This window comes from Hyphomicrobiales bacterium, from assembly GCA_016125495.1.
Taxonomy (GTDB): Bacteria; Pseudomonadota; Alphaproteobacteria; order Rhizobiales; family RI-29; genus RI-29.
This window is the reverse complement of sequence record WGLQ01000015.1, coordinates 56,126-160,770: the sequence shown is the minus strand read 5'-3', so window position 1 is coordinate 160,770 and position 104,645 is coordinate 56,126. Positions and strand designations below refer to the sequence as shown.

Genomic DNA, 104,645 nt, shown 5'->3' with positions numbered 1-104,645 from the left:
TTGGCACCTCGATGTCGGCTCATCACATCCTGGGGCTGGAGCAGGTCCCAAGGGTTCGGCTGTTCGCCGATTAAAGTGGTACGTGAGCTGGGTTTAGAACGTCGTGAGACAGTTCGGTCCCTATCTGCCGTGGGTGTCGGAGAGTTGAGAGGATCTGCCCCTAGTACGAGAGGACCGGGGTGGACGCACCACTGGTGGACCTGTTGTCGCGCCAGCGGCACAGCAGGGTAGCTATGTGCGGACGGGATAACCGCTGAAGGCATCTAAGCGGGAAACCCCCCTCAAAACAAGCTCTCCCTTGAGAGTCGTGGAAGACCACCACGTCGATAGGCTGGGTGTGAAAGCATGGTAACATGTGAAGCTAACCAGTACTAATAGCTCGAACGGCTTGATCATTCTCATTAAGCAATGCTCACGATGGCCATCGCCGTCGTGTGTAAGACCAGAAGGCGCGGGTGTTAGGCAAACCCCGTGTGATAAATCGACGGTATGGGCTCCGTCTGCCTGGTGACTATGGCGGAGTGGCTGCACCCGATCCCATCCCGAACTCGGCCGTGAAATGCTCCAGCGCTGATGGTACTGCAGGAATGCCTGCGGGAGAGTAGGTCGTTGCCAGGCATACCGAGCCCATGACGTCGATCATATCGTTTCTCCTCTTCGAATTCGAAAAACCGCTCCTCACCACGAGGGGCGGTTTTTTGTTGCGTCATCCTGAACGACGTTCAGGATGACGCATTGCCGAAGTGGCTCTTTGGCGGCCGCGTCGGTCTGGCAAGGTCAATGACAGGCGCACCCCGTCGCACAATTGATTGAAGGCTGCGCCGCGACGGCTCGCGCCGTGGTCGTGACCCGAATTCTTCGCACTTTGGATTTTTGCCTGCGCGGTGTCCGGTTCACCAGCTCTCGGTAACATGGTCACGTGAGGCGATACGTGCTGGGCGGTTCCGGATGACGTTTGACACTGGCATGCGATCGTGTGCTGGTGACGTTGACCTTTTCGCTTTTACCTCCCGAAGCTGGCGTCCGACCCGGGCACGGGCACGGGCGCTCGCATCGGTGATCGCAACGTGATCCCAAGACGTTCGATCTCGAGCCGCGTCGTCGGGTCCGCCTATGAAATGCGCAGCACTGGCGGAGTGCGACAGCGCACACCGCCCGGCTTTGGCCCAGTCATTCGCTTCGGTACGGTATTCGCCATGTCTGCGGCACCCGCGCTTCTCGATGGAGCAATCGTCCTCGCGTGGTATTTCTCGGAGAGGCCGATCGGTCGAATTGGTGACGATGGATCGACCATCGCTGTACACGCCCTGGCGATCTGCGCTTACGAGCGCTCGGAAACCATCTATCGCTTTGCGTGTGGTCGCGACTGGGACGTGCTGCAGGACAGTGACCACGAATCGCTCGAGGAGGCCCGGCAGTCCGCCCTGCGACTTTACGGTGTTCCGCTCGATGCTTGGCGCTCCGACCGGTGATCCGGCGCCCTGCCCCGACCCGGCCCGCACCCGACCGCGACGCATCCGACTTCGACCTGAATTCGGCCATCGTGCGAACGGCTATGATGCGCGCGCGGCATCACGAGCGGATTGGAACGAGGTTGGGCCTGTCATGAAATGGAGCGCACGGTGGTCGGCCATTCCCGGCCTTTGCCTCGCGGTCACGACCGCTCTTGTGGGCGTTGCCGGCGCCGAAAGTTGCCCCGGCCGGCGTGGCGGTGACGAAAAGGTCGTCGGCGGCCGCGATGCCCGGCTCGACCATTGGCCCGCGCTCGTCGCCTTTCGCACGAACCGCCCCTCGGATGGAGCCGTTGCTTATTTCTGCGGCGGTTCGCTGATCGCACCGGGCTGGATCGTATCGGCGGCCCACTGTTTCGAGGGGATCACCGAGCGCGACGGCGCCTGGCGCGATGGCGATGGCGCGGTGGTGGAGGCGGTCGGCGGCGTGGTGGACCTGCGATCCGTCGCGCCCGACCAGGTCCGCCGCATCGAGCGCATCATCGTCCACGAAGGTTATCGCGAGGGGCTCGTCTCGCACCACGGCAACGACATCGCCCTGATCCGGCTCGAGTCGGCGCCGGGCCAAACGCCGGCGACACTCTCGCTCCATCCCACCAGCGACCCCGTTGCGGCCGACGACCCCCGCGGCTATGTCGCCGGCTTCGGTGTCACCGCACACGACCCCTCCGGCGGCAACTACACGAGCCACCCCCACCGCGACGGAACCCAATTCTGGGCCGGTTCTCCGGTGCTGCTCGAAGCGCCGCTGCCACTGGTCTCTGGTGATCGCTGTGCGGCCGCCTATCCTGGGTTCGCGATCGGTCCCGGCCAGATCTGCGCGGGGCTCGAGCAGGGTGGTCGCGACAGCTGCCAGGGCGATAGCGGCGGCCCGCTGATGGCGCTCGACGCCAGCGGCTGCCCGTTCCAGGTCGGCATCGTCAGTTGGGGGGCGGGCTGCGCCTTGGCCGGCCGCTACGGCGTCTACACCCGCGTCTCCCACTTCGCGCCCTGGATCGCGCGGCATGTCGGCGGCCTCGTCGCGCAATCCGCCGGGCGCGGCCACGGCGCGGCCTCCGTCGGGCAGATCCTGGGCGACCTCGACGCGCTGCTCGCGTCCGCCCGCGACCGTGCACGGCTCGCCATCGTCGGGCGCCGGCCGATCCGGATCGGTGACGAGATCGCCTTCGAGATCGCAACCGACATCGCGGGCCGTCTCATTCTCATCGACATCAATGCAGAGGGAACGGTCCTCCAGCTCTTTCCGAACCAGTTCGACCGGCCGGAGACGGTCGGCGCGCTCGCGGCGGGCGAGACCATCCGCATCCCCGGCCCGGCCTACGGCACCGATTTCTTCGAGGCCGCCGAGCCGACCGGCAAGGGCCATCTCGTCGCCATCGTGGTACCGGAGGATTTTCCCATCGGCCTCAGCGTCGGCGATCCGGCAACGCTCGCCAAGGGCTTCGTGCCGCGCCAGCGCACGAGCTATTTCATGAACCTGCTGGCCCAGATCAAGGCCTGGTTCGAGGCCCGTTCGGGCGCCTCCGGAGAAGCGGTCAAAGCCTGGGGCTATGCCGTCGTCGAATACGAGATCGTCGCGCGCTGAGGGAGGCAGGCGGTTCGCGGGGCCGATTGATCGAACGGCGTGCGGCCGCTATCGTTGTTCAGTTGCTCGTGCGGGTTGGAGGCGATGCGGTCGATTCTGGTGCGCTTCCTGCTCACTCTGGCGGTCGCCATCTTCGGCGCGGCACCGGCGCGTGCCGAGGCGAGCGGCCCACGTTTCGCTCTCTTGATCGCCAATCAGGACTACCAGCCGGGCGTCGGCGCGCTGCGCAATCCGCACAACGACATCCGGATCGTCGGCGAGGCCCTGCGCAAGGTCGGCTTCGAGGTGCTCGAACCGGTGCGCGACGGCACGCGCGTAACGATCCTCCTCGCGGTCAACGATTTTGCCGCGCGTCTTGCCGCGGCCGGGCCGAATGCAACGGGCTTCCTCTATTATTCGGGCCACGGCATCGCTTCGGACGGCGAGAACTACATCATCCCGACCGACGTCCCCGAGCCCTCGACCCGGCTGTTGCGTGTGTCGGGCGTCAGGCAGAGCGAAATCCTCGACATCCTGCGCACCGAGGCGCCACGGGCAGCGCACTATCTGGTGCTCGATGCCTGCCGCAACGAACTGCGGGGCGATCGCGGCGGTAAGGGCTTCCTGCCGGTGCAGCAGCGCTCGGGCGCGCTCATCGCATTTGCTGCCGCACCGGGCAGGACCGCTTCGGACCGGGGCGATGGCAGCGGCCCCTATGCCGCCGCGCTCGCGGCCGAACTGGTGGTGCCGGGCCAGTCGGACCTCATCATGTTCCACAATGTGCGCCTGCGCGTGCTCGATGCGACCGGCAACGACCAGGAGCCCTGGACCCTCGACGGCATCCGCCGGCGCGAGCGATTGCAATTCGCCGGGCGTGCCGAGGCGGCTCCGGCGGGGTTGCCCAACGGGAGCGAGGCCGAGCGGCTCTGGCAGACCCATGCCATCGAGACGACCACCGATCGCGGCCTGATCGAGGCCTATATCGCCCAGTTCGAAGGCCCGGCCCCGCTCTGGGCCTACCGCGCGAGGCAGCGCCTCGCGGCTCTCGAAGCACCGGCGGCGCCAGCACCGGCGGCGCCAGCGCCTTCGGCCGGGACGCCGGCGCAACCGGCTCCGTCGGCGCCATCCGAGCCCGCCGGCCCGCAGGGGCGCGAGCTGGCGCTGGCGGTGCAGCGCGAATTGGCCCGTCTCGGCTGCCGGCCCGGTGAGCCGGATGGCCTCTGGGGACCGGCGAGCGCCGGGGCTCTGGCGCGCTGGCGCGAGCACGCGCGCGTTGCCGAGGTGGGCAGCGGAGGCGGGCCGAGCCTTGCCCTGCTGCGCCAGCTGGAAGGGCAGACCGGAACCGTCTGCCCCGCCGAGCGCTATCAGCCGGGCGAGACGTTTCGCGATTGCCCCGACTGCCCCCTGATGGTGGTCGTTCCGGCGGGGAGTTTCATGATGGGCTCTCCCGAGAGCGAGGAGGGACGCAACGCCGACGAAGGCCCGCAGCGTCGGGTTACGCTTCGCCAGCCGTTCGCGGTGGGTAAGTTCGAGGTGACGTTCGCGCAGTGGGACGCGTGCGTCGCGGCCAAGGGCTGCAAACACAAACCCAGCGACGAGAACTGGGGACGCGGCCAGCGGCCGGTGATGAACGTCTCGTGGGACGACATCGAGAACGAATATCTTCCCTGGCTCAACAGGACGCTGGGGCTCTCGGGGGGCGGGGCCTACCGGCTGCTGAGCGAAGCCGAGTGGGAATATGCGGCGCGCGGTGGCACGACGACACCGTTCTCGTTCGGCGCGACGATTTCGACCGATCAGGCGAATTACGACGGCAACTATACCTACGGCTCCGGCCGCAAGGGAGCCTATCGCGAGAAAACCGTCGAGGTCGGCAGCTTTCCCGGCAACGCCTTCGGCCTCCACGACATGCACGGCAACGTCTGGGAGTGGGTCGAGGATCCCTGGCACGAAAACTACAACGGCGCCCCGACGGACGGCTCGGCCTGGACGAAGGATGGCGATACAAGCCTCCGTGTGGTCCGCGGCGGTTCCTGGAACTACCTTCCGGGGGTCCTGCGCTCCGCCAACCGCCTCAGGAACGGGCCGGACAACCGGAACAGCCTCTTCGGCTTCCGGGTGGCTCGGTCGTTGTCGCGGTAGTTCTGCCCAGGACGCTTTTACCTCCTGCTTCTTTTCCTCCTTACGTCTCGGAGCCATCGACTTGCGCCATGGTTTTTTATATCCGACTCGCGTGCGTCTGTGAATCCCTCCTCGCCGAAGGCGAGTCGCAGAAAAAAGGAATTTTCGACGCGCCCCGGATACGGCCCCCTACATGCACGCCACACCCTCACGATCCCCGGATGCGGCGCGGCATGCAATGACGCGCTGCTGATCCGGGGTCGCAGTGAAGGGAGCACAACGCGGGCGGTCCCGGGTCTGCGGCGCACGGCTGCGCCCTGCACCGCGCCCGGGAGCCGTGATGTCACGATCCCCGATGCGGCGCACCACCCTCACGATCCCCGGATGCGGCGCGGCAGGCACTGACGCGCTGCTGATCCGGGGTCGCCATGAAGGGAGCATAACGAGGGCGGTCCCGGTTCTGCGGCGCACGGCTGCGCCCTGCACCGCGCCCGGGAGCCGTGAGAGCGGACAGCCACTCCACGTGCCCCGGAAAGGCGCAGCCTTGTCCGGGGCCCAGGGCCACGGGCGCCGCACCCTCCAGTCGAACGGCCCTTCGGCCTTCCCTCCTGGGTCCCGGATGTGCGGCGGGCTTTGCCCGCCTGCTCCGGGACGCGTGAATTGCGATCCCCGGATGCGGCGCGGCATGCAATGACGCGCTGCTGATCCGGGGTCGCGGGGAAGGGAGCAGAACGAGGGCGGTCCCGGATCAGCACAGCGGCATTGCGCTACGCTCCACGCCGCAGTGCATCCGGGAGCCGTGGTGTGACGATCCCCGACGCGGTGCGCTACCCTCACGATCCCCGGATGCTGCGCGGCATGCAATGACGCGCTGCTGGTCCGGGGTCGCCATGAAGGGAGCAGAACGAACCCGGTCCCGGATCAGCACAGCGGCATTGCGCTGCGCTCCACGCCGCAGTGCGTCCGGGAGCCGTGAGTTACGATCCCCGAATGCGGTGCGCTACCCTCACGACCCCCGGATGCGGTGCGGCTCCGATCACGATCCCCGGATGCGGTGCAGCACGTGAGTGGTGCTCCGCTGGTCCGGGGTCGCCATGAAGGGGGCGCCAAACGCCGCCGGCCGCCATCGCTCGACCCGATTGCGCTGCGGCCGGCTGCCGCGATATGCTGTGTTCACCTCTGCAACTTCTTGGGCATTGCGCCGATGCGGTGGTCTTGGGTTGCCGGGCTCGTCATGTCGGTTGGCGTCGCGCTCGCGGGTGCGGCCGGCTTGGCGCTCGGCCAGACCTCCGGCACCGCGCCCGCCTCCAGCGATGGCGCGGCGACCGTCCCCCGCATCGCGCTGCTGATCGGCAACGCCGGCTATTCCGGGCCGATCTCGAAGCTCACCAACCCCCACAACGACGTCGCCTTGCTCGAAGCGACCCTCACCGGCCTCGGCTTTTCGGTCGAGGTCGTGCGCGACGCCCGCCTCGGCGAGATCACGCGTGCCGTCAACCGCCACGCCAGCCGCCTCGCAGCGGCCGGCAAGGGGGCCGTCGGCCTCTTTTATTACTCCGGCCACGGCGCCCAGAACCCGGCCAGCCGCACCAACCACCTCATTCCCGTGGACGCGACGACGGTCGACAGCAGCGATCTCTGGGCCGAGACGGTGCCGCTCGACGACATCACCGAGAAACTGCGCCGCCAGGCCGCCGCCGCGACGCACTTCGTCGTCTTCGACGCCTGCCGCAACGACCTGCGCCTCACCACGCCCGACGGTAAATCGGTGATCGGCGCCAAGGGCTTCGTGCCGGTGCGCGAGGTTCGCGGCATGCTGATCGCCTACGCCACCGCCGAGGGCGAGATCGCCTCGGACCGGGGCGAGGGGGCGGGCCCCTATGCGCGGGCCCTCGCCGAGGAGATCGCGGCGCCCGGCGTCGAGGCGGTCGCCATGTTCCGCCGTGTGCAGTTGCGCGTCCAGCGCGCCATCGGCCAGGAGCCTTGGCTGACCTTCGCGGGCCTCGGGGAAATCTACCTCGCCGGCCCGGCCGAGCCACAGGCCGCCGTTGCGCCACCGGCGGCCGTTCCCTCGCCCAACGAGAGCGAAGCCGAGCGGCTCTGGCAGACCCACGCCATCGAGACGACCACCGATCGCGGCCTGATCGAGGCCTATATCGCACAGTTCGAAGGCCCGGCCCCGCTCTGGGCCTACCGCGCGAGGCAGCGCCTCGCGGCTCTCGATGCGGCGGTGACGCCGGACCCGCCCCGGTCCGAGCTCCCGGCGGCACAAGAGGCAGAGCCGACCGAAACCGCCGCGCTCACCCCACCGGCCACGGCGCCAGCGCCCGCGCTACCGGCGCCAGGCCCCGACGCGCCCTCGAAGTCCTGGTGGGAGAGCCTCTTCGGCACCAGCCGGCCCGCCGAGCCGGCGCTCACCAGCTGCGATGAGGCCGCCGCGCGGCCGGGCAGCCTCGCCGCCCGCCGGCTGGGCATCAAGGGCGTGGAGTTCGAGATGCTCGACGCCGCGTCTGCACACACCGAATGTGGTATCGCTCTCGCTAGGTATCAGGACGCTGCGCGGTTGAAGACTTGGCTGGGGCGCGTATTTGACAAGGCCGAGCAGCACGAGGAGGCGGTCCGCCTCTACACCGAGGCCGCCGAGGCCGGCGAACCGATCGCCATGGTCAATCTCGGCAACAAGTATCTCGAAGGGCGCGGCGTCGACACGGACGAGGCCGCCGCTCTGGCTTGGTACCGTAAGGCGGCAAATGCCGGCGAGCCGTGGGGCATGTATGAGCTTGGGCAGTTCTATCGCCACCGCGCCGACGTCCAGTCCATAAGGAATGGTGTGCCGTACGCGGAAACACCGGCCGAGGCACGGCGCTGGTACGTGATGGCGGCCAATGCCGGCCTCGTCGATGCAATGCTGAAAATGGGCAACATCGTCCCCGATCACGAAGCCAAGGACTGGTATCGCAAGGCAGCCGATGCCGGCTCGCCGATGGGCATGTGGCAGCTTGCGCTGCTGGAGCGCCCGGAGCTACGGACCCTCGAGGGCGGAGGCGGTCTCTTCCTTGCCGTACTCGCCGGGGATCCGAATGTGCTCCGAGCCTCCGAGAGCAACAGCTGGGAGAAGGAGGCGGCGGCCGGCCTGCAACGGTTGCTGGCGGCGCGCGGCGTCTATTCCGGTCCCATCGACGGCGTGATCGGGCCGGTGGCCCTCGCAGGGATCAAGTCGGTCTTCGGCACCGGCACGCCCACCGACTTCACCAACTTCCCGGTGCCGGCGATCGCCGCGGAGCGGCCGAGCGAGGAGCCTGAGGCAGCGGCACCGGTGGCGGTCGCGCCGGCGGCGGATGGGTTCGAAATCAGTCAGAAGCAGAAGGAGCCGCAGGCCGAGGCCGCGCTCGCTGGCCGTGCCCTGGCGCTCGCCATTCAGGTCGAACTCGAGCGGCTCGGCTGCGCGCCGGGCGCCCCGGACGGCATCTGGGGCCCGACCAGCACGGCGGCATTGACCCGCTACCGTGATCTGACGGGGACGTATTTCGAGCCGCGCCCGGAGACCTTCATCCTCGATCACCTGCGGACGGTGGCAAATCCCGTCTGCCGCGATCAGTCGCCGGCGGGCGCGCCGCCCGCCAATATTGCTCCCGCCGCGCCCGTCGGCGGCCGCGATGCGCATCTCACCCCCGGCAGCCGCTTCCGCGACTGCCCGGAATGCCCCGAGATGGTGGTGCTGCCGGCGGGGAGCTATATGCAGGGGAGTGGAACGCCCCGGGAGATCACGATCGCGCGCCCGTTCGCGGTCGGCCGCTATGAGGTCACGTTCGAGGAATGGCTGGCCTGCGCGGCTGCCGGCGGATGCCAGTCGAACAAGAAGCCGGACGGCTTCGGCTGGGGATATGGACGCCGCCCCGTCATCAAGATCTCCTGGGACGAGGCCAAGGAATTCCTCGCCTGGCTCTCCGAGCGCACGTCGAGACGGTGCCGGCTCCTGAGCCAGGGAGAATTCGAGTACGCGACCCGCGCGGGGACGACGACGCGGACACCGCACGGCGTCCTGCTCGACAAATCGCATGCCAACGTCAGCCGCGTGGCTGGCTCGACCTCGGAAGCTGGCCAAACCTTCGAGGTCGGCTCCTACCCCGCCAACGCATTCGGTCTTCACGACATGCTCGGCAACGTCAAGGAGTGGGTCGAGGATTGCTTCCAAGGCTATGCGGCGGACAAGGACCTGCAACTTCCGGCTGATGGGTCGGCGCTTGGCGGAGAGGCGTGCCATTGGCGCAAGGCCTGCGGCGGCTCCTGGTGGGATGGAGCCGGGGACGTGGCATCGCACACGTGCGGCTACGGCCGCCAAGGAAGCAGGGGAAGCAACAGCACGGGCCTGCGCGTTGCCCGCGATCTCGACTGATCGGGGAGCCGAGGCTGCTGCCTCGACGGCCGGCGGCCGAGTTGCCGTCATTGCCGCCCCGCCGTTCCGGTGGCTCGGTCGTTGTCGCGGTAGTTCTGTCCAGGACCGGCGGCGCGCCCCCTCACGGTTCCCGGATGCGGCGCGCTACCCTCACGATCCCCGGATGCGGTGCAGCACGTGAGTGGTGCACCGCTGGTCCGGGGTCGCGAGGAAGGGAGCACAACGAGGGCGGTCCCGGTTCTGCGGCGCACGGCTGCGCCCTGCACCGCGCCCGGGAGCCGTGAGAGCCGACACCCACTCCACGTGCCTCGGAAAGGCGCAGCCTTGTCCGGGGCCGAGGGCCACGGGCGCCGCCCCCTCCGCAATCACGGCCCTGCGGGCTCTTCTCCTGGGTCCCGGATGTGCGGCGCACCCTGCCCACCTGCGCCGGGACGCGTCAGGCACCACCGCTCGATCCCGCCCGCCCCGTTCAGATCCGCAGCGCCAGCGCGCGGGCCTCGTAGATCGCCATGTGCGCCGTGCGCGCCGAGACGGTGTCACCGATGGCGTGTATTTCCATCCCTGCCATGCTCCCCTCCCCCGACAGCGCATCCTGCAGGGCGTCGTCCGGCGTATTCGTCGAGGCGAGCACGAGGGAATCGAACTCCCGTGTCTCGGTGTCTCCCGTATAGAGGTTGACCAGCGTCGCGGTGTTTCCTTCCCATTTCTCGAGCGCCGTGGCGAGGATGACCTCGACGCCGTGCTGCATCAGGCGGGCGCGGGCGATATCGCCGGTGAGGCTGGGGTCGAGCTTGGCGGCGGCCTTTTCGGAGGCGGTGACGATCGTCACCATGTGGCGCTGCCTGGCGAGGTGGAGAGCGGTGCCGGTCGCCGGCCACCATCCATCGATGTCGTCGAGGAGGAGAACGTTGGTGCCGGGCACGACGGTGCCCTCGAGCACGTCGTGCACGGTCGAGACATTCGCCTGCTCGGCGCCCGGCAATGTCTCGCGCCCCATGTAGTGACGCTGAAAGCCCGTGCGCGTCGGGCGCGATCCCGTGGCGAGGACGACGACGTCGGCGCCCGAGGCCCGGATGTCCTCGGCGCTCATCTCGCGGCGGAGCGAAACGCGCACCTGCAACTTTTCGAGCTGCGTGCGGTACCAGTTGAGCAATTCCCCGATCTCGCCGCGCTCCGGCTGGCCTGCCGCGAGGCGAAACTGGCCGCCGAGTTCGCCCGTGCGCTCGACGAGATGCACGCGGTGTCCGCGCTCGGCCGCAACGCGCGCCGCCTCGAGCCCGGCCGGCCCGCCACCGACGACGAGCACCTCGCGCGGGTGCGCGGCCCGTGTCGGGATGTCGCCGTCCCATTCATGCTCGCGCGCGACGGAGGGATTGACGAGGCAGCTCGCCCAGTAGTCGCGCAGCCGCCGCCCGATGCAGAGCTGATTGCAGGAGATGCAGGGTCGGATATCCTCCGCCTGCCCCTCGCGGACCTTGCGCGTCCAGTGCGGCTCGGCGATCTGCCCGCGCACGATGGAGACGAGATCCGATTGCCCACCCGCAAGGATCGCCTCGGCGTTGCGGGGCGTCTTGATGCGCGATTCCGCCGTCACCAGCGCATTCTTGACCACCGCCTTGAAGGCGGCGGCATCGGACGCCCCGAGCTTCATCTCGAACTGGAAGCTCGGCACGATCTTGGAGAAGTCGTGCAGATAACTGCCCGTGCCGCAGGAGACATAATCGACGAGCCCGCGATCATCGAGCCTGGAGATGATCTCCTGCTTGTCGGCGAGAGAAAGGCCGCCCGGCATCGGTTCGGCGCCCGAGACCGTCATCCCGACGATGAAATCATCGCCCGCCATGCGGCGGATGCGCTCCAGCACTTCCACGGAAAAGCGCATGCGGTTTTCGAGACTGCCGCCCCAGCGGTCGGTGCGCCGGTTGGTCAGCGGCGACCAGAACTGGTCGGTGAGACAATTGTAGGCCGCATAGACCTCGACGCCGTCGAAGCCGGCCTCCTTTGCCCTGCGTGCGGCGGCGACGAAGGCCTCGATCGTCTCCTCGATCTCGGCTTCGCGCATCGCGCGGCTGCCCCAGGGATCGTGCAATGACGGTAGCCCCGATGGCGACCAGTAGGGCGCCCAGGAGTTGTCCTGATCACCATGCCCGCCGACGTGATAGAGCTGGTGGATCATGGTCGTGCCGTGCTCGTGGCAGGCCTCGGTGATCCGCCGGAAGTGGGGGATGATTTCGTCGTTCTCGGGAAGGAAATTCCCCCGCGTCAGGATGGCCGTGCGGTGCACCGGCACCGGCTCGACCACGATCATCGCCGCCCCGCCGCGCGCCCGTTCACGGTAATAGCCGAAGTGGCGGTCGCCCGGCAGCCCCTCGTGGCTCATGTTGACGGTGTGCGGGCCGAAGACGACCCGGCTCGAGAGCGTCCTGTGCCTGAGATCGATCGGGGAGAGGAGGGTCTGGAACGTTTCGCTCATGACCGCATTCCTCTCCCTGCCCGTTCGTTCCCGGGGATCAGCCGATGCTCTCGTCCCAGCCGGTCACCGCCTGCACCTCGAGATACTCCTCGAGACCCCAGCGACCGCCTTCGCGCCCGTTGCCGGATTGGCGCATGCCGCCGAACGGGCTGCCGCCCGGCCGCGCCGCCCCGTTCATCACCACCATGCCGGTGCGCATTTGCCGGGCGATGCGCTGCGCGCGCGCCTGGTCACCGCTCTGGACGTAGTTGGTGAGGCCATAGGAGGTGTCGTTGGCGATCGCGATCGCCTCCTCCTCGCTGTCGAACGGCATCAGCGTCAGCACGGGGCCGAAACTCTCCTCGCGCTGGATGGTCATGGACTGGTTCACGTCCGCGAACACCGTCGGGCGGACGAAATAGCCGCGGTTGAAGCCCTCGGGTCGTCCGACGCCGCCGGCAACGAGGCGTGCGCCCTCGTCGATGCCGACCTGGATCAGCCGCTGCACCTTCTCGAACTGTGCCGCCGAAACGAGCGGCCCGATATGCCCGCCCTCCTGTGACGGCTCCCCGACCCGCGTTTTCTCGGCCGTCTCGGCCGCGATGCGGATGGCGTCGGCATAGACGGAGCGCTCGACGAGCATGCGCGTCGGCGCGTTGCACGACTGGCCGGTGTTGTTGAAGCAGTGGATGGCGCCACGCTTGACGGAGGCCTCGGGGTTGCTGTCGGCAAAGACGATGTTGGCGCCCTTGCCGCCGAGTTCGAGCGCGACGCGCTTGATCGTATCGGCCGCCGTCTTGGTCACCGCGATGCCGGCCCGCGCCGATCCCGTGAGCGACATCATGGCAACGTCCGGATGGGCGGCGAGCGCCTGGCCGACGCCCGGCCCGTCGCCGTTGACGAGGTTGAAGACGCCCTTCGGAAAGCCCGCCTCGTCCACCATGCGGGCAAACAGCATGGCATTGAGCGGGGCGATCTCGGATGGCTTCAGCACCACCGTGCAGCCCGCGCCGAGTGCCGGGATCACCTTGAGCGTCACCTGGTTCATCGGCCAGTTCCACGGCGTGATGAGGCCGCAGACGCCGACCGGCTGATAGATGATGTGCTCGGACCGCGCGTCGTCGCGCAGTGGCTCCTCGAAGTGGAAGCCCTCGAGCACGCGCAGGAAGGCCTGAATGTGCGTGCTGCCGGTGCGCGCCTGGGCCGAGCGCGAGAGCGTGATCGGTGCCCCCATCTCGCGCGAGATGGTCTGTGCCATCTCCTCGTAGTGCTTCTCGTAGATATCCGCGAGCTTGCGGATGAGAGCGATGCGCTCGCTCTTCGATGTCCGGCTCCAGCCTTCAAAGGCGCGTTTGGCCGCGGCGACGGCCCGGTCGACGTCGGCCTGACCGCCGAGCGAGATCACGGCGAAGGCTTCCTCGCTGGCCGGATCGATGACCTCGAGATCGCGCGCGGCGATCGGGGCAACCCATTGACCGTCAATGTAGAATTGTCTCTTGTCGAGCATGGTGCGATCCCATCTGGTTGGCGCTGCGCCGCCTCGTCCGGCATGCCCGTGCGTGCGGCCGCCGGGCGGTTCCGGCCCGATGCCCATCGGTGTATCGATGGCGCCGACGGTACGCAAGCGGGGCCACCCGCACGCCGGGCCCGCTGTTGGCGTCGAGCGATCAGATCACCGCCGAATAGGCCGTCGGCGCCAGCACCGTGGCCGACGTCGACTCGTACGGTGCGCCATCGGTCCAGGATGCCTTCTCGCCCTGCCAGCGCGGATCGGAGATGAAGGCCGGCCAGGCCTTGGCCCGTGCCTCCGCGTTCTCGAAGGCCACCATGTAGATGAACGTCCGCCCGTCCGGCTCGGCCGGCTCCCAATAGGCGATCGAACGGATGCCGTGCGCCTCGAAGGTCGGGATGATGACCTCTCGGAACATGCGGTGGCAGTCCGCCATGCGGCCGGGCTTGATCACGTACTGGCGCAACTCGTAGATCATGGGTAGGCTCCCTTCGGTCATTACTGGGGTGGAGCGAAATGAAATACCGCAAGCTTGGCTCGAGCGACCTCGAGGTGTCCGAGGTCTGCCTTGGCACCATGACATGGGGCGAGCAGAACACGGAAGCCGAGGCGCACGAGCAACTCGACTATGCCTTCGACCTCGGCGTCAACTGCATGGACACCGCCGAGATGTACGCCGTGCCGACGCGTGCCGAGACGCAGGGCCGCAGCGAGGAGATCGTCGGCACCTGGCTGAAGCGCCGCCAGCGCGACAAGGTCGTCATCTTCGGCAAGGTCACCGGCCCGTCGCCCAAGACCTGGATCCCGCCGCGCCGCGTGCCGCCGATGCCGGCCGCCATCACGCGGATGGATGCCGTCTCCATCCGTCGCGCCGTCGAGACCTCGCTCCTGCGCCTGCAGACCGACTACATGGACCTCATCGAACTGCACTGGCCGGAGCGCTACGTCGGCACCATGTTCGGCGCCTTCCGCTACGATCGCGCCAAGGAGCAGACCGACGTCATCTCCTTCGAGGAGCAGGTCGGCGCCCTCGCCGACCTCCACCGGGAAGGAAAAATCCGCGCCTGGGGGCTTTCGAACGAAACCACCTACGGGCTGTGCCGCTTTCACGAGACGGCGCGCGCGATGGGGGCACCGTTGCCGGTCTCACTGCAGAACGATTTTTCCCTGACCGACCGCACCTTCGAGCCGGAGCTGGCAGAGGCCTGCGCGCCGCGCAACCTCGATATCGGCTTTCTCGTCTACGGCGCGCTCTGTGGCGGCACGTTGACGGGAAAATATCTCGACGCCATCCCGCCGCGCTCGCGCCACACCGTCTGGCCGACCTTCCAGCCGCGCTACCACTCCGAGCCGACCCGCTGGGCCGCCCGCGAGTACGCCAAGATCGCCGCGCGCCACGGCCTGACGCTGACGGAGCTCGCCCTCGGCTGGGTCTATTCGCGCGAATACGTCACCTCGACGATCATCGGCGCCACCACGATGCCGCAGCTCGCGGCGTGCATCGCGGCCAAGGACGTCGTCATCCCCGAGCCCGCCCTCGAGGAGATCGAGCAGCAACACATGCGCTGCCCGAACCCCAACAAGGCTGCCCGCGCCATCAGCCCGGGCTTCATCAAGGACGTCCGCCAGGGACTCTGAGGGGAGCCGGGAGGGGCTGTCCGACCGACCCGTGCGATCACGCGCGACATCGACCGGGCCGCGCGCTAGGCTCGGTGCGCGGCCCTTTTTCGTCTCGGGCGCCAGCCGCCGACGCCCCTCAAGGGAAGCGGCGCGGTCGCAGCCCGGCCTGGAACCAGACGATGAAGGAGTAGATCGAAAAGACCGGCACCCCGAGGTCCTCTGCGAGGTCGGCCGCGTAGGGCACCATGTTCGTGCACTCGAGCAAGATGGCACCGGTCGCCGGGTGCTGCGCCATGAGGCTGCGCCCGGCCACGAGCATGTCGGCGCGGGCCTTGGCGACGTCCAACAGCGGTTCATCGCCGAGGATGACGCGCGTGAATTCCTCCCCCTGCTCCGTCCCGACCACAGGCGTTCCCGGCGGAACTCCGGCCGCTTCGAGGTGCGCCGGCGTCAGGCTCGCGGCCGAAATGGTGAGGATCGAGACATGCCGGCCACGGGGCAGCGTCGCCGCGATAGCCGGCACCTGCATGAGGCTCGACGTCGCGACCGGGATGTCGAGCGCGCCGCGCAACTCGTCCTGATAGAGGGAAAGAAAACCGCAGTTCGTCGTGATCCCGTCGACCCCGTCCGACTGGAGCTGCCTCGCAGCCGCGATGAACGGTGCGAGCAGTCCGTCCGCACCACCCGCGACGGCGCGTTCGGGGGTCGCGCCACGCACGATCCTGTAGTGGACGGGAAACGGCCAGGTGAGCGCGTTCCCCATATCCCCGACGATGCGCGGAAAGCGGGCATCGAGCATCAGCACGCCGACGCTCGCCCCGTAGATCGACTTGCCACCACGCGCCACCGTCATCGCACCCTACCCTCAACTCGCTGTTCCACCTCTGGCCGCGCCCCGCCCTCCGGCGTGCGCGCCCCTCGATCATCACCGAGCATGCTGGCGGTCACCACGAGCGCCCGTCATGAGCACCCATCGCAGCCTCTCGTCGCCCATCGTCAACCGCGGCCGCGAGTTCCGCAACCGCCTCTTCTCGATGGGCCGCGGACCGCGCGCATGGAGGCGCTTCGGGAACTGGCGGAAAGGCGGGACGAGTGCGTCCGCCGCCTCGTCGGCTGGCCCACTCGAGCATGCCGGTTGCTGGGGTTCGGACGCAGAATGAATCTATTGAACTAATGATGGGCAAAATAGGTTTGCCGCAGGACTGTCACATGGCTGTCATGTAGCCGCGTCTTGTATGGCACGGGCGCCGTTGAGTTTTCCATCGGGTGGCGATGCTATCCCTTCCGGTCGGTATGTGAGGAATGGGCAGGCTTTGTCAGGCTACCCAACCAGACGGTACAGGAAGGACCGCTGCAGACCCGATCGAGCGAATGAGTGGAGTACGGCGCAGGCCCTGCCAAACAGTGTGCCGCGCTCGTGGCAGTGACAGCTGGCATGGTATGACGTTTGCGTAAAGGTGGGGCGCCAAACGGGACGATGCGCCCTTGGGGCGGGTTGCCAAACGACGTGAGTTGTTATGTACGAGTTCACGGTTGGAGAGCGCCTGTCGCAGAGACCTCGATGGTATATCCGCCTGAAATGATCACATTTCAGCCGTTATTGCTCCTTAGAGGTATTTTCCCCTCGCAGGCTGGCTTGGCCGGTTCGAGCACCACGTGCTCCCGGGCGGCGTCGCGAGGCGACGAGACGGTGGGGTGAGATTTGTTCCGCCTGAATACCTAGATCACGATTGACGTATTGGTCAACACTCCGCCGCGCGACCATGAGCGCGACATGATGGCGGAGACCCGAGCGGCGCTTCGGGCATGAAGCCCGGTGACGCGGCTCCATATGCGGGGGCTACGACATTTCTGGTTCGAACACGGAGCGATCCGTGTGCGGATTGGTTTTTTGTGACGTCGGGTCGGGACCTCGAAACGAGGTCGCCATCGTCGGCAAATTAGCAGACCGGTTCGGTTCATACTGGGTTGCAGGTCTCGCATAGCATTGTTGTCGCCGCAGGAAACCGGAGTGTCGCTGTTGTTATGGAAGGGCGCGCTGCTGCCGCCACCATTGGTTTGTTGCGGTGCAACAGGAACACCGGGTGTGCACGTGTCCATCGACATTTTCGAAGGACGAAGTGTGCCGGAACGATACCGCGCCGTTCGGTGGGGCACCGATGGCAAATAGATAATCTCCCACGTTCAAATGGAGGGTGTGTCTCGCCTTAAATCTCTTGTAACAGAACGAAGAATGCCGCCCCGACGCCACCCGCTTCCATGGGACCGATCAAGATGAGAATGTACGATTCCGACGCCCCCACCGACAACGTCGTCGACCTGATGCGTTGCGCCCTCGGCCATCAGACGTTCCCGGCCTTCATCGTGAACTGGGATGGCTCGATCATCGCCTCCAATCTCACCGGCGCCGAGCGCCTGGGCGAAGTGCTCGCCCCGCGTGCGACGGTCCCGCCGGGCCGAAGTGCCCGTTTGGACGACTGCGTTCGTGCGCTCGTGGAGCGACACCGGGACTGCGGTCGGGCGGAGGGACGGTCCATCGAGCCTGTCGATCTCGGCGAGGACGATCTGGCCTTCCTCGTGGCGCGCAGGTTGATCCTGGAGGCGGAGGGCGGTGCCGTCCCCGAAGCCGACGGCTATCACATAGTGACGCTGCGTACCGGCGGTTGGCTCCGCCAGCTTCCCTCCGACGAATTGATCGCGTGCCTGAGGACGGCCTTCAAGTTCACGCTGGAGGAGGCCAAGACCGCCCTCGCGCTCGCCATGGGGGAGACGATCAACAGCATCGCGGCCAGCTCGGGGCGCCAGGGCGCCACCGTCCGGGGGCACGTCAACAGCTGCCTGAGGAAGACGAACACGAAGAATCAGAAGGACCTCGTGGCCTGCGTGTTGGTGATCTGCCAATGAATTCGGCGGGCGGCCGGCTGGTGGGGGGAGGCTGCCCAGGGGGGCCAGCCGCGCGCGAATCTGGGGTCCGATCGGGCAAGTTGCGGGACCCCTGAATGGTGTGTGGCGAGGATGAGACAAAGCTCGAAACAGTATTACTCCGTTGCATATGCCCACTGATTGGAGGGCTCCATTCCAGCATTTGCTGGTCTAAGAGTCTCTTCATGAGTAGAGAAATTAAATCGCTGCTGGCACCGTGTGCCGAGGTCCTTGGAAGGGGACGTGCCCCGATCCCGGGAGCGCCGGCGGGTGAGAGAGGACCGGTCGCGGCGTTCGTTCTCGTCCTGGCGCTCGCGGTGAGTGCGGTACCCGCCGAGGCAGGAGGCGGTCGCGACTATTCGCTCCATGTCGGCGCCAGGATTCCCTCCCTCTGCGCCGTGCGCGCGGTGGACGGCCTCGGCCCGATCCTTACCGGTGAACTGGACGATGGGCGCTTCCTCGAGGGCCGGCTGTTTGCCGGCGTCACGGTCGTCTGCAACGTTCCGGGCGCGCTTTCCCTGGTGCGGGTGCGCGAGGTCTGGCGGGGAGCCTCCTGGCGACCGGCGCTCGCTGAGGCCGGTGCCGGCGATCTCGAGAGTGAAATCGTGTGGCCGCTGGCCGCGATGCGCGCGTCGTCGCGCGAGTTCTCGCCACCGCCGAAGTCGCCAAGGGGCGGACCCAGGGTGCGCTCGCGGGGAGTATGGAGCGTGCCCGCTTCGAGGACGCCCGCATGGGGCTCGGCGGGGCGAGAACCCATGAAACTGTGCCGCATGGGCTCCTTGCGCAAGGGGCGGGCGGGGCGGAGGCGAGGTCTGCGCCGGTCGAGCCGCTCCTCGAGCCGGGTGACGAATTGAGGTTGAGCCTGACGGCGCGTTGGTAGCCGGCCGGGCACGCGAAGGAAGGGAACGACTATGGCGAGGCAGGGGGATCGGGCGATGAGGAAAGCCTTGGTGAGCGGCGCGATCCTGGCGTCGATGGCGGGCGTCGGGGCTTATGTCGCGCTAGCCGCCGACCAGGACATCGATGTGTCGGCGACTGTCGACGGGTTCTGCACGTACACGAACGCGTCTCTCGTGGTGACGGGCAACATGACGGCGGGGCCGATCACGACCTCGTCTGCCTCCTTCACCATCGACAGTCCGGTGAACGCGCTCGGCCAGATCAACCCCGCCAACTTCATCATTACCCTCCAGACCACGTGCAACAAGGCGGCCGACGCGACATTGACCACGACGAACGGCGGCTTGAAGGACACCACGGTGCCGATCACCACCATCGATCCGGGCAGCGCGGCGGCCTTCCGCGACCTGATCAACTACACGGCGACCCTCAACGGGCCGGCCGGCATCTTCACGACGCTGAACACAAACGGCACCTCGGGCGCGAGCGCGTCCGACGCCTCGACGGGAGCGTTCACGGGTAACCTCAGTGTCAGCCTCACCATCGTGAGCACGCCGACGGAGATCGTGACGGCCGGCGACTACGCCGACACCCTGACGGTTTCAGTGACGCCGCAATAGCGGGCTTCGCATGCGCGGAGAAGAAGGCCTTCCGGCACGCCCGGAGGGAACGGGAGAGTTTTGTCTCGAGCGGCCGGGAGGCGGAGCGGGACGCGAGCTTGGCCATAGAGCCAAACCCTGACGGCACGGGGGAAAGTGCCGCTGGCGACGAAGACCAACTCGAGGAGAGAGCAATGAAGAAGCTTCTGATCGGGACCGCTGCGGCGGCACTCATGACGGCCTACTCCGGCGCCGCCTTCGCGGCCGACCAGGACATCGACGTGAGCGCGACCGTCGATGCGTTCTGCACCATCGGTGGTGTGGCGAGCGCAGCCACCCTGCCGCTAAACCTTGGCACGACCGGCACCGGTAGCACGGCGGATCTGGCAGGCGGTTCGACCAGCGTGACACTCGGCACGATCATCTGCAACGCCGCCTCCAACGCCTCGCTGTCATCAGCCAATGGCGCGCTGACGTCCGGTCTCGCGCCGGTCGCTGGCTTCGACAACTCCATCTCGTACACGGCCACCACCACCAATCTCCAGGCGCAGCCGAGCCTGACGGCGAATACCCCCGGCACGCCCGTCGACAACACCGGCGCGCCCACCGCCCAGGCCAGCGCATTCACGGCGAGCAATGTGACCGTCGACGTGACGGTCACGGCGAACACGAACCCGCTGCTGGCAGGCGCGTATGCGGACACCATCACCTTCGCGATCGTCCCCCAATAACGCCCCCCGACCGTCGCCGGTCCGTTCGCGGGCCGGCGGCGAACGCCGCTGTTCCCTCGTCCGGCGCTCCGCCGCCCCAATAGGGCAAGCCCGATGCAGTCGATCCGGAATATTCGCCTCGCCGTCCGTGCCGCCGCCGCCAGCCTGGCGCTTGCCGCCGTGGTGCTCCTCGCTGCCGCTCCCGTCGCACACGCCATGAGCGTGACGCCCATCCACATCGAGATGAGCTCGGCCGGCTCCAAGGCGCGCGCGCAGATCAAGGTGACCAACACGTCGCAGGCTCCCCTGCCCGTCGAGATCGCCCTCGAGCGCTTCGTCATGGACGAGAGCGGCGGGCGCAAGGCGGTCAGGGACGGAGATAATTTCCTCGTCTTCCCGCCGCAGGCGCTGATCGCGCCGGGCGCCACCCAGGCCTTCCGCATCCAGTGGGTCGGCGAGCCGATCCTTTCAGAGAGCGAGAGCTACATGATGAGTGTCAATCAGCTTCCGGTGAAACTGCCGGAGGGAAAGAGCGCCATCCAGATCGTCATGAGCTTTGGCGTCGTCATCAACGTCGCCCCGCCACAAGGCGCGCCCGATCTTTCCATCGTCGGCACGGGCGTGACGACCAAGTCCGGCAAGCGCCACCCGACCGTCACGGTCGCCAACGCCTCCAACGTGCACGGCCTCATGACGGAGGGCGTTCTGACGCTCACCGCCGGCTCCTGGAGCGAGACGCTCTCGCCAGGCTTCCTGCGTGAAAAGGTTGGCATCGGCCTCGTCCAGCCCGGTCGCAAGCGAACCTTCACCATTCCGGTCGAACTGCCGGCGGGGGTCCGGAATGTTACGGCGAGCCTCGCGCCCGCCAAACGCTGAGCCCACCAGGCGCAGCGCCGCGAAGGGGCTCGCTCGACGGAGGAATTTGAAAGGCGCCGCACGCGCCGTCGTGACGGAACTCGAGTGTGTAGGTGACCGGCCAGGCGCGGGTCGCGCGTAGCGGGAATACGGGGAGACGAGGGTGAGCAAGGCGGGAAAGAAATCGGGGACGGCCAGCGCCCGCCCTTGCGGGTGCCGGGGGCGATCGCCTGCCCTGGCGCTCGCGGCACCCGGCATCGCGGCGCTCGTGGCGGGCGTGCTCGCCGCCGATCTTCTCCCGGGGCGTGCCCTCGCCGCGAGCCGGACCACCGCCGAGGACCTCGCGGCCGGGCGGCTCAATCCAACCGGGCGCGTCATCGCGCTTCCCGTTCCCTTCCGCGAGGAGGGAGGCGGCGTGCTCGGCGAGGTGGTGGCGAAACTCAACGCTGACGACAGCGTCGAAGTCCCGAAGGCTGCCGTCCTGGCCGCCATCGCCGACGTCGTGACGCCGCAGACCGTCGCGCTCGTGGAGGCCCTGCCCGACGCCGGTGGCCATGTCCGCCTCGCCGCTTTCGCGTCCGCCGGCCTCGACGTGCGTTTCGATCCAGGCGCACTCGAACTCGTCATCGCCCCGACCGTCGATCAGCGCCCGGCCGGAGCCGTCGACTTTTCCCGCCGCCGCATTCCGACCAGCGCCAACCTCGAGCGCCCCGCGCTCTGGTCCGGCTACCTCAATCTCTCGGCCGGCGCCGACTATCTCTGGGACGTCGAGCGGGGCGAGGATGGTCTCACCGGCCCCCGCTTCGACGTCGAGGCCGTGACACGCCTCGGCGGCGTTGTCTTGGAGAGCGAGTTCACCTACGAGGGCGAGGACGATTCGGACATTTGCCCGCCCGGCTCGATCTGCACCGGCGGCCACTTCCAGGGCTTCAAGCGTCGGGGCACGCGTCTCGTCTACGACATGACCGACGAGATGCTGCGCTTCCAGGCGGGCGACACGACGACGTTCGTCACGAGGTTTCAGCGGTCAGTCGACGTGCTCGGCCTCTCCGTCGAGAAGTCACCGGCCAAGCTGCGCCCCGGAGAGAATATCCAGCCGACGGGCTCCTCTTCGTTCCGCATCGAACGTCCGAGCGAGGTGGACGTGCTGATCAACGGCGCCGTCGTTCGCCAGTTGCGGCTGCGCCCCGGCAATTACGACCTTTCCGATTTGCCTTTGCGCACCGGCGCCAACGAGGTCGAACTGGTCATCACCGACGACACCGGCGAAAGCCGCACGCTGGCCTTCAAGACGTTCTTCGACGCCCAGCTCCTGGCGCCCGGCATCTCGGTGTGGTCGCTCTCGGCGGGCCTGCCGAGCTACTATCGCGACAACGAGGTGACATATCGTGATGGGGAGATTTTCGCGAGCGGCTACTATCGCCTCGGCCTTACCGACGAGGTGACCGGCGAAATCCATGCCCAGGGTGACGAGGACACCGTGATGGGCGGCCTCGGCCTCCTCATGCAGACGGGCTTCGGCTTTTTCGGCCTGCACGGCGCCGTCAGCAATTCCGATATCGGCACCGGCGTCGCCGTCGACGTCAACTGGGACCTCGCGAACGTGACCGGCATCACCGGCAACCGCGAGACGCTGCGCGTCTCCGCCGAATACCGCAGCGAGGAGTTTCGCGCCCCGGGCGAATTCGTCGAGACCGCCGGCGGCATCATCGCGCCGACGCACGACTATTGGCTCCGCCTCGCGGCCAGCTACACCATGCCCCTCGACCATGGCATCACCGCCAGCCTCTCCGGGCGCTACCAGTTCGTCGACGACGAGCGGGCCGTCACACCGGGCCGCCGCACCGGCGACCGCTACGGCGCCGAACTGACGCTTTCCGCTCCCGTCACCCGCAGCCTCCAGGGCAGCGTGCTCGTCGGCTGGTCGAACGAGGCCTATTCGCACGACGGTCTGCCCGAGGAGCAAGACAGCGAGGTGCGCGCCGCTGTCCGCTTTTCCTGGCGGCCCGAGGGTACGACGAGCACGCGCGTCTCGGCGAGCTATGACACGCTCAACGAGCGCAGCAACTTGTCGGCCTCCAGCACCTTCGGACGCGGGGTCGGAAGCTGGGACACCAGCGTCGACGTCCAGCACGACCAGGGCGACGAGCGCGCGTCCGTCGGCGGGGCGGTCGGCTATCGCGGCAATCGCTTCGAGGCGCGCCTTGCCCACACGACCGCCTTCGACGGCGTCGGCTACGACGACTTCGACGTCACCCCGTCCGACCAGCGCACGACGTTGCGCGTCGGCACCTCGATCGCCTTTGCCGACGGTGTCGTCGGCAAAGGCGCACCGATCCGATCGCAGGCCTTCGCCCTCGTCTCCCCGCACGAGACGATCGCCGACCGCCGCGTCATCATCGGTGCGCACGACGACGTCATCGCCATCGCCGACGGCCTCGGGCCAGCCGTCGTCCCGTCGGTGCCGGCCTACACCTCGACGTCGCTCCCCTACGATGTCGACGACCTGCCGCTGGGCTACAGCCTCGGCACCAGCGTGTTCGACCTTAAAGCTCCTTATCGCGGAGGCTATTCACTCGAGGTCGGCTCGAGCTATTCGGTCTCCGCCTATGGCACGCTCATCGGTCGCGACGGTGAGCCGATCGCGTTGCTGACGGGCATCGCCCGTTCCGAGGCTGCCCCCGGCCGCGAGGTCACCATATTCACGAACCGCTCCGGCAAGTTCGGCGCCGACGGCCTCGCCCCTGGTCGCTGGGTGATCGAGATGGCGACAGAGGGAGCACCGACCCGGTTCGTCCTGGACATCCCGGAGGGCACCGACGGCCTCCACCGCGCCGGCACCCTGGAGCCGTCCGGATGATGTCGACCAGGGCAGGGGCGAGGCCCGGGATCATGGAACGAGGCGAGAGGGGGTGTCGGATGCGGGCACGGATCATGACAAGAACGATGGGCGCTCTCGCTCTTGCTGGATTATTCATCGCGACCGTCGCTGGCGAGGCCCGCGCCGGGTGCAACGACCTCGGCATCGTCGGCGGTACGGTGACGATCGACGCCGGGTCCTTCAATCCCCTACTCGGATCCGACCTCAACTCCGCGAACAGAACCATTTTCATTTCCAACAGCGGCCCCGGAAGCTGCAACGTCAGCGCTCTCATCCGGGAGGCCCCGGCCGTCGCCAATCCCGTCAAAGAGATGAAAAAAGGGGCCGATACGCTCTCCTATCGTGCGCTGAGCGCCTCGCCGCTGAGCTTCACGGTCCCTGGCAACGGGCAGGCGTCCGTCACGGTCTTCGTGCGCATCGAAGCGGCCCTCAACCCCTTCCTGCCGGCTGGCCTCTACGAGGATGCCGGGATCAACGAGGTCTACATCTACGAGGGCAACACCGCGAGCGACGCGGCGGTGCGGGCCCAGGCTCCCTTCGTTGCGACGGCGACCGTCGCGGCCGCATGCGATCTGCCGCCGCCCGACGTCGCGACCCTCGATTTCTCGTCTGCGATCAGCAACGGCCTGGCGAACACCGGCGCGGTGCTCTCGTCGGGCTTTTCAGGCGTTCGCTGCACCAGCCCGGCAAGCATCACGCTGACTGCCGATGCACTCCGCCGCTCGCCTTCCGGTGCTCCGGTTGCCGGGTTCGACAATTTCATAAATTTCCGCGCCGAGGCGAGCTTCGATGGCGCGAACGTCGTTCTGGAGACCGAAGGTGACAGTGGCGACGAGACTGCGACCTCGGCCGGCCAGTCCTCCGCCGCCACATCGGGCGGTTCGGTCGTCGTCGATGTCAACCTGATGGCCGGCAATCCCATCCTCGCCGGTGCCTATTCCGGCGTGCTGACCGTCGCGGTCGATCCCGGACCCTGAAATCGTTCCCCAGCCAGTCAGGGGGCGGACCGCGCGGCTTGGCTTTTCAACGCGCCAGGTGTTGCATCGTAGCGCCGGCGAAAGAGGCGGTTGAAGTGCGAGACGTCGGAAAAGCCGGACGCCATGGCGACCTCGATGATCGATCGTTCGCCGGCGTCGGTCGCGGTGAGCAGGCGATGAGCCTCCGCCAGTCGAAGCGCGTTGACATGCTCGGTGAACCGCAGCCCCGAACGCTCGAAGAGCTTCTGCAGGTAGCGGACCGAAATCCCCTGGCTGGCCGCCACGACCGGCACGCACAGGCTGGGGTCGCGAAATCTCCGCGCGATGAAATCGAGCGCGATCTGGAGCCGGACTTCGTGGACGCAGGCGGCTTTCTCTTCCGCTGAGCGTCCGGTCTCGCGGCTCAGCACCAGTTCGGTCAGATCAAGCACATGCGCGACGGCCGCCGCCCTGACATCCGCGCTGGTGAGCGTGGCGCTTGCGAGTGTGCGCACGTAGGCCCTGAGCAGGACGAGCGCCTCGTTCGTATGGGCGATCCGTGTTGCGGCAATGTCGTCGAGCCCACGGATGCGCGAAGCAAGGTGGTCAGCCGGAATGAGAATGGCCGCATAGCCATGTGTCTTGCCGGCACCGAAGGTTCCGGGTTCGGTGGCGTGGAACAGCGTCGCCTCGCCGGGTCCGATCCGCGTCCAGCGCCCGTACTGGTTGGCCTCGATGCGGCACGCCCGCGAGATCGTGAGGGCGTAATCGTCTCGACCGTCGCGGATGAGTTCCCGGTTGCGGATCGTGACCCCTGGGGTGAAGGTCATGCCGACGACCTGCACGCCGCCCCCTTCGACCAGTGGGTCGAGGCGTGAGCGGAATGGTGCATCGTTCGCCGGTGAAAAATCGAGGTTCAAGAGCCGGCGTCCGATCAGCTCGCGCCACTGCTTCAAAGGATCCGGATTCACCGCCATGCCGCTTACCGGTCGTTCCCAAGGTGAAACCCGCGACGGACGACTTTCGAAAGTCGGATGACGTTACAGCAGTTCAATTCGTCTGGGAACTGGACGGTTGGGCAACGACCCTCGCCCGCCCCCGAGCGCGCAAATTGCGAACTCGACCCGAGAGCCTCGGGGCGCATCCGACCAAGAGCAATCGCGAAGGAAATGTGAGGGTGTGCGGACGTTTCGCTCATCGATCGACGGTCGGGCAGGGTGTTCTGCCGTTGCCGGCATCGAAAGCGCCACGCTCTTCGACTTTGCATCAGGAGGCCGTGTCGAGCGGACCTGCCTGCCCCGGGAGGTGAAGCGAGATGCGCGTTCGCCATGCGCTGCGACTGGTGGTTGCGGGATTCCTCGGGCTGGCGGCGACCGCCAGCATTGCCATGGCGCAAGGCGGGGTGGAAACCAACACCGACCGCCCCGGTAACGACCTCGGCCCGCCGATCGAGCTGGAGTTCAGGCAGAATTCGTTCCTCACCTTCGAGGCCGAGTGCCAGGGCCTCTGTGCGGGCAACCGGCGGTGTGTGGCCTGGACCATGGTCAAGCCGGGCGTTCAAGGGCCGAAGGCCAGGTGCTATCTGAAGAACCGGGTGCCGGCACCGCGCCGGAACAATTGCTGCTCGTCGGGCGTCAAGGCAGCCAGCTCGGGTGGCGGCGGTACGGGCGGTGGCGGTGGTACTCCCATCAACGTGGTCCTCGACAATTTCTTTGCCAACGCGACGTCTCCCGGCGCCTGCAATGCCGCATTCGGCCAGTGCCATACGTTCGGCATTGCCCACTTCGGCGTGACGAACATCGGTCTTGCAGCAGCGGAATGCCAGCGGCGCCTGCAATCCTGCCTGCAGCGGGTTGCCGGATCCCAGGGCGGCGGCACGACCGGTGGTGGTGGCGGCGGCGGAGTTCCCGGTGAATGGGCCGAGACGCTGCGGCTGCACAACGCCAGGCGGGCCCAGCACCGTTCGCCTCCACTCACCTGGTCGGCGAGCCTTGCCGCGCAAGCCCAGGCCTGGGCCAACCGCTGCAGCTTCTCGCACGCCGACTTCAATGGCTTCGGCGAGAACCTCTACTGGGGCTCGAACGCCAACGGCTCGGCTGCGACCGAGTGGTGGTACAACGAGGTGAGGTTCTACGACTGGAACAATCCGATCGCCTCCTACAACGCCGGCGACAGCGACCGCAGCAGGGAGGTCCGCCACTTCACCCAGGTCGTCTGGCGGGCGACAACGACCCTCGGCTGCGGCATCGCCCAGTGCGGCAACCGCAAGTATGTCGTCTGCCGCTACACGCCACCGGGCAACTTCAACGCCAACAACCCCGGCGTGCTGCAACAGAACGTGCAGCGCAACTGACCCGCGCACCACGGCGCCCCGCCAGCCGGGCGGGGCGCTCCCTTCGACCGACGCGAGACCTGCCCCATGTTCCACCGCTTGCCCATCGCGGCAGTCTCGACCGCCCTCGCGCTGGGCGCCGTTACACCTGCCGCGATCGCCGAGAGCATTGCGATCTCCTGTGAGGTGCGTGAAACCGCCACGCCCTCACCCATGACCCTCACCTACGAGGGCGGGGCGAATGGCACCCTCGCGATCGCGGCCTCCTTCGGCGAGGTCTCGCTGCCGGCGAGCAGGGAGGATGCCGAGGTCGAGGTCGACGGACAGAAAGCCAAGCAGACCGGCATCCGCGCTTTCGGGGCCGCCAGGGTGTTGATGCCCGAGAAGGGAGCCCTCGAGACCTGTATCGCCGGCAAGCGCACGCCGGGCGAGGTCGACGACATCCTCGGCCTCCTGGCCTGCCAGCCCACGGTCGCGCTCGCGCCGGCCGAGGTGACGTTGAGCGTCGAGGTGCTGATCGGCGGCGCTGTGGCGGAGCCATTCGTCTTCCTGAAGCGGACTTACGTCGAAAGCAGCGAGGGCTATCTCGACGGCAGCGGACAAACGGGCGGGCGCATCGCGATTGAAACCACGTCGCCGCCGACCTGCAGGCTCGACTGACGACAAACCCGATCATCCGCACACGAGGGGCGTCTCCCTATTCAGCAGCCTTCTTTTTCAGTCCTCGGTCGAATGATGAACGAGGTCGCCATGGCAGCCACGAGGTGTTGCGCGGCGGTGGTCTCGAGTGCGGTGGTCGCGGCCATTGCTGGCCTGCTACTAGGCGGAGCCGCAACTGCGGCGGAAACCGTGAAATTCGAGGATCCCGTCTGGCAGGGCAACTATGTGAGCTATTGCATCCTCGAGGGGGTTGCCTGCGGCTTTCCAGCGGCACAGAAGTTCTGTGCCCTCATGGGAGAAGGCGATGCGGTCTCATATCCCAAGTGGCAGAACCCGGTCGAGCAGGGTCAGGCCACCGTCTATATGGGCGACGGGACGATCTGCAAGCACCGTGGCTGTGCATCCTTCGTCCACATAACCTGCATCAAGACCTCGAAGTCAGCCGCCCCGACCGGCATCAGGTTCGCGTATCCGCAGCTCGGCGCCTATTATCTCGACTGGTGCAAGAGGTGGGGTGAGCAGTGCGGCAAGCCGGCGGCCGATGCCTATTGCAGACACAAGGGACACAGCGAGGCGGTGGACTTCCGCAAGCTCGAGGATGTCGGCAACACTCGCGTCATCGTTGGTGGACGAAAATGCCTCAACCCGGACTGCGACGGATTCGAGTTCATCACCTGCAGGTAGCGGTACCGTTGCATCGGCGCGAAGCGAGAAGGAGTCTATTCCTTGCGGCGAACACCACCCCACTTATGCTCTCTCGCTGCCGTTCTGATGGCCGCAGCAGCAACCGCCGTCACCTCGGTCGGTGCGGCCCAAGCGCAATGGTGGAAAGATCGGGACGGTTGCCTCGTCGCCGAGCACATCAACGGGCGTGGCGCGAACTGGATCATCGATGCCGGCAAGAGCTATTCCTACGTCGGCGGCAAATGGAACGACAAGATTTCCACCGTGATCTGTGAAGTCTACTGCTATCTCAAGGTGTGGGAGCATCGGGATTTCCAGGGCGCCTCGCGGACATTCGGCGGCGTGAGTGGAGCAGGGAATCCCTACGTCGGAGCCGCCTGGAATGACAGGATCTCCTCGATGCAGGCCTGGTGCGACCCGTGAGCGAGGCGCATAAGGTCGGTGTCCCCCATTCTGGCGGTACGATCGCCGGCGTCCCAGACCGGGGTGGAGATTGGTTTCTTGGCGCGAATCGGCAGCACTTGCACGAAGCAAGGAGCGAAAGTTCGACGACACGGGGCTTCTGCGATGACTGCCCGGACCAATGTGCTCTGCGTTGCGACGGCGGCATTCGTTCTCGCTTGCGCCCTACCCGCGGGCGCCGAGATGATCGTACTCGCCTGCGATGATCGGACTGGCGACAACCCCGATGAGTGTCTCGGGCTGATGAACCGCCAGCAGGCCGTCGCGGCAGAACACACCGCGACTGAAATCGTTCCACCGCCCGCCTGAGCGGTCGCAAAGGGAAACCGGACCATGCCGATGGGACGCGGGTTCAATGTCTTCGAGCTTCTCGAGTTCTTGAGGAAAATCCGCCGGCTCTGGCCGATGATGGCTCGTGAAGTGGCGAGACACAAAACGAGCGGCGATCGCGATCCGGCGTTGCGGACGCACAATCGGACACATGCGGGGAACAAGCAGACCAAACCGGATCAACACGCCGATTGATCCGCGAGCGTTGCTCCGGTCGAGGAGATACCGTTGAGACCAGTTCGGACCGTGGCTGCGAGGATGGGCCTGACCGGCTGTCTCTTGGGTTTGTTCCTTGTGGTCGCCCCAGGCCAATCCATGCCCGATGCCAGGGCATCTGAGCAGGTCCCTCTCGCTCGTGCGACCGAGGTCCCCGCTTGCACGGTTTTCGTCGATGCCGCGACGGCGCGCGACGGGAAAGGCTCCATCGAACGCCCGTTCCGCACGATCGCCGCCGCCATAGCCGCCGCCGCGCCGGGTGCCGTAATCTGCGTTGCCGAAGGCACCTACGCCGAGGCGCTGCGGCCGGGGGCAAAGCCGTTCGTCCTGGCAGGCGGCTTCAAGTCGGGCAGCCGCTTCGATGTCCGCGATTCCGCCGTCCACGTGAGCCGAGCGAAAGGGGCGGGAGGTGGCTCCTTCGTGCGGATCGAGGACCCCGGCCCCAAGGGCGATGAACGCGTTGCCATCGACGGCTTCGAGATCACCGGCTATTCGCAGGCGATTGTCCGCGACCACTGGGAGTCCCAGCGCTTCGATCTCACCAACAACCACATCCACGGGAACACCTGCACGGACCAGACGCTCGCCGGTGCCGGGTTCGCGCTCGTCAACGTCACGGGCACGATCGGTGGCAATACCATCCGCCGAAACTCCTGTGGCCGCGGCGGGGCGGGCTTCCTCAACGATCCCCTCAACGAGAACCGGGTCCTGATCGAGGGCAACCTCATCGAAGGCAACGCCGGCACCGAGCCCGACAGCGCGCACGGCGGCGGCCTCTACCTCTTCGGCAACACGCTCGAGATCAAGGGGAATACATTCCTCGAAAACCGCGTCACGCAGTGGGGCGGCGGCCTCTACATCGGTGCTTACAGGCCCGGCAACCAGCCGACCACCGCAACGCTCACGGGCAATGTCTATCGCGGCAACCGGGCGGGCAATTCGGGCGGCGGCTTCTTTTGTGACGACGGCGCGACCTGCCATGCCTCGGGCGAGGTCTACGCCGGCAACTGCGGCGGCAATGTTCTGGTCGACGGCGGGCCGGAGGGCTCGGGCCCGACCGTCGCGCGCTTCGATCACGTCACGAACGTGTTCGCCCTCGATCCATCCTGCGCGGAGCCGAGCATCGGCGTCCTCATCGCCAACTACGAGACCTACGCGCCGGACAGCCACACGTTCACCAATGCGATCTTCTGGGGCAACGCGCCAGGCGCCGACTTCGCGGTCTCGTGCGGCTCGGGGTGTGATCGGATCGAGGTCGTGGTGAACCATTCGATGGTCGACACGCGCTATGAGGACGCCAGCGTCAGGATATCGTTCGGCGAGGGCAATATCGCGTCCGCCGATCCCTTGTTCGTCTCTCCGCAAGAGGAAGATTATCGGCTGCGCCCGGGGAGCCCGGCTGCCGGCAAGGGAGCATTCGCGATGGCCGGCGCGCCGCTGGGGGCGGTTCCGGCCGCGCCCGCATCGGCCGCGCCAGCACCTGATGCGCCCGGACTTGCCGCGCCCGCCCCCGCCGGGGATGGGAAAGCCGGCGCCGCCGTCGCCCGCGGTGCGATGTTCTTCGGCTTTCCCGAGCGCTTCAACCGCCATTACACGGACCCGTCCTGGCGACCATCGCGGACCGTCTACGTCAGCCCGACGGGCGTTGGCGACGGCGCGACCCGGGCGAGTCCGATGGCGCCCCGAGACGCGGTATCGGCAGTGCGCCCCGGCACCATGATTCGTTTCCTTCCCGGCCGCTACCTGGGTGGGCTCGATCTCTCCAGGGAGGAGAGCGGCACCTACGACGAGCCTGTCGTCCTCTTCGGCGAGCGCAACGAGGACGGCTCGATTGGCGTCGTCATGGACTGCGCGGTGGGCAAGCGCCAAACCTGCATCAACCTCGAAGGGGCGGACCATGTCGCGGTCGATGGCTTCGAGTTCATCGGCGGCAACTTCGGCGTGCGCATGGTGGGCCTTTCCTACGATGCGAGTGGTCATTCGCGCGGCAACGCGGTCCTCGACTGCATCGGTCACGACCAGGAGCGCGACCCGTTCTTTTCCGCCCAGTCCGATTGGGCAGTCTGGGAGCGTCTCGTTGCCCATGGCGCGAGGAAGGGCGACGGTCACGGCCTCTACATCTCGAACGGCGGCGACTGGAACATCGTGCGCGGCAACGAGACCTTTGCGAACCATTCGAGCGACTTCCAGATCAACGCGGATCCCGCTTCGACCTGCGCCGGGGAGGGTATCGCCTTCGATGATCCCAGGTGCGGCGCCTATGCCGGCGAAGGCGAGGGTGGACGGGGGGCGAGCGATTACTTCCTCGTCGAAAACAATTTCTTTCACCACGGCTCGGGACCCGGCGCGAACTTTACGAGCGTTCGCCGCAGCCTCATCCGCAACAATATCTTCGGCCCCCAGGCACGGCACAACGTCAGCTTCTGGCAGGAGACCGAAAACCCGAAGCTCGGTTCGAGCGACAACCGCATCTTGCACAACCTGTTCATCACGACCGGCCGTCACGGTGTTCAATTCGTTGCCGGCTCGACACGCAATCACTTCATCAACAATATCGTCCTCGCAGTCTCGATCGCCGACGGCAAGGTCGCGGCCAATCCGGACGCTCTGCTCATGGAGGTCGATCCGACCGTCGCGGACAACGTCTATGAAGGAAATTTCTACTCCGCCGGCCGGATCGTCGGGCGCGAGCCGAATTCGTCCGAGAGGGTGCGGGCCGATTTCTCGGCGGACTGGTTCCGGCGGTTTCCGGCCGGCCTCGATCGCGATCCCGCCAACCTGACCCCGGCTCCCGGAGCGCCATTCCTCGATGCGGGAAGGCTCCAACCCGACGCCCCGACCGATCGCAGCGGCAGGGCGCGCTCCGGGCGGGTCGACCTCGGGCCGTTCGAGGTGCCGTAGGAGTCCATCTGGTGAGCCTCGAGGGGGCCGTCGGGTCGCACTCCCGGCCCACCGCCATGATGACGCCCCCTCGAGGTCCCGCGTTCGGGCATGGACATGGCGCGCGATCCTGGCCAATGTCCCCGCGCGCATGGTGGCCCCGTCGGCGAGCCACGGGGTCGGGCGCGGCCACCAGCTCGATTGGGAACGAATGCAGGATCAGCCGCACAAATTCTCCGTCGCCCCCATGATGGAATGGACGGACCGGCATTGCCGGGCGTTCCATCGCGGGCTGTCGCGGCGTGCGCGGCTCTATACCGAGATGGTCACCGCCGAGGCCGTCGTCCATGGCCCGCGCGAGCGCCTGCTCGGCTTCGCTTCGATCGGGCATCCGGTGGCTCTGCAACTCGGTGGCGCGGACCCCGCCCGCATGGCCGAGGCGGCCCGGATCGGTGCTGCTTTCGGCTACGACGAGATCGACATCAACGTCGGCTGCCCCTCGGATCGCGTGCAGTCGGGGGCATTCGGCGCGGCCCTGATGGCTGAGCCCGGGCGCGTTGCCGCCATCTTCCGCGCGATGGCCGATGCCAGCCCCGTCGAGGTGACGGTCAAGTGCCGGATCGGCATCGACGACCAGGACGCGGAGGCTGACTTCCAGCATTTCGTCGAAACCGTCGCGGATGCCGGCTGCCGCACTTTCATCGTGCATGCCCGCAAGGCCTGGCTGCAGGGGCTGAGCCCCAAGGAAAACCGCCAAGTGCCGCCGCTCGACTACGAAAGGGTCTACCGCCTCAAGGCCGCGCGGCCCGATTTGACGGTGGTGATCAACGGCGGCATCGGCACGCTGGACGAGGCGGTAGCGCACCTCGCGCACGTCGACGGCGTGATGCTTGGGCGGGCCGCCTACGAGACGCCGGCGATCCTTGCTGATGTCGATACGCGGTTGTTCGGCGACAGCGATCCGGCGCCGAGCCGGCACGAGGCTCTCGAGCGCTACCTGGTGCACATCGGGCGCGAGTTGGCGCTCGGCACGCCGCTCCATGCGATGACCCGCCACGTCCTCGGGCTCTTTTCGGGTCTGCCGGGTGGCCGGCTCTTTCGCCGCCACATCTCTGAACGCGCCGTGCGCCCCGGGGCTGGGATCGAAGTGGTGCGTGAGGCGATGGACCTGGTTGCACGCGAGCTGGCACGCGCGCAGGATCGAGAGGCGCGCCGGGGGCGGTGCGATGACCGAGCCTTGCGCCGAGCCGGGGGGAGTTCGTAGGTGCCCGAAATGTCCTCGACGCTCGTGGTCGAGCTGGCCTTGATCTGCGCCATGCTCCTCGCAGTCGGCTGCCTCACCGGTTTTCTCGCCGGTCTCCTCGGCATCGGTGCCGGGGCGCCGGTACTTCTGGCTCTGCACGAGTTCTTCCTGACGCTCGGTGTGCCGGAAGCCGAGGTCATGCACCTCTCGGCGGGTACTGGCCTTGCCGTGATGGTGCCGACGTCGCTGCGCTCGTTCGCGCGCCATCGGGCGACCGGAAAGGTCGACATGGACGTCTGGCGCGCCATTGCCTCGGGCGTCGTCCTCGGATCGGTCGCCGGCATCCTCGTTGCGAGCCGCGTCGACAGCGATGTCATGCGCGCCGTGTTCGTGGTCTTCGGCACGCTGCTCGCCATCCGTCTCGTCGTCGGTCTCGAGGGAACGAAAATCGGCGACCGCATGCCGGGTGTAGGCGTGCTCTGGCCGTTCGGCGCGGGCGTCGGTCTCGTCTCGACGCTGATGGGAACGGGCGGCGGGGCGTTCGTTGCCGGCCTCATGACGCTCTATGGCCGCCCCATCCACCAGGCGGTCGCAACCGGCTCCGGCGCCGGCCCTCTGATCGCCGTGCCCGCGACGATCGGCTTCATCTGGGCGGGGTTGGGGCGCGACCTCGGCGTGCCGGGCGCGCTCGGCTACGTCCACTTGCCGGGCGCCGCGATCATCGCGACGACCAGCGTTCTGCTCGCGCCCTATGGTGTGCGCGCCGCCCATGGCGTTTCGCGTCGCACGCTCGAGCTGGTCTTTGCGGCGTTCCTGGCGTTTGTCTGCCTGCGTTTCGTCGTCGCGCTCGCGGCGTGAGGGGCGGCGCTTCGGCCGCCCTCGGACCTACTGGCCTCAGATCTTCTGATTGTATTCCCCAACCTCGGGGTGGGTTGCGAGCAGCGCATCGATCTCTGCGAAAATCGCCCGCATGTTGGCTTCCGACGTCGGGCTCTCGACGACGACGACCAACTCCGGCTTGTTCGAGGAGGCGCGCACCAGGCCCCAGGTCCCATCCTCGAGCACCACACGCACGCCATTGACGGTGACGAGCTCGCGAATCGCTTGACCGGCGAGGGGCTTGCCCTTGCGTGCCATTTCCTCGAAGTGGGCCACCACGCGTTCGACGACACCGTATTTCACCTCGTCGCCGCAGTGCGGGGACATGGTCGGCGACTGCCACGTCTTCGGCAGTGCATTCTTGAGGTCCGCCATGCTGCGCCCCGGGTTGCGGTCGAGCATGTCGCAAACCGCGAGCGCGGCCACGAGGCCGTCGTCGTACCCCCGGCCAAGCGGCGGGGAAAAGAAGAAGTGGCCGGATTTCTCGAATCCGACGAGCGTGCCGTGCTCGTGGTTGTAGCGTTTGATGTAGCTGTGCCCGGTCTTCCAGTAGGCGGTCTCGGCGCCGTTCGCCTTCAGCACCGGATCGGTGAGGAAGAGGCCGGTCGATTTGACGTCGACGACGAAGCGGGCATTCGCGAACTGGCTGGAGATGTCCCGCGCCAGCATGACGCCGACCTTGTCGGCAAAGATCGCCTCGCCGTTGTTGTCGACCACGCCGCAGCGGTCCCCGTCGCCGTCGAAGGCGAGCCCGACCTCGGCGCCGTGCTCGAGCACGGCCTCGCGCAGCGCGTTCAGCATCGCCATGTCTTCGGGGTTCGGGTTGTAGTGCGGGAAGCTGTGGTCGAGGTTGCAATCGAGCGCGATCACCTCGCAGCCGATCGCCTCGAGCACCTGCGGCGCAAATGCCCCAGCCGTGCCGTTGCCGCAGGCCGCCACCACCTTGATCCGGCGCGACAGTTTGCTCCGGTCGCAGAGCGCGGCGATATAGCGCTCGGCCATGTCAGGCACCATCACCAGCCGCCCGCCGCCCGGCATCGGCAGGTCGCCGCCAAGCACGATCGTCCTGAGCTCGCCCATCTCTTCCGGCCCGAGCGTCAGCGGCCGGCCGAGTCCCATCTTGACGCCGGTCCAGCCGTTGTCGTTGTGGCTCGCCGTGACCATGGCGACACCTTCGACGTCGAGCGCGAACTGGGCGAAGTAGGCCATCGGCGAGAGCGCGAGGCCGATGTCGTGCACTTCCATGCCGCCGGCGAGCAGGCCGTTGACGAGGGCCGATTTGACGGCGCTGGAATAGGAGCGGAAGTCGTGGCCGACGACGATTCGCTTGGCAACCCCACGTCGCTCGAAGAGCCGCGCGAGGCCGAGGCCGAGGGCCTGCATGCCGAGAAGGTTGATCTCCTCGGGAAACAGCCAGCGGGCATCGTACTCGCGAAAGCCGGTGGCCTTGACCAGCGGCAAGCGCTCGAAGTCGGCCGTGTTGGGCAGGAGGCCCTGCCTCGGCTTTGCGAACATGCCGTCTTTCCTTCGACCTGGGGCCTGCTCGACGACATCCCCGTCGGGCATCAAGGCATCGTCGTAGTGGTCTAGCATGACTGGCTTCCTGGTCGATTGGGAGTGTGGCGCGGTGACGTCCCGATCAGTGGTGACGTCCCCGGTCAATTGACGAGTTCGAGGCGGCGGCCGGAAATGCTCACGCTCTTCAGCTTCGAGAGGAATGCCATCCCGAGCAGTGTCACGAAATTCTTGCCGGGCTCGCCGACCAGCCCTTTGACGTCGCGCACGACGATGTTGCCGATGCGAATCTGGTCGATCACGACGGGGGCGACGCGTGTGCGTCCGTTGGCGGTCTGGGCCTCGTGCGTGAAGTCGCTGTCGTAGAGGTGGATACCGACGGCCTTGGCGTCCTCGTAGCGCAGGGACACGTGCGAGGCGCCCGTGTCGACCAGCACATCGATCGGCCGGCCGTTGATGCGGGCCTTTGCGAAGAACTGATTGTGGTGGTCGGCAGTGAGATAGACGCGCGAGCCGTCGCCGGTCGGCTCCTGGGCGCGTTCGGCGGGCTGCTGGACCATGTCCCGCGCCACGTCCTGGCCGATTTCGATGCCCTTCTGCGTCAGCGGCTTGATCGCGGAGGCGATGTCGTCGGCATACCACACGCTGGCGAACACCAGGCCACACCCCAGGACCCAGAGCCCCATTTCCTTGAGAAGGTGGTTCACGCCGGTCTCCGCCCGGTTGCCTGTTGCCTGGAGAGCGGTCGCGTCGACGAGAACGCGAGGGCCCTCCGCCGCCAGCCGATTCGATCGCTCAGCCACGCAGCGTCAGGAACGCGCCCTCGATCTGATAAGACCGCAAACGGCTTAAGAAACTCATACCCAGCAGGCTGATGTGCAGTGCTCCGGGGTTCGCCACCAGCGCTTCCACGTCCCGAAGTCCCACCGGCCCGACAGCGAGGCTGTCGAGCCGCACGCGGGCCGCGAACGCCTCCCCGGAGGCGGTGCGGATCGGGATGGAATAGTCGAGGTCCGACATCGCGACACCGATCAGTCTGGCGTCCTCGTGGCGCAGCACGACGATCGAGGCGCCCGTGTCGACCAGCATCCGCACATTGGCGCCATTGATCTGGCTCTTGACGAAGAACTGTCCGTTCTCGGCGACGCGAACGCGGATGGAACGATCCCCGACCGGGGCAGCGTCGGGCGGCGTGTTGATCGCAGTGCTGCCCGTTGCCTCGTCTGCCTGACTTGGCGGATCGCCGCGCAGGGAGGCGACCAAGGCGCCGATCTCGGCCCGGGTCTGATAGAGCGTGAAAACGAGGAGGGCGAGGGCACCCCAGAGGCCGACATCCCGCAGCAGGGAGCCGACACGCCCCCTCGGGCGGCCGAGCACCGGAGAGGCGAGGAAGATGAGCAGTGCGATCCCGCCGATCGCCGCCGCCACGTCGGTCGCTCCGACCCCGAGCATGCGTCCGGTGTCCTCACGCAGCACCAGCATGAGTCCGGCGACGACGAGCATCGCGAGTGCGATCCAGGCGCCCAAGGCTGCCCCCGATTGCTGGCGCGGGACGCGGTTGCCGGCATACCCGCGGTGACGCGAGATCGGCCTGGGCAACGGTTCGCTTCGGCGCGCCATCGCGCTCGCAACGTAACGGGTCCGGCCAATCTCGTTCGAGACTAACCGATTCACCCGCCGCGCTGCTTGCCGAAGACGCACGTTCAACAGCCGGTTGGTGGCGCGTGGGCGTGGCCGGCCCGCGTTAGGCTCAGATGCCCTGCTCCCCGCGAGCCCGCCGCCGCGTCACGCGCCGCTCGGGGTGCCGGTTCGCCTCGAGCCGTGCCGGAAGCTCGGCCATGATGGCGCTGCGTTCGCTACCGGAAAGGTCCATCCAGCGGGCGATTTCCATCCGGCTGCGCCCGCAACCCGTGCAGAGCCCGATGCGCTCGTCGAGGACGCAGATGCCGACGCAGGGTGATTCCATGGCGGGCGAATCTCCACTCGATGCACGGCCGGTCGGTCCGACCACCGTCGCTCACGCGATCGGAGCGTGACGCCCATTACCCGAACCGCCCTTCGACGGCAATCGCCGCCAGATGTCCCTGGGGGCTGCGCTGGGACGATGGCTCGGTGCCCGTCAGGCCCCGACCCGCTGTCGCTGGCGCCGCAAGGCCTCGACGATCCCGCCACGCGGGCGGCGCGGGTTGGGCGAGTCGCGACGGCTCGAAGGGCGAACCGGAGGTAGCTCCGAGGTCCTGTGACGCTCGCGGCCGAGCGGCTGCAACGGCACGAGCGGGGCGAGAACCCGGGTCTGCGGCATGCGCACGATCGCCTCGGTGCCACGCCGCAGCTCGCTCTTGAGATCGAAGGTGCCGCCGTGCAGCTCGATGAGGCTGTTGACGATCGGCAGACCGAGACCGGTGCCGCCTTCGGCCGTTTCATGGGCGAGCGAGCCTTGACCGAACGCCTGCAAGACCTTGGGGATCTCGTCCTCGGGAATGCCGGGGCCGTTGTCGCGCACGCTCATCACCTGCCCGCCGTCCTCGGTGCCGACCAGCTTGAGCCAGATGGTGCCGCCGACCGGCGTGAACTTGAGGGCGTTGGAGAGGAGGTTGAGTGTGATCTGGCGCAGCGCCCGCTCGTCCGCCCAGACGTGTGGCAGGTCGTGGTCGAATTCCTCCACCACCGTCAGCTTCTTGCCGTCGAGCTTGAGCTTGAGCAGACGGTGGCAGTCCTCGACGATCTCGCGCCAACGAACCGCCTCTTCGCGCAGCTCGAAGCGACCGGCCTCGATGCGCGAGAGGTCGAGGATCTCGTTGATCAGCGTCAGCAGGTGGTGACCGCTCGTGTGGATGTTGTCGCAGTATTCTTTGTAGAGCTTGTTGCCGATCGGCCCCATCATTTCGCACTTCATCACCTCGGAAAAGCCGAGGATGGCATTGAGTGGCGTGCGCAACTCGTGGCTCATGGTAGCCAGGAAGCGCGACTTGGCCCGGTTGGCGGCCTCCGCCCGGCGTCGCGAGTCGTCCGAGATCGCCTTGGCCGCCTCAAGTTCCGCGATCAGCGAGCCCTTCTCGGCGCGGAACTCGAGCATCGCCAGGATCGTGGCGTTGAGACCCTTGGCCAGGAAGACGAAGTAGACGTGCAGGCCGACCGCCATGAACGCCATGGCCCAGTAGAAGGGATCGTCGAGCAGTGCGAAGCGCACCACCAGGGCACCCGTCATCGGCACCGTACCCGCATAGACGATTTGCATCACGGTGGCCGCGAACATCAACCGGATCGTCAGCACGACGACGAGTGCGGCGAAGATGAAAACGTGCGCCGAGGCGTCCGGCTGATCCAGCCCGACCATCGCGATCCCGGCCCAGCTGATGCCGTAGAGCAGCTCGGCATAGACCAGCGTCGACGTCCATTGCAAGAGATTGACCTCGCTGCGCGGGGTGTCGACGAAGCGGCTGCAGTATGTGATGAGGATGGCGCGCGCAAAGAACAGGATGACGAGCCAGATCAACACCTCGGTGACTGGCGCCCAGAACATCGAGGCGAGCGCGATCACGAAGGCCAGGAGCGGGATCGTCGCGATGGCGCCGAGTTCGTTGCGCACGAAAATCAGCAGCGACTCGTATTGGAACTCGGGCTTCTTCTGGATGCCGTGTGAAAGCCGCTCGCGGGCCTCGCGAACGTGGGCGGAGGCGAGGCTGCGCTTGACGCGTTCACGATCTCGAATCTTGGCTGCATCAGGGGTACGCGATGCCATGGGCGTTGATCCGATGAAGCTCGATCCCGGGCATGCCGAAGGGCGTGCGGGTCGCGCGGTCGACTTACCCGAAGGTGAAGGCCATTGCCTAAATTTGCGTTGACGACGATGAACGAGGCTGCCGGCGGACCCGTAGTCGCCGCCCGCGACGGGCGGCTCGTCCCATGCGCCTGAATCGGCGCAACCAGCGTTTGCTCGGCGCGTTCGCGGTGGCCGTGCTGCTCGGCCTCCTCCAGGTTTACCGCGACGGCGGCTTCGGCGGCGGCGGCGATGGTGTGCCCGAACTCGTGACCGGTCGGGCCCGCCTCGTCGACGGCGACAGCTTCCACATCGCGCGCCACGAGGTGCGCCTCGTTGGCATCGATGCGCCGGAGGGCCGGCAGCTCTGCGAGCGGGACGGACGCGATTGGGCCTGCGGGGAGGCTTCGCGCGAGGCACTCGAGCGTTTCATTGCCGGTCGTGATGTCGAATGCCGCATCGAAAAGCGGGACCAGCACGGCCGCCTCCTCGGTGTCTGCCGGGTCGGCGGCACGGAGATCAACCGCTGGCAGGTCGAGGAGGGTTGGGCCGTCGCCTTCGGCCGCTACCGCGATGCCGAGGCGCGTGCCCGAACGGCCCGGCGTGGCATCTGGGTCGGCACGTTCCGCCGCCCGAGCGAATGGCGCGCCGAGGAGCGCGGCGGCTGAGCGATCGCTCGCGCGGCTGCCATGCTCGGGTCAACGCCCCTACGCCCGATCGGCGCGGCGCTGTGTGTCCGTTTCAGGCCTTTCGGCGGTCGAGAACAGCATCGAGATGTAGTTGATGAGATGATCGATACTCGCCACGGCGACCTCCGGGCCGCCCTTGGCTTTGGCGAGCACGAAGGCGCCCTGCAGCACCGTTTGCGTGAAGAGGGCGAGGCTCCGCGCGCTCCATTCCGCCTCGATGCCGTGGAATGCCTTGGCTTCCTCGATATCGCGCACCAGCGTTTCGGCATGGTCGCAGATCGCGGCCCCACAGGCTTCACGGATGGCTGGATGTGTCGCGAACACCTCCTGGACCATGGTGCCGGCGAGACAGCTGAACTCCGGCAGCTCGCCGACCAGTATCTGGCGACGGAAGGCGAGGTAGCCGAGGAATCGTTGCAGCGGGTCGTCGTGCGCGTGGTAGGGGGCCCCGGCGAAGAATGCGCCCGTCGTCTCCGCCCAATGGCGTGCGGCGGCCACGGCGAGCTCCTCCTTGCTCGCGAAGTGATGGAAGAAGGCGCCCTTCGTCACCCCGGCCTTCGCGCACAGCTCCTCGACCGTTGTTGCCGAGTACCCTTTCTCGCGGATCACAGCGAGTGCGGCCGAGAGGATCTTGTTGCGTGCCGTTCCCACCCTCGCCATGCATGATCTCCATTCCCCGAAAATGACCGGCACGTAGAAATATGTGATTTCAGGAACTGCCACCGCCATGGTCGTGGTTCCGGCGACACATGTCCATGCGCGCTTCGGCGAACATCCGCCGCCGCGCCTGCGTCCGAGGTCCGTCCGGAAGCGACCGGGAGGGGAGGCTCGCTGCGCAACCGATTGGCGCGACCCAGTCGGGCGTGCACAATAGCGTGGTCGATCGAACTTGGCTCGACCCCCTTCGGACCTCGAGCGAACTGGAAGGAGCGACCCGTTGAAGATCATCGAGGACGGCCGCGCGCCCAACCCGAGGCGGGTGCGAATCTTCTTGGCCGAGAAGGCCATCGCCATGACCTATGAGCAGGTCGACATCAACACGGGCGGCCAGAATGCTCCGGACATCGTCGCCCTCAATCCCCTGCGGCGCTTTCCCATCCTGGTGCTCGATGATGGCTCGGCGCTGAGCGAAAGTGTTGCCATCTGCCGTTATTTCGAGGCTCTGCAACCCGAGCCCGCACTCTTCGGGCGCACCCCTCTCGAACAGGCGAGCATCGAGATGTGGAACCGACGCGCCGAGCTGGGACTGCTCGCCCACGTCGCCGGCGCATTCCGTCATCTCCACCCGGCAATGGCCGAGCTGGAGAAACCGCAGGTCGCCCCATGGGGGGAGCTTTGCCGAGATCGGATACCGGACGATCTCGCCTTCTTCGACCGCCGGCTCGGGCAAGCCCGCTATCTGGCGGGTGATGCCTTCAGCATTGCCGACATCACGCTGCTCTGCGCGTTCGACTTCATGCGGGTAACCAAGGTGCGCTGCCCCGAGGAGCTGGTTCACCTCCGGCGCTGGCATGGTGAGGTTTCGGCGCGGCCGAGCGCGAAGGCCTGAGGCGCGAGCGACCATGAGCGCCGAGGATGGGGCCGCTGCCGCGATCGCCCGACTTGCAGGCGACATGCGCGCCTGCCGGATCTGCATGGAGGCGCCGAAAGGACCGCCCCTCCCGCATCCGCCTCGGCCCGTCTTCCAGCTCTCGGCGACCGCTCGTCTCTGCATCGTCGGACAGGCTCCTGGCATCAGAGCGCACGTGGCCGGCCGCCCCTTCGCCGATCCGTCCGGCGATCGCCTGCGCGATTGGCTCGGCATCGACGAGGCGACGTTTTACGACGAGAGCCGCATCGCCATCATCCCGATGGGCTTTTGCTTTCCGGGCTACGATGTGCGCGGCGCCGACCTGCCGCCACGGCGCGAGTGCGCCCCGGCCTGGCGCGCCAGGGTGTTCGACCTGCTCGAGCACATCGGGCTGATCGTCGTGATCGGCCAATACGCGCAGGAGTGGCACCTCGGTCCCCGGCGCCTTGCCGATCTGACGGCCACTGTTGCCAACTGGCGCGAATACCTGGAAGCGTCGGGGAAGGGTCCCCGCACGCTTGTGCTGCCGCATCCTTCCTGGCGCAACAACGGCTGGCTGAAGCGCAATCCGTGGTTCGCGGCAGAATTGCTCCCTACCTTGCGGTCCGAGGTTGCCGCTCTCCTCGAGAGCGTCGGCCAACCATCTGTCGGTTCCTGAAGTCGCGCGTTCAGTAGGCCTTGCCGAGCTGACGCAGCCGACGGATCAGGCTCGAAGTATCCCACCGCCGTCCGCCCATTGCCTGAACGTCGCCGTAATACTGGTCGACGAGCGCCGTCATCGGCAGGCTGACGCCGTTGGCCTTGGCCTCCTCGAGGCAAATGGCGAGGTCCTTGCGCATCCAGTCGACGGCGAAACCGAACTCGAACTCGTCTCGTGCGATCGTCTTCCAGCGGTTTTCCATTTGCCAGGACTGTGCCGCGCCCTTCGAGATCGTCTCGACGACGGCGTCGGTATCGAGGCCGGCGGATTGCGCGAAATGGATCGCCTCGGCGAGGCCCTGCACGACCCCGGCGATGCAGATCTGGTTGACCATCTTTGTGAGCTGTCCCGCCCCGGTCGGGCCGATGAGGCGGCTCATGCGCGCATAGCAGTCGATCACCGGCTTGGCGCGCTCGAAGACGGCGGCCTCGCCGCCGATCATGACGGTCAGCACGCCGTTTTCCGCTCCCGCCTGGCCGCCGGAGACGGGGGCGTCGAGAAAGTGCGCGCCACGCGCCCGGGCGGCCGCGTCCAGCTCACGCGCGACCGCCGCCGATGCCGTGGTGTTGTCGATGAAGATTGCGCCCGCGCCGAGTGTGCCGAATGCCCCGTCCGTGCCTGTCGTGACAATCCGAAGGTCGTCATCGTTGCCGACACAGGCGAACACGAAGTCCGCCCCGGCCGCGGCCTCCGCCGGTGTGCTCGCGACGCGACCGCCGAACTTCTGGGTCCAGGCCTCCGCCTTGACGCGGTTGCGATTGAAGACGGTCAACTCGTGCCCGCCCTTCGTGCGGATGTGCCCCGCCATCGGAAAACCCATCACGCCCAGCCCGATCCACGCCACCTTCGCCATCGTCACGCTCCTTGTCACACCCGACCATCGCGGCCGCGCGGCGGGGTTCGGCCCCGCGCCTGTCGGCTCCGGACCGTCATAGTCGATCGGATGGCATTGTGAAGGGTCGATGGGTGCCGTCGGTCGGCAATGCGAGGAGGCGATCGCAAAAGAAGAGCGGCCGGGCTTGGGGGGGCCCGGCCGCGTCATGACGCACGGTCTCGTTGGGATGACCCGGTCGCGGAGCCGGCCTTGGGGGGTGGCCGGGGCAGCGCGTCGGAAGGTGCGAAGTGCGGGGTATTGGGGGGAGCCCCGCGCTCGCATTTGGGGGCGATTGCCTTCCAGAGGTCCGTTGTGCGTCAAGCTCCAGATGGATGGTCGAGGTCGTCGGCCGCGCTTTCGTCTCATGATCGGCGAGCCGCCTTGCCTTCGATCCTTCTCTTGTTCCTGTTCGATCGAGCGGTTGCAGCCGGCTCTTTCTCTTCGATGGTTCACGGATAACCGACCCGACCTGAGGCGATCATGAACACGACATTCATTTTCGCTTCATTCTGGGACGCTGGCGCATGGCCTCAGGCGACACGGGCTCAGGCGATCGGCGAATCTGGGAACGCCAGTTGCTCGCGTGCGCGCCACTCGTTGGTCACGTAGTTGATGATGACCGACTGGCGAACGCCCGGAATGTCGCGTGGCTCGAAGCCGTGGTACGTGTTGTTCGATGGCACGAAGATGAGCGCCCCGCCCGGCCGGAACGGCGAGCGCCCGACATGACGCTTCTCGCCGTCGTAGATGTCCGTGCCGAGATTGGCGTGCGCCGGGTCGCGCGAGATGTAGACCAGCATCGTGAACTTCTTCACCCCGAGGTCGGTGTGCGGCTCCAGCCAGAAGCCGCCGGTGTCCTGGGCATACTCGATCCGCAGGTACGTGCCCGAAAGATCGAGCCCGCAATGTTTTTCGATGAAATCGGTGGTCTCGCGCGCCTGGAAGGCCTCCGCGAAATCGTGCACCACTTCGTGGCGCGCGCTGTTGTCGCGATCGAAGTACGTGCGAGTGGCATTGTGCAGTTCGCGCTTGCCGGAGACGCCACCGAGGTCGGGTGCCTTGAACGGCAGGCCGATGATCGCGTCGACCGTTTCCTCGGGGATGCAGCGTTCGAGGATCCAATGTTTATAGGGGGTCTCTTTCGGCGCCGTGGTCTCGAGGCACCGTTTGAACGTCCCGATGATGGCTGCGCGTCCGCTGGACATGCCTACCCCCTTGCGGTGTTGAAATGACAATCTCGTCCGGGCCGGGCTCGAGGCATCCGCCGCACCCCCGTCTCGGACGTCGCATCCGGCGCCGGTTCTCGGCAACGGCCGGATGCGGCACTCGGGTGATCCCGTTCGTCTCGACGCGTTCCGGGCACGGTCTGAGGCAATGGCTCCGTCGCGCACCCGGGTTCACGCCGAGAGTGGCCATGCTGGCCCGTGTGACGCATCGCCCGGGCCTTGTCCAGCCCGATGTGGAGGCCCGGTGTGGAGCGGAACGCGCCCGCTGCAACGCCCCGCCGATGCGCAACTTGCCCGGGCGATCGGACCCGCCGGTTGCCGCCCCACCGGCCCGAATGGCCCTGGCCGTGGTGATCTCCCCGCAATCGACAATCCTGTCGCAGGATTCGCGGGCGGTAGATTATGGGCGCAATTTCATAATGTTGATCGATTTTGTCCCCTGGTTTTCGACCGATTGTTCACGAGCCGCGTGCTTTTGGCGAAACGTTGCTCAATCAACCTGAGGCGCCAGCCTCGAATCACCTAGCCTGCCGGCAAGTTGGTGATCGGGGGTTTAGTCATGCAGAGTCGCGTTTGCGTGGTTGCGGCCGCGTCTAGGCCGAAATCAGTCGCGTCGTTCGTACTCGTCGGGATCATCCTGGCACTCGTAGTGGCCCTTTCGCCGCGCTCCGCATTCGCTCAGGCTGGCACCGCCACGCCATGCGCGCGCTGTCAGACCGTCTCGGCGGCCGGCGCAAGTCTCGCCGCGGACCTCAGACGCTTCGAGCAGGACCGCACGCGAACGCTCGCTCAGGTCGAGCGAGTCGATGCGGCCATCGCGAGCCTCACGACATCGAAGGATGCCAACGAGCGTTCTGTCTCGCAGGTCCTTCGCGAGCGCCGCAGCAACCGCGATCGTGCCCGGTTGCCGGAGATCGAAGCGCGTCTGCGCCGGTTGAGTGAGGAGACCGCCGATCTCGATCGCCGCCTTGCCGACGAACTCGAGCGCAAGGCCCAGTTTTTCGAGCGCATCACATGGCACAATGCCGTCATCGAGCGGCTGCGCAGCGAGAGCCAGGCGTTCACCCGGCTGGCTGGCCGCTGCACCGATCAGTGCCTCGACGTCGAGCGCGGCGCGGCGCGCCCGAACTTCGCGCGCATCGCCCAATCCCCTCTCGAACGATTGGAGGCCACCGAGTGCGCCGACTGTAACGCCGAGGTCCTCGAGGTGAACAATCTGGTCGGTCAGATCGAGGACGAGAGGCGCCAGCTCGCAACGACCCGTGCCGGTCTGGCGCGCACCGAGGAAGTGGTCGCCGGCGCCGACCGTGCCCGCGACGCCAGCATCGAGCGCTATCTCCAGAGCATTCGCGGTCTCGCGGATTTCGAAGCACGCGAACGGCGCGCCAGCATCGACGCTCAGATCATCCAGCAGCGTGCGGCCCTCGAGCAGCTCGCCCCCGACTTCCGGCAGGTCCTCGAGCGCCGCAGCGAGCAATGGAGCCAGGTGGTCTCGGCGACGCGCCGCATCGAAGAGCGTCTCGAGGCCTATGACACCATGCTGGCAGGCAATCGCCGTTGCATCGCGCAATGTCGCGGCACGACCGAGCCGGCAACCGGTGGTCGTGAAACCGGCCCCTCGGCCGGCACCGCACAGCGCCAGGGGCGCGAGCCGATCGCGACGCCCGACCCGAACGGCGGGACCGATGACGGCAAGTCCCAGGATCGCCTGACCGCACCTGCCGCGCGCACTCCCTCGACGGCGGATGCCGCGCCCCGGATTTCGCCGATCCTGCCGCCGGAGCAGCCGGTTCTCCCGGTGGACGAGGACGTCGACCTCGGCCGCCCGCAGATCGCCCGCGCTCCCGTGCGATTGTCGGGTGCGACCGGCCGCCGCCCTGTTCGCAGTGTTCCGCGCTCGCCGGCTCTGCCGCAGGCCGCCCCGCGCGAGCGTTCGCTCGACGCCGATCTCGAAATGGCCCGCCCCCACGAACTGCGCGCCCGGATCGGCGTCGGCGAGATCGACCTGCCTGGCCGCCGCCCGGCAGGTGGCGACGGCACACTGGGTAGCTGGTCGGTCGAGGTGTCCGGCACGTTCGATGCGAGCGCAGCTATCGGAGCTGTCGCCATCGGTGAGTGGGAGGTCCGAGTCATCGACGCCGGAGACGACGCGAATATCGCCCCGGCGGTCGGGTTGGCCGGTGTGTTGACCCTGGAAGCCCCCGGCGGCTCGATCCTGGCTGCGGCTGGTCCGGGCGCGACGCCGATCGCCTACGATGCCGACTACCACGAATTGCGCACCGAGCTGCGCCTCGGATCGCCGGAGCACGCATGCCTTTCGTCGGGTGCCGGCTGCCGGTTCGGTCTGCTGGCCGGTCTCCAGTTGACGTCGCTCGAGGAGGAGGTGCTTGGTCTGCGCGCGCTCGACGGGGCGGCCTTCTCGCTCGCCCGCGAACTCGATTCGCATTCCGCGCTTCTGGGCTTCTTCGGCCACGTCCGCCAACCGCTCGGCGGCACCCCGCTCGGCTTTGCCACGCTCGTTCTCGATGCCGATGCGTTCGTGAAGCTCGGTTATGCGAACGCGGACGCCCAATTGCGGGTCGCTGGGCTTTCCGCCGGAAACGCTTCCGAGAGTGGCGGCTTTGCCGGCTTCGGCGCCGAGGCCGACCTTCAGATCGAGTTCGACCTGGACGGCTTCCTGCTGGCGTTCGGCGCCCGCTATGGCATCGAGACCGATCCGACCGTTGCCTACGATGGCGCGGGCGGCCTCGACCTCGGCCGCGGCACTCGCGAGGACGCCCTGGTCTACCTGGAAGGCAAGTGGCGGTTCTGATCGCCGGTGGCGTCGACGGGCCGGATCAGGGCTCGCTCGCCGCCGCCGCTCCGTTCTTCAGTCCCCGAGCCTGAAGCGCTCGAGGAGGACGAACGGGCGGGCGTCTCCCGGATCGCCGAATAGGCAGATCGCCGCCATCTCGAACGGCTGGGCGAGGATCGGCTTCAATCGGCGGGAGATGGCGGCAGCGACGGCCTCTCCCTCGTCCTGAGGCAATCGGTCGCTGACGGTGATGTGCAGGCGGAACCGGTCGAGCACGTGGGGATAGCCCCAACGCTCGAGATGGGCCCGCTCCTTGTCGTCGAGCCGGGACGGCTGGCGGTGGGCGCGCTCGGCATCCGTCAGTGGCGCGCGCAGGTGGTCCAGTTCCGTGACACAGGCGGCCGCCACCGCATCGGCGCCGGACGTGTCGCCGGTCGCGATCATCGCGACGAAATCGCCCAGTCGTGCCACCTCGAGCGGGCCCGTGCGGGCCGGTTGCAGTCGCTTGGCGAGCGCCCGCACCTCTTGGGCGAGTTGGCGTTCATCGCTTCCATCCGCGAGGCGGAACGGCGCCTTCAGCGTCGCGTGCATTCCATAGCGCGACGGTCCGCGTGTCGCGCGTTCGACCAGTTCCTCCGGCAATCCGAGTGTTTCGCGCGGGGTATGGCTCGTTGCGCCCGGCGATCGATGGCCGAACCAAGCGGCGGCAAAGCGCGACAACGGCGTGTGGGGCTCTGGAGCGTAGTAGACGGCGTATCTCTGGAACATGCGGCACCTGAAGCATTCGGCCGGCCGCCGCGATGGATCGCAACCGCGCCGAGCGCTGCCGTCATAGCGCCTTGGCATCACGAGGCAAGCTGGCCCGGCTTCGAACTGGCGCAACCCTGGCGGTGATCCGCCGCTGCCAAGTCTCCAATGGCATGCACGATCGACGCCTCTGCGTCCCGCCGAAACAATTGCGGCGCCGAGTTTTGCTCGGCGCCGCTCATGGAAGGATCCCGTACGCGACTTACCTTTCGAGATCGTCTCCAATCCCTTGCGTCCGCGAGCGGGCGCGAAATAGTGCTGATCCATCTTTATGATTTGGCCATGTCCACAGTATGACATCGCCTTCTCCTTTCTGTCGATTGGTGTCGCGCGCTGTCGCCCTGGCTCCACTTCCTTGCTGGTTCTGGTGGACGCGGGCGCGAGGTGCTAGCTCGGTCTGCCGCCGGAATCGGCGGGGGGGCGTGATGGATGGGGGGCTGCGGTGGGCGCTGGTGGAAAGCTCGATGGGCGCCGTCCGATCGACGAGGCGGGCCGACTCGAAGCCATCGTCGGCGTCGTCGCGGTGGTTGGCGTCTATTCGTTGACGGTGGGCTACACCTACCCTGCACTCTCCTTCAACCTCGAGGCCCGTGGCTATTCCTCGACGGTGATCGGTCTGCAGACCGCCATGTCGGGACTTGGAACCGCCTTCGGCTCGTTCGCGGCGGCTGTGCTCGTGCGCCATTTCGGCGCCTGGCCGACGGTCATCTGCTGCATGGCGACGACGGTCGTCACCATCATGCTGTTCGGCTTCATCCCGGACGTCGAGGTCTGGTATGGCCTGCGCTTCATCCTCAGTTGCAGCGGTGCCGTGCTTTTCGTGGTCAGTGAGACCTGGCTGAACGAGTTCGCGCCCGATCGCCTGCGCGGTCGTATCGTCGGCATCTACACGTCCGTCATCGCGGGCCTCTTTGCCGCGGGCCCATTGCTGATCCCGGTGATCGGCTTTTCGGGTGTATTTCCCTATGTCGTCGTCGGCGTCGCCCTCGCGGTCCTCGGCTCGCCCGTCCTCTTGCTGCGCGGCCGTGCTCCCGAGGTCGAACACGTCGCCCTCTCCCATGTGGCGCGCACCGTTCGTCTGATTCCGCTCCTTCTGCTCGCGGTCGGCTGCTTTGGCTATTTCGACGCTGCCATCCTCGGTCTTTGGAGTGTTTATGCGCTGGGTGAGGGCATCTCGGCCGACCGCGCGGCCCTTCTCCTGACCGCGCTCATCATCGGCAATCTCGTCCTGCAGCTGCCACTCGGCTATCTCGCCGATCGCTATTCGCGCCGCCGCCTGCTGGTGGTTTGCGCTCTCGTCGGCGCGGGCGGGGCGGCGGGGCTGCCGCTGATCGATCTCTCGAGCGCCTTCGCGGTGCCCTACCTCGTCGTCTGGGGCGCGCTCGCCTTCGGCGTCTATACGCTGGCCATGACCTTGGTCGGCGAGCACCTGCGCGGCCCGCAATTGCTCGCTGCCAATGCCGGATTCAGCCTGATGTGGGGTGTCGGCAATCTCGTTGGTGCCGGCATCACCGGCCCACTCATGGACGCGATCGGCGGCGACGGTTTTCCGCTCTCGATCTTCGGGGCCTACGCCGCGCTCCTCGTTGCCGCGCTGGCCATGGTGCCGGTGCGCACGGCCGTCGTCGTCCTTCGCCAAGGGCTCGCCTCCGCGCCGCCCGCAACATCCGATCCGACCGCCGCCGCGCCCATCCGTCCGGCCCCTGACATTCACCGCAAAGGAGAGTGAAAACGATGATCGATTTCTACACCTGGTCGACGCCCAACGGGCGTAAGGTCTCGATCATGCTGGAAGAGACCGGCATGCCCTACGAAGTGCATCCGATCGACATTAACAAGGACGAGCAGTTCCAGCCGCATTTCCTCGCCATCAGTCCCAACAATCGCATACCCGCCATCGTCGACAGGGAGACCGGGGTCGGCCTCTTCGAGAGCGGTGCGATCCTCGCCTACCTCGCCGAGCGCTCCGGCCAGCTCTGGCCAACCGATCTCGCCGGGCGCTATCGCGTGCTCCAATGGCTGATGTGGCAGATGGGCGGCTTCGGTCCGATGCTCGGTCAGGCCCATCATTTCCTGCACTTCAATCCCGGCAGTTCGGCCTACGCCGAGGAGCGCTTTTCCAAGGAAACGCGCCGTCTCTACGGTGTGCTCGATCGCCAGCTCGCCCGGAGCGAATTCATCGCGGGTGATTATTCCATCGCCGACATCGCCGCATGGCCCTGGGCCGCGCGCTTCGAATGGCAGCGGATCGATCTCGCCGAGTTCCCGAACGTGAGGCGCTGGTACCTGGCGATCGCGGGGCGACCTGCTGTCCAGCGCGGCTACCATGTCCCGGTTGCCCAGTCCTCCATCCCGATGCCGGTGTGAGCGCGCCCGCAGACCTCGGCGGCCATTGGGGAGGCTGTGCCGCGGAGAGACAACCCCCTTCCCGGGAGGGCACGGGCCGAGGCGACGATCCCTGGATCGTCGCGACGAAAGACGCCCCCCTTCCCGGGAGGGCAGGGGCCGAGACGACGATCCTTGGATCGTCACGACGAAAGCAACCCCCTGCCCGAGAGGGCAGGGGGTTGTGCATGTGCAGTCGGAGGAGGGAGAGTTAACGTCGGTTCATCGCGCCTCGGATGGTTCCGCCTTGCTCGAGCGCCATCGCCTGGTACGGGGCAGCGACGCCGCATTCGAGTTTCGCCGGCAGGAGTGCCGCTGCAATCGTGAAGCAGGTGAAGGTCAGCGCGCGCCCGCGCTACCTTCGTCGGCCCCGGCTTCCGGCTGCATCGCCGATCTCCTCACCATCCCGTCACAGTCCGAACCGCGACGTTGATGAATCTCTAACACAACGATCCGTTAATGTCTCGCGGACCAACTGCTTAATGCTAATGGAAGGTAAATGCAAAGGTCGAGACGGGGCGCCCTGCACCCGTCGCCCTCGACTCGGTGTCCCGTTCCTCAGGAGCCCTGTCGCAGCATCGCTGCTTCGCGGATTTGCGAGAGCCGCGAGGTCGGGGTGATCGCCTCTCCGTCGGTTCTGATTTCGATCAGGGAGAATGTCTCCGCGGCGAGCGCCCGTTCGAGTGCCGGTCCGAACTCGCCCGTATGCAGCACGGTTTCTCCATGTCCGCCGAAGGCGCGCGCCATCGCCGCGAAGTCCGGGTTGACGAGGCTCGTCGCCATCACACGGGAAGGATATTCGCGCTCCTGGTGCATGCGGATGGTGCCGTACATGCCATTGTTGACCACGATGATGCGGATCGGGGCATCGAACTGCAGGGCGGTCGCCATTTCCTGTGCGGTCATCAGGAAGCAGCCGTCGCCGGCGAGCGCCACCACCTGGCGCTCGGGATGGCGCAGCTTGGCCGCGATCGCCGCCGGAACGCCGTAGCCCATCGAGCCGGACGTCGGGGCGAGTTGCGTGCGGAATTGTTTCCACTGGTAGTAGCGGTGCAGCCAGCCGGCGTAGTTCCCAGCCCCGTTCGTGACGATGCTGTCGGCGGGCAGCGCCTCCGAGAGGAGCGTCATGATCTGCTCGAGCCGCACCGGCCCGCTCGAGGGCTGCGGCACGATGAAGCGTTCGTAGTCACGGTGCGCCTCCTCGCAGAGGCCGGCCCGCAACTCACCGCCCGCCTCGCCGAGCCCCGCGAGCGCTTCGGAGAATTCATCCGCGGTCGCCGCGATGGCGATATCGGCGCGGTAGACGCGGCCGATTTCGTCGGGACCCGGCTGCACGTGTACCAGGAAGGTCTCCGGATTCGGGACCTCGAGGAGACTGTATCCCCCGGTCGTCATCTCCCCGAGCCGTGGCCCCATGACGATGAGACAGTCGCTCGCGCGAACCCGTTTGGCGAGCGCCGGGTCCGGCGCGATGCCGAGGTGACCCGCATAGCAGGGGTGGCGATTGTCGACGTAGTCCTGATAGCGAAAGGCGGTCGCCACCGGCACCCGAGCGGTTGCCGCGAAGCGCTCGATCCGCCCGCGCACCGTCTCGCTCCAGCCCGGGCCGCCGACCAGCAGCAACGGGCGCTCGGCGGCCGCGAGCCGCTCGGCCAGGGCGCGCATGACACCGGGCGAGGGATGGGCGGCGGCCGGGTTCGCCGGTTTTGCCTCCCGGACCTCGGTTTCGGCACTGATGACGTCCTCCGGCAGGCCGACGACCACCGGGCCCGGCCGGCCGGACATCGCGATGTGGAAGGCGCGGCCGACGTACTCGGGGATGCGGTCCGCCGAGGGCACGACGCTCGCGTGTTTCGCGAGGGCTCCGAAAACGGCCGTGACGTCGAATTCCTGGAACGCCTCGCGGTCCTGCATGTCGCGCGAGGGCAGGCCGATGAACATGATGAGCGGCGTCGAATCCTGGCGGGCGACGTGAATCCCCGCGGATGCATTGGTCGCACCTGGCCCCCGCGTCACGAAGACGATGCCGGGCCGGCCGGTCAGCTTGCCGTCGGCCTCCGCCATCATCGCCGCGCCGCCTTCCTGGCGGCAGATGATGGTGGCGATGCCCGCGGTTTCATAGAGCCCGTCGAGGGCGGCGAGGTAGCTTTCGCCCGGCACGCAGAACACCCGCTCGACGCCGTTGATCGCCAGTTGGCGCGCCAGAACCTGTCCGCCGTGACGCATGACCGTACTCCTTGCCATTGGGGCGGCCGGGCCGCCGCCGTCAGATCGCATCGGCCCCATAATAGAGCGTGACGAGATGACGCGCTTCGGCAAAGAACAGCCAGCGCTCGACCAGCACGCCGAGCGCCCCGCTCACCAACGCAAGGAGCGCGGCCGTAAGGCCGGCATCGAAGGCCGCGCCCATCAATAGAAGCGCCGCCGGGGCGATGAAGCCCGCGACGATCGCCAGGATCCGCAGCCGCATGGCGTGCCGCCGTCCGACGCGATAGCCCATTTCACGCATGACGAAGTTCGGTGTCGCGTGCGCCGCCTCGAACGGTCTGACCCGGCCGAGCGCGCCGAGGCCCGTGGCATCGCCGGCCGTGAAGCGCACGCCGAGTGCCCTCGTCTGGCGCCAATAGGCGACCTTGAGCGCGAGGCCGCAAAGCAGCAGCGCCAGCGCCAGCCAGCCACTCCAGGCCCCGCCATAGCCCGCCGCTGCGCACCAGAGGTTGAAAAGGAGACCCCCGCCCGCCAACCCGAGCCCGATGTACACCCAAGGCACGATGGAGAGGTTCCATTCGGGCACTGTCCTGAGGCAGGCATAGATCATCCCCGTGCAGTAGATCGTGGCGAGAGCCGCAACCACTGTGAGGAGGGCCAGCACACCACCCACCGCGCCGAGCCCGCCGCCGAAGCACCACAGCAGCGCGAGAAGGCCCGCCGGTGCGTAGGTTGCCACCGCCGCTACTCCCTCGCGCGAAAGCCACGAGGTGCGCCACTCCGAGAACGCACGCCATGCGCGTTCGGGCCGCCCGAGGTGGAAGGTCGAGGAAAGGAGCCCCGCCGTCACCAATCCGAGCCCGGCCCCGAAGCCCGCGAGCCCCGATCCCTGCTCGATCGGTACCCAGCCGAACAGGCCGGCCAGCGCCAGCAGCACGAGGAGGCCGTAGCCGGCGCCCGATGCGGTGGTAAAGAGGATGACGGAATAGGCCGGATGCATGGGCTCGCTCTGCTCGGCTGGCGCTCGGTAGCGGTAGGGGGTCCTGGTGCGAACTCGGGTAGCGTCCGACTAGCGTGTCAGCACCCGGTCGGCCCAGGCGAAGAATTTCTCCGTCAGCGAGCCGTCGCCGACCCCGACGGGTTCGAGGAAGGCATCCGTCCGCCCGGCGTTCGCGGTCGCATCGCGCCGGGGGCGCGGCGGCAGGTACTTGTTGACGGGCTTGTAGCCGAACTCCGAAAGGAGATCGTAACCGCCCCGGTCGGCCACGAGCCGCGAAACCGCGCTGCCCGGATCGCCGAGGTCTCCGTAGTGGCGGGCCCCCGTCGGGCAGGCGCGAACGCAAGCGGGCTTGCGATCCTCGGGCTCGAGGTTCTCGTTATAGATGCGGTCGACGCAGAGCGTGCACTTCTTCATGACACCGTGCGCGGGATCGTATTCCCGGGCTCCGTAGGGGCACGCCCACGAGCACAGTTTGCAGCCGATGCAGGTGTCCGGATTGACCAGCACGATGCCATCCTCGGCGCGCTTGTAGGAAGCGCCCGTCGGGCAGACAGTGACGCAGGCCGGCTCCTCGCAGTGCAGGCACGAGCGGGGAAAATGCACGGTGCGGCTTGCCGCCCCCTCGCCGACCTCGAAACCGTGCACCCGGTTGAGCCAGGCACCCTGCGGGTCGCTGCCATAGGGCCCGATGTCGGAGAGCGGCGCCGAATAGCCCGACGTGTTCCACTCCTTGCAGCTCGTCACGCACGCCTGACAGCCGACGCAGGTGTCGAGATCGATGACGAGGCCGAGTTTCTTATCCGTACGTTCCGGCAGAGCGGTCATGAGCGGCCTCCCGTCACGGGATGGGCCGCGATCCAGGCGAGCGCCTCCTGCGCGCTCCGGTCGGGCGGAAACACCGGATAGAGAACGTGTGTCACGACGCCGTCGTCCAGCACCATCGTGAGGCGCTTCAGGAGCGTCATGCCAGCCGCCTCGAACGTCGGCAGGGAGAGCTGACGGGTGAGCTCGAGGCCCGCGTCGCTCAGCACTGGGAACGGCAGGTGCAGCCGCTCGGCCATTTCTCGCTGGAAGGCGGTGTCCTGGGTGCTGACGGCGAGAATTCGCGCGCCCTGGTGACGGAAGTCCTCGGCGAGATCGCGGAAGCCGCAGGCCTGCGGCGTGCAGCCGCGTGCCCCCGGTATCGCGTCCCAGCCCTCCGGTAGTGGCTCGCCCGGGACACCCGTGCGTGGATAACAAAAGACCACGGAGCGGCCCGTTAGCGCGGCGAGTGAAACTGCGCCGCCCTTGGTCGAGGAAAGCGCGATGTCAGGCATGCGCATCCCCGGCAGGTGCCGCGCGCCGCCATCGTCCTGCGGCACGGGCAATCCCGCCGGCAGTGAGGTGTAGCCTGAAGTGCTCACGGTTTCTGGTCCTCGAATTGCCGGCCGTACTGGATCAGACCCGGCGCCCGGTCGGGCATCGGTGCGATTGGCTCGAAGCGCGGCTCACTCGTCTCGCGTTCGTCGTGCGCGGCCTTTTCGATCCTGACACGCAGGTCGTACCAGGCCGCTTGTCCGGTGATCGGGTCACTGTTGGAGTAGCGGTATCCCCCCTCGCGTTCGGGCAAGAGTTCGCCGATCAGGTGATTGAGAAGAAAGCCCTTCTTGATCTCGGCGGAGTCGGGATCGAGACCCCATGCGCCACCCCGCTTGCCGATCGCGTTCCACGTCCAGAGCGTATCGGCGTTGCAGCCCTCCATCAGCCTCACCTGGCATTTGACGCGACCGACGTGGCTCGTCAGCCAGACCCAGTCGTCGTCCGCGATAGCGAGTGCCTCCGCCCGCTGCCGGTTCATGAAGAGCCGGTTCTGCCCGGTGATCTGGCGTAGCCAGGCGTTTTGCGAGCCCCAGGAATGGTACATGTGCATGGGGCGCTGGGTGATCGCGTGGAACGGATATTCGCTCCCGCCGACGATCTCCTCCTCGAACGGCGGATACCAGAACGGCAGCGGATCGAAATACGCCTCGATGCGCTCGCGGTGGCTCGCCGGCGGCTGTGGCGCCCCGTGCCCGCGTGCCGAAAGCCGGAAGCGCTGCAGTGGCTCGCTGTAGAGCTGGAAGATCACCGGGTCGGTCGAATTGTGCATGCCGACCGAGTGCGCCCACTCGAGATGGTCTCGGTTGGCGTGCTTGAAATACCGCATGCCCTCCGCGAGGTGGTGGGCGTGAAAGCAGCCGTTCTCGATGTAGCGAGAAAGCTGGTCCGGATTGGGCGCGCCCTTGCCGAAGCTTTTTCCATCCGCGCCGCGCCAGCCGGCGAGCGGGCCGACACCGGGTGCACGCTCGTGGTTCACCATGTAGTCGGAATACCCGCCGGGATAGCGTGGCGAACCCTCCGGCGTGACGAATCCGGGCAGAGCCAGCCGCGCTCCGAGGTCGATGAGCACGCTCTGGAACCCGCGCACGTCGCGATCCGGCTCGACCACCGGCTGGCGGATCGCATCGGCTGGCGCGTCCGGTTCCGAGATCGGCCGGTCGAGCATCGAGATGCAGTCCCACCGCTCGAGATACGTGGTGTCGGGCAGGATGAGATCGGCATAGGCGACCATCTCGGAATAGTACGCGTCCGAATAGATGATCTTGGGGACTTTATAGTCGCCCGTGACAGGATCGCGTGCCGTGAGGTGGCCGATCGTATCCGGCACGTTCATGGCCGAGTTCCAACTCATGTTGGCCATGTAGAGGAAGAGGACGTCGATCGGATAGGGGTCCCCGAGCCCGGCGTTGGTGATGACCATGTGCATGAGGCCATGCGCCGAGAGCGGGGCATCCCAGGAAAAGCCCTTGTCGATGCGGCAGGGCGTCACCCCGTCGTCGCAAAGAAGGAGATCGGCCGGGCTCGTCGGAAAGCCGAGGTGCGGTCCTCCGAGGGGTGTATTGGGCTTGATCGAGTCGAGGCGACCGTGCGGCTTCAAGGGCGGCGGCACGCTCTTGGGGTAGGGTGCCTTGTAGCGGAAGCCACCGGGGCAATCGATCGAGCCGAGCAGGATCTGCAGGAGGTGGATCGTGCGGCAGGTCTGGAAACCGTTCGAGTGGGCCGAAATACCGCGCATGGCGTGCAACGAGACCGGCCGGCCGATCATCTTGTCGTGCCGCTTGCCGGTCCAATCGGTCCACGCGACGTCGAGAACGACCTCGCGCTCGAAGGCGGCCTCCGCGAGTTCGCGCGCGATCCGCCGGATGGTGTCCGCCGGGATGCCGGTCCGCCCGGCGACCGCATCGGGAGAATAATCCTCGCCGAGGAAGCGCCGCGCGATGAGTTCGAGCACCGGCACCGCGCGCCGCCCATCCTCGAGCGTGTACGATCCGACAACCGCCGGCACGATGCCGCTCGCGGTGGCCTCCGCGAGGCCGCCCGTGCCCTTGTCCCAGGCGAGCGGCCGGCCCGCGCCATTGCGTGCGATGAGCCCGTCGTCGTCTGCCCCGGGGGCCTGAATGATCAGCCAGTGGGCGTTCGTGTAGCGCACGAGATAGTCGAGATCGATGCGGCCGGCTGCCATCAATTCGTGGACCAGGGCTCCGGCGAGCAGGCCGTCGGTCCCCGGCCGGATGCCGAGCCATTCGTCGGCGATGGCGCCATAGCCTGTGCGCACCGGATTGACGGAAACGACCTTGGTGCCGCGCTCCTTGAGTTTGCCGAGGCCCTTCTTGATCGGGTTCGAGCCGTGATCCTCGGCCACCCCCCAGAGCATGAAGTATTCGGTCAGCTCCCAGTCGGGTTCGCCGAACTCCCAGAACGAGCCCCCGAAGGTATAGAGCCCCGCCGCTGCCATGTTGACGGAGCAAAAGCCCCCGTGCGCGGCATAGTTGGGCGTCCCGTACTGGATGGCCCACCAGCCCGTGAGCGATTGGCTCTGGTCGCGTCCCGTGAAGAAGGCGAGGCGCTTGGGGTCGCGCGCCCGGACTTCGCCGAGCCAGTCGGTGGCCAGCGCCAGCGCCTCCTCCCAGCCGATTTCGACGAACTCGCCGGAGCCGCGCGGGCCGACCCGCTTCATCGGTGCCCTGAGGCGGGCGGGCGAGAGGTGCTGCATGATCCCGGCCGCGCCCTTGCCGCAGAGCACACCCTTGTTCACCGGGTGGTCGCGGTTGCCCTCGATGTAGCGGACCTGCCCGTCCTGCAGGTAGACTTTGATGCCGCAGCGGCATGCGCACATGTAGCACGTGGTCGTCTTGATCTCGTCGGCCACCTTGGGTGAGGTGTCGACGTGCGCGTGGCGGGCCTCGGGCATGATTGTTCGATCGCCATGTTGGGAATGCGGTGAGACGAGCACATGGCCCGCGGCCTTGGCAATAGGCGACGGGGCGGCGCCGACGAGGTGGCGTAAAATCCCCTTGGCGGCCAACACCCGAGGGCACACTGGAGCCAGCGAAAGCCGGCATCTGGCCTCATTCCGGCGGATCTGTCACGCTTGGGACCGCGACTTGACAGTCCGGTGCCCCTCGCCTAGGCGTCATCTTCCGTCCATCGGCGGGCGCGTAGCTCAGCGGGAGAGCACTCGCTTCACACGCGAGGGGTCGCTGGTTCAATCCCAGCCGCGCCCACCAGATGTCGCCCCTCCCTGTTGCCCATTCGCCGGAGCGGGGTTCTCCTGCGCCTAGACCCAGCCTCGGCATGTCGCGGTCAACCGGTCGGCGTTCGCCTCGAGACCCTCGAGCCAGGCAAGCATTTCGGCTTGGTCCATATAGCGCCCTTCGGCGATGTCGACGGTGATCGCGCGATCGAGGTCCTCGACCGCTTCCTGGGCACCGGCCGGGCTGACGATGCGGTACGCGGCCGCGGCGATCCGCCACGCGCCGACGCGCGGGTTGTGTTCCGCCTCGAAACTCGCGCTGCCCGCCGCCATTCGGTAGAAATACTGCGGGAGCGAGTAATTGCCGCCGGGCTGCCCGGACGCCACGATTGCCCGTCCCTCTGCCCGCGCCTTGGCAACGAACGGCTCGATCGCCGCCATCGCTTTCGAGCAGGCATCGATCCGCTGGGCAAAGACGATGGCTCTCGATACTTCGCCGCGCGTCTCCCACGAAACATAGGCCTGCACCGCCGACGCGAGCCCGGCGATGCCCGTGAACAGTACGGCCATGAGTTCGACTGTCGACAAACCTTTCATGCGATCCCCCCTCGGCTACCGTCTGATCGACAGCAGACATTCGTGAAACTGGGCAATTCTGCCACAGGATTTGCATATCATTAGGCTTTACTGTCGACATTCGGTGTCCCGGGCCGGCACGTCGAGTGGCCGCGTGGCGGTGTTCGAGGCCCCATGCCGTTCGGCGGGCGAACGGCGCCATCGGGCCGAATGGCCCGCGAGGGAGGCAGACATGTTGGGCGACAGCGGGCGCGAACACTTGCCAGCGCCATGGTGGGGCCCGTCGTGCCGCGGCGAGACCCGCTCGGGTTCGGTTCGGTCTCGATCGGCGCTCCTCGGCATCGCGATCGGCTTGTTGCTCGTGGTCGTGCTCGCGGGCGCTGCTGCTCCCGCGCTCGCGGCCAAGGCGATCTCGCCGGAGGCCTGCAAGGCCGCCTGGACGGCCTACCGCAAGGACCGCTCGACCCACGCACGCCGGCTCGAGACCTATTGGAACGAGATCGCCAAATTGCAGCGCGCACGGGCCGACAAGGTGAAGCGTGGCGCGACCCTCGTTGCGAACGATTTCGTTCAGAACTTCCCGCCCGACTACACCGGCCGCGCAAAGCCCGGATGCCGCGACCCGGAAGCCAAGCCCCCGCAGCCTTCCAAGCCCGGCGACGAGCTTCCGGTGCTGGCAGATTTCCTCTCGGCGGCCGAGAAGGAATACGCCTTCGTGCCGCATCACGTCTCGGACATGGACTATATGCGCCAGTACGCAAGCGAGTCGCTCGCGCTCGGGCTCACCGCCGAGCAGGTCGTCGGCGTCTATTCCCTCGAGACCGGTGGCCTCGGCCCCTACTTCCGCCAGTCCGGCATCTTCGTGACGGATCAGCAGTGCCGCCCGCAGGCGCCCAAGGGCAGGGCCGCTTCCACAGCCCTCGGCTATGCCCAGCTCCTGGCGGCCAATTCCGCTGCCATGACGCACCTGCACGGAGACGACTTCGCGGCCGAACTCGAACGTCGCGCCCTCGGCGCCGACGAGCGGTTGGCGGGTCACCTGCGCGACAAAGCGGGGGTCGTGCGCCGCATGGTGCGCGACATCGGCAGCTATATCCGCCGCATCTCGGGCCGCAATGGTTGGAAGGAATACGTGAGTTTCGGCAAGACGCGCCGCGGCCATGCCGTGCACGCGCTCAACCTCGACGTCCACATTGGACCGATGATCCAGACGCGCAAGTTGAAGCGGATCGTCGAGGTCGCTGCCGACAAGGGCTACCGCAATCTGCCGTCCGCCGACCTCGAACTGCTCAACCTCGTCGGCTATGGCCGGGGCCTCCAGATGCTGGAGCCGGTCGCGGCCGATGTTCCCTCGTCGAACTTCTTTTCGCGCCTCGGCTATGAGCGAAACCCCGTCGTTGCCGGCCGCACTGCCCGCGGGGTGCGCGAGCGGCTCGCCTCCATCATCGCCAAGAAGATGAGCTTTTGTGGGTCCGTCCGCTTCCTGACGGCCTTCGAAGAAGCGGCAGCGGGCAGGACGGCCGAGATAGGACTGGCACCATTGCCGGCGGCGGCCACCGGCGGCACCGGCGCCGCCGGTACTGCGCACTCGCGCGGTAATTGACGGCCGCCCCGGTGCCGAGCGTCCCCCATCCGGCCGTTTTCCCGCGGACTGGCGCGCACGCCATGCATCGAGGCACGCCTTAGGGGTTGCATAAGGAAAAATTTACACTTCCAGGTTGCCGAATCAGGCGCGATGCGAAATACACGCATGTGTAGCGTTCTGATATTCTACAACCTGAGGCTGAAAAATGTTCGCGAAACCCATCGTGCCGCGCCTCGTTGCCGGCCTCTCTGCCCTTTTCATCGTGCTCGCGGTCCAGGCGCACGCCACGACCAGCGTCGCCGATTCGCCGGTCGAGAGTTCGCTCGAAGCCTTCCTCGTCGAGGTCTCGAGCGAGGGAACGGAGCAATTCGGGCCGGCTCGCAATGTCGACCCTGGCGACGTGATCGAATACCGCATCGCGCACCACAACACTTCGGCCGGATCGCTTTCCGGCTTCATCGTTGCCGGGCCGATCCCAGCGGGCACCACCTTCGTCGCCGGCAGCGCGACGGGCGCTCCGGGTGATGTCTTCGAGGTGCTGGTCGACGGCGAGGACTGGCAGGCGCTCCCGGCCTTCAAGACCGTCCGGAACGAGGACGGCACGGAGCGCCGCGTCGAAGCGCTGCCCGAGGACTACCGCTCGATCCGCTGGCGGTTGGCCGAGCCACTGGCCGAGGGCGCCTCGACCGCCAACGCCTATCGTGTCCAGGTCTCCGAATGAACCGGCAGGCGCAGGGGCCGTGCGTCGATTGGCGCCGCGCGGCCGCGCGGCCTGCAACTGCGGCGTCCCGGTCGCCACGTCGAAATCGGGCTCGGCCCAGCCATGATGCTATTTCGGGTCCTGCCGCTCCATTACTTTAATTTCCATTGAAAGGGTCCCGACCGATGATCTCGGTCTCTGTCGGCCCGCTGGCGTCCAAATAAAAGCCCCTTCAATGTCGATCGGGGAGGGTGCACGCGGACTTGCCGCATGATCATCGCTCCCCTCGGCCGCCTGCTCCCGGGCGGCCTTTTTCATTTCGCTCCGCGATCTCGATGCTGGCAGGCCACGTTCGGCGTACGCAACTGTTGCGTGCAGCACACGGTCGGTGAGGCGTAATTTATCCCGTGATGCAACCAATAGTTGTGGCTATCACCATGAATCACCTACCCCGAGAGTGCGCCTCCGGCTCGAGAAAAAGTCCGCGACCGGGCGCGAGACGATCCGAAGATGCTTGAGGGGAATTGAGAAATGCAGCTGCGAAGGATGACCCGGGCCCGGACGGGGCTTGCGGTGATCGCACTGGTCCTGATGGGGAGCACGGCTCTGGCGGCACCGCCACCAGCCGACACCATCATCGGCAACCAGGCGCTCGCCACCTATCAGAATTCCGCTGGAGAGACGGTCACGGTCAGGTCCAATCTCGTGGAGACGATCGTCAACCAGGTTGCCGGCGTCGACGTGGCGACCGATACGACCAAGAGCGGCAGCCCCGGAGGCAAGGTTTATTATCCACATACGATATCGAACGACGGCAACGGTCCCGATATTTTCGACCTGACCGCCGTCGATGCCAATACCGGCACCATCGATCCGATCATCCGCATCTATCCCGACGCGGACAAGGACGGTGTGCCCGACACCCTTACCCCGATCACCATAACCCCGTCGCTCGATCCGGGAGACGTCTTCGGTATCGTGATCGAGGTCGAGTTGCCGGCAACCGCAGCTCCCGGTGATACCGAAACGGTCACGGTCACCGCCACCAGCCAGCACGACAACACCGTGAGTGACATCGTCACCGATACGCTCGGCGTAACGACCAGCGGGATCATCGAACTCACCAAGTCGATGACGCCGTCCAACGCGGCGATCGGCGACACGGTGACCGTGACGCTCACCTATGCCAACGTCGGCCTCGCCAGCGCGACCAACGTCGTGCTGCTCGACACGTTGCCCGCGGAATTGAGCTACACGCCCGGCTCGGCGACCTGGTCCGATGGCGGCACGCTCGACGATCCCGCCGACGGCACCGACGGCACCAATGGCCTCGGCCAGACCATTGCCTACGACTTCGGTGCCACGTCCGCCGCGACCGTCACGGCGACGATTTCCTCCGTGCCGGCCGGACGCACGGGCACGCTGAGGTTCACGGCCGTGGTTGTTGCCGGCGCTGCCGGGACCATCGAGAACACCGCTGCCTCCACGATCAACGGCGGGCCGCCCGTGGAATCGAATATCTCCGTCATTGCGGTCGACGATCTCATCGCGGTCTCGCTCGCCGACCGTTCGGCGAATGCCGCGGCAGCCGATCCCGAGGGAGCCAATCTCGGAACGGCACTGGTCTCCTCGACGGACACCGATGGGCTCGGCAACGACGTCGTCAGCGAGGATGGCAGCGGCGGGCCGATCGTCGGCGGCGGATTCCCACAGGGCGCGGTGGTTCCGTTCGAGTTCGTCCTGACCAACCATTCGAACGTCCTCGAGACCTTCAACCTCTCCGTCGACAACGTGCCCGGCAACGCGTATCCGGCCGGGACCACCTTCACGTTGACGGATGCGGCTGGTGTCCCGCTGACGGATAGCGACGGTGACGGCCGGCCCGACCTGGTGCTCTCGCCCGACAATCTCGCAACGCCCGGCGCCGAGCATCTCGGAACGGTCTTCCTGCGCGTCGACCTTCCCAATGACGCTTCGAGCATCCGTGCCGCGACGGATCCGGCCTGGCAGGCAAGGGTCGTGGCGACCGCTTCCAGCGACCCCTCCGTTTCGAACGGGGCGACCGCCTCGCTCGAGGCCGACGTGATCGGTGAGACGGTCGACATCGAGAACGCCGGAAACCTTGCCGACGGCCCTGCCGTCGACAACGCCGGCAATCCGTGGACGACGGTGACGCTCGACCCCGGCGCAACGGCCGTGTTCCCGATCGTGGTGGAGAATTCCGGCGCCGGTGCCTCGAGCTACGACCTCGCCTTCTCCGGCAGCAATTTTGCTCCTGGCGCGGGGCTGCCGGCCGACTTCCAGGTGCGCTTCCTCAACGCCGCGAACGTCGAGGTGAACAATACCGGTCTCATTGCGGCCGGCGGCTCGGCGAATTTCACCGCCGAGGTTCGGGTGCCGGCGACCGCGTCGCCGGGCAACGTCGACATCTACTTCCGTGCGTTCTCGCCGACGAACGGCTCCCTCGACATCAAGCTCGATCGCGTCGTCGTCAACGAGATCGTCGATCTGTCGATCCAAGTGCCTCAGACCACTCAGGCCGCTCCCGGTGGGGTGATCGTCATGCCTCACGTGATCACCAACGAGGGCAACGTGACCATCACGGAGGGTGCGCTCAGCGTCAGCGGCAACACGCTGATGTCGGCGACACTGTTCTATGATGCGAACAACAACGGCCAACTCGATCCGACGGACCCGCCGATCGACAACATCGACGACATTCCGGGCGGCATCGCGCCGGGCCAGTCGGTTACGATTTTCAACCGCACCCAGGTTCCCGCGACAGCGGCCCCCGGGTTGGTGGAGATCGGAACGGTTGCCATCTCCACCTCGCTCAACGGCGGGACGGTGAGCGATGCTGATCCGGCTGACGGGTCCCTGCGCGACACGGTGCAGATCGTCTCGGGCGACGTCGAATTGCTCAAGGAGCAGGCGCTCGATCCGAACTGCACGGGTGCGATCGGCGGCTATCAGCTGACCCAACTCACCGCCGATCCCGGGCAGTGCATCCGCTATCGGGTGACGGCGACGAACACCGGCACCGCTGATGCCACGAGCGTGGAGATCACCGATCGCGTTCCGGTCTACACGACCTTCGAGAACTGCGGTGGCGGCTGCGCGGCGAGCGCGAGAAACGGTGCGGGTGCCTCGGTCGCCCCGAGCACGCCGGCCGACGAAGCCACCGGGCAATTGAGCGTCGCGATCGGCACTCTGACGCCCGGCCAGTTCGGCAGGCTCGAGTTCCACGTACAGATCGACAACTGATCCGCCTTTCGAGGCTGGAGAGAAGAAATGGTCGGGCGTTCGCGCCCGGCCACCGGGTCAGTGCGCGTTCGAGTTCCGGTCCACAACCCACCAGAGATGGCGCCGACCATGAAACGCACGCTGAGAACACTCGCGCTCGCCTTGGCGACGCTTTCCGCAACGGCCTCCGCCTCCGCGGCGCGACCCGCCCTTCCCGGAGACCTGATCATCGGGCAGGCCGAGGCCACGTATTTCAACGAGCGGCTCGGCATCCGCGAGCGCATCGTCTCCAACAGCGTCACCGCCATCGTCAATGCGGTTGCCGCCCTCGAGGTCGGCAGGGCGCAGAGCATGACCGCCTCGCCCGACGAGATCGCCGAGGCCGTCTTTACCGTGACCAATCGCGGTAACGTTGCCCTCTCTCCGCTGATTTCATTCCCTCAGAGCGGCAGTGACGACTTCGACCTCGCGAATGTGTCGATCTTCCTCGACACGAACGGCAACGGCGCGATCGATCCGGGCGAACCCGAGGTCACCGCCGGAGCGAGATTTCCCCTCGCCGTCGGCGAACGGTTGTCGTTCAACGTCCGCTTCAGGACACCGGCCGCTCTTGCCAACGGCGCGGCCTCGCTCTCGAATCTCGTGGCGCGTGATCCCGATCACGCCATCGACGCGAGCGCTCCCCTGGCGGTCACGATCGCTCCGGCTGGCCTGACGCTCGCCAAGCGCGCATCGGCCGGCCGCACCGAGAGCGGCGGGCTGCTGACCTATACGATTGCCATCCGCAACAACGGCGTCACCGACGTCGCTCCCTATGCCGACCTCGAGGGGGAGTCCCTCCTCGTCGACGGCGCCGCCGTCACGGGCGTTCTCGTGCGCGACGACATTCCGCGCAACACCGCCTTCGTGCGCATCGACGACAGCGTCGACTTCAAGCCCCTTTACCACCTCTTCGGGGCGCCCCGCTTTTCTTTCGTATCCGCAGCACCCGCCAACGCCGCATCGGTCGATGCCGTGGCCTTCCTCTACGAGCGCGCATATCCGGTTGCCCAGTCGACGGACCTCTCCTTCACCGTCTCCGTCAATCCGACCGCCGCTGCCACCACCATCGCAAACCTCGCTGAAACCTGGCAACCGGACGATACGGGCGGTCACGTTCGTCTCTCCTCCAACGAGGTGCTGACACCGGTTTCGGGTCCTGCGGGCCGGTTGCGCTTCGTCGACGGGACTTATCTCGAGGATGTGGTCGCGCTCCCCGGCGAGGGCAACGCGCATCTCCAGCTGGAGGATGGCCGCTGCAACCTCGATGCCGCCGTTGCGGATCAGGTCACCATCGTCGTTCGCTCGACGCCAGATGGCGACAGCGAGACAGTGATCGCGTTCGAGACCGCACCGAACTCGGGCGTTTTCCGCGCCGCCCCGCTTCCCGTTCAGCCGCAGCAACCCGCCGTACCCGGAAACGCAACCCTGACGGCCACCAAGGCGACCAGAGTGCTGGCCTCCGCTGTCTGCGGTGGCGAGACCCTCGACGACGAATTGATCGTCAACCCCGGCGGGTTTGTTTTCAATTCCCTGACGAACACTCCGATCCCCGGCGCGCGCGTCATTCTGCGGAACGGGTCCGGTGGCGTCATTTCACAGCAAACCACGGACATCGACGGCTTCTATCGCCTCCGCGAACTGCGGCAAGCGCGCTATGTCATCGAGGTCACGGACATCGACCGGCTGACATTCGCGTCCCAGCGGACGGTTTTCACTGGTTTTGCGCGCAACGTTCACGCCGAGGCGTCCTACGGGCGGAGCTTTACGATGGCCGCGCCCACGGCGCAATTCGGCGTCGATATTCCCGTCGATCCCGCGACCGACCGTGTCCTGGTGGTGGAAAAACTTGCGAACCGCCAGAAGGTGAGGATCGGTGAGTTCGTTCGCTACGAGGTGGCACTGACGAACCGCTCTGATCTCGCGCTCCTGCGCAATCGTCTCGTGGACACGCTGCCGTCCGGCTTTGCCTACGTCTCCGGCAGCGCCCGGCTCGACGGCGCAGCGCTCGCGGACCCGTTGGGCGCGCCCGGGCGCGAACTGACGTTCGAGGTCGGGGACATCGCTCGCCTCGGGCGCGTGACGGTGAGCTACATTGCCCAGGTTCTGCCGAGTGCCGGCCAGGGGCCGCGCACCAATGTGGCGGTCGCCGAGGGCATCATGGCGGGTCTCGCCCAGCCGGTCCGGTCGGTCCCCGCGCTCGCCACCGTCGACGTCGACGAGCAGGGCGGCGTGTTTGCGCGCGAAGGCGTGATCCTCGGCAAGGTATTCCTCGACTGCGACGCTGACGCGCGTCAGTCGGGACCGGACGAGATCGGCCTCGCGGGCGTGCGGCTCGTGCTATCGGATGGTCGCACGGTGGTGACCGACATCGATGGAAAATATTCTCTTCCCGCCGTGCGCGCCATCACCTCGGCGCTTGCCGTGGACCGTGCGACACTCCCGTCGGGAGGCTTCGTGAAGCAGGCGCGGGTGCGTGATCTGGGCGCCCCGGGCACCCGGCTCGTCGACCTGCGCCGCGGCGAGATCCGCCAGGAGGATTTCCCGATCGGTCCGTGCTCGCCCGCCATGATCGACGAGATCGCGCGACGGAATGCTGAATTCCGGCCCCTCGAACTCGACGAGCAGCACTTGCGAGCCGACCTGCCGCTCGACAGTTCGGTCACCCGTCCGAACGGGGCGAGCCGCGAGCAGAGCCGCGCCACCGACAGCCAGATCCGTGGTGGACCCGCCGCATGCGGCGAGTGGCGTGCGATCGAGCTGCCGGCCGTGCGCCTGCCGCAGCGGGTCATCCCGGCGACCCGGGATCTCGAACAGGAGATTTCATCCTTCTCGCCGAGCCTCGGCTTCCTCGATCTGGTGGATGGCGACGAACTCGCCCAGGGCGTCGTCAACGTCCGGGTCAAGGGACCGGCCGAGGTCGGCCTCGCCCTCGAGGTCGACGGTGTACGTATTCCCTCCGGTCGCATCGGCCAGCGCGTGGTCGATTCCGCCAATGGCGTGCAGGCCGTCGAGTATATCGCCGTTCGGCTCTCCGGCGGGGGCACGACGTTGCGGCTCGTCGTCACGGACCCCTTCGGCAACGAGCGCGGTGCTCACGCGATCACGGTTTACGCTCCGGGCGCGCCGGCACGCATCGAGTTGATCGCGCCGGCCATGGCCAAGGCCGATCCGTTGACGCCCATCCCGCTCGTGGTCCGCATCCTCGATGCGCACGGCCGCCCGACTGCCGCGCCGGTCGAGCTGACCCTCGAGGCCCGGCGCGGCCGCTTCGATGCGCGCGACATCAGGGACAGCGAGCCGGGTCATCAGATCTACGTCGATCATGGTGAGGCGATCGTGGATTTCATTCCACCAGCTCTGGCGGGTACGCACGAGATCGTGGCGCGTTCGGGCCTCGGCGTGGCGCGCGCCCGCATTCGTCTCGAGCCTCACATCGAGCAGCGCATGCTGGTCGGCGTGGTGGAAGGCGCGATCCGCCTCGACGGCTCGCGTGTCGGGCTGGATCACCTGGTCGAACGTGACGGGCTCGGCGCCTTCGAGAAGACCGTCGAAGGTGCGCGCGGAGAGCTTTTCCTCAAGGGGCGCATTGCCGGCGAGGCCTTGCTCACGTTGCGCTATCAGAGCGACCGTGACACCGAGGACCGCCTGTTCCGCGACGTCCGGCCGGATCAGTATTACCCCGTCTATGGAGACAATTCCGAGCGGGGCTTCGAGGCCGAGGCCGACGGGCCGCTGTTCGTCAAGGTGGAGAAGGGCCAATCCTACATCCTCTACGGCGACCTCGAGATCGCACCGTCCAGCAATGCCATAGGCCTCGGCGCCTACCGGCGCGCGGCAACCGGCGCGCACGCCCATGTCGAGGAAGGTCCGGTCACGATCGATCTTTTCGTTGCCCGCACGGCGAGCGACCAGGTTATCCAGGAGATCCCTGGACGCGGCATCTCCGGTCCCTACGCAGTCGACCTCACGGACTATGTCGAGAATTCCGAGCGCGTCGAGATCGTCACCCGCGATCGCGACCAGCCGGAGGTGATCATCAAGGCCGTGACGTTGCGTCGCGGCAACGACTACTCGATCGATTATTTCACCGGAACGCTTCTCTTCGACACCCCGATCGCCTCCTTCGATGATCGTCTCGATCCGCTCTTCATTCGGGTGACGTACGAGACGCGCCGGGGCGGCAAGCGCTATTGGCTCTACGGCGGCGAGGCTCGCATCGAGGTCGCCGACGGTCTGGTCGCCGGCTACCGCGAGGTCCACGCGCGCGCCGATGCCCTGACAGGCGACCGCCGGTCCGTGCGCTCGGCATTCGCCGCCGCCGACCTCGGCGTCTACGGCCGTGCCGAAGTGGAGTTCTCGCGGACCGAAAACGCCGTCGGTGCGCAGGGTAGCGGCTGGCGGGCTTCCTACGAGGTCACCTCGGGAGGCACCCGGTTGAGGCTCGACGCCGCCCGCACCGATCGCGGCTTCGACGTTCCGGGATCGCGCGTTTCTCCGGGCCGTGCCGAGCTGCGCGCGGTCGCCGAGCAGCAGCTCGGGGAGGGCGTGCGCGCGACGGCGCAGGTCCTCCACTCCCGCGACACGACCGGCGGGGCGCGCCGCGACGGCGTCGAGGGGCTCGTGCACTGGAAGGCCTCGAGCGAGATCGAGTTGCGGGCCGGCGCGCGTGTCGTGCGGACCAGCGACCCAGCGCGTCCGGCCGGAGAGGAGAAGGTCGGCTCGGCCATTGTCGGCGCCACGTGGCGTCCGGCCGAGGTTCCGGGCCTCGTCGTCGGCATCGAGGGCGAACGGAGGATCGACGGTGGCAACCAGCATCGTGCGCGGCTCGAGGGCGCCTATCAGTGGTCGCCGGACCTGCGCGTCTACTTCACGGGAGAGCTGTCGACCAGCGATGGCGGTCTTTTCGGTCTCTCCGAGAACGCACGCGAGCGCTTCGCATCCAAGCTCGGCGTCGAGTATGCCTGGTCCCCGCAGATATCCCAGTTCGTCGAGTACCGCGCGGAAGGAATGGAAATCGGGGTCGGCGCCGTCGCGAACGGCGTTCGGGGCCAGTGGGAGATCACCGAGGTGGACCGGCTGCGGGCCAACGTCGAGCACGTGGCACCGGTCTCCGACGATGCGCGCAACGAGGAGAACACGGCCGTCGCCCTCGGTTACACCCACCATGACGTGATCGCCGGAATTCTCCTCGATCAGGACCTCGAATGGCGTCACGGCCGGCAGGAGGATGCCTGGTACCTCGCCACCGGCCTCGGCTGGCGGTTCGGCGACTTCACGCTTCTCCTGCAGAACCGCCTGGCGGTGACGGAGGGTTATGCTGATCGTATCCGCGATCGCATGCGGCTCGGAGCGGCATGGCGGCCGGGTGAGGCGAGCGCCTGGTCGGCACTCGCCTGGTACGGCTTCGAGTACGACGACGATGCGAGCGAGGAGCGCAGGGAGCAGTCACACTCCTGGTCGATCGGGGGCGAGTATCAGATGAGCGACGACTTGCGGCTTCGGCTGCGCCATGCGGGTCGCCATCACGCGGCGAGCCACGACGACATCGATGCGACCAGCCTCACGCTGCTGCTGACGGCGGGCCTCGAGATCGACCTCGACGAGCGCCTGTCGCTCGCGCTCGATGGCGTTGTTCTCCACGATCCCTGGGTCGGCACGACGCACACCGGCCTCGGTGCCGAGATCGGCTTTGCCGTCACCGAGAACATGCTGCTGAGCGTCGGCTACACCTTCGCGGACATCGAGGAGGAGCGCATCAGGGATATCCAGGACAAGGGCTTCCACGTGCGCGTGCGCGCCAAGCTCGATAGCGAGACGTGGAACATTTTCGATGGTGGGGAGTGATGGCAATGGCTGAGAAATTCCGTTGTGGCGGTCTCGCCGCGAGCGTCCTGGCGGGGCTCCTGCTCTTCGTCCTTCTGAGCCTCGCCGCTCCAGGTCAGGCTCTCGCCCAGACCTACAGGGTCTGCGCCAAGCAGAACAGCGAGCTCGACATGAACCTCGCCATTCTCGCCAACGCACGCGCCAAGCTGGAGAATCCCGCCTACTTCGGGTCCTCGGGTTCGGCCGCGCCGGAGAGCTTCGTCTTTTCGTCTCTTCCCACCATCACCGCGGTCAATCTCGCATCGACCGGCTGCGACATATTCATCGGCGGTGGTTCTCCACAGATGAACGCCACCGAGGGTGCGGAGGTCTTCAGCTGGGCGAACGCCGGCAATCGCTTCGTGATCGGCGGTTGCGACTATCCGACCAACAACACATGCCTGCAGTTCGGTCGCTCCCTGACCTCGATCGCGAACGGCGGCGTTTCGATAAATTCTCTCCTCTCCTACAACCCGCTGACGTGCGGCGGCGCACTCGGGGTTGCGACGTTCGGCGGTGCCTCCACCTCGATCGGCACGGTTCCTACCGACAGCGTGCTTGCAACGCACAACGTCGGCGGTTCGGCGGCGGCCACCACCGACAGCCTGACAACGCCCAAGTTCATCTTCACGGCCGACGCCGACATGTTCGGCAACTCGGGCTCGGGCGCGATCGGGACCGGACCGACGGCAGTGAGCGATCAGGCCAAGTTCGTCGTCAACGTCTTCAAGTTCGCGGCCGATGCGCTCTCGGGCCGCCTGCTCAATCCCCAGTGTTTCGCCTCCTATGATGCAACCGCTGACCTTTCGATTGCCGCGGTGACATCGAACGCGACCCCGAGTGTCGGTGGACAGACGACACTGACCCTCACGGTCTCGAACGCCGGACCGAATGCCGCAACCGGCGTCGCCGCGAGACTTCCGCTTCCCGTGGGCTATGGCTTGGCCGGCCAGGCTGGAACCGGCACCTATCTCAGCGGAACCGGCGTCTGGTCGATCGGCGCTATTCCGGCGGGTGGCAGTGCCCAGATCGTCTTGACGCTCGACGTGACCGTGGCAGGTAGCGCGACATTCGAAGCGGAGATCATTTCGACGAGTCTCGCGGACCCCGATTCCTCCACCAACGCCGGTTTCACGGTGGATGATCGCAGCGACGGCATCGCCGACGACGACGAGACGAGCCTCGTGATCACGGCCTCGCTCGCTCCGCCCGGCCCGATCGCCGGCGGTGGCGCACAGTGCGAAGCGGGCACCGATGCGCTCTTCATCCTCGACAACTCCGGCTCGATCTCGCCGGCAGAATATGCCCAGATGCAGACGGCGATCACGAGCGTCGCCGCCGAATTCCTCTCACGCAATCCCAACCATCGCATCGCGATCGCACACTATGGCGGGCCTACAACGACGGCCGCGACGGATGGAGGCCAGTACGTCTACATCGAGCGCAACTTCTCGAGCGCCCCGGTGAGCGCGCCGATCCGTCAGTTCGGAACCGGTGGTGCATTCAACACCAGCTACATCCAGGACTACATGGCGGGAGCCATCCACCACCTGCGCTACGCGCTCGACGGAAATGCGTTGAGCACCGTGCCCCTGATCGCGAGCCCCATCAAGGAACTGGACAGGGCCACGACCAACCCGCTGCACGTCCTCGTCTTCACCGATGCCGTCCGCGATGCCGCGGTGCCGTGCTGCTCGGTGATGATCGACCTGGCCGGTTCGGCGGAGGAGCTGGGAGACGGTTCGAATTTTACGACCTACAACTCGATGAAGAGCCAGGGTGCGACCTTTTCGTTCGTCTCCTTCAACGCCGCGGTCGCCACGGCTGCAGCGATCGCCTCGCCCGGTGGCACATATACCGGGAGCGTGGAGGCAAATCCTGGAGACCCCGAGCCGTCCGGCGACAGGCGCCTGATCCACGTGACGAGCGGTTTTGCTCTCACGGTCCAGCAGGTCGAACTAGCGGCAAACAACATCTGTCCCATCTCGACCGCCGACCTTTCGCTGCACAAGACAGTCGATGATCCGACACCGGCAACGGGTGGAACCGTGACCTACACGCTGAACGTCGCCAACGCGGGTCCGGCAGCGGTTGGCGCCGTCGAGGTCACCGACAGGCTCCCCTCCGGCCTCGCCTACGTCTCGCATGCGGGCGCCGGAACGTACGATCCTGCGACGGGACTTTGGACCGTCGGTGCCGTGTCGGCCGGAGGCTCCGCCTCGCTCCAGATCGTCGCCACGGTGCTCCCGACGGGCGACCTGACGAACCGCGCCGAGATCACGGCGAGCGATCGGAGCGATCCGGACAGCGATCCGGCGTTCTCCTTCGGCGACGACGATCTCGGCGACACGATCGCCGACGACGACGAGGCGGAGGTCACCGTCGTTCGCACCGATCTGGTCGTCGAGGGTCGCATCTTTGCCGACAATGGCGCGGGAGGCGGTACCGCGCACGACGCCGTTGTCAACGGGAGTGAAACCGGTCTCGGCGGGCTCCAGGTCGAGGCGTTCGATGGCGGGGGCGGCTTGCTCGGCTCGGCCACGACGGCCGGCGACGGAAGCTATCGCATCGTGCTCGCACCGGCCGCGGTCGGGAGTGCGGTGACGCTCCGCACGGGGCTTGCGGCGGCGCACCTGCGCATATCGGAGCGTCCCGGCGCCTTGCCCGGTCTCGTCAATCCCTCCACGACGGATGGGGAGATAACCTTCACGCCGGCCGCGGTCGTGACCTACGCGGGGATCGATTTCGGCGAGATCGCCGAACCGACCCTGACGGTCTCGCGGGCCTCGAGCGCAACGGCGGGCAGCACGCTGCTGCTCGCCCACACCTACACCGCGAGCAGCGCCGCCGCCGTAACCTTCTCCCTCGCCGACCTCACCGGCGCGCCGCCGGTGGCGTTTTCCACCACGCTCTTTCTGGATGCCGACTGCAACGGCGCCGTCGGTGCCGGAGAAGGTCCCGTCGCGGCTCCCGTTGCCGTTGCTGCCGGCGACGTGGTCTGCCTCCTCGTCCGCGTCGTCGTTGCGGCCGGGGCTCCGGAAGGCGCGACGCTCGGCTACGATGTGCTGGCGCAAACCGCTTTCACATCCACGGCCGTGACGGACGAGGAGCGCAACACGGACGCCGTCACCGTCGTCGAGCGCGCGGAAGTGGAGATCGCCAAGCGCGTGCGCAACGTCACGCAGGCAGGTTCGTTCGGAAGCTCGAACGCTGCCCGGCCCGGCGAAGTGCTGGAATATTCCGTCGTCTTCACCAACCCTGGCAAGGGACCGGCCTTCGATGTCCGCGTCCTCGACAAGACGCCGGTCTTCACATCCCTTTCCGCAGCGCTCCCGGCGATCACGGCAACGCCCGCCGGCATGACCTGCACCGTCGTCACACCGGCCGGGGGAGGGGCGGCGGGCTATCGTGGGCCCCTCGAATGGGTCTGCACGGGCTCCATGACACCGGGTACGTCGGGCGAGGTGCGGTTCAGGGTGCAGCTCGACCCGTGACGGGGACCTGCACGTCCGTGGCGTTGGCAGACGTTTCAGAAGCGCGCGAGCGCGAGACGCAGGGCGAGTGCGGTGACCGGCGTCATGCGAGGGAAATGCGTGCCCGCTTGCGATCGGGGGACTGTGAAAAGCCGTCCCTCACTCACCTGGAGGCGGGCCGTCGGCACATTTGAAAGAAGGAAAAGGCCGACCGCCAGTTCGCCCCGCTCGGGGTCGGCGAACCGTAGGTCGGTCAGTATCTCGAAGGCATCCGGATCAGCCGCATGGCCGGTCTCCTCGGCCACCTCGCGAGCGACGCAGGCCCGAAATCCCTCCCCTGGCTCGACGTGCCCGCCAAAGAGGCCGATGAGGCCCGGATGGTCGATCCCCGGCACGTCGTCGCGCTGCTGGAGGAGGAATGAGCCGCAGTCCCCGACGAGCACCGCCCCGGCGGTCGCCTTGACGAGGGGGCCACGCGTGAAAGCGTCCGGTTCGCCGCGATGCACGTCGATGGCGATCGCGCGCATCGGGTCGGAAGGGGGGCTGCTCACCACCGCGTTTCGCCTCCCTCGCCTAGCGGTAGACGAGCGATTTGACGAGTCCCATTCCGCGCGCCTTTTCCAGCATCGCCGCCCCGAGCGCGATGTCGCTGGTCGCCAGTCCGCGGTGCCAGAAGAGGATGGTCTCCCCGTCATTCTCGCGGCCCGGTTTGCGGCCCGCCGCGATCTCCCCGATTTCGGCGTGAAAGCTCTCGCGCGTGACCTTGCCGGCGTTGATGTGCGGGCGCAGCGCCCCGAAGGGACCAGCCGCCATCTGCCCGAGGTCGTCCATGACGAGCTTGTCGAAGACGTCGACGAAATCGAGCGGGAGCGCACTCATCGTGCCATAGGGCACGACGAGCGTGCCGGGCCGCACCCAAGCCGTCTCGAACAGCGGCGTCGGCGAGGCGAGCCGTGAGGCTTCCACCTGGATGTCCGCGCCCTCGAGGCAGCTCCGCCAGTCGTCGGTCGCGACCACCTTCTTGCCGAGGTCGCGCGAGAGGCGCTCGGCGAACGCGTTGCGGCTTTCCGGCCGGCGCGAGTGGACGCGGATTTCCGCGAAATCGAAGAGATGGTCGAGCAGCCGGACGTTCCAGTAGGCGGTGCCGCGCGCGCCGACATGACCGAGGATGCGGGGCGAGCGGGGACCGAGCCACTTGGCACCGAGGGCCGTGAGAGCGCCGGTGCGCATGTCCGTGATGCCGGCGGCATCGATAACCGCCCGCGGCGCCCCGGTTCGCGGACAAAAAAGATTGAGCAGGGCCATCTCGGAGGGCAGACCCCTCTGGTAATTGTCGACGAAGTCGCCGACGATCTTGACCCCTGCATAGCCGAGCGGGGCGACGTAACCGCGCAGCACATTGAAATGGCCATTGATGTCGCCGCCCGGCATCAGGTGCATGCGCGGTTCGATCACGGTCTCACCGCGACCGGCCGCAACGAGCCCCGCCTCGACGGCAGCGAGGATTTCGTCGTTGCTCAGTGCGAGCTGTTCGACTTCGGGGCCGCCGAGATATTCGATTTCGATCCGCGACAACCGCCCCTCCCGCTTTGCTGGCGGCGGCAGGCTACACCCACCGCATGCCGCCCGCCACACCTCTCATCGAACGCCTGGGGGACGCGACCGGCATCACTGGCCGGCGATCGCCGCGCCCGCAAATCCGTTGAGCGCACCGGCCATCCGCTTGAAGGTCTCTTCCTGCGCGGACATGGCGAAGCGGTTCTGGAGGTAGGAGGGATTATTGTAGGTCACCCAGACCTTGCCGTCCTTGTCCTGCCAGATCAGGGCGCGCAACGGCAACTCGAGGGCGATATGGGGGTTGGCCTGCATCAGGCCGGTGCCGAGCTTCGGGTTACCGAAGATCAGCAGCGTCGTCGGCGCCAGCTCGAGGCCAGCCGACTGGGCCCCGGCCGCATGATCGATCCGCGCCATCACCTTGGCACCTTTGCTCTCGATGGCGGCCTGCATTCGGTCGGCGGTCGTGGCGACGTCGTGGGCCGAGGGCCCGAGAGTGACGGTGCCATCGTCGGCTTGGGAGGGGGCAGCGCCGAAGGCGATCGGCAGTGCGAGGCACGCGGCAAGGGCGAGCGTGAGGCGGAGTCGGCGGAACATCGGCATATGGGACCTCTCGGGAGCAGGTTGGCGCAAGGGTTCGCAGCGGCGGGCAAGGAGCGACCGGGCCAGCGTTTCATCAGCCTGCTTAGCAAGGATGGCCCGAGCGCGGCATCTGACGGATTCGTGATCCGCTCTCTGAGCCGGGTGGTTCAGGTGCCCCCGGTCCCCGTCCCGCGCCGCCGCCCGAGCTGGGCGCGCACCAGCGCCCGGGCGCCGACCACCAGCGCCAGCCAGAGGGCCGCTGCCCCGACGAGCGTCACGATCGCCCGAGCCTCGCCGGCAATAGCCTGTTCGACGACCTTCCCGAGCAGCGCGATGAGGGCCGTTTTCGGAATGATGCCGACGGCGGTGCCCGCGATGAATGCGAGATAGGGGGTTCGCGAAAGCCCGAGCGCGGCATTGACCACGACGAAGGGCGCCGAGGGCACGATCCGCACCAGCATCGCGGCATAGAACCCCTGGTCGCCGATCCGCTCGCGCAGCCCCTCGAGCCGCCGTAGCGCGCGTCGTTCCAGCCAGCGGGTGCCGAGCCGGCGGGCCGCCTCGAAGTTGATCGAGGCACTGACGAGGGTGGCGATGTAGGAATAGAGGAACCCAGCGAGCGGCCCGAACGCCGCCACCGTCACGGCGATGAGGAGGAACTGCGGGGCCCCGACGAGGGCCGCCAGCACGAAGACGAGGACGACGGCCGGCAGCGCCAGCCAGCTCTCGCGCAATTGGCCGAAAAACTGCGCCAGCATCCCGTCCTGTTCGAAACCGATGATCCGGCCGACGACGATGAAGAGCGCTGAAACGGCGGCAATGGCGATGAGTGCCCAGGCCACGGCCTTCAGCGTTTCGAGGTCGAAGCGGCGGCGCTCGGGCGTGGTCGTCGGCATTCTGGTCAGGCCTCGCCGCGGGCGGCCGCGGCCGCGCTCGTTGCCGGTTCGACGACCTCGGGCACGCGCGTGCGCCGTCTGAGCCAGCTCACCCCGAAGAGATCGTAGAGGCCGACCAGGGCGCGAACGAGATTGGAATACTTCGACTTGCCGACCGTCCGCGGCCGGTCGTTCACCGGCTCGTAGGCGACTTCGTGGCCATAGGTGATGAAGAAGGCCGGCAGATAGCGGTGCAGGCTGGTGAAGAACGGTAGCCTCAGGAAGGCGTCGCGGTGGAAGACCTTGGTGCCGCAGCCGGTGTCGGGGCAGCGGTCACGCAACACCGCGTCACGGATCCAGTTGGCGGCCTTGGAGGCGAGGCGCTTGGAGCCCTCGGCCTTGCGGTTGACGCGTACCCCGCCGACGAGGGCCGGGCCCGTGCCGCCGGGCGAGCCGAGTTTGGCTATGAGACGCGGCAGATCGGCCGGATCGTTCTGGCCGTCGCCGTCGAGCGTGCCGATCACGGGATGGCTGGCGGCGAGAATGCCCGAACGGATCGCCGTGCTCTGGCCGCAACGCCTGGCATGGCGCAGGAGGCGCAGGCCCGGGTGGCGGCCGCTGGCGATGAGCCCCATGACTTCGTCCGGCGTCGAATCGTCGCTGCCATCGTCGACCACGATCAGCTCACCGAGGATCGAGGCGGGAATTGCCCCATAGGCCTCCTCGACGAGGCGGCCGATGTTGCCCGCCTCGTTCAGCGCCGGAATGACGACGGTCATGCGCATGGACGACGGGCCCTTCGACCGGCTGCCGGCGACGGCAAGATGGTGGCTGCTCGACGCGCCTGCCTTACCAGCCTTCCAAGGCCACTCTCAAGCACCTATAGGGATTGCCACCAGGCCATTGCGTCCGGCTGTGGCCGGGTTGGGGGATCGGGACATGGTCGGCTCGTCGGCGGCGGCAGGCGCCTTTTCGCCACGCCAGGCCCTCTGGTGGTTCCTTGCCGCCATGGCTGGCCTGCTCGCGTTTCGCGTGGTTGCCCTCGCATTCAATCGGACCGATCTCTTCTTCGACGAGGCCCAGTATTGGTTCTGGGGCGAGCGTCTGCAACTCGGCTACTTTTCCAAGCCGCCGCTGATCGGCTGGATCATCCGGGCTGTCACGGACGTCTGCGGCGAGACGGCGTTCTGCATCCGCCTCGCCTCGCCGATCATCCATGCCGGCACCGCGACGCTCGTTTTCCTGGCCGCCATGCGGCTCGCCGGGCCACTCGCCGGGCTCTGGTCGGGGCTGATCTTCGCCACCTTGCCCGGCATATCGGTATCCTCGGGCATCGCCTCGACGGATGTACCGTTGCTGTTCTTCTACGCGCTCGCGCTCTTTGCCTTCGTGCGATTCCTCGATCGTGAGGACTTGCCGAGCGCACTGCTCCTCGGCGTCGCCATCGGCGGCGGGCTCATGGCGAAGTATGCGATGGCCTATTTCGTCGGCTGCGCGGCGCTCTATCTCGCCCTCTCCCCCCGCCGCCGTCGCCTGCTGGCAAGCCCCAAGCTCGCGGCCGCGCTCGCCGTCGCGCTCGCCATCATCGCCCCGAACCTCTGGTGGAACTGGCAGAATTCCGGTGTGACGTTCTCCCACACGGCGGCCAACGCCAAGTGGGGCGGCGATCTCTTCAAGCCCGGCAAGGCGCTCGAGTTCCTCGCTGCCCAGTTCGGCGTGTTCGGGCCAGTCACGTTCGCCGCCTTCCTCGTCATCGTCTGGCGCTGGGCCCGCGGCACGCGACCGATCTCCGAAAGCGAGCGCATGCTTCTGCTGCTCGCGCTCCCGGTCATCGCTGCCGTCACACTCCAGGCGTTCCTCTCGCGCGCCCATGCCAACTGGGCGGCGGTCGCCTATGTTCCCGCCAGCATCCTGGTTGCCAGCGTCATGCTGCGTGATGGGGCGGTCCTGGCTCGCCGGGCGACGCTCGCCATCCACCTCGCGCTCGCCGGCCTGCTGGCTGTCGGCACCTCGACGGCGGGCCTGCTGGCATTGCCCCCGCGCTCCGACCCCTTCGCCCGCGTGCTCGGCTGGAGCGAGGCGATCCACCGCCTCGAGCAGCGCATCGATGCTCTTGCCGCTGAGGGACGGCCGGTCGCCACGATCCTCGCCGACGACCGGGCCGTGCTCGCCGAACTCGTCTACTATCTCCGCGACCGACCGATCCCGGTGCGCGCCTGGCGTGATGGCCCCGGGTTCCGCGACCACTACGAGATGGTCGCCGCACTCGCACCCGGCGACGGCGAGCCGATGCTCCTGGTCCACCATCGCAAGGAGCGCGCCGATATCCATGCCCGGTTCGCTGTCGTCGAGGATCTCGGCACCGTCGAGGCGCCCATCGGTGCGGGCGGCGGCATGCGAACGCTGTTCCTGTCGCGGCTTTCCGGCTGGCGCGGACCGCCGTAACGCTGAAGTGCCCGGCCCCGGCTTGCCATCATGGGCGGCCGGGAGCACAGAGACCCTAGGATCATCGAAGGACCCCTTGCGGGACGTCGCCGTTCTCGCGGCGGCATCCGATCGGGGCCGAGACAAGCTTGGGAGGCATCATGCTCCAGGGAAAATCCGCCATTGTGACCGGCTCGACGTCCGGCATCGGTCTTGCCATCGCTCACGCACTCGCCAAGGCCGGTGTGAACGTCATGATGAACGGGCTCGGAAGCGAGGCCGACAACCGGGCGGCGATCGATGCGGTTGCCGCGCATGGCACGCGCGTCGTCTTCGATCACGCCAACATGCTGCAGCCCAAGCAGATCGCCGAGATGGTCGAGGCGGCCGAAGCGGCCTTCGGCGCCGTCGACATCCTAGTCAACAACGCCGGCATCCAGCACGTCGCGCCAATCGACGAGTTCCCCGTCGAGAAGTGGGACGCCATCATCGCGATCAATCTGAGCGCGGCCTTCCACACCATCCGCGCCGCGCTGCCGGGCATGAAGCGCCGGCGCTGGGGCCGCATCGTCAACATCGCATCGGCGCACGCGCTGGTCGCCTCGCCCTACAAGTCCGCGTACGTCGCCGCCAAGCACGGCATCCTCGGCATGACCAAGACCGTTGCCCTCGAGGTTGCCAAGCAGGGCATCACCTGCAATGCCGTCTCACCCGGCTACGTCTGGACGCCGCTCGTTGCCAACCAGCTCGAGGACACCGCCAAGGCGCGCAAAATGCCGGTTTCCGAGGTCAAGGAGAAGGTGATGCTCGCCAATCAGCCGACCGGCGAGTTCGTCACGACAGAGCAGATCGCCGACACCGTCGCCTTTCTCGCGAGCACGGCCGCCGCCAGCATCACTGGCACCAACGTCAGCGTGGATGGCGGCTGGACGGCGCAGTAGATCGAGGGGAGCGCCGCCGGAAACGGCTTGCGGCGGCCAAGCCGCGCGGCGTGCGGTGCGCAGCCTATTGCCCGCTGCGCAACCCCTTGCTCGCGCGCTGCTGGGCCCGCGTCGCGCCGAGGCGCAGCCCGGGCAGGAGGCTCTGGAAGAGCGAATTGCCGCTCGCCGAGGTCGTCAGGCCATAGGCGCCACTCGGCCGGCTGCCGGGCACCGGCATCAATTCGGCATAATTGCGCACCTTGCGGCCCTTGAGGACGACGGGCGAGGCGATCCGCTCGGGGGGTGGTGCGAAGGCCTCGGCGACCACCTTGCGGTAGGGCGGGCACGACTGGTCAGGGTTGAGCCGCGTAACGCCGTCGACGAACTCCACGCCGACGAGGTAGCGCCTGCCGCAGACATGAACGTCCGGAACCGTGCGCGTCGCCTCGAAGAAGTCGTAGCCGGGCTTCAGCTCGGCCCAGAACGGGGCCCACCGGTGCTTGCGGTGCGCCTTGAGGTTCTCGTCCGTCATGCGGAACGGGAAGGCGTGGACGTGGAACTTCTCCTGTCCGCCGGCGAACGCTTCTCGAGCGAGCGCGTAGATCTCCTCCACGAGACTGTCGGTCATCGCGTAGCAGCCGGCCGAGCGGCAGTCGCCATGCACCATGAGATGCGCGCCGGTGCGCTTGTGGCTGGCGTCGTAGACATTCGGATAGCCGAGGTTGAAGGAGAGGTGGAACTGGCTGTTCGGGTTCATTTGCGGCCGCGAGACCGTATAGAAGCCCTCCGGGCTCTGCTTGTCTCCCTGCACGAGCTTGGGCCCGAGTTCGCCAGACCAGTTGCAGATCGGGTAGGTCTTGAAGTGGTAGAAGCGCCCGTCCGCGGACTGCTTCCAGACCTCGAGTTCCGATTCCGCCTTGAAGATGCGCACGAAGATCGGGTCCTTCGGCGCCATCCCGCGCTCGCCCATGAGGTGCATGGCGTCGGCGGAAAGCGGCTTGAGGTGGGGCGGGATGTTCTGCATGCAGCCGGCGGTGAGCACGGCGAATGCGGCGCAGAAGCTAACGCGAAACAGGTGCTTCAACGGCATTTGGGAGCTGATCCAACACATACGCGGAAAAGTGGAGCGCACAGGTGTCACCATCTGCTCTGTTTGGTGAATCATTCGTTAAGCATAGCCGGTGTCGATGGAAATAGTGTTCCGCCGATCGTCGCGATCGAATCGACTCCTGTGATGCCTGGGGACAACCTAGCCGGCGCATTGGGGAGAGAGTTGGGCGCTCGCGGCGCATTCTGATGGCGTCGGGCGGCAGGTTTCCATTGCGACTGCGAACCGTGGCCGGCACGCGCCATGGGCGCCGAAGCGCCCCGCCCCTCCGCTGGCACTCCGCCCCTTCGATGAAGGCGGCGCCCGACCGTCCCGTCTTTGGGCTGCCTCAGGCCGCCCTGCCGATACTCATGAACTTGCGATGGCGCTGCTCCCGGATCGCCTCGCCCTGCCAGCCGTCGAATTCGGCTATGGCAGCCACGATCCTCTCGCCGGCTCGTTTCACCGCTCCCTCGTGGTCACGGTGCGCGCCACCGACGGGTTCGGGCACGATCTCGTCGATGACGCCCATCGACTTGAGGTCCTGGGCCGTGATCTTCATGTTGGTTGCCGCGTCGATGGCGCGTGCCGAATCGCGCCAGAGGATCGAGGCGGCGGCCTCCGGCGAGGCGACGGTGTAGATGGAGTGCTCCAGCATCAGCACCCGGTTGGCCGAGGCGATCGCCACCGCTCCGCCCGAGCCGCCCTCGCCGATCACTGCCGCCACCAGCGGCACGCCGAGCGCCAGGCAGCAATCCGTCGAGCGGGCGATCGCTTCGGCCTGCCCCCGCTCTTCGGCGCCGATGCCGGGATAGGCGCCGGCCGTGTCGACGAGCGCCACCACCGGCAGCGAGAACTTTTCCGCCATCTCCATGAGGCGAACCGCCTTGCGGTACCCCTCAGGGCGCGCCATGCCGAAGTTGTGTCGAACGCGGGATTGCGTGTCCGAGCCCTTCTCGTGGCCGAGGATCATGACGTGGCGATCGCCGATCCGCCCGGGCCCGCCGACGATGGCATAGTCCTCGGCGAAATAGCGGTCGCCCGACAGGGGCGTGAAGTCGTCGACGAGCCGGCGCACGTAGTCGCGAAAGCGTGGCCGCTCCGGATGGCGGGCGACCTGCGTCTTTTGCCACGGGGTGAGCTTGGCATATGTGTCGCGCAAAGCATCGCGCGCCTTTTGCTCGAGCTTGGCGATCTCGTCGGCGATCGAGACCCCACCGTCGCCTTCCGCCAGAGAACGCAGTTCGTGCACCTTGCTTTCGAGTTCGGCGACGGGCTTCTCGAAGTCCAGGTAGGTCCGCATGCAACGCTCCTCGGCAGGGGCCGTGTCGGCCCAGACGCACCGCCACGGAATTCCGGATACCGGCCGGCCCGCCGGTGGTCGAGGACCGCGGTACGGGTTCGCTCGTTCGGCACCCTTACCGGCAAGCCTTCGCAACCGCTCGCCGTGCCGTCAAGTCCATGACAAGGCTCGACTCTGGAAAGCCGATCCGTCGTCACAGGAAACTGGGGAAGGAATTCGGCGCTTCGCGCGACTGCTGGCTGTGGGGCACGGCGCTCCCGAATTCTTACGGAAGCTATCGAATTGTTTACCACGTTGGGGCACCATGGCCCGAGCCACATAATTGACGAAAAGGGCTCCTAGGCCCATCGTCGATGGGCTCGTCAGTTCGGTTGTTCTTGTTCGCGGCGTGCTGCGTCGGTAGGGGGTCCACATGCAGATCGGGAAGCATCGCGCGGGTTTGGGGTGGCGCGTGGCGGCCGCGGCAACGATGGCTGCGGTGCTGCTTGGCGCGCCGCTCGCCTCCGAGGTCGCTCGCGCTGGCGAGTCCGTCAAGGTCGATGCGGTCTATCTCGTCGAACACCCGTTGGCTTCCGGCAGCTTCCGCTTCACCTCCCGGATCGTGGACGGCCGCTACTCGTTGACGGGCAGCGCCGACATCCAGGCACTCCTCGGGCTCTACCGCTGGCGCAGCGAAACATCGGCCTCCGGCCTCGTCGGTGCCGGTCGCCCGCGGCCCAAGAGCTACGACTTCCGTTTCGACAACAACGGCAAGCGCGGCAACGTGGCGATGCAGTTCCCGCTCCGTTCGGCAACCGAGGTCAAGGCATCGCCGCCGCTGAGCCAGGGTGGCGACCGTGTTCCGGTGTCGCGCACGCACTTGCGCAACGCGCTCGATCCGATGACCGCGCTCATCGCTCTGAGCGGCGTCGCCGGCAACCGGCCGAGTGGCAATCCCTGCTCCGGCACCATCCCGGTGTTCGATGGCAAGCAGCGTTTCGACCTCGTCCTGTCCGCCAAAGGGCGCAGTCAGATCGCGGCCGGTAACGGCCATGGGCTTTCGACCACCGCGTTCGTTTGCCAGGTGAGCTACAAGCCTGTCGCCGGCTACAAGATGAACACCGAGACGCAGTATATGATGGACAACACGGGTATTGAGGTCTGGCTCGTGCCCGCCCCGCGCGCCAAGCTCTTCGTGCCCTACAAGATCGTGTTGCCGACCGTCGCCGGCGAGGCGCACATCACCAATCGCCAGATCCACGTCGACACGGATGGTCATCGCCAGGTCGCGATGGTCTATTGACGCTGCACGCGGACAGGCGCGAAGTCGTCTTCGAGAACCCAAATCCGGTGACGTCCGGCGCCCGATCGAACCGGTCGGGCGCGAAAATTTCGCGTACGGAAATCCTATGCGCACTAGGCGCCGGGCACCGAGCCGTCTATGACGCTGGCCCAACAGGGCCGGCTCGTGGCGCGATCGCCATGTGCGCGTGCCAACAGCGTGGCGCCAAGGCGCGCTCGAACCGCCCCGCGCCGCGTCGGGAGACCATTCTGCGATGACATCAGGCACGAGCCAGACGGCGACGATCATCCCGGCCCGCGTGCGCAATGTCACGGCGGTCCTCGGGCCGACCAACACCGGCAAGACGCACCTCGCCATCGAACGCATGCTCGGCCACGAGACCGGCATGATCGGGCTTCCCCTGCGCCTGCTTGCCCGCGAGGTCTACGACCGTGTCGCGGCCCGCGTCGGTGCCGCCCAGGTCGCCCTCGTCACCGGCGAAGAGAAGATCAAGCCCGACAATCCGCGCTTCTGGGTCTGCACGGTCGAGGCGATGCCGCTCGATCTCAAGCTCGACTTCGTCGCCATCGACGAGGTGCAACTCGCCGCCGATCCAGAGCGTGGCCACATCTTCACCGAGCGGCTTCTCAACATGCGGGGAGCCCAGGAGACCTTGCTGCTCGGCTCCCAGACGATGCGTGAGCCCATCCAGCAGCTGCTCGGCGGCGCCAACTTCGTTTCGCGCCCCCGTCTCTCGACTCTGACCTACGCCGGTCAAAAGAAGATTTCCCGCTTGCCGCGCCGCTCCGCCGTGGTCGCCTTTTCGGCCAGCGACGTCTATGCGATCGCGGAACTCGTGCGCCGCCAGCGGGGCGGAGCCGCTGTCGTCCTCGGCGCCCTCTCGCCGCGCACGCGCAATGCCCAGGTGGCGCTCTATCAGTCGGGCGACGTCGATTTCCTCGTCGCCACCGACGCGGTCGGCATGGGCCTCAATCTCGACGTCGACCATGTTGCCTTCGCTGGTGTGCGCAAGTTCGACGGCCAAAGCCATCGCGACCTTTCGCCGGGAGAGCTCGGCCAGATCGCAGGCCGTGCCGGGCGCCACTTGAAGGATGGTACGTTCGGCGTGACCGGTGACGTGGAGCCGTTCTCGAGCGATCTCATCGAGCGCCTCGAGGGTCACAACTTCGAAGGCGTCAAGACGCTGCAATGGCGCAATTCGGCGCTCGAGTTCGGCTCGCTCGATGCCCTGCGCGACAGCCTCCGCATGGTGCCCGGACTGTCGATGTTGGTCCGTGCGCGTATGGCTGACGACGTCGCCGCCCTCGAGACATTGGCCGGGCGGCCGCGCATCGCCGACCTCGCGAGCACGCGCGACGACGTCGTGCGCCTCTGGGACGTTTGCCAGGTGCCCGACTACCGCAAGATCTCGAGCGCCGCGCACGCCGACTTGGTCGAAACCCTCTACGCTTTCGTGCAAGGCCCTGGCGGACGAATCCCCGAGGATTGGTTCGCCGCTCAGGTAGCCGGCGACGATCGCACCGACGGCGATCTCGACACGCTCTCCAATCGCCTCGCCAACGTGCGCACCTGGACGTTCGTCTCCCACCGCAGCGACTGGCTCGCTGACCACGACCATTGGCAGGAGCGCACCCGGGAGATCGAGGATCGACTGTCGGATGCGCTGCACGAGCAACTGATGCAGCGCTTCGTCGACAAGCGCACGAGCGCCCTCATGCGCCGGCTGCGCGACGACGAGGAATTGTTCGCCGAAATCGGTGCGGACGGCGCGATCGAGGTCGAAAAGCACTACGTCGGCCGGCTGAGCGGCCTGCGCTATGTCGCGGATGCGGCCGGCGAGGGCATCCACGGCAAGGCGGCGCGCAATGCTGCCGCCAAGGTGCTCGCCGGCGAGCTTGCGATGCGGACCCGACGCATCGCCGCCGCCAAATCGGACGCCTTCACGCTCGCGCCCGATGGCACTGTCCTCTGGATGGAGAGTTCCATCGCCCGCCTCGGACCGGGTGACGATCCGCTGAAACCGACCCTGACGCTGCTTGCCGACGAGCATCTCTCGGGTCCGGATCGCGAGAAAGTCCAGGCTCGCCTCGAGGCTTGGCTTGCCGAGCTGGTCAACGAGCGCCTTCGCCCCCTGGTTCAGTTGTCGAATGCCGAGGACGTAAGCGGCCTCGCTCGTGGCATGGCGTTCCGGTTGCGCGAGGCCTTCGGTGTTCTCAAGCGCGAGACCGTCGCCGACGATGCGCGCGCTCTCGACCAGGAAGCCCGGGCCCAGCTTCGCCGCTATGGTGTTCGTTTCGGCGCCTTCAACATTTTCATGCCGATGCTCCTGAAGCCGGCCGCGACCGAACTGGTGCGGGTGCTTTGGGGCCTGCGGCGACCTGGCGGCCTCGAAGGCCTGCCCGAGAGCCCGAGGCCGGGCCTGACATCGCTCGCGGCAAGTCCGTCGCATCCCGAAGAGTTCTACCGCATCGCCGGCTTCCACCTATGTGGACCACGCGCGGTGCGCATCGACATGCTCGAGCGTCTCTCCGACATGATCCGTCCGCTCGTTGCCTGGCGGCGTCCGGACGAGGGGCACGACGGCGCCAAGCCCGCGCCGCGCGGTGCCACCGGCGATGGCGGGTTCGTGGTTCTGCCCGAGATGATGTCGATCCTCGGCTGTTCGTCGGATGAGCTTGGCGCGGTTCTCAACGCGCTCGGCTTCCGGATGGAAAAGCGCCCGCTCGCCAGCATGCCGGGGCTCACTCTGCAGCGTACCGGTGCCGGTTCGTCGAGGCGCAAGGGCGAACCCGACGCGCGCGGCACACCCCGAGGCGCGGAGGGCGAACCGGTCGAGGCGGCGAACCCTTCCGACGAGGCGGCGGCGACGAACCAGCCGGTCAGCGCCGCGATTGCGGCCGCGCTTGCCGCGCAGATCGCGGTCGGCGCGCCGAGCGAGCCCGAACCGCCGATCGAAGCGGGCATTGCGCCTGTCGACGAGGGGCAGGCGACGAGCGATGCCGCGCCGGAAACACCTCAGGATGGTTCGCCCGGCGCGTTGCCGGCCGATGCCGACAGCCCCGCCGCGGCCGAGCCGGCTGGCGAGCCGCAGATGATCGACGTCTGGCGCCCGCGTCGCCGTCACGCCGAAGCTCACGGCGGCAGACCGCGCCAGCGTGGCCAGCGGCCCGCCCGCCAGGGCGCATCCGAGGCGGCGCCGGTCGCCGCCGAGGCAAATGCCGACCCCAACGCGGCAAATCGTCCGGAGGCGGCGCAAGCCCGCAAGGACCATCGCTCACGTCACCCGCGCCGCGAGGGCGCTGGCGAGGGGCGCAACCGCGGCCAAGGTCGCGGACAGGATCGCGGCCCGCGGGCTGATCGTGATGCGGCGCCGGGCGCGGCCGCCGGTGAGCGCGGTGGTCGTCCCCCGCGTGACGGACGCCCGGACCGCGGCGAACACCGGCCCCGCCGTGACGATCGCAACAGCCGTCCGCAGGTGGCGCACGCCTCGCCCGCGCCGGGCCGGCGCCGCGAAGTCGACCCGGATTCCCCGTTTGCCGCGCTTGCCAAGCTCAAGGCCGAGCTCGATGCCAAGCAGAAGGGAGGCCGCACCTGATCCAGACGGCGCCCGACCCTGTCGAAACGGCGAGTTCCGGTGCATCGCACTCGGCAGCTACGCAGCGCCTCGATCGCTGGCTGTGGTTCGCCCGGGTCGTCAAGAGCCGCAGCCTCGCCGCTGCTCTGGTCGCTGCCGGGAAGGTGCGCGTCAACACCGCAAGGACCGAAAAGCCCGCCCAGACCATTCGCGCCGGTGACGTATTGACGATCGTCGTCGCCCGCCGTGTTCGCATCCTCAAGGTGCGCGCCACCGGCACCCGCAGGGGGCCCGCGTCCGAGGCCGCCGGTCTCTATGAAGACATCACTCCCGAGGAGACGCCACCGCCCCCCGGTGGCCAGGCCGCAGCGCCGCATCCAGCGGCCGGGCGCGGCCGTCCGACCAAGAAGGAGCGCCGTGCCATCGAGCGCTTTTCGGGCGATGGCGAAATGGACTGACCTATCGCGGCACTCTGGGACGGGCCGCCACCGCGCTCTGGATGATTGCCCCCTCGCGATTGCCGTCGGTTGCCACCATCGAGCGCATCAACTAGGAAGCGGGCGAGAGCGGGGATGAGCCTACGCGCGCCCCGAACGAGCGAGCCGGAGTTGAGCCGTGACCTTCATCGTCAATGAAAGCTGCATAAAGTGTAAGTACACCGATTGCGTCGAGGTCTGCCCGGTCGACTGTTTCTATGAAGGCGAGAACATGCTCGTCATCCACCCGGACGAATGCATCGACTGCGGTGTCTGCGAGCCCGAGTGCCCGGCCAACGCGATCCAGCCGGACACCGCGCCGGGAATCGAAAAGTGGCTCGAACTCAATCGCATCTATGCCGAGAAGTGGCCGAACATCACCTCCAAGAAGGATCCGCTGCCCGAGGCGGCGGAATTCGAGGGGGCGGCGAACAAGTACGAGAAGTACTTCAGCGAAGCGCCCGGCGAAGGTGATTGATAAGTCGAAGTTTTTCGCTTCGGGCTGCCGGGGTTGCGTTTGCCCCACCGGCCCCGCGCTCCGAGACACGACCCCCGGGCGCTCGCCTTCCGGGGGTCTTGTGTTGCACCATGGTCGCACCCACTTCATTTCTCGTGCGGGATGTGCTATGGATGAGCCAGGAGTGGCGTGAACGAAATCTCCGGCGGTTCCGGTTTTCAACGGGCCGCCAAACCGATGCCGGCTGAATAAAGGGCACCACGAGAGGTGACCGTCTGAACAGCAACTGCCGGCAAGGTATGGCCATCCGACAATCTAGAGGCGTTCTCGGGCATTGCTCGGGTGCGGCTTCACGACATGAAAACCCCGGGTCGCGCCCGGGTCGAAGCAGCGGAGCGGGCGCCCCGCTGCAGGGCTGATACGTCCCCGGCGATCGCTACGCCCAGAACGTGAGAGCGAGTATGGCTGCGAAAAAGAAGACCGTTGAGAAGAATGGTTTCGCGATTGGTGAGCACATCGTCTATCCTTCGCACGGTGTAGGCAAGATCGTCGCCATCGAGGAACAGACGGTTGCTGGCCACAAGCTCGAGCTCTTCGTCATCGATTTCCAGCAGGAGAAGATGACGCTGCGTGTTCCGACCTCTAAGGTCGAGTCCGTCGGCATGCGCAAGCTCTCGCTCGATCCTGTCATGAAGAAGGCGCTCTCGACGCTGAAGGGCCGCGCGCGCGTCAAGCGCACCATGTGGAGCCGGCGGGCCCAGGAGTACGAGGCCAAGATCAACTCCGGCGATCTTGTTGCGATCGCCGAGGTGGTGCGTGACCTCTACAGGGCCGAGAGCCAGCCGGAGCAGTCCTACTCCGAGCGTCAGCTCTACGAGCAGGCTCTCGACCGCATGGCTCGCGAGGTTGCGGCCGTGGAAAACCTGGACGAACTCGGCGCAGTCCAGAAGATCACCGGCATCCTGGCCAAGAGCGCCAGCGCTGCCCGTAAAGCGCGCGAAGGCGAGGTCGACGACGCGACGAAGGCTGCGTGACGCGTCTTTCCGCTGTTGCCGGCCTGCCGCAAGTGGCTGGCGCCGCCTTACGAATGATCAACGAACCCGGGCCTCGGCCCGGGTTTTTTGTCGACCGTCGACCGCGATCCACCAGCCGTTCACCGCTCGCTTCGTCATTCGCCCGCCGCGATTGCAGGCCCGCCAATGTCGTGCGAAGGACTGGTCGAAGCGTCGGCCGGGCCGGCGGGTTGGTTCATGCACCAGGGAGTGTTTTCGGCGTGGCGTTTTCCATCGCGATCGGGCCGCGGGTCCGCAAATCGCCCTTCTTCGAGGCGACCGTCAAGGCGGGAGTGACGGGTTTCACGATCTACAACCACATGTACATGCCCGTCTCGTACGGCGATCCGCTCGGCGAATACTGGCGCCTCGTCGAGGGCGTCAGCATGTGGGACGTGGCCTGCGAGCGCCAGGTCGAGATCGCTGGTCCGGACGCTGGCAAGCTCGCGCAGTACCTGACGCCGCGCAACCTCTCGGGCCAGGTGGTGGGCCAGGGCAAGTACGTGCCGATCTGCGATCACGCCGGAACTCTCCTCAACGATCCGATCCTCCTCAAGCTTTCCGAGGAGAAGTATTGGCTTTCGATCGCCGACAACGACCTTCTGTTCTGGGTGCGCGCCATCGCGAACGAGCGCGGCTTCAAGGTGGCGGTCAGCGAGCCCGACGCCTCCCCGCTCGCGGTCCAGGGTCCGCTCGCCGAGGAGGTCGTTGCCGGTCTGGTGGGCGATTGGGTGAGGCAGCTCAAATACTTCTGGTTCCGTCCCCATACCATCGACGGCATTCCACTGATCATCCAGCGCAGCGGTTGGTCCAAGCAGGGCGGTTTCGAGCTTTATCTTCTCGATGCGAGTCGGGGTGGCGACCTTTGGCGGCTCGTCGCGGCGGCCGGCAAGCGCCACGGCATCGCCCCGGGTTGCCCCAATGCCATCGAGCGCGTCGAAAGCGGGTTGATCTCCGTCGGCGGTGACACGTTTGGCGACACCAACCCGCTGGAGCTGACGCTGGCGCACTATTGCGATCTCGACCAGCGTGCGGCCTTCATCGGCAAGGAGGCATTGCGCCGCATCCGCGACGAGGGCCCCAAGCGCCGCCAGGTCGGCCTGATCGTCGCCGGGCGTGCGCTCGATCCGACCGGCCATCGCCTCAAGGTGCTGCGCAAGGGGCGCCAGGTCGGCTGGCTGACCGCCCTCGCCCACTCGCCGCGCCTCAAACAGAATGTCGCGATGGCACTCCTCGATCGCCGCATCAAGGATGGAGCCGATGATCTCGTCGTCGTCCTCGAAAACGGCAAGGAGCGTGCCGCTCGGATGACGGGCCTGCCCTTCTGCAAATGACGTGAGCCCACTCCGCGCTCCATGTCCGCAAGGCGTTGCGTGGTGCACAGCCGCGTACGCCGTCCGCCCCGAGACTTTTGCCTGGCCCTGTCGTCACTGCTAAGCAGGCCGAGGGGGTGTTGAGTCGAAGAGATCGCCAGGAGACGAGCCGATGAATGCGACCAACCTGCCGAGGCGGAACGATGGCGCTGCAGAGCGTTCCGCAGTGGGTATCGGCGCAGACCGCAAGTGGGTGTATTTCTTCGGTGGCGGCGCGGCGGAAGGCGCCGCCAGCATGAAGGAGTTGCTCGGCGGCAAGGGCGCCAACCCCGCCGAGGTGGCCAACCTCGGCCTGCCCGTGCCACCCGGCTTCACCATCACCACCGAGGTCTGCACGGCCTATTACGCCAATGGCCGCGCCTTTCCCGATGGCCTCGCCGCCCAGGTGCGCGAAGCGATCGCAGGGGTAGGGCGCGCCGTCGGTGCCGAGTTCGGCTCCCGCGCCAATCCACTGCTGGTCTCGGTCCGCTCCGGCGCGCGCGCCTCGATGCCCGGCATGATGGACACCGTCCTCAACCTCGGTCTCAACGACGAAACCGTCGCCGGCCTTGCCGCCAAGTCAGGCGACGCGCGCTTTGCCTACGACAGCTACCGCCGCTTCATCCAGATGTACGCGGACGTCGTTCTCGGCGTCGAGCACGGGGTCTTCGAGGACATCCTCGACAATCACAAGAGCCAGAACGGTTACCTCAACGACACGGACATGGACGCCGACGATTGGCGCCAGATCGTCGACGCCTACAAGGCGGCCGTGGAAGAGGAACTCGGCACGACGTTCCCCATGGATACCGAAGCGCAACTATGGGGCGCGATCGGCGCTGTTTTCTCCTCCTGGCAGAACGCCCGCGCCATCACCTACCGCCGTCTGCACGACATCCCCGACGAATGGGGCACGGCCGTCAACGTCCAGGCGATGGTATTCGGCAACCGGGGCGATTCGAGCGCGACGGGCGTGGCGTTCACCCGCGATCCCTCGACCGGAGCCAAGGCCCTCTATGGCGAGTTCCTGGTCAACGCACAGGGCGAGGACGTGGTGGCAGGCATCCGTACCCCGCAGAGCCTGACCGAGCGCGCCCGCCTTGCCGCCGGCGACACCAAGCCCTCCCTCGAGGCACTGATGCCCGCCGCTTTCGCCGAACTGACGGCGATCTACGAGCGGCTCGAGGCGCATTACCGCGACATGCAGGACCTCGAGTTCACGATCCAGGAAGGCAAGCTCTGGATGCTGCAGACCCGATCGGGCAAGCGCACCACGAGTGCCGCCATCAAGATCGCGGTGGACATGGCGAGCGAAGGCCTCATCACGCGCGACGAGGCGGTGCTACGCATTACCCCCGAGGCGCTCGACCAACTCCTCCATCCGACTCTCGATCCGGCTGCGGAGCGCCAGATTCTTGCCTCTGGGCTCCCGGCTTCGCCCGGCGCGGCCGCGGGCGAGATCGTCTTCACTGCCGACGACGCCGAGGCGATGCGCCAGCAGAACCGCCCATGCATCCTGGTGCGCGTCGAAACGAGCCCGGAGGACATCCACGGCATGCACGCTGCCGCAGGCATCCTGACGACGCGCGGCGGCATGACCTCGCACGCAGCGGTCGTAGCGCGCGGCATGGGGCGGCCGTGCGTTTCGGGCGCCGGCTCGATCCGGATCGACGCCAAGAGCGAGACCATGACGATCGCAGGTGAGGTCTTCCACCGCGGCGACGTCGTCACCATCGACGGCACGACCGGGCAGGTCCTCAAGGGCGCCGTCCCGATGCGTCAACCGCAGCTCTCGGGCGACTTCGGCACGCTGATGGCCTGGGCCGATGGTGTCCGGCGCATGAAGGTGCGGGCCAATGCCGATACCGAGCGCGACGCCCGCCAGTCGCGGGACTTCGGCGCGGAGGGAATTGGCCTCTGCCGCACGGAGCATATGTTCTTCGAGGAGGAGCGCATACTGGCGGTGCGCGAGATGATTCTCGCCGAGGCGCCCGAGGGCCGGCGTACTGCACTCGCCCGTATCCTGCCGATGCAGCGCGACGATTTCATCGCCCTCTTCGAGACGATGTCCGGCCTGCCCGTGACGATTCGCCTGCTCGATCCCCCGCTGCACGAATTCCTCCCCCACGAGGATCACGAGATTGCCGAGGTCGCCGGCTCCATGGGGGTTTCGGCGGTGCGCCTCAAGGATCGAGTCAAGGAGCTTTCGGAATTCAATCCCATGCTGGGGTTCCGCGGCTGCCGTCTCGCCATCCGCTATCCCGAGATCCCGGAAATGCAGGCGAGAGCCATCTTCGAGGCGGCTGTCGAGGCCGCACGGCGGACGGGCGCGCCCGTCGTCCCGGAGATCATGGTGCCGCTGGTCGTCGGGCGCGCCGAGTTCGAGGTGCTGGCAGGTATCATCGACCGGGTCGCGGGCGAGGTGCGCACGAACTCTGGCATGGCGATCGATTATCAGGTCGGCACCATGATCGAGTTGCCGCGCGCCTGCCTGATGGCCGGCGAGATCGCGCGGCGCGCCGAGTTCTTTTCCTTCGGCACCAACGACCTCACGCAGACCACTTTCGGCCTCAGCCGCGACGATGCCGCGCCGATCCTCGACACTTACCTGCGACAGGGCATCCTCGAACAGGATCCCTTCATCTCCGTCGACCAGGACGGCGTCGGCGAACTGGTGCGCATCGCCATCGAGCGCGGTCAGGCTGTCCGCCCCGACATCAAGCTCGGCATTTGCGGCGAGCATGGTGGAGAGTCGCACTCGATCGATTTCTGCGAGCGTGCGGGCCTCGATTACGTGAGCTGCTCGCCGTTCCGCGTGCCGATCGCGCGGCTCGCCGCCGCCCAGGCGGCGCTGCGCGCGCGGGCGAGGTCGCAGGCGGGCGCCGCCGCCTGACCCGCCAGCGACGCCTCACGTGGTCATGCCGTGCGCCCGCCAGATCGGCCCATAGACGGCATGCCCGGACACGTCGGTGACGAGTGCCCGAAGGCGCGGTTGCAGGATCGGATAGGGGAACCAGGTGAGGAGCATCGCGAGGTAGACGTCGGCGATCGACATCTCCTTGCCCAGGAGGTACGGCGAAAGCTCGGACTCCACGATGTCGAGCGAGCGGCGCATGTGTGCGGCTGCCGCCTCCTTCACCCCGGCCGCGCCGGCCGGATCGCTGCTGTAGCGATCGCTGTAGTAGTGGCGCAGGTCCGCCTCGTAGATGTTGCAGGCCATGAAGAGCATCCAGCGCAGGAAGCGCGCGTGCGCGCTCGTGCCCGGACGTGGTGCGAGCCCGGCGTCGGGGTACACGGCGGCGATATGGATCACCATGGCGGCCGATTCCGTCATCGCCGTTCCGTCCGGCAGCCGCATGGCGGGCACCTGTCGCAGCGGACTGATCGCAAGGAAATCCGCGTTGTCCGCGCCGCCCGTATCGCGGGAGATTTCGACCACCTCGTAGGCGGCGCCCGCCTTGGCGAGGGCGGCCTCGACGGCATAACCCCCCGTGCTGTTGCGACTGTAGAGAACGTAGCTCATTGTCGTTCCTCTCCCTGCGTTCTTGTCCGCGCCGGTCATCACCGGTGATCGTTTCCACCCGGCGCGATCGCCAGTTCCAGATAAACCACGCCCTTGGTGCGGTCCGCTGACCAGCGTTCGCCGAACGCGGCAAAGCCGAGGCGCTCGTGAAAGCGCAGCGATCCGGGATTGGGCGGCGAAAGGTTGACCTCGCAGATCAGCGTTTCGCGCCGTCCTGAATAGGTCTCGAGGGCCGCCTCATAGAGTGCATGTCCGATCGCCTGCCCGCGAAACTCAGGGGCGATCGCGATGCGGTCGACGTAGGCGAATCGCGCCCGTCGCTGCGAGATCCAGCGGTAGTTCTCGCTCGCGTATCCGTTGCCTTCCACCATCAACAGGATGAAGCCGGCGGCTTCGCCCAAGATGCGCGCGACCAGGGTCGTGTCGGCGAGCGCGAGCAGTGTCGGAAAATCCTCGAGCGGCAGGCTTCCAACACCCGGCGTCGAAGCCTCGTTGATGGTGTGCAGGCGTGCCACCTCCTCGGCGAGCGCCGGTCCGATCGACAGCGACCCCGGCCCCGGTCTCATGCGCCGACCTCGCTGCTCGAACGTGTCGCGCTCCCAGGGATGTTCGTGGCCTCGCGGGCGACGGCCCGGTCAGGGGCCGATGCGCCGCTCGCGGCGACCTCGGGCGTCAACGGCACCTGACCGGTCATCGGCTGGAACGGCTCTTGATCGGCTGCGGGTACGGCTTCGGAGCGCGTCAGGCGATAGCTGACGAAAACGGCGTAGGCGGCCGCCAGCACCATCGCGACGTAGGTGAAGACATGCGGCCCGTAGGCGGCCGTCAGAACTGTCGCCAGCGCGGGTACGATGATCGCCGCCGTCGACCAGACGACCAGCAGCGTGCTCGAGAGCGAGACGTAGTCGGCCTGGCCGGCACGGTCGTTGGCATGAGCGGTTGCGACCGAATAGACCGTCTCCGTGGCTCCGGCCCAGATCGCAAAGACGAGGCCGACCAGCAGCAGGGACGTGAAGTCGAGCCGGAGCGCAAACGCGCCCATGGCAAGCACGAGGCCACAGGCGAGAACCAGCACATAGCGCCGGTCGATGCGGTCCGAAAGAGCTCCGAGCGGCATCTGAACGCCGAGCATGCCCATCTGGATGGCCAGGAAGAGCAAGCCGATTTCATCCTTACCCATGCCCTGCGACGTCGCATAGACCGGGCCGAAGCCATGCAGCGTCGTGGAAAGGCCACCCGAGGCAAAGAGACCGACCAGCCCGACCGGCGAGATCCGCCAGGTGCGTCTGACGGCAATTGCAACGTCGAGCGGTGGCGGCGGCGTCGCAAGCCGCGTCAGGGCGATCGGCAGGATGGCGAGCGTGATGAACCAGATGGCCAGGAGCGGCGCCTGCGCCCCCTCGATGGAGACATACCGGATGAGGAACCCACCGAGGCCCTGGCAGAGGATGTAGGTTGTGTAGAACCCCGCCATCACGCGCCCGCGCCACGCGTTGCCGGTGACGTCGTTGAGCCAGCTCTGTGTGGCGACGAACAGCCCGGTGCTCGCGAGGCCGTAGAGGTACCGGGCAGGCAGCCAGGTCGCGATGTCGACACCCGTTGTCAGCAACAGCGCCGAGACGAGTGTCAACGCGGCCATGGCGGCGAAAACCCGTGCCGGCCCGACCCGTCGCACGAGTGGTCCGGCCAGTAGGCAGCCGGTGAAGGCGCCGACGGACATCACCGTGAACACCGCGCCCGGCACCCAGGGATCGTAGCCACCCGCCGCCAACTTGACTGGCACGTAGGCAAAGAGCAGCCCGCTGCCGATCGCCAGCAAGGACATCGAGAGCATGATGCTCAGGATGGCAACGGGTGGGCTGGCAGCATCGGGCGTTCGCATCGGGGCCACTCACGGGTCAACTGCCGGCATCGAGGACGATCTGATGGATGGCAATCGATGTCTTCGCTCGCCAGCCAGCGACAGAACGCTCGGCGAAGGCGACACGCGGACATCCGCGCCACTCAGCTTCGGTTCATCTGCATCGGTTAGTCTGTCGGTCGTCGGCCACCAGCTTCCATCCAGTGGCTGGGCACCGATGTCCTCTCGCCCTTCCATTCGTGCACCAGATTGGCCGAACCGGGAGCAACGACGATGAACCGCCAAGAGATGATCGCAGTGACGAACGAGACGATGACCCTCGTCCAAGGTCTTGCGGCCGTGCTCGGTGCCGTTGCCCTTGCGATCGTCTGCGCGGCCGGCGCTGCGGCGAGCAACCCCGTTCTACCGATCGCCGTGAACTGAGCCCGGACCGCCGATTGGGATGGTTCGGGCAATCACTCGACGGTTGTTCGCGATTGCGCAATCGCCGTGACGGCCCGCCCGACGACTCCGGCTCTCGACCCCCCGGCCGACCGCTCCGGCGCACCCCTTGCCGAGGCGAACGGATTTCCCGTTGGGGGGGGCTCTCCGAAATCGACTTCCCACGCATCGAGCAATCCACGACTCGTCACCCGCAGGGCGCCATTCGAGGTCGCCTTTGCGCCAACGCGTGGCGCGCGAGCGAGTTCGCATCCCAGTGGTATTTGTGATACCAGGGGCGCTCAGCAACGTGAGCGCTGCGCGAGGTGGCGACATGGCGTCGGGAGGAGACAGTCGATGACGGTCAAGAGTGATATCGAGATTGCCCGCGAGGCAAAGATGAAGCCGGTGGTCGAAATCGGAGCCAAGCTCGGAATTCCGGCCGACGCACTTCTGCAATTCGGCCCGGTCAAGGCCAAGATCTCCTACGACTTCATGAACTCGCTGAAGGGCCGGCCCGACGGCAAGCTCGTGCTGGTGACGGCGATCAACCCGACCCCGGCGGGCGAGGGCAAGACGACGACGACGGTCGGCCTCGGCGACGGTCTCAATCGCATCGGCAAGAAGACCGCGATCTGCCTGCGCGAGCCGTCCCTCGGCCCATGCTTCGGCGTCAAGGGCGGCGCGGCCGGCGGCGGATATGCACAGGTCGTCCCAATGGAGGACATCAACCTCCATTTCACCGGCGATTTCCATGCGATCGGCGTGGCACACAACCTGCTCGCCGCCATGTTGGACAACCACATCTATTGGGGCAACGAACTCGGCATCGACGTTCGACGCGTCCAATACCGCCGCGTCGTGGACATGAACGACCGCGCGCTGCGCAAGATCGTCAACTCGCTCGGCGGCACCGGTAACGGCTACCCGCGCGAGGATGGCTTCGATATCACCGTCGCCTCCGAAATCATGGCCATCTTCTGCCTGGCGACCAGCCTTGCCGACCTCACCGAGCGCATCGGCAACATCGTCGTCGGCTACACGCGCGGCAAGAAGGCGATCCGCGCCCGCGACTTGAAGGCGCACGAGGCGATGGCGGTCCTGCTGAAGGACGCGCTGATGCCGAACCTCGTGCAGACGCTGGAGAACAACCCCGCGTTCATCCACGGCGGTCCGTTCGCCAACATCGCCCATGGCTGCAACTCCGTGATGGCGACGCAGACGGCCCTCAAGCTCGCCGACTACGTCGTCACCGAGGCCGGCTTCGGTGCCGACCTCGGGGCCGAGAAATTCAGCAACATCAAGTGCCGTAAGGCGGGTCTCAAACCTGACGCCGTGGTCCTGGTCGCGACTGTCCGCGCCCTCAAGATGCACGGCGGCGTCGCAAAGGACGATCTCAAACACGAGAACGTCGATGCGGTGCGCCGCGGCTGCTCGAACCTCGCCCGCCATCTCGAGAACATGAAGAAGCTTGGCCTCCAGCCGGTGGTGGCGATCAACCAGTTCATCACGGATACCCCGGCCGAACTCGCGGCCGTGAGCCAGACCGCCGAAGGCCTCGGGGCCAAGGCGATCGTCGCCTCGCATTGGGCGAACGGCAGCAAGGGAACCGAGGAACTCGCGCGCGAGGTCGTGCGCATCGTCGAGAGCGGCAAGTCGAACTTCAAGGTCCTCTATCCCGACGACATGCCGCTCTTTGCCAAGATCGAGACGATCGCGAAGGAGTTCTACCGCGCCAGCGAGGTGACGGCGGACGCTTCGGTTCGCAATCAGCTGAAGGCCTGGGAGCAGGAGGGCTTCGGCAACCTTCCCATCTGCATGGCCAAGACGCAGTACTCGTTCTCGACCGACCAGAACCTCAAGGGTGCGCCCGAGGGCCACACGGTCAATGTGCGCGAGGTTCGCCTTTCGGCCGGTGCCGGCTTCATCGTCGCCGTCACGGGTGACATCATGACCATGCCGGGCCTTCCCAAGGTGCCCTCCGCCGAATCGATCCGGCTCGATGAGCACGGGCTGGTCCAAGGCCTCTTCTAGCATCGACGCGGCCCCCGGTCTTGCCTCGGGGGCCGTCCGTCTGGTCTGGTGGTGGGGGGCGATTGCCTCGCTGTGGTTCGCCACGCCCCCCGTTTGCGCTACTTGGCCAAGGGTTGGCGCCCGTCCGGGGGCGTGCGAACCGCAAAGTGCAGCGGATTCCTCGCTCCGGCCTTCTGCACGACCATCTTTGCCGCAAACAATCGGATCGAACTGAGCTATCGTCGGGGCAAAGCTCCTGTCTGCCGGGCGGTGGTTGACGGCGATTGACCACCGCGTAGGCTGTCGCGCGCGGCGGTTCGTAGCTTTTCTGGAAGCGACGCAGCGTACAGAGCCTTGCGGTTGGGCGGCCGGCAAGTGGGTAGGTGGGATCGGGTTTGCGCCTGGGCACGCCTCGTTGAGATGTGAACGCGTTCGAGATCAGTAGGGTGCTATTGCGTCCGGTGCCTGCATCCGGTAACGGCGGGTGCGCTCCCGGAGGCGGCGGGACGGGGCGAGCGACAAGACAACGGCGCGCCATCGAGCAGGAGCCGGGGGTGGTCAGGGTCTGCGTCTTCTCCAAATATGACGAGCAAGGCGCGAGCTCGCGAGTACGCCTCTACGGGTATGCCGATCGCTTTCGCAAGGCCGGCATCGAACCTCACTACTATCCACTGCTCGATGGTCAGTATCTGCGCAATCTCTATGCCGGGCGCCCGCGCGATCGCCTGCACTTGATGGGGCGTCTCGCAGGCCGCCTTGGCCAGCTCACGAACCTGCGCAAGTTCGACATCCTTTGGATCGAGTACGAACTCTTTCCCTATCTTCCGTCCGTCTTCGAGCGGTTGGTGTCGAGGCCATTCGTGCTCGATTTCGACGATGCGATCTTTCACAACTACGACATGAGTCCGAGCCCACTGGTTCGCGGCCTGCTCGGTCGCAAGATCGACGTCGCCATGGCGCGGGCCAGCGCAGTGACCGTAGGCAACTCCTATCTGGCCGGCCGCGCCGAGGCCGCTGGTGCTCGCCGCATCCTCAATGTTCCGACCCCGATCGAAGCGGCGCGCGTCGTGCGCGAGCCGCCGGCAGCGCAGCCATTGAACGGACCGCTCCGCATCGGTTGGATCGGCACGCCGGTCACCGCGCGCTATCTCTCCATCGTGCGCGATGCGATTGCCGAGGTCGCGCGCAGGCAACCTGTGGAGATCGTCCTGATCGGCACCGCAACCTCACCGCTGGACGGGTTGCCGGTGCGTTACGTTCCTTGGACGCTCGCCACCGAGGCCGAGAGCCTCGCCGCCATCGACGTCGGCATCATGCCGCTCGACAAGACACCGTGGTCGCTGGGCAAATGCTCGTTCAAGCTCCTCCAGTACATGGCCTCGGGCAAACCCGTCATCGCCAGTCCGGTCGGCATGAACAACGACGTGGTCCGGCCCGATGTGAACGGCTTTCACGCAACCGACACGGCTTCCTGGGTGATGGCCTTCGAGCGGCTCGCCGGCGACCCGGCCCTGCGTGCACGCCTCGGCGCGGGTGGTCGCGATCTCGTGCTTTCCCAATACACCTACGACGCGACCGCGCCGCGCCTCGTGGCCCTGTTCCAGGAACTGGTCGCTGAGCAGCGGTCGCCCTCCGTGATGGCTTGACGCGGTTCCCCGCGATCGGCGCATCGAGGGAGGGGGGTGTCGATGCACGGCCATAGTGTCGAGCGAACGCGGTTGGGCCCGCCTGTTCGCCCTTGAATTGGGCGGTTGCCTCGTTCAGCGTCCGCTCGACCTGCTCACCGCCAGCCGGAGTTTCGATGCCGGGCACCGCGTATCTGCCATTGGCTATTGGCCGTACTTCAGCGGCGTCGGATGGGCCGAGTCTGCTGGCGCGCGGCGTCGTGGCGGTTTGCCGCCTCGTATTGCGCCATCGGACGCAATCTGCCGGGCTGAGGTCCTTCGCGGTACCGCTCCTTCTGATCGTGGCGCTCCTCTCCAGCCTGTCGGCCAAGGCCGGCGCGCCGCCGCCCCCCGCCTCCGACTGGCTGGCCGGCGAGCGGCTGGCGTGGTCGTGTATTTCCAAAGGGTTGGAGGCTGACCTCTATGCCGGCCGCTGCGTGGCGCCGAGGCGCGGCTCCCCGCCGATGATCTTCCGGCGGGCGCTCTGCGACCGCACCTTCGACTGGCTGCCTCACGAACCGCAGGTCGCCGCTCGTCTGCGCTCCTCGTTCCTGGCCACGATCATGACCGAGGCGACCTACCGCGAGCACGTCAAGCCGATCGGCATCCGCATTTCGAATGCCGTGTTCTGCGACCGCTTCGACCTCGAGAACGTCCATACCGACATCAACCTGGTGCTCGACAAGTCGTATTTCCACGGTCCGGTCGGCTTCCAGAATTTCCGGACCACCAAGAACCTCTCCATCGAGGCTGCCAACATCGCCCAGACGTTGAGCCTCCGGCGGACCCGCATCGAGGGCTCGCTGTTCCTTTCCGGCAGCGCCATCGGCAGTCTCGTCAGCCAGGACCTCGTCGTCGACTCGAGCCTGGTTGCCCGAAACGCGTTCGTCTACCTCTTTGCCACCCTTGCGCGCGCGCGCATCACCGGTCGCCTCGATTTCGGCGACGCCATGCTCTCCCACCTCACGATGAAGCACGCCACGATCGGCGCCGATGTTTCGCTGCATGGCACACAGGCGCGCTGCGGCGCCACGCTGGTCGGCAACACGATCGAGGGCGATCTCGTGATCGACGGGATGCGCTTTTCCGGCCGTGAGGGCGACATCTTCACCTGGTCGCTTGGCAAGGGCGACTGGCCGAGCTGGCTCACGGGTCTTTCGCCGAGAGAACGCGATCGCGTGGAAGACTTCCTGCGCGCCCGCATGCGAGACGAGGGCGAGGGAGAGTGGCGTTACGGCGATTGTCGCACGCGCGATGGGCGGCCCCTTTTCGGCTATTTGAAACTCAACGAGCAACGGGTGCGCGGGACGCTCTGCCTGCGCAACGTCTATGGCGATCGTAGCGGGGCCGGCGCTGGCGATGGCTGGCGCGAGGCCGAGCCGTTCCGCGTCATGCTCAACGGCGTGCGCAGCGAAGGGGCCATCGTCCTCAACTGGTCCGAGCGCGCCGGCGACGGCGGCTTCCTGCGTGATGGGCCGAACGCGCTCTGGCAGATGGTCGGCATGGAGACCCGCAGCATCGTCAGCGAACTTGCGGCTTGGCCGACGACATTCCAGTTCCATGATGTCGCCTTCGACCGCATGATCGACGGGCGCTCGAGCTGTGAACTCGAGCCCGAAATCACCGGGTCCACCGCCTCGGGCGGTCTGGTGATGTTCAGGCCGCCGAGCGACGAGGCCCTGGTGTCATGGCTGGAGCGCAATGGAATTCATTCCGCCCAGAGCTATGGGCAGGTCGTCCAGGTGCTGCGCAGTATCGGCCGCGACGCGACGGAGATCGAGGTGGCGCTCGCGGGCCTGCGGCTGCGCGAACTGGTGGAGGCGGCGCCCCGCGCGATCTTCCCTGAGAATGGTGCGATCGAGTCCGCCCGCGCGGCCATGGGGGACTTTGCCGCTACATCCCTGATGGCGGATCAGGCCGCTCGGTATCTCTGGTCGTGGTCGAAGGTGCAGATTCTGCGCCTCTACGGGGTTCTGATCGACTTCGGCCACCGACCGCTGAAGATCGTCACCTGGATCATCGGCACGGTCATTCTTTTCGTCCTCATCCTTCGCTGGCGCGAGGCGGGCAAGGTCTACCGCGTGCGCACCGGCCAGAGTGAGAGCGAGTACGTGCGCCCCGGGCTCTTTTATGCCGTCGACATGTTCGTGCCCTTCATAAAACTCCGCGACGCGCATTACGGATTCGAACTCGACGACCCGCTGGCAAGGTACGCTCTCTATCTCTATCAACTCGTCGGCTACCTGTTCTCGGCGTTCCTTCTTGCCGGCATTTCGGGGCTCACGTCCTGAAGCAACCGATTGCATTGCCATCGCAACTCCTCGTTGCTGCGAGGACACGCGAGCGCGGGCACATCGTATCGATCCTCTGCACGGCCTTGCCCGGCGGAGCAAATCAGCCGAACCTGGAGCACGCAGGTTGACTTGGGGGCCTGCAGGGGTGTCGTCATCTGCGGCGCCCATCTGGGGTGAAGGCGCATGACACCTCACGCCTGCTGGGGCCGGCTGCCACGGCTTCGAGACGTGATCTGCTTCCGGCAGGCACCGCATGTTCCCCATGCGGACCCCGTATCAATCGATCAGGCGACTGGACCAATGGGCCGGATCTCTGGCGGACGCGCTGGCGTTCACCGGATTTCTCTCCATGCGTGGTCAGGTCCGGCGGAAACGCAGGTCGCAGGCATCACTACCGCCAGAAATGGAGCGGCATATGCTGAAACGATTGCACATGACCCTTTGTACACGTCGGTGCGCCGGGACGTCGGTTCCCTTGACGGGACGTCGTCCGGATCTTTCGCATGTGGATCACCTCTTGTGGCGACGCTCGAATTTGCATCCTCCCACTAGTCGCGTGTGAGCGTCAGCCCGAACGACGGCCGGCTCGCCGGCTCCGGGCCAGAACGATGGAAGGCCGGCCAAGCGCCGGCCTTTTCCTTTCCTTGCGATGTCCCGAAGGATCGACGGCAGCGCGGCCCATGCGTTCACCGCGCCAACCGCTCTGCCACGCGGCGTGTGATGTCCGCTGCTTCCTCGGCCTCGTTGCGCGAGACATCGAGGCAGGTGACCGCCCTCGCGAGGCGCCGGCCGAGCGGCAGCATGCGCACGCCCTCGGCCGCAAGCGCGTCGACGAATGTCCCGGCATCGATCGTCTCGAGGTCGATGCGCACGATATTCGTCTCCACGCCGGCGGGCTCGACCTTGATCCCCGGTGCGTCGGCGATGCCTCGCGCGAATGCAAGCGCATTGGCGTGGTCCTCGGCGAGACGGGCGCGGTGGTTCTCGAGGGCATGGAGCGCGGCGGCGGCCAGGATGCCGGCCTGACGCATGCCCCCGCCGAACTGCGAACGGATGCCGCGCGCGCGGGCGATGAGGTCGCGCGAGCCCGCGATGGCCGAGCCGACCGGCGCGCCGAGTCCCTTGGAAAAGCAAACGCTCACCGTATCGAACGGGGCGGCGAGTTCGGCCTCGGTGAGCCCGAGGGCGACGGCCGCGTTCCAGAGTCGGGCGCCATCGAGATGGAGGCGGCACCCCTCCCGGCGCGCGACCTCGGCGACGGCGGCGGTCGTGTCGGGGCGCCAGACGGTTCCGCCGCCGGCGTTGTGGGTGTTCTCCATCCAGACCAGTCCGGGACGATAATGATCGAGCAGCCGCATCTCGGGGTGCCGGATCGGCAGTGCCGACTCGAGTTGCTCCGGAGTGAATTTTCCTGCCTCGCCGGCAATGGCGATCGCCGCCACGCCCGAGACGCCAGCCGTTGCTCCCGCTTCGACGCGCAGCACGTGCGAACCGGTCTCCGCCGCGACGAACTGGCCCGGCCGAAGGTGGAGGCGCAGGGCGATCTGGTTGGCCATGGTGCCGGAAGGAACGAAAAGTGCGGCCTCCTTTCCGACCAGCCGTGCGGTCTCCGCTTCGAGCCGGTTCACGGTCGGGTCGTCGCTGAAGACGTCGTCGCCGACCTCGGCACGCGCGATCGCCTCGCGCAT

At 67.0% G+C, this 104,645-nt stretch carries 74 protein-coding genes, 1 tRNA gene and 2 rRNA genes (1 of these 77 cut by a window edge); 46 read left to right on the top strand and 31 right to left on the bottom strand.

What is annotated here, in order from left to right; genetic code table 11:
• From GC150_12985 to GC150_12960, 6 genes are all read left to right on the top strand, one after another.
• A 23S ribosomal RNA gene (locus tag GC150_12985) occupies positions 1-403 on the top strand; the annotation flags it as partial.
• Positions 404-503: 100 nt separating this feature from the next.
• Positions 504-618: ribosomal RNA gene (gene rrf, locus GC150_12980) — 5S ribosomal RNA — on the top strand.
• Positions 619-1,196: 578 nt separating this feature from the next.
• Positions 1,197-1,472: a hypothetical protein gene (locus GC150_12975; protein MBI1385815.1), complete on the top strand. Its 276-nt coding sequence runs from the start codon at positions 1,197-1,199 to the stop codon at positions 1,470-1,472.
• Positions 1,450-3,096 carry a trypsin-like serine protease gene (locus GC150_12970; GenBank protein ID MBI1385814.1) on the top strand — a complete coding sequence of 549 codons (1,647 nt, stop codon included), beginning with the start codon at positions 1,450-1,452 and terminating at the stop codon, positions 3,094-3,096. Before GC150_12975 ends, GC150_12970 begins: the two co-directional genes overlap by 23 nt.
• A gap of 84 nt (positions 3,097-3,180) precedes the next feature.
• Positions 3,181-5,217, top strand: coding sequence for an SUMF1/EgtB/PvdO family nonheme iron enzyme (locus tag GC150_12965; GenBank protein MBI1385813.1), 2,037 nt, complete (start codon positions 3,181-3,183; stop codon positions 5,215-5,217).
• 1,183 nt (positions 5,218-6,400) lie between these two features.
• Positions 6,401-9,592 carry an SUMF1/EgtB/PvdO family nonheme iron enzyme gene (locus GC150_12960; protein ID MBI1385812.1) on the top strand — a complete coding sequence of 1,064 codons (3,192 nt, stop codon included), beginning with the start codon at positions 6,401-6,403 and terminating at the stop codon, positions 9,590-9,592.
• 469 nt (positions 9,593-10,061) lie between these two features.
• Here the strand turns inward: GC150_12960 and GC150_12955 are convergent, their stop codons facing one another.
• The 3 genes from GC150_12955 to GC150_12945 form a co-directional block, all read right to left on the bottom strand.
• The gene (locus tag GC150_12955) at positions 10,062-12,065 is read right to left on the bottom strand and encodes an FAD-dependent oxidoreductase (protein MBI1385811.1); all 2,004 of its coding nucleotides are present in this window, start codon (positions 12,063-12,065) and stop codon (positions 10,062-10,064) included.
• A 37-nt stretch (positions 12,066-12,102) separates the two neighbouring features.
• Complete coding sequence (locus GC150_12950; GenBank protein ID MBI1385810.1) at positions 12,103-13,551, bottom strand: aldehyde dehydrogenase family protein; 1,449 nt, start codon at positions 13,549-13,551, stop codon at positions 12,103-12,105.
• A 160-nt stretch (positions 13,552-13,711) separates the two neighbouring features.
• Positions 13,712-14,137 (bottom strand): hypothetical protein, encoded by a 426-nt coding sequence (locus GC150_12945; GenBank protein ID MBI1385809.1) that lies wholly within the window; start codon positions 14,135-14,137, stop codon positions 13,712-13,714.
• Here GC150_12945 and tas point away from each other — a divergent pair.
• On the top strand, positions 14,071-15,192 hold the full coding sequence (gene tas, locus GC150_12940) for an NADP(H)-dependent aldo-keto reductase (GenBank protein ID MBI1385808.1): 1,122 nt from the start codon (positions 14,071-14,073) through the stop codon (positions 15,190-15,192). The genes GC150_12945 and tas overlap by 67 nt on opposite strands.
• A 118-nt stretch (positions 15,193-15,310) precedes the next feature.
• Here the strand turns inward: tas and GC150_12935 are convergent, their stop codons facing one another.
• Positions 15,311-16,027, bottom strand: a complete 717-nt coding sequence (locus GC150_12935) for an aspartate/glutamate racemase family protein (protein MBI1385807.1) — start codon at positions 16,025-16,027, stop codon at positions 15,311-15,313.
• Positions 16,028-17,454: 1,427 nt separating this feature from the next.
• On the opposite strand from GC150_12935, the gene GC150_12930 reads away from it, so the two are divergent.
• The 7 genes from GC150_12930 (at position 17,455) to GC150_12900 (ending at position 25,018) form a co-directional block, all read left to right on the top strand.
• A complete protein-coding gene (locus GC150_12930) occupies positions 17,455-18,078 on the top strand; it encodes a hypothetical protein (protein ID MBI1385806.1) in 624 nt (207 codons plus the stop codon).
• A gap of 203 nt (positions 18,079-18,281) precedes the next feature.
• A complete protein-coding gene (locus tag GC150_12925) occupies positions 18,282-18,950 on the top strand; it encodes a hypothetical protein (GenBank protein ID MBI1385805.1) in 669 nt (222 codons plus the stop codon).
• A gap of 81 nt (positions 18,951-19,031) precedes the next feature.
• Complete coding sequence (locus GC150_12920; GenBank protein ID MBI1385804.1) at positions 19,032-19,616, top strand: hypothetical protein; 585 nt, start codon at positions 19,032-19,034, stop codon at positions 19,614-19,616.
• A gap of 173 nt (positions 19,617-19,789) precedes the next feature.
• The gene (locus GC150_12915) at positions 19,790-20,326 is read left to right on the top strand and encodes a hypothetical protein (GenBank protein ID MBI1385803.1); all 537 of its coding nucleotides are present in this window, start codon (positions 19,790-19,792) and stop codon (positions 20,324-20,326) included.
• Positions 20,327-20,419: 93 nt separating this feature from the next.
• Positions 20,420-21,181 carry a fimbria/pilus periplasmic chaperone gene (locus tag GC150_12910; protein ID MBI1385802.1) on the top strand — a complete coding sequence of 254 codons (762 nt, stop codon included), beginning with the start codon at positions 20,420-20,422 and terminating at the stop codon, positions 21,179-21,181.
• Between the two features lie 142 nt (positions 21,182-21,323).
• On the top strand, positions 21,324-24,020 hold the full coding sequence (locus GC150_12905; protein MBI1385801.1) for a fimbria/pilus outer membrane usher protein: 2,697 nt from the start codon (positions 21,324-21,326) through the stop codon (positions 24,018-24,020).
• 74 nt (positions 24,021-24,094) lie between these two features.
• Positions 24,095-25,018, top strand: a complete 924-nt coding sequence (locus GC150_12900; GenBank protein ID MBI1385800.1) for a hypothetical protein — start codon at positions 24,095-24,097, stop codon at positions 25,016-25,018.
• A 17-nt stretch (positions 25,019-25,035) separates the two neighbouring features.
• On the opposite strand, the gene GC150_12895 is transcribed toward GC150_12900, so the two are convergent.
• Entirely contained in the window at positions 25,036-25,974 is a 939-nt protein-coding gene (locus GC150_12895; protein ID MBI1385799.1) for a helix-turn-helix domain-containing protein, read from the bottom strand.
• A 338-nt stretch (positions 25,975-26,312) separates the two neighbouring features.
• Here GC150_12895 and GC150_12890 point away from each other — a divergent pair, with 338 nt between their 5' ends.
• From GC150_12890 to GC150_12855, 8 genes are all read left to right on the top strand, one after another.
• Positions 26,313-27,350: a hypothetical protein gene (locus GC150_12890; protein ID MBI1385798.1), complete on the top strand. Its 1,038-nt coding sequence runs from the start codon at positions 26,313-26,315 to the stop codon at positions 27,348-27,350.
• A 66-nt stretch (positions 27,351-27,416) separates the two neighbouring features.
• Positions 27,417-27,989, top strand: a complete 573-nt coding sequence (locus GC150_12885) for a hypothetical protein (GenBank protein ID MBI1385797.1) — start codon at positions 27,417-27,419, stop codon at positions 27,987-27,989.
• 90 nt (positions 27,990-28,079) lie between these two features.
• Positions 28,080-28,673 carry a hypothetical protein gene (locus GC150_12880; protein MBI1385796.1) on the top strand — a complete coding sequence of 198 codons (594 nt, stop codon included), beginning with the start codon at positions 28,080-28,082 and terminating at the stop codon, positions 28,671-28,673.
• Positions 28,674-28,760: 87 nt separating this feature from the next.
• On the top strand, positions 28,761-29,096 hold the full coding sequence (locus tag GC150_12875; GenBank protein MBI1385795.1) for a hypothetical protein: 336 nt from the start codon (positions 28,761-28,763) through the stop codon (positions 29,094-29,096).
• 144 nt (positions 29,097-29,240) lie between these two features.
• Positions 29,241-29,444, top strand: a complete 204-nt coding sequence (locus tag GC150_12870; GenBank protein ID MBI1385794.1) for a hypothetical protein — start codon at positions 29,241-29,243, stop codon at positions 29,442-29,444.
• A 249-nt stretch (positions 29,445-29,693) separates the two neighbouring features.
• Complete coding sequence (locus tag GC150_12865; protein MBI1385793.1) at positions 29,694-32,582, top strand: DUF1565 domain-containing protein; 2,889 nt, start codon at positions 29,694-29,696, stop codon at positions 32,580-32,582.
• A 190-nt stretch (positions 32,583-32,772) separates the two neighbouring features.
• Entirely contained in the window at positions 32,773-33,825 is a 1,053-nt protein-coding gene (dusA, locus tag GC150_12860; GenBank protein MBI1385792.1) for a tRNA dihydrouridine(20/20a) synthase DusA, read from the top strand.
• Between the two features lie 9 nt (positions 33,826-33,834).
• Positions 33,835-34,662: a TSUP family transporter gene (locus GC150_12855; GenBank protein ID MBI1385791.1), complete on the top strand. Its 828-nt coding sequence runs from the start codon at positions 33,835-33,837 to the stop codon at positions 34,660-34,662.
• Between the two features lie 36 nt (positions 34,663-34,698).
• Here GC150_12855 and GC150_12850 read toward each other — a convergent pair whose 3' ends face one another.
• From GC150_12850 to GC150_12830, 5 genes are all read right to left on the bottom strand, one after another.
• Complete coding sequence (locus GC150_12850) at positions 34,699-36,198, bottom strand: phosphomannomutase/phosphoglucomutase (protein ID MBI1385790.1); 1,500 nt, start codon at positions 36,196-36,198, stop codon at positions 34,699-34,701.
• A gap of 143 nt (positions 36,199-36,341) precedes the next feature.
• Positions 36,342-36,884: a TIGR02281 family clan AA aspartic protease gene (locus GC150_12845; GenBank protein ID MBI1385789.1), complete on the bottom strand. Its 543-nt coding sequence runs from the start codon at positions 36,882-36,884 to the stop codon at positions 36,342-36,344.
• Between the two features lie 109 nt (positions 36,885-36,993).
• The gene (locus GC150_12840) at positions 36,994-37,818 is read right to left on the bottom strand and encodes a TIGR02281 family clan AA aspartic protease (protein ID MBI1385788.1); all 825 of its coding nucleotides are present in this window, start codon (positions 37,816-37,818) and stop codon (positions 36,994-36,996) included.
• Positions 37,819-37,948: 130 nt separating this feature from the next.
• Positions 37,949-38,164, bottom strand: coding sequence for a DUF1289 domain-containing protein (locus GC150_12835; protein MBI1385787.1), 216 nt, complete (start codon positions 38,162-38,164; stop codon positions 37,949-37,951).
• A gap of 153 nt (positions 38,165-38,317) precedes the next feature.
• Entirely contained in the window at positions 38,318-39,940 is a 1,623-nt protein-coding gene (locus GC150_12830) for a sensor histidine kinase (GenBank protein MBI1385786.1), read from the bottom strand.
• Positions 39,941-40,104: 164 nt separating this feature from the next.
• Between GC150_12830 and GC150_12825 the strand changes: the two genes are divergently transcribed.
• Positions 40,105-40,626, top strand: a complete 522-nt coding sequence (locus GC150_12825; protein ID MBI1385785.1) for a thermonuclease family protein — start codon at positions 40,105-40,107, stop codon at positions 40,624-40,626.
• 39 nt (positions 40,627-40,665) lie between these two features.
• Here the strand turns inward: GC150_12825 and GC150_12820 are convergent, their stop codons facing one another.
• Positions 40,666-41,307, bottom strand: coding sequence for a TetR family transcriptional regulator (locus tag GC150_12820; GenBank protein MBI1385784.1), 642 nt, complete (start codon positions 41,305-41,307; stop codon positions 40,666-40,668).
• 277 nt (positions 41,308-41,584) lie between these two features.
• On the opposite strand from GC150_12820, the gene GC150_12815 reads away from it, so the two are divergent.
• Both GC150_12815 and GC150_12810 read left to right on the top strand, forming a co-directional pair.
• On the top strand, positions 41,585-42,196 hold the full coding sequence (locus GC150_12815) for a glutathione S-transferase (protein ID MBI1385783.1): 612 nt from the start codon (positions 41,585-41,587) through the stop codon (positions 42,194-42,196).
• 13 nt (positions 42,197-42,209) lie between these two features.
• Positions 42,210-42,875, top strand: coding sequence for a uracil-DNA glycosylase family protein (locus tag GC150_12810; GenBank protein MBI1385782.1), 666 nt, complete (start codon positions 42,210-42,212; stop codon positions 42,873-42,875).
• 10 nt (positions 42,876-42,885) lie between these two features.
• Here the strand turns inward: GC150_12810 and GC150_12805 are convergent, their stop codons facing one another.
• Both GC150_12805 and GC150_12800 read right to left on the bottom strand, forming a co-directional pair.
• The gene (locus GC150_12805) at positions 42,886-43,770 is read right to left on the bottom strand and encodes an NAD-binding protein (GenBank protein MBI1385781.1); all 885 of its coding nucleotides are present in this window, start codon (positions 43,768-43,770) and stop codon (positions 42,886-42,888) included.
• Between the two features lie 566 nt (positions 43,771-44,336).
• Positions 44,337-44,975 carry a 2OG-Fe(II) oxygenase gene (locus GC150_12800; GenBank protein MBI1385780.1) on the bottom strand — a complete coding sequence of 213 codons (639 nt, stop codon included), beginning with the start codon at positions 44,973-44,975 and terminating at the stop codon, positions 44,337-44,339.
• A gap of 601 nt (positions 44,976-45,576) precedes the next feature.
• On the opposite strand from GC150_12800, the gene GC150_12795 reads away from it, so the two are divergent.
• Entirely contained in the window at positions 45,577-47,829 is a 2,253-nt protein-coding gene (locus tag GC150_12795; GenBank protein MBI1385779.1) for a hypothetical protein, read from the top strand.
• A gap of 57 nt (positions 47,830-47,886) precedes the next feature.
• Here GC150_12795 and GC150_12790 read toward each other — a convergent pair whose 3' ends face one another.
• Positions 47,887-48,918: a DUF1045 domain-containing protein gene (locus GC150_12790; protein ID MBI1385778.1), complete on the bottom strand. Its 1,032-nt coding sequence runs from the start codon at positions 48,916-48,918 to the stop codon at positions 47,887-47,889.
• Positions 48,919-49,060: 142 nt separating this feature from the next.
• Here GC150_12790 and GC150_12785 point away from each other — a divergent pair, with 142 nt between their 5' ends.
• Together GC150_12785 and GC150_12780 are read left to right on the top strand one after the other, a co-directional pair.
• On the top strand, positions 49,061-50,347 hold the full coding sequence (locus GC150_12785; GenBank protein ID MBI1385777.1) for an MFS transporter: 1,287 nt from the start codon (positions 49,061-49,063) through the stop codon (positions 50,345-50,347).
• 5 nt (positions 50,348-50,352) lie between these two features.
• Complete coding sequence (locus GC150_12780; protein ID MBI1385776.1) at positions 50,353-50,985, top strand: glutathione S-transferase; 633 nt, start codon at positions 50,353-50,355, stop codon at positions 50,983-50,985.
• 576 nt (positions 50,986-51,561) lie between these two features.
• Here GC150_12780 and GC150_12775 read toward each other — a convergent pair.
• The 5 genes from GC150_12775 to GC150_12755 all read right to left on the bottom strand — a co-directional run bounded on the left by GC150_12775 (position 51,562) and on the right by GC150_12755 (position 58,481).
• The gene (locus GC150_12775; protein MBI1385775.1) at positions 51,562-53,247 is read right to left on the bottom strand and encodes a thiamine pyrophosphate-binding protein; all 1,686 of its coding nucleotides are present in this window, start codon (positions 53,245-53,247) and stop codon (positions 51,562-51,564) included.
• 22 nt (positions 53,248-53,269) lie between these two features.
• The gene (locus GC150_12770) at positions 53,270-54,211 is read right to left on the bottom strand and encodes a dimethyl sulfoxide reductase anchor subunit (protein ID MBI1385774.1); all 942 of its coding nucleotides are present in this window, start codon (positions 54,209-54,211) and stop codon (positions 53,270-53,272) included.
• A 69-nt stretch (positions 54,212-54,280) separates the two neighbouring features.
• Positions 54,281-55,036, bottom strand: a complete 756-nt coding sequence (locus GC150_12765; protein ID MBI1385773.1) for a 4Fe-4S dicluster domain-containing protein — start codon at positions 55,034-55,036, stop codon at positions 54,281-54,283.
• A complete protein-coding gene (locus GC150_12760) occupies positions 55,033-55,533 on the bottom strand; it encodes a redoxin family protein (GenBank protein ID MBI1385772.1) in 501 nt (166 codons plus the stop codon). The genes GC150_12765 and GC150_12760 overlap by 4 nt, the downstream gene beginning before the upstream one ends.
• A gap of 77 nt (positions 55,534-55,610) precedes the next feature.
• A complete protein-coding gene (locus GC150_12755; protein MBI1385771.1) occupies positions 55,611-58,481 on the bottom strand; it encodes a molybdopterin-dependent oxidoreductase in 2,871 nt (956 codons plus the stop codon).
• A 241-nt stretch (positions 58,482-58,722) separates the two neighbouring features.
• Between GC150_12755 and GC150_12750 the strand changes: the two genes are divergently transcribed.
• A tRNA-Val gene (locus tag GC150_12750) sits at positions 58,723-58,797 on the top strand.
• Positions 58,798-58,847: 50 nt separating this feature from the next.
• Here GC150_12750 and GC150_12745 read toward each other — a convergent pair.
• The gene (locus GC150_12745) at positions 58,848-59,360 is read right to left on the bottom strand and encodes a hypothetical protein (protein MBI1385770.1); all 513 of its coding nucleotides are present in this window, start codon (positions 59,358-59,360) and stop codon (positions 58,848-58,850) included.
• A gap of 211 nt (positions 59,361-59,571) precedes the next feature.
• Between GC150_12745 and GC150_12740 the strand changes: the two genes are divergently transcribed.
• The 5 genes from GC150_12740 to GC150_12720 all read left to right on the top strand — a co-directional run bounded on the left by GC150_12740 (position 59,572) and on the right by GC150_12720 (position 74,265).
• On the top strand, positions 59,572-60,942 hold the full coding sequence (locus tag GC150_12740) for a hypothetical protein (GenBank protein ID MBI1385769.1): 1,371 nt from the start codon (positions 59,572-59,574) through the stop codon (positions 60,940-60,942).
• Between the two features lie 187 nt (positions 60,943-61,129).
• Positions 61,130-61,645 (top strand): DUF11 domain-containing protein, encoded by a 516-nt coding sequence (locus GC150_12735; protein MBI1385768.1) that lies wholly within the window; start codon positions 61,130-61,132, stop codon positions 61,643-61,645.
• 510 nt (positions 61,646-62,155) lie between these two features.
• Complete coding sequence (locus GC150_12730; GenBank protein MBI1385767.1) at positions 62,156-64,888, top strand: DUF11 domain-containing protein; 2,733 nt, start codon at positions 62,156-62,158, stop codon at positions 64,886-64,888.
• A 27-nt stretch (positions 64,889-64,915) separates the two neighbouring features.
• Positions 64,916-70,753 (top strand): DUF11 domain-containing protein, encoded by a 5,838-nt coding sequence (locus GC150_12725; protein ID MBI1385766.1) that lies wholly within the window; start codon positions 64,916-64,918, stop codon positions 70,751-70,753.
• A complete protein-coding gene (locus tag GC150_12720) occupies positions 70,753-74,265 on the top strand; it encodes a DUF11 domain-containing protein (protein MBI1385765.1) in 3,513 nt (1,170 codons plus the stop codon). Before GC150_12725 ends, GC150_12720 begins: the two co-directional genes overlap by 1 nt.
• 35 nt (positions 74,266-74,300) lie before the next feature.
• Here GC150_12720 and GC150_12715 read toward each other — a convergent pair whose 3' ends face one another.
• From GC150_12715 to GC150_12695, 5 genes are all read right to left on the bottom strand, one after another.
• Complete coding sequence (locus GC150_12715; protein ID MBI1385764.1) at positions 74,301-74,771, bottom strand: NUDIX domain-containing protein; 471 nt, start codon at positions 74,769-74,771, stop codon at positions 74,301-74,303.
• Between the two features lie 46 nt (positions 74,772-74,817).
• Positions 74,818-75,819 (bottom strand): ornithine cyclodeaminase family protein, encoded by a 1,002-nt coding sequence (locus GC150_12710; GenBank protein MBI1385763.1) that lies wholly within the window; start codon positions 75,817-75,819, stop codon positions 74,818-74,820.
• A gap of 93 nt (positions 75,820-75,912) precedes the next feature.
• On the bottom strand, positions 75,913-76,401 hold the full coding sequence (locus GC150_12705) for a DUF302 domain-containing protein (protein MBI1385762.1): 489 nt from the start codon (positions 76,399-76,401) through the stop codon (positions 75,913-75,915).
• Between the two features lie 146 nt (positions 76,402-76,547).
• On the bottom strand, positions 76,548-77,276 hold the full coding sequence (locus tag GC150_12700) for a TVP38/TMEM64 family protein (GenBank protein MBI1385761.1): 729 nt from the start codon (positions 77,274-77,276) through the stop codon (positions 76,548-76,550).
• Positions 77,277-77,281: 5 nt separating this feature from the next.
• Positions 77,282-78,040 carry a glycosyltransferase gene (locus GC150_12695; GenBank protein MBI1385760.1) on the bottom strand — a complete coding sequence of 253 codons (759 nt, stop codon included), beginning with the start codon at positions 78,038-78,040 and terminating at the stop codon, positions 77,282-77,284.
• On the opposite strand from GC150_12695, the gene GC150_12690 reads away from it, so the two are divergent.
• Both GC150_12690 and GC150_12685 read left to right on the top strand, forming a co-directional pair.
• The gene (locus tag GC150_12690; GenBank protein ID MBI1385759.1) at positions 77,994-79,700 is read left to right on the top strand and encodes a phospholipid carrier-dependent glycosyltransferase; all 1,707 of its coding nucleotides are present in this window, start codon (positions 77,994-77,996) and stop codon (positions 79,698-79,700) included. The two genes, GC150_12695 and GC150_12690, sit on opposite strands and share 47 nt — an antisense overlap.
• Positions 79,701-79,840: 140 nt before the next feature.
• Positions 79,841-80,620, top strand: coding sequence for a 3-hydroxybutyrate dehydrogenase (locus GC150_12685; protein MBI1385758.1), 780 nt, complete (start codon positions 79,841-79,843; stop codon positions 80,618-80,620).
• Between the two features lie 64 nt (positions 80,621-80,684).
• Here GC150_12685 and GC150_12680 read toward each other — a convergent pair whose 3' ends face one another.
• Positions 80,685-81,689, bottom strand: a complete 1,005-nt coding sequence (locus GC150_12680; GenBank protein ID MBI1385757.1) for a hypothetical protein — start codon at positions 81,687-81,689, stop codon at positions 80,685-80,687.
• Positions 81,690-82,035: 346 nt separating this feature from the next.
• The gene (locus GC150_12675; GenBank protein ID MBI1385756.1) at positions 82,036-82,989 is read right to left on the bottom strand and encodes an acetyl-CoA carboxylase carboxyltransferase subunit alpha; all 954 of its coding nucleotides are present in this window, start codon (positions 82,987-82,989) and stop codon (positions 82,036-82,038) included.
• Positions 82,990-83,401: 412 nt separating this feature from the next.
• Here GC150_12675 and GC150_12670 point away from each other — a divergent pair, with 412 nt between their 5' ends.
• The 7 genes from GC150_12670 (at position 83,402) to GC150_12640 (ending at position 94,075) form a co-directional block, all read left to right on the top strand.
• Positions 83,402-84,271 carry a DUF3108 domain-containing protein gene (locus GC150_12670; protein MBI1385755.1) on the top strand — a complete coding sequence of 290 codons (870 nt, stop codon included), beginning with the start codon at positions 83,402-83,404 and terminating at the stop codon, positions 84,269-84,271.
• A gap of 253 nt (positions 84,272-84,524) precedes the next feature.
• Entirely contained in the window at positions 84,525-87,866 is a 3,342-nt protein-coding gene (locus GC150_12665) for a helicase (protein ID MBI1385754.1), read from the top strand.
• Positions 87,866-88,303, top strand: coding sequence for an RNA-binding S4 domain-containing protein (locus GC150_12660; protein ID MBI1385753.1), 438 nt, complete (start codon positions 87,866-87,868; stop codon positions 88,301-88,303). The genes GC150_12665 and GC150_12660 overlap by 1 nt, the downstream gene beginning before the upstream one ends.
• A 157-nt stretch (positions 88,304-88,460) precedes the next feature.
• Entirely contained in the window at positions 88,461-88,799 is a 339-nt protein-coding gene (locus tag GC150_12655; protein MBI1385752.1) for a DUF3470 domain-containing protein, read from the top strand.
• A gap of 440 nt (positions 88,800-89,239) precedes the next feature.
• Entirely contained in the window at positions 89,240-89,812 is a 573-nt protein-coding gene (locus tag GC150_12650; GenBank protein MBI1385751.1) for a CarD family transcriptional regulator, read from the top strand.
• A gap of 239 nt (positions 89,813-90,051) precedes the next feature.
• The gene (locus GC150_12645) at positions 90,052-91,164 is read left to right on the top strand and encodes a glycine cleavage system protein T (GenBank protein MBI1385750.1); all 1,113 of its coding nucleotides are present in this window, start codon (positions 90,052-90,054) and stop codon (positions 91,162-91,164) included.
• A 151-nt stretch (positions 91,165-91,315) separates the two neighbouring features.
• On the top strand, positions 91,316-94,075 hold the full coding sequence (locus GC150_12640) for a pyruvate, phosphate dikinase (protein ID MBI1385749.1): 2,760 nt from the start codon (positions 91,316-91,318) through the stop codon (positions 94,073-94,075).
• A 15-nt stretch (positions 94,076-94,090) separates the two neighbouring features.
• Here GC150_12640 and GC150_12635 read toward each other — a convergent pair whose 3' ends face one another.
• Genes GC150_12635 through GC150_12625 form a run of 3 tightly spaced genes read right to left on the bottom strand, consistent with a single transcriptional unit; the run spans position 94,091 to position 96,587 of the window.
• Positions 94,091-94,744 (bottom strand): glutathione S-transferase family protein, encoded by a 654-nt coding sequence (locus GC150_12635; protein ID MBI1385748.1) that lies wholly within the window; start codon positions 94,742-94,744, stop codon positions 94,091-94,093.
• Positions 94,744-95,271 carry a GNAT family N-acetyltransferase gene (locus GC150_12630; GenBank protein ID MBI1385747.1) on the bottom strand — a complete coding sequence of 176 codons (528 nt, stop codon included), beginning with the start codon at positions 95,269-95,271 and terminating at the stop codon, positions 94,744-94,746. The genes GC150_12635 and GC150_12630 overlap by 1 nt, the downstream gene beginning before the upstream one ends.
• Entirely contained in the window at positions 95,268-96,587 is a 1,320-nt protein-coding gene (locus tag GC150_12625; protein MBI1385746.1) for an MFS transporter, read from the bottom strand. The genes GC150_12630 and GC150_12625 overlap by 4 nt, the downstream gene beginning before the upstream one ends.
• Before the next feature lie 756 nt (positions 96,588-97,343).
• On the opposite strand from GC150_12625, the gene GC150_12620 reads away from it, so the two are divergent.
• The 3 genes from GC150_12620 to GC150_12610 all read left to right on the top strand — a co-directional run bounded on the left by GC150_12620 (position 97,344) and on the right by GC150_12610 (position 102,954).
• Complete coding sequence (locus GC150_12620; protein ID MBI1385745.1) at positions 97,344-99,020, top strand: formate--tetrahydrofolate ligase; 1,677 nt, start codon at positions 97,344-97,346, stop codon at positions 99,018-99,020.
• Positions 99,021-99,553: 533 nt separating this feature from the next.
• A complete protein-coding gene (locus GC150_12615) occupies positions 99,554-100,645 on the top strand; it encodes a glycosyltransferase (GenBank protein MBI1385744.1) in 1,092 nt (363 codons plus the stop codon).
• 155 nt (positions 100,646-100,800) lie between these two features.
• Positions 100,801-102,954: a hypothetical protein gene (locus tag GC150_12610; protein MBI1385743.1), complete on the top strand. Its 2,154-nt coding sequence runs from the start codon at positions 100,801-100,803 to the stop codon at positions 102,952-102,954.
• Positions 102,955-103,643: 689 nt separating this feature from the next.
• Here GC150_12610 and GC150_12605 read toward each other — a convergent pair.
• Positions 103,644-104,645, bottom strand: partial view of an aminotransferase class I/II-fold pyridoxal phosphate-dependent enzyme gene (locus GC150_12605; protein MBI1385742.1) — the 3' portion only. 45 nt of this gene lie beyond the right edge of the window; 1,002 of the gene's 1,047 nt are visible here — the last part of the coding sequence; its start codon lies beyond the right edge, outside the window; it ends in the stop codon at positions 103,644-103,646.

Coding starts and splice junctions, on each gene's coding strand:
- GC150_12915 (MBI1385803.1), top strand. CDS start 19,790: ATGAAGAAGCTTCTGATCGGGACCGCTGCGGCGGCACTCATGACGGCC.
- GC150_12855 (MBI1385791.1), top strand. CDS start 33,835: ATGTCCTCGACGCTCGTGGTCGAGCTGGCCTTGATCTGCGCCATGCTC.
- GC150_12745 (MBI1385770.1), bottom strand. CDS start 59,360: ATGAAAGGTTTGTCGACAGTCGAACTCATGGCCGTACTGTTCACGGGC.
- GC150_12795 (MBI1385779.1), top strand. CDS start 45,577: ATGCAGAGTCGCGTTTGCGTGGTTGCGGCCGCGTCTAGGCCGAAATCA.
- GC150_12650 (MBI1385751.1), top strand. CDS start 89,240: ATGGCTGCGAAAAAGAAGACCGTTGAGAAGAATGGTTTCGCGATTGGT.
- GC150_12880 (MBI1385796.1), top strand. CDS start 28,080: ATGGCAGCCACGAGGTGTTGCGCGGCGGTGGTCTCGAGTGCGGTGGTC.
- GC150_12630 (MBI1385747.1), bottom strand. CDS start 95,271: ATGAGACCGGGGCCGGGGTCGCTGTCGATCGGACCGGCGCTCGCCGAG.
- GC150_12765 (MBI1385773.1), bottom strand. CDS start 55,036: ATGACCGCTCTGCCGGAACGTACGGATAAGAAACTCGGCCTCGTCATC.
- GC150_12890 (MBI1385798.1), top strand. CDS start 26,313: ATGCGCGTTCGCCATGCGCTGCGACTGGTGGTTGCGGGATTCCTCGGG.
- GC150_12910 (MBI1385802.1), top strand. CDS start 20,420: ATGCAGTCGATCCGGAATATTCGCCTCGCCGTCCGTGCCGCCGCCGCC.
- GC150_12610 (MBI1385743.1), top strand. CDS start 100,801: ATGCCGGGCACCGCGTATCTGCCATTGGCTATTGGCCGTACTTCAGCG.
- GC150_12760 (MBI1385772.1), bottom strand. CDS start 55,533: ATGCGCATGCCTGACATCGCGCTTTCCTCGACCAAGGGCGGCGCAGTT.
- GC150_12620 (MBI1385745.1), top strand. CDS start 97,344: ATGACGGTCAAGAGTGATATCGAGATTGCCCGCGAGGCAAAGATGAAG.
- GC150_12725 (MBI1385766.1), top strand. CDS start 64,916: ATGGTCGGGCGTTCGCGCCCGGCCACCGGGTCAGTGCGCGTTCGAGTT.
- GC150_12715 (MBI1385764.1), bottom strand. CDS start 74,771: ATGCGCGCGATCGCCATCGACGTGCATCGCGGCGAACCGGACGCTTTC.
- GC150_12945 (MBI1385809.1), bottom strand. CDS start 14,137: ATGTCATGGTGCCAAGGCAGACCTCGGACACCTCGAGGTCGCTCGAGC.
- GC150_12735 (MBI1385768.1), top strand. CDS start 61,130: ATGTTCGCGAAACCCATCGTGCCGCGCCTCGTTGCCGGCCTCTCTGCC.
- GC150_12965 (MBI1385813.1), top strand. CDS start 3,181: ATGCGGTCGATTCTGGTGCGCTTCCTGCTCACTCTGGCGGTCGCCATC.
- GC150_12935 (MBI1385807.1), bottom strand. CDS start 16,027: ATGACGGTGGCGCGTGGTGGCAAGTCGATCTACGGGGCGAGCGTCGGC.
- GC150_12950 (MBI1385810.1), bottom strand. CDS start 13,551: ATGCTCGACAAGAGACAATTCTACATTGACGGTCAATGGGTTGCCCCG.
- GC150_12685 (MBI1385758.1), top strand. CDS start 79,841: ATGCTCCAGGGAAAATCCGCCATTGTGACCGGCTCGACGTCCGGCATC.
- GC150_12840 (MBI1385788.1), bottom strand. CDS start 37,818: ATGGCGCGCCGAAGCGAACCGTTGCCCAGGCCGATCTCGCGTCACCGC.
- GC150_12690 (MBI1385759.1), top strand. CDS start 77,994: ATGTTGCCCGCCTCGTTCAGCGCCGGAATGACGACGGTCATGCGCATG.
- GC150_12830 (MBI1385786.1), bottom strand. CDS start 39,940: ATGGCATCGCGTACCCCTGATGCAGCCAAGATTCGAGATCGTGAACGC.
- GC150_12675 (MBI1385756.1), bottom strand. CDS start 82,989: ATGCGGACCTACCTGGACTTCGAGAAGCCCGTCGCCGAACTCGAAAGC.
- GC150_12850 (MBI1385790.1), bottom strand. CDS start 36,198: ATGTTCGCAAAGCCGAGGCAGGGCCTCCTGCCCAACACGGCCGACTTC.
- GC150_12930 (MBI1385806.1), top strand. CDS start 17,455: ATGTACGATTCCGACGCCCCCACCGACAACGTCGTCGACCTGATGCGT.
- GC150_12705 (MBI1385762.1), bottom strand. CDS start 76,401: ATGCCGATGTTCCGCCGACTCCGCCTCACGCTCGCCCTTGCCGCGTGC.
- GC150_12730 (MBI1385767.1), top strand. CDS start 62,156: ATGCAGCTGCGAAGGATGACCCGGGCCCGGACGGGGCTTGCGGTGATC.
- GC150_12895 (MBI1385799.1), bottom strand. CDS start 25,974: ATGGCGGTGAATCCGGATCCTTTGAAGCAGTGGCGCGAGCTGATCGGA.
- tas (MBI1385808.1), top strand. CDS start 14,071: ATGAAATACCGCAAGCTTGGCTCGAGCGACCTCGAGGTGTCCGAGGTC.
- GC150_12720 (MBI1385765.1), top strand. CDS start 70,753: ATGGCAATGGCTGAGAAATTCCGTTGTGGCGGTCTCGCCGCGAGCGTC.
- GC150_12625 (MBI1385746.1), bottom strand. CDS start 96,587: ATGCGAACGCCCGATGCTGCCAGCCCACCCGTTGCCATCCTGAGCATC.
- GC150_12820 (MBI1385784.1), bottom strand. CDS start 41,307: ATGGCGAGGGTGGGAACGGCACGCAACAAGATCCTCTCGGCCGCACTC.
- GC150_12635 (MBI1385748.1), bottom strand. CDS start 94,744: ATGACCGGCGCGGACAAGAACGCAGGGAGAGGAACGACAATGAGCTAC.
- GC150_12810 (MBI1385782.1), top strand. CDS start 42,210: ATGAGCGCCGAGGATGGGGCCGCTGCCGCGATCGCCCGACTTGCAGGC.
- GC150_12640 (MBI1385749.1), top strand. CDS start 91,316: ATGAATGCGACCAACCTGCCGAGGCGGAACGATGGCGCTGCAGAGCGT.
- GC150_12835 (MBI1385787.1), bottom strand. CDS start 38,164: ATGGAATCACCCTGCGTCGGCATCTGCGTCCTCGACGAGCGCATCGGG.
- GC150_12775 (MBI1385775.1), bottom strand. CDS start 53,247: ATGGCAAGGAGTACGGTCATGCGTCACGGCGGACAGGTTCTGGCGCGC.
- GC150_12875 (MBI1385795.1), top strand. CDS start 28,761: ATGGCCGCAGCAGCAACCGCCGTCACCTCGGTCGGTGCGGCCCAAGCG.
- GC150_12970 (MBI1385814.1), top strand. CDS start 1,450: ATGCTTGGCGCTCCGACCGGTGATCCGGCGCCCTGCCCCGACCCGGCC.
- GC150_12805 (MBI1385781.1), bottom strand. CDS start 43,770: ATGGCGAAGGTGGCGTGGATCGGGCTGGGCGTGATGGGTTTTCCGATG.
- GC150_12845 (MBI1385789.1), bottom strand. CDS start 36,884: ATGGGGCTCTGGGTCCTGGGGTGTGGCCTGGTGTTCGCCAGCGTGTGG.
- GC150_12670 (MBI1385755.1), top strand. CDS start 83,402: ATGCAGATCGGGAAGCATCGCGCGGGTTTGGGGTGGCGCGTGGCGGCC.
- GC150_12700 (MBI1385761.1), bottom strand. CDS start 77,276: ATGCCGACGACCACGCCCGAGCGCCGCCGCTTCGACCTCGAAACGCTG.
- GC150_12825 (MBI1385785.1), top strand. CDS start 40,105: ATGCGCCTGAATCGGCGCAACCAGCGTTTGCTCGGCGCGTTCGCGGTG.
- GC150_12960 (MBI1385812.1), top strand. CDS start 6,401: ATGCGGTGGTCTTGGGTTGCCGGGCTCGTCATGTCGGTTGGCGTCGCG.
- dusA (MBI1385792.1), top strand. CDS start 32,773: ATGCAGGATCAGCCGCACAAATTCTCCGTCGCCCCCATGATGGAATGG.
- GC150_12900 (MBI1385800.1), top strand. CDS start 24,095: ATGACAAGAACGATGGGCGCTCTCGCTCTTGCTGGATTATTCATCGCG.
- GC150_12740 (MBI1385769.1), top strand. CDS start 59,572: ATGTTGGGCGACAGCGGGCGCGAACACTTGCCAGCGCCATGGTGGGGC.
- GC150_12885 (MBI1385797.1), top strand. CDS start 27,417: ATGTTCCACCGCTTGCCCATCGCGGCAGTCTCGACCGCCCTCGCGCTG.
- GC150_12755 (MBI1385771.1), bottom strand. CDS start 58,481: ATGCCCGAGGCCCGCCACGCGCACGTCGACACCTCACCCAAGGTGGCC.
- GC150_12680 (MBI1385757.1), bottom strand. CDS start 81,689: ATGCCGTTGAAGCACCTGTTTCGCGTTAGCTTCTGCGCCGCATTCGCC.
- GC150_12975 (MBI1385815.1), top strand. CDS start 1,197: ATGTCTGCGGCACCCGCGCTTCTCGATGGAGCAATCGTCCTCGCGTGG.
- GC150_12790 (MBI1385778.1), bottom strand. CDS start 48,918: ATGTCATACTGTGGACATGGCCAAATCATAAAGATGGATCAGCACTAT.
- GC150_12770 (MBI1385774.1), bottom strand. CDS start 54,211: ATGCATCCGGCCTATTCCGTCATCCTCTTTACCACCGCATCGGGCGCC.
- GC150_12870 (MBI1385794.1), top strand. CDS start 29,241: ATGACTGCCCGGACCAATGTGCTCTGCGTTGCGACGGCGGCATTCGTT.
- GC150_12925 (MBI1385805.1), top strand. CDS start 18,282: ATGAGTAGAGAAATTAAATCGCTGCTGGCACCGTGTGCCGAGGTCCTT.
- GC150_12920 (MBI1385804.1), top strand. CDS start 19,032: ATGAGGAAAGCCTTGGTGAGCGGCGCGATCCTGGCGTCGATGGCGGGC.
- GC150_12955 (MBI1385811.1), bottom strand. CDS start 12,065: ATGAGCGAAACGTTCCAGACCCTCCTCTCCCCGATCGATCTCAGGCAC.
- GC150_12695 (MBI1385760.1), bottom strand. CDS start 78,040: ATGCGCATGACCGTCGTCATTCCGGCGCTGAACGAGGCGGGCAACATC.
- GC150_12665 (MBI1385754.1), top strand. CDS start 84,525: ATGACATCAGGCACGAGCCAGACGGCGACGATCATCCCGGCCCGCGTG.
- GC150_12780 (MBI1385776.1), top strand. CDS start 50,353: ATGATCGATTTCTACACCTGGTCGACGCCCAACGGGCGTAAGGTCTCG.